We start from the raw sequence: 115,343 nt of genomic DNA, 5'->3' as shown, positions 1-115,343 counted from the left end.
CCGCCACGGCACCACGCCGGCCGCCTCGCCCTGCTGGCCCGGTACGGCGACGACACCGCCGCCGCCCGTGCCGCCGCTCGTGCCGGTGCCGGGACCCGTCGCGCCGGGGCCCTGCCGGGCGAGTTCGTGGACCTGCTGCGCCCAGGGCGCGGGCGCGGCCTGCGCGAGGGGCGCGGAACCGGCGCGCCGCGCGTCGGGACCCGCACCCGCGCCGGGCTGTGCCTGCTGCTGGGGCAGCGACTGCTGCGGCGGCTGGGTCTGCGCCTGCTGGGTCTGCGGCTGTTGCGGCTGCGGGCGTTGCGGCTGGGTGCCCCACGGGGTTCCGGAAGCGGGGGTGCCGGTCGGGGCGACCGCGGCGCGGGTGGCGGGCAGGTTGGCGTCCGGGTCGGACTGCTCAGGACGCTGCTCCCCGGCGCCCCAGGTGGTGCGGGGCGGCTCGACCGTGGGCGCGGCCGACCAGACCGGGGCGGCGGCCGAGCCGCGCCCGTCGGACGCCGCCGGCTCCGGGGCCCGCACGGGGTCCTCGTCGAAGAACATGACGCCGGACTCCTCGACGGCGGGCGTGCCCGTACCGCGCCCGGAGACCGTGGCAGGTGCTCCCGGACCGGGCGTTCCCCGGCCGCCGCTGTCCTGCCCCGGCGGCGGGGCGAGCTCCTCGCCGGCCCGCGGTGCGGGGCGGCTGGTGCCCGGTACCCAGGCGGCACCGTTCCAGTACCGGATGTAGCCCGGGATCGACGGATCCGGGTAGTACCCCGGAACGGGGGAACCGGAGGAACCGGAGGAGCCAGAGATGGGTGAGCTCATGGTTCGTGAGGTCCGTATCTATTCGGCCAGGGGAGTGCAGTGTCCACATCTACCAGACAGGCGGACTCGCCGGGTCCGCGGTACCGCACACCACACACCCTTACCGGGTGGGAGCGGCCCGCGCGGGCCCTTCAGTAATTTTCACCGCGATTCCGAGAAGTCGCGTAATGGTTGGGGTTGTATGCGCTCTCTCCTGGTGCGGGCCCCGCGCAGCACCCGCTGCGCAGCACCGCAAGGGGCCGCCCGCCAAGGAAAGGACGACGACTCGATGCAGACCGTGGTGGAACGCGAACTGGAACTGAACCTGGTGCTGTCCCCGGAGCGCAGCATCCCGGTGCCGGCCCGGCTGGCCTATCGCACAGATGATCCCTTTGCTGTGCACATCACCTTCCACGTGGGCTCGGACGCCCCGGTGAACTGGACGTTCGCCCGCGAGCTGCTGGTGGAGGGGGTGTTCCGGCCGTGCGGCCACGGGGATGTGCGCATCTGGCCGACGAAGGTCAACGGGCGCAGCGTGATCTGCATGGCGCTGAGCTCCCCGGACGGCAACGCGCTGCTGGAGGCGCCGTCCTCGCCGGTGGCGTCCTGGCTGGAGCGCACCCTGCGCGTCGTGCCGCCGGGGACCGAAGCCGAGCAGCTCGGTATGGACGACGGGCTGAACGAGCTGCTGGCCCCGACGACCCGGGACGAGTTGTGGCTGCGCGATCCATGGACGGTGACGGACGAGTCGCCCGAAGTGTGAGGGCCCGGGGGAACGCGGGGGTTCAGAAGAGCTTGCCCGGGTTGAGCAGGCCGAGCGGGTCGAAGACCTGCCGCACGCCGCGCTGCAACTCCACTCCCACCGGACCGAGTTCCCGGGCCAGCCACTCCTTCTTCAGCAGGCCGACGCCGTGCTCGCCGGTGATCGTCCCGCCGAGGGAGAGGCCCAGCGCCATGATCTCGTCGAAGGACTCGCGGGCGCGTGCCGATTCGTCCGCGTCCGCCCCGTCGAAGCAGACGATGGGGTGGGTGTTGCCGTCGCCCGCGTGCGCGCACATGCCGATGGTGAGCTCGTACTTCCGCGCGATGGCGGCGACGCCCTCGATCATCGGGGCGAGCTTGGTGCGCGGCACGCACACGTCGTCGATCATCGTCGCCGTGCCGACCCGCTCCAGGGCGACCAGGGCCAGCCGGCGGGCCTGCAGCAGCATCTCGGACTCGGCGGTGTCCTCCGCCGGGACGACCTGCGTGGCGCCGGCGGCCGTGCACAGCTCACCGACCGCCGCGAGGTCCGCGGCGGGGTCGGGGGTGTCGAAGGCGGCCAGCAGCAGCGCCTCGGTGGTCTCCGGCAGCCCCATGTGGGCCAGGTCGTTGACCGCCCGGATGGTGGTGGAGTCCATCAGTTCCAGCAGCGAGGGGGCATGGCCGCGGGCCATGATGTCGCAGACGGCGGCGCAGGCGGCGGCCGCTGACGGGAATTCCGCGGCGAGGACGAGCTGCCGCGGCGGGGCGGGCCGCAGCGCGAGCACCGCCCGCACGACGATACCCAGTGTGCCCTCGGCGCCGACGAAGAGCCGGGTCAGGTCGTAGCCGGCCACGCCCTTGGCGGTGCGGCGGCCGGTGTTCAGCAGGCGGCCGTCGGCGAGCACGACCTCCAGGCCCAGCACGTACTCGGCGGTGACGCCGTACTTCACGCAGCACAGCCCGCCGGCTCCGGTGCCGATGTTGCCGCCGATGGTGCACTGCTCCCAGCTCGACGGGTCGGGCGGGTAGTACAGACCGTGCTCGGCGACCGCGCGCGACAGCACGGCGTTGACGACACCTGGTTCGACGACGGCGACCCGGTCGACCGGGTCGATCTCCAGGATCCGGTCCATCTTGACCAGCGACAGCACGATGCAGCCGTCCGACGCGTTCGCCGCACCCGACAGACCGGTGCGCGCGCCCTGCGGGACGACCGGCACCCGCAGCGCGGTCGCGGTGCGCATCACGTGCTGCACCTGCTCGACGGTGCGGGGCAGCACCACCACCGCCGGGGTGCCCGCCTCCGAGAAGCTCGCCATGTCATGGGCGTACGAGACGGTGACGTCCCGGTCGGTGAGGATCGCGTCGGCGGGCAGTCCGTCGTGCAGTCGTTCGATCAGTTCGCGCATGGTTCCAGACTGGCACCCGGGCCGTGGCCGGGGAAGCTCTGACGCCCCGGCACGGCCCGGTACCGCCCTCAGAGGTTGCCGCGCAGCTCCTGCTCGCGCTCGATCGCCTCGAACAGGGCCTTGAAGTTGCCCTTGCCGAAGCCCATGGAGCCGTGCCGCTCGATCATCTCGAAGAAGACGGTCGGCCGGTCCTGGACCGGCTTGGTGAAGATCTGCAGGAGGTAGCCGTCCTCGTCGCGGTCGACCAGGATCTTCAGCTCGCGGAGGGTCTCGACGGGGACGCGGGTCTCGCCGGCCCATTCGCCGAGGGTGTCGTAGTACGAGTCCGGGGTGTTGAGGAACTCGACGCCGGCGGCGCGCATGGCGCGCACGGTCGCGACGATGTCGTTGGTGGCCAGCGCGATGTGCTGCACGCCGGGGCCGCCGTAGAACTCCAGGTACTCGTCGATCTGGGACTTCTTCTTGGCGATGGCCGGCTCGTTGAGCGGGAACTTCACCTTGCGGGTGCCGTCGGCGACGACCTTGGACATGAGCGCGGAGTACTCGGTGGCGATGTCGTCGCCGACGAACTCCTTCATGTTGGTGAAGCCCATGACGCGGTTGTAGAACGCGACCCACTCGTTCATCTTGCCGAGCTCGACGTTGCCGACGCAGTGGTCGATGGCCTGGAAGCGGCGGGCGCCCGGCTCGACGATCGGGTCGGCGGCGGCGTAGCCCGGCAGGTACGGGCCGGTGTAGCCGGAGCGGTCGACGAGGGTGTGGCGGGTCTCGCCGTAGGTGGCGATCGCGGCGAGGACGACGGTGCCGTGCTCGTCCGTCAGCTCGTGCGGCTCCTCCAGGCCGGTGGCGCCGTGCTCGACGGCGTAGGCGTAGGCGGCGCGCGCGTCCGGCACCTCGATGGCGAGGTCGATGACGCCGTCGCCGTGCTCGGCGACATGCGCCTCGAGGAACTTGCCGCGCTCGGTGGCGGTCTTGACGACCGAGGTGAAGACGAAGCGAGCGCCGCCGGACTCCAGCACGTACGACGCGGTCTCGCGGCTGCCGTTCTCCGGACCGGAGTAGGCGACGCGCTTCATCCCGAAGGCGGTCGAGTAGTAGTGCGCGGCCTGCTTGGCGTTGCCCACGGCGAAGACGACGGCGTCCATGCCCTTTACCGGGAACAGGTCCTTCTGCTGGGCCTCGGGGGTCTGCTGCGTCTCAGTCGTCTCAGTCATGTCAAAAGCCTCGCCCTGCGGACCAGAGTGCGCAACAGTTTGCGATTTCACTGCGCAATGAGCACAGTGAATCGAGGGAATCACGGGTCAATCTGTGCAGTCTGACCACCGGGAGGCGGTAGTCGTGGGGATCGACGTGCTGGACGGACAGCTGATCAAGCTGCTCGCCGACGAGCCGAGAATCGGGATGCTGGAGGCGTCCAGGCGGTTGGGTGTGGCCCGCGGGACGGCGCAGGCCCGGCTGGACCGGCTGCGGGCCAATGGGGTGATCCGGGGGTTCGGGCCCCAGGTGGATCCGGCCGCGCTCGGCTATCCGGTGACGGCTTTCGCGACGCTGGAGATCAAGCAGGGCCAAGGTGCGGACGTACGCGCCCACTTGGCGGGCGTGCCCGAGGTGCTGGAGCTGCACACCACGACCGGGCACGGCGACATGCTCTGCCGGCTGGTGGCCCGTTCGAACGCGGATCTTCAACGGGTGATCGACCGTGTGGTGGGCTTTGATGGCATCATGCGGGCCTCCACGGCGATTGTCATGGAAAATCCGGTGCCCCTGCGGATCATCCCGCTGGTCGAACAGGCAGCGGAGGACCGCCCGTGACGTGACGGTCGGACCCCGGGGACGCGTCGGAACCTCGGGAACGAGCAGGAGGGCGCCGGAGGCTTGAGTTTCTGGAGCTACCTCGGCAACCGGCACCAGCAGTTGCTGACCGACGCCTTCCAGCACGCCAGCCACACGGATCGCCCAGCAGCTGAAACGTCCAAGTGGCCGTGGACGGGCAGGACCCGCACGACGTCGCCAAGGAGTGGCTGATCCAGGAGGGCTTCATCAAGAAGGGCTGAGCGGCGGTCGCCCCGCCACGCCGATCCGGTATCAGCAGCTGGGGACCTTGCCGCCGGTGTTGATCGCGGCCAGGGCTGCCAGGGCGCCCTCCAGGTCGGTGACCGGCACCAGCCGGAGTCCGGCGGGCAGCTCGGCACTGGCGTCGGAGCACTCGCCCTTGGGAACCAGGAAGACGGTGGCGCCGTCGCGCTTGGCGGCACGTTCCTTCAGCGGTACGCCGCCGACCGCGCCGACCTTGCCGTCGGCGGTGATGGTGCCGGTACCGGCCACGGTGCGGCCACCGGTCAGGTCGCCGCCGCGGCCGTTCCCGTCGATCTTGTCGATGATGCCGAGGCTGAACATCAGCCCGGCGCTGGGTCCGCCCACGTCCGCGAGGTGCAGATCGACCTTGACCGTCGAGGGGGAGAGTCCGAGGTGCTTGAGGGCCGCCCCGGTCGCCGCGTCCTGCGAGTCGGTCATCTCCTTCGCGTTGTGCTGCTCGATCTCCTGGACCGAGCCGCCGCCGGGATAGACCGCGGCGCGCGGCATCGCCGCCTCGTCGGTCGCGAACCAGGCCCTGAGCACATCGGGGAGGTGCACCGACGCGTCCGGCTGGGTCGCGGCGATCGTGGTCATCCGCAGCTGCCCGCTGGTGGTCCGGGTCGGGGTGCCGGTGACGGTGATCACCTGGCGGCCCTTGTCCGCGCCGAGCACGTCGGCCGTCATCCCCGGCACCACGATCGACACCGGGAGCGGCGCGAGGGCCGCGACGGCCAGCAGCGCTGCCACCAGCGTCGCGCAAAGGGCAAGGACTCGGGCACGGCGGGAGACTGCGGGCATGCAGAGAATGTAGTCCACCGGCGTGGCGGGCGGGGCACCCCTACCGGGCACCCCGCCCGCCACGCGGCGGACTGTGGCCTGGGCCACGTCTGAGGAATACGGCCTAGCGCAGCGCGTCGGCGACCTCCGTCGCCGCCTCCACCACCCTGGGACCGACCCGCTCGGGCACCGCCTCGGCGAGCATCACCACGCCCACGCTGCCCTCTATCCCGGTCACCCCGATCAGCGGGGCGGCGGCGCCGCTGGCGCCCGCCTCCAGTTCGCCATGGGTCAGGACGTAGCGGACCGGCTCGGTGTTCCGCTCCGCCGCCCCTGCGCCGTTCTGTTCCTGCCCGGGTGCGTGCGGCAGGACGCCGCGACCGGCCAGGATGGCCCGGCCCGCCGCGCCCCGGTCCAGCGGATGCCGGAATCCGGTGCGGTAGGCGACGTGGTAGTCCGTCCAGGTGGGTTCGACCACCGCCACGGCCAGCGCCTCGGTGCCGTCGACGAGGGTCAGGTGCGCGGTGGCACCTATGTCCTCGGCGAGTGACCTCAGGGCCGGCAGCGCCGCCTCCCGCAGCAGCGGATGCACCTGGTGCGCGAGCCCGAGCACGCCGAGCCCGACGCGGGCCCGCCCGCCGAGGTCACGCCGTACCAGCGCATGCTGCTCCAGGGTGGCGAGCAGGCGGTAGACGACGGTGCGGTTGACCCCCAGCTTGGTGGCGAGCTCGGTAACGGTGAGCCCGTGGTCGGTGTCGGCCAATAGCTTGAGGACCCGCAGTCCTCTGTCGAGCGTCTGAGATGTCTCCGCGGTCACGACGCCCCCTCCTCATATGAGTGGCGGCACATCTCACGGCGGGACGCACTGCCGGTCCCGCGGCAGCGCGCGGAGAGGCCGCCGGTCGCGGTGGTACCGGCTGCGCTCCGCGGCTGCTCTGCCACGGCGCGTGCGTGACGGGCACGGTAGCGAGCGAGTACCGCTCAGCGGAAGGGGTCGTCCACAATCCGGTCACTCCGAGGAAAAGTCCTGACCCGCTCTTTAAGCTCACGGGCCTATGACGAAGGCGGCACGGCCCCGGTTCCGGGGCCGCGCCGCCTGCGGTTGTTCCGTTCTCCGCCCCGCCGTCAGGTCGCGCCGGTCTGCGAGACCCCGCCCGCCTCGACCTTGAGCAGATAGGCGGCCGGAGCCACCGAGGACGCGACGGTGACGGTCCCGTACAGGGTCCCGTCGGTCGCGATCGTCAGGGACTTCGCGGAGATGCGGCTCGCGGCGGCGCCGGCCGCGTCGCAAGAACACGTGACTCCCATTCTTCGCAGCAAGATCAGGGAATGTCATTCCGTCAATTCACAGCACACTGAGAGGGCGCGACCCCAACAAGTCAATAGGCGTCCGAAATGCACCTGATGATGCGTCAGATATTGTATCAGGAATGGGCTTTCGGCCGGCACGGTCCCGCCCGGCGTCCAGTACGAACCGGTCAGCGCGACCGGGGTGTTGGGCCGGACCGCCCGGTGGGCGCGCCGAGGACGGCCGGGCGGGAATCCCGGAAATGGTTTGAAGAGTACGGGAACCGACTCGCAGGAAACACTGCGGAAGGTTCCGCTTTCCGCCATGGAGAAATTGTCCCGCATAACGTCACCTCGGCGCCCACCGTGGCGACGGTCTACTGCACGGCGACGGCGAATCAGTCGTCGGATTTCACCTGGTAGCAGTGGTCCGATAACAGCGACCCACAGAAGCACGACGGGTCCCACCGCGATCGGGCGGCGGTCAGCGCATCTTCGTGGCCCACTCCCGGACCTTCTTGATCCGCTCGTTCAGCTGCCCCGCCGTCGCCTCGGCGCTCGGCGGGCCGCCGCAGACCCGGCGCAGCTCGTTGTGGATGACGCCGTGCGGCTTGCCGCTCTGGTGGGTGTACGCCGACACCAGCGTGTTCAACGACTTGCGCAGTTCCAGCAGTTGCTTGTGCGTGACGATCGGACGCCGCTCCGCCGGCAGCTCGATGAGGTCGGCCTGGTCCGCGGGTTTCTGCCGGCTGTGCGCGATCTGCCGGGTCTGTCGCTTCTGCAGCAGCATCTGCACCTGGTCCGGCTCCAGCAGTCCCGGGATACCGAGGTAGTCCTGCTCCTCCTCGCTCCCCGGGTGCGCCTGCATGCCGAACTCGGCGCCGTCGTACAGCACCCGGTCGAAGACCGCGTCGGACTCCAGCGCCTCGAAGGGCAGCTGCTCCTCGGTCTCCTCGTCCTCCAGCTTCTCGGCGTCGGCCAGGAGCTGGTCCTCCTCGGCGAACGGGTTCTCGTCCTCGCCGGCCTTCTTGGGCTTGTCCAGGACGTGGTCCCGCTCCACCTCCATCTCGTTGGCGAAGTCGAGCAGCATCGGGATGGTCGGCACGAAGACCGACGCGGTCTCGCCTCGCCTGCGGGACCGTACGAAACGCCCCACCGCCTGTGCGAAGAACAGCGGCGTCGAGATCGTCGTCGCGTAGACGCCCACCGCGAGCCGCGGCACGTCCACGCCCTCCGACACCATGCGCACCGCGACCATCCAGCGGTCGTCCGAGTGCGTGAAGGCGTCGATGCGCTTGGACGCGGCCTTCTCGTCGGAGAGCACGACCGTCACCTTGTGACCGCTGATGTCCTTGAGGATCTTCGCGTAGGCGCGCGCGGACTCCTGGTCGCTCGCGATCACCAGCCCGCCCGCGTCCGGGATGCTCCTGCGCACTTCGGTGAGCCGCTGGTCGGCCGCCTTCAGCACGGCGGGGATCCACTCGCCGGTCGGCGCCAGCGCGGTGCGCCAGGCCTGGCCGATCGCGTCCTTGGTCATCGGCTCGCCGAGCCGCGCGGCGATCTCGTCGCCCGCCTTGGTGCGCCAGCGCATGTTGCCGCTGTAGGAGAGGAATATCACCGGGCGGACGACGCCGTCCGCGAGCGCGTTCCCGTAGCCGTAGGTGTAGTCGGCCGAGCTGCGCCGGATCCCGTCGTTGCCCTCCTCGTACGCCACGAACGGGATCGGGTTGGTGTCCGAGCGGAACGGCGTACCGGTCAGCGCGAGACGCCGGGTCGCCGGGTCGAACGCCTCGGAGCACGCCTCGCCCCAGGACTTGGAGTCACCGGCGTGGTGGATCTCGTCCAGGATCACCAGGGTCTTGCGCTGCTCGCAGCGGTTGCGGTGCAGCATCGGCCGCACCCCGACGCCCGCGTACGTCACCGCGACGCCGTGGTACTCCTTGCTGACCGGTCCCGCGCTGTAGTCCGGATCGAGCCTGATCCCTATCCGCGCCGCCGCCTCCGCCCACTGCTTCTTGAGGTGCTCGGTCGGCGCGACCACCGTGATCTGCTGCACCAGATGGTTGTGGAGCAGATACGAGGCGAGCGTCAGCGCGAACGTGGTCTTCCCGGCGCCGGGCGTCGCCACGGCGAGGAAGTCGCGCGGCTGCAGCCGCATGTACTCGTCGAGCGCCGCCTGCTGCCAGGCGCGCAGCTTTCCGGCCGTGCCCCAGGGGGCACGGCCGGGGAAGGCCGGTGAAAGGTGGTGGGAGGCACTGGCGGCGGTAGTAGTCACGGTCTCCGGGGCGGGGTCGGAAGCGGCAGCGGTCGGCGTCAACAGCGTCAAGCGCATAAGCGTACCTGCGGCACGCCCGTCACCCCGGTTCTACGCCACCGCGCCGACCACCTCACCACCGGGCTCCCGTCGCCGGGCGCCGGCTCTCAGCCGCTGAAGCCGGGCAGGGTCTCGGCGATCTTCTGCACGCCGAGCGCCCCCTGACCGGCGTTCAGGCCGCCTTCGGCGTCAGCCGGCCCGCCACCAGGACGCCCAGGAGGGCCACCGCGGCCATGGAGAGGAAGACGGCCACGAAGGCGCCGGGGTCGCCCGCGCCGCCGCCCAGGGTGGTGAAGAGAACTCCGGAGCTGCCGACGAGGACGATGTTGCCGAGGGCGTCGGAGACCTGCAGGGAGGCGGAGTTGCTGCCGGCCTCCTCGGGGCGGGAGAGCTTGAGGAGCAGGACGCTCCCGCTGGAGATGACCAGGCCCATGCCGAAGCCGCCGACGATCCAGGCGGCGGTGACGATCCAGGCGGGCACCGACTGGGCGAGCGCGAGGGCCGGGCCGGCGACGGCGGCGGCCATCAGGAGCATGCCGATCCTGATCAGCCGCTCGCGGTGCGGCTGCAGGCGCGGGCGGCTCTGCACGTACGAACCGAGCGCCCAGGTCAGGCCACCACCGGTGAGCGAGAGCCCGGCCAGGGTGGCCGAATAGCCGCGCTCGGTGACCAGCATCAGCGGGATGAAGCTCTCCGCGCCGATGAACGATCCGGCGGCGACCCCGCGCAGCAGGATCACGGCGGGCAGCCCGCGGGTGGCGCGGAAGGTGCCCCGGGGCAGCAGCCGCAGGACGCCTGGGACCAGGAGCGCGGCGCCCACGGCGGCGGGTACGAGCATGACCGGCGACAGGTCCTGGCCCGCGTACTGCAGCAGGCCCGCGCCCGCCGCCACGGAGAGCGCCAGGACGATGCGGCGGGCGTTCAGGGCCGCGGTCCTGTCCCCCGGGGTCAGCTTGCGCAGCGCCGGCAGCATCACGGCGAGCGGCAGCAGGACCAGCACCGGGATGGCCAGGAAGACCCAGCGCCAGCCCAGATGTTCGGTGACGGCTCCGGCGACCACCGGTCCGACGATCACCGGGAGCACCCAGGCCGCGGAGAACGACGCCATGACCGAGGGCCGCAGCCGCTCCGGGTAGGCCCGGCCGACGATGACGTACAGCGCGACGATCACCAGTCCGCCGCCGAGGCCCTGGACCGCGCGGCCGGCGATGAACGTCCACATGTTCTGCGCGGAGCCGGAGATGAGCAGTCCGGCCGCGAAGGCGGCGATGCCGGTGAAGAGCGGGGCGAGCGGGCCCTTGCGGTCGCACCACTCGCCGGACACCACCATCGACAGCAGGCTGGCGGTGAAGTAGCCGGAGAACGCGAACGCGTAGAGGGAGAGCCCGTCGAGGGCGCGGCCGGCGACCGGCATCGCGGTGTTCACCGCGCTCGCCTCGAAGGCGATGAGCAGCACCACGGAGACGATGCCGAGGGTGAGCGCGCGGTAGCGCCGCCCGAGGACGCCGTCGGTGTCCGGGATGTCCGGAATCCCGGTCCGCTCCGGCGGGGCGGCCGGCTCGCTGCTCTGGGCTTCTACGGTGGTCACCGAGCAAGAGTAAGGGGCGCAGACGCATTTCACCCCCTGCCTGCGGACGGGTTGTCGCTCCGCCGATGGTCCTAGGCCGGGCCACCGTTCCGGCCCCCCGCCCCGGTTCGTGAACGGCGTATGTCGCCGTATGGCGGTCCTGTTGCGGGGCCGCCGGGACCGTTGACCGCCCCCGGGGGCGGCGCCCTATCGTCGGTGATGTCACCAACACGGCCGTATGCCCGAGTGGTTTAGGGACTCGCCTGCAAAGCGAGGCACGTGGGTTCGATTCCCGCTACGGCCTCCGTGGCCTGACCAGGCAAAACGAAAGGGCGGCACCCCGTCGGGGTGCCGCCCTTTCGGTCGTCCGTCTCAGTTCCCGTCTCAGTTGCTGGTGCGTAAGTAGGACGGGAATCAAGCAGAGGCTGGGTAGGAGCCGCTCAGGTGTCCAGGTGCTCCCTGGGCAGGTGATTGCAGGTCCTCCGTGGCGGTCCGGAGCCGAAATCCGGGCCAGTCAAATCGTGGTAGTCACGCCTGCATCTTTCACCGCCGCTCCCTTCATAGTCCCGGCAGCCGCACCTGTGGTTCGCGGGTGGAGGCTCCAAGTGCGCTCCGCACGGCCTGCCGAACCAGTCGCTCTCCTCGGGCAGCAGCTCCACCCCTGCCTTCCGCACGATCGCCCCGGCCTCGCGCTGCGCGTCGATGACCAGCGAGGCGGCTTCCGCCACCGCCTTCGCCTGCTCTTCCGTCCGCTGTTTCAGCTTCGAGTCGTCGGACATCCTCGTCCTCCTCTGATTGGTCGAGGCAGCCGTAGTAACAGAAGCTGGTTGGCGGACACGGCAGGGCTCGCACGAGCTGCACCGTATGCCCGCTCTCCTTGCACCGGTCGGAGCAGTGCCTGCCCGCCGCCTTCTCCGTCTCAGTTGCACGGTAGGAGCACTCCGGCCGCCCCGTCGTCGTCATCATCTGGCCGGTCCGTCTTGACCTTCCAGATCAGCCCGTCAACCTGCCGCGCGACATCGGTCCGCACAGCGTCCACCATGTGCTGATACCGCGCGGCCATAGCGGTGGTCGACCACCCCATGAGGCCCATGACGGCCCGTTCGGGGACACCGAGGATCAGCAGGACTGTCGCGGCCGTGTGGCGCGCATCGTGCAAACGCCCGTCTCGGACTTTCGCATCTGCCAGAAGGGCCTTCCACTCCTCCCAATCCCGGCGGTGGGACGGGCTACGGCCGTGCTCATCCGGGAACACCAAGCCGTTCTCCTCCCAGCGCTTCCCGGCCGCCTTCCGCTCCGATTCCTGCGCCTTGAGGTGTGCTTGGAGTAGGACAACAAGCTGTTCGGGGAGTCCGACCGCGCGGCGGCCGGCGCGCGACTTGGTGGTGGACAACTCCGGGTTGGTTCGTCGCCGCTGCGGGCAGTACCCGGCAGCCTTGCGCCCGCAGTGCTCCGCGCACCCATGGGCGTACTGCGGCCGGTGGCGACTACGACGGACAACGAGGAACGCACCCTCAAGGTCCAGGTCCTCCCACTGCAGTCCCAACACCTCGCCTTGACGCAGTCCGAGGGCGAGGGCGACGGCCCACCGTGCGGAGTTGCGATGCTGGTCAGCGGCCTTGAGCAACCGCTGTACCTCTTGAACGTTGTAGGGCTCCACCTCGTACTCCCCCGTTTTCGGTGCTTTGGCCCACTGAACGGGGTTCTTGCCGAGATGTCCGCGTCGTACGGCCTCGTTGAGGGCAGTGCGGAAGGTTCGGTGCACCTGGTGAGCGGTCGCGGACTTACTGCCAGCGGCCTGCATCTTGGCGTAGAACGACTCGATGTCCTCGGGCTTGAGCCTGTCGAGACGGTGACCACCCAAGCCGGGGATGAGGTGCTTCCGCACGGCTACGCCATACCCGACCATCGTGTTGTCGTTAACGGCGAGAGGCGCGACATTCTCAATCCAGTGAGTCAGCCATGTCTTGACCGTCCACGCCTTGCCGGGCTTCCTCACAGTCTTGGCGTCGCGCTGCTTCTCCACCTCGCGTACGGCGGTCGTCACTTCAGCACGCGTCTTGCGTTCGACGTGACGGCGGTCCGGGGTGCCGTCGTCGCGAATACCGACAGTGACGCGGCCGTGCCACTTACCGTCTTTGCCAAGGTAGATCGAGCTGCGCCCGTTGGGCTGTCGCGTGCGCTTCTGTTCCTCTGCCACAGGCAGACTCCTGATTCTAAGTGTCGGGATGGAGACCGGGGCGGCGGGCTGTCCTGTCCGGGAGTGCCGCCGCCCCGGGCGTCGTCAAGCGGCTTGGTGGACGGTGCGGAGACGGGTGACGTACGCGGCCGGCGCGTCGGCGGGGACGCGGCGGAGGCCGCCGACCATGACGGACTCCAGTACGCCGGCGCGGATAAGGGCGAAGCATGTGGTCCGGCCGATGCGGAGGCGTCGGGCGGCTTCCTCGACCGTGAGCAGGACGAGGGTCGGGTCGTACGTGACGTTGGGGGCGGGGTTCACGTGGCTCCTCGGGACAGCTCTGGGTACCGGGGGGCGCCACAGAAACCACGAAATACACAGAAAGACCGGCTCAGCCGTTTGACCTGCGGGAACATGAGCTGCGGGGCGACGCGGCGGGCTCCCACAGAAATCGTCGGAAGTCCTACAGAAATAAGGACGGCTATTTCTGTGGGACTTCCAGGGGTTTCTGTGGGAGCCGCCGGAGGCGCCCGTACGGGGGTTCCGTCGCAGGTCAGAGCGATGGTGCGGTATTTCTGTGTATTCCGTGGTTTCTGTGGAGGGATTCAGCCGCTCAGGCGGCGGGGTCGTGCACTCGCGGGTGCACGAGGTAGCGCGGGGAGGGCGGTCGGCCGCGACCGCCGGTCCTGGCGACGGGGAGGCTCCGCACCCACCCGTGGTCCTCCAGCAGACCGAGAACGGGTTCGAGGTCCGCGACGGTGGTGAACTCGGAGCGGGAGAGCTTCACCAGGAGATCCCGCTTGCTGATCTCGCCGACTTCAGCCGTCTTCAGGACGTCCAGGAGGGTGCGGGCCCTGGCCACGGTGGGATCCGCGCCCATCCGGTCGAATACCGCCAGCGCGTGCGTTGCGAAGTACTGGCCTACCTCGATCGCGGCTTCCATGGTCGCGACGGTGATCGGGGTGGTGTGCGCGTTGTCCGGGTGCTCGGCTAGGTGCAGCAGACCGGCGATGCGGGCCACGGCTCCGACCAGCTTTCCCGCCCAGTCACTGATGTGCCCGAACGCCCCTCCCCGCGCCGCCAACTTCGGCTCTACAAGGTCTTGGAAGGCCAGAAGCGCCGCGTCCGCGTCGGGGGTGGTCTGAAGTACCGCCGGGTCCGTCCAGTCCGCCAGGGAGAGCGTCAGGGCGATGACGCGGCGGGTGTAGGTCGCCCGCACGTCCGCCGGGATGGGTGCGGGGTTGGAGAGGCGTTGGCCGACCAGGGATTCCGGCAGGGAGTACAGGAACCGCCCCAGTAGGCCGCGCCCCCTGCCGCCCTTGATGCGTCCGATGTCGTCCAGTACCTGTGGCTGGACGCACAGGCCCATGGTCAGTGCGGGGTGGTCGATGTACTCGCGGCGGGTCTGTCGATCCACGCGCAGCCGGTCCCCCGCGTGACCTTTGAGGAACGGCCCCATGTTGGGGGCACCGCCCGTGTAGCGACCGGCGATGATGTCGAAGATCTCGCCCTCCGCCGACATGACGGAGATGCGTCCTTCCTGCTCTGCCATGCGGGTAATCACGGTCTCAGCAGTCGCATCGTCGGCGAGCAACTGCGGCAGCACCGGGACTTTGAGAGTGTCTGCGCTCTGTGCCATCGCCACGGCGGTCGCCACCAGCTCATCGCGCGACCCGTCACCCCGGGCGAGAACGGCCGCTTCCTTGGCCGCTTCCCTCGCCAGTTCCACGGTCAACTGCGCTTCCGCGATGAGCGGCTTCGTCGCGGCCTGGAGCTGCTTCTCCGCTTCGTAGAGCGGGTCGGAGAGCAGGTCGAACACGGCGGACTTGCGGTTGGCCGGTGGGAGAGCCACGACCACGAACAGATTCGTGGGTTCCCGCCAGTTCCCCCGCACGTTCACTACCGCCCGCCCGCCGGCAGCCGTGGCCAGTACCGCCAGGGCGACGCATCCGGCGAGGTCGATCGGGGTTTGGGTCTCCTCGGCAACGGCTTCAGTGAACTCCCGCAGCCATCCGGGCAGGGCGTGAGCGGGGAAGGCGCGAAGCTGATGGTGACCGGTTAGGGGTACGGGGTTGTCCCAGACCTGCGGGGCGGGTTCGTCCGGGTCGGAAAGAGGCGCGTCCCACAGGTCCGGCAGGGATTCGCTCGGGGTGCTCATGCGGCCTGCCTCCCTTCGGCAGCGTTACGGAGCGGGCATTGGGTGCGGTGCGCGATGTGCTGTTCGACCACCAGCAGGACGCTGCGGCGGTCGCGGGCGCGGCGCTCAAATCCGCATTGGCACCACGCATGGGCGGACACGGGAGCCCTCCAGTACTCCGGGGCCACGATGTGGATCCACGCGACCACCCACGCGGGTCCGGGGGTCGAACCGTGCGGCTCAGAGCTGACAGGCATGGAAGGACGGCCTGCGGCCGGCGTCTTTCGAGGAACGACCGCCCGCCCGGAGGTGGCCTTGGTCGGAGTCGCGTCTGATGGTCCGATCAGGGTGAGCTGTCGGCCGGTGGGTGCTGCGGATTCGGGGTGGTCGTTCATGCTGCCCTCCCCGCGTAGCCGTTGGCGACGGCCCGTCGGGCGTATGTCTCGGGGACACCTACGGCGACGGCTGCGGCAACGAGCTGCCGTTCGAGTACGTCCATGCCGCACGGCCCCGTGCACTGTGCGTGCTGCGCTGCCAGGAATCGGGCTACACCGAACGCCTGCGACGCGGCGCCGGATTCGGTGTGGCTGCGGATCAGGGCCAGGCCGCGATCCAGACCGGTGCGCACGTACTTCTCGGTATGGCGGCATCCGGTTGCTACCGCCCTGTTCCAGTCGGCCCGGTCACGGTGAGAAGAGACCACCGGCCCCGGGGCGGGGGTGGTCTCTTCTGATGCGACCAGCGCGCGGACAGAGGTCGGCAGAGTGACCATGAAGCCGTGCCCGGCGCCGCGCCAGCGTGCGTAGGACATGCGGGATTTGATGTCGACACCGGGGCGGACCGTGTTCGCGGACCGGAGGGCGCCCAGGTAGATCCAGTGCTCCCCGCGCGTTGTCGGGACTGTGCGAGTGACCGGCAGCGTCTCCCGCGCCCAGGTGACGGCCTGCACGTTGTCCAGGTCGACGACGGTGAGCCCGGCTCCGCCCGGGTGGTAGGCGACGGCTCCGGCGTGACGCCATGCCCTGGCCCATTCGGCAGACGCGATGACCTGAGGGGTGGTGGTGGCGGCAGCCCATGCGTGGCAGACCGCCGGGCACCGGCAAAGGCCCGGGGCTTTCATGTTGGGCCGTCCTCCGCAGGCGTTGCCGGAGCAGGTCCGGCAGTTCCCGAACGGCACCTTTCCTTGCCGTAAGGGCAGCACCGGCACGCCTTTCGCTGCCAGTTCCAGGGCGGTGGCCAGGAGTTCGTTCATGCCGCCACAGCCCCGGATGTCGCGGTGAGGAACCGCTCCCCGAGCCATTGGCCGTAGGCGGGCGGGATGGCTTCGGCGATCTCCTTGCGGATGTCCGTCCAGTGGATGCCCATGGCGTGCTGCCACTGCGGGACGGTGCCTTTGCCGCCGCCTTCGCCGTAGACCGCGAAGTACGGGCCCTGGTACCAAACGCCGTGCCGCATCCCGGCCACTCGACCGCGATGCGGGACGTGCTGCGGCTTGGGGGTGCTCCAACCGCCCAGTTCGAGGTTCCGGTGCCGCTGCACTGCGAGGCCGAACATCTCGCCGCACAGCGTGACGTCGATCCGCATGCGCTTGGAAGCCCGTCCTGGCGGCTGCTCGATCGCATACGGGCGGCCGGTGGATTCCAGGGCTTCCCTCGTGGGGGTCAGGAGGTCCGGGTAGTCGAAGCCGCGGGCGGCGTTGGTGCCGGCAGTCAGGGTGCAGTCGAACTGGCACGGGGGACCTGCGTGAATGAAGTCGAAGCGGTGGCCGTGCTCGCGGATGAAGGCGATGGCGTCGCCCTGGTAGAAGGCGTCACCGATGTAGCGGGGCTGCGGGTTGATGTCGACGCCGGTCACGTGGAAGCCGGCCCGCTGGTAGCCGAGAGTGTCACCACCGACGCCGCAGAATGCCGCCAAGAGGCGCGGCGCGCGGGATCGCCGAAGGAACGCGTGGTGGGTCATGCTGGAGGTCTCCTGTTCCTTGGAACGGGGGGAAGAGCCGGGGCGGACGATTTCTTTGGCGAGAGGCGTCCGCCCCGGGCACAGTCAGGTGGCGCGCAGGCCGTTGGAGTACGCGGCGTACTGGTCACGGACGTAGCAGCGGGCAGCGATCCCCAGCAGAGTCAGCGGCGGTTCCGCTGCGGTCTCCACCGGGCCGTAGTCCTGGCGCATCAGCTCTATGGCTGCGTCGCCCGCGACGTCGGCCGCGTCGGTGTCGTCCGGGGTCTTGAGGGCGATGCGGTCCAGCAGCGCGGCTTTGCGGAGCTGCAGCTCCCGCATCCGCTCCGGGGTCGATGCGACGCGAAGTGCCGCGACGAGGTGCAGGACAAGGTTGATTTCGCGGATGATCGGCGGGGCGTCGGTGTACGCGGCGGGTATGGGCATGCGGGTCACCAGGTCCTTTCGGGGTCGGTGTCTGCGGCGGTCAGTTCGGGCAGCCCGGACATGGCTAGGGCGGCGGGGTCGAATCCGGGCAGGGCTGCGCGGGCGGTGAGGGCTGCGGCGAGCGCGGTGGCGTAGGCGCCCCCGGCTTGTGCGCTTTCGACCTGCGCGCGGGCCCGAATGACTTCCACGGTCTCTACGTGCCGGTGGTCCTCGTGGCGTTCCACGGTGCGCCGGTCGTACGCGACGCTTTCGCGGCGGTCGGTGCGCCAGTAGCGGGCGGCCAGCGTGTAGGCAAGGACGGTGGCAATGGCCCACAGCAGGAGCGGTAGCGGCAGGTCGTCCGCGTAGGCGGCGACACCGGCGAACGCGAGTGTTCCGGCGGCGGTGAACGCCATGCCGGTCACGGTGCCGTCGGCGTTGCGGCCGGTTGCCGACGCGCCTCCGGCCATGGCGGCTCCGGTGGCGAGGACGCCGATGAGCCACGCGTCTCCGACGGAGTGTTCGGCGCCGTTGGCGTTCCACAGGCGCGCCAGGATCAGCACGGTGGACGTCGCCAGGACGGGGGCCACTTTGGGCAGGGCCGCGATGAGCTGATGGCGCATGGTGGGCGGGGGTGGGGTGGTCTCGTACATGGGTTCTCCGTTCCGGTGCTCAGGGGCGCATGTCGCCGATGGTGTGGGCGGCTCCGGTGAGTGCGTGGTTGATCGGGCCTGCCGCGCCGGTAGAAGCAAGCAGGAAGCCGAACATCACGGCGACGAAGCAGACGCCTCCCTTGATGGAGCCGACCTTGAGCAGGAAGGCGAGCAGGGCGCCGAACAGCAGGACGAGGGAGACGGTCACAGCCACGGGCGGGACTCCGTTCGGGTGCTGGCGGTCGGGGTGGGTCGGGTGCCGCGTTCGTGGGTGCGGCGCCACAGGTTCCACAGGTGCCGGCCGCGTCGTATGCGGGCGCCGATGGCCTTGCAGCGGCGGCAGTCTTTGCCGCGCTTGGCCCGGCCCTTGCGGTCGGTTTTGGTCGCGAAGCCGAAGCCCCGGCACTTGCGGCAGGACGCGAACGGCTGCGCGGCACACAGTCCGGCGTAGCAGAGCGTGAACAGTAGGAGGAGGAAGCTAGCGAGCGCGGGCAGGGGCACGATGGGCCTCCAGGGCCGGTTTTTGGGGTTTGCGCAGGTGGGTCGCTAGCCGCTAGCGACCTGATCAGGGGTTGGTTGGGTCGCTAGCGAGGTCGCTAGCGCTAGCGACGTGTGGTGCTAGCGCTAGCGACCTCGGGGACCTATGCGGCGGGGCGTTTCCGGTTGCGCTCGGTGATGGCGGAGGTGATGTGTTCGCGGACGATGCCGCGTCGGGTGACGGGCTTGCCGTCGATGCGGCGGCCGATCTGCTCGGTGCCGATGCCGTACGGCTTGAGCGCGTTGTTGAGCTGGTCTGCCTTGGCGCGGCCTTCCAGCGCGGCCCACATGCCGTACCGCTCGGGGTTCAGGTCCGCGAGCGCGTCCACCACGATCTCGGACCACTCCTTGGCCTGCGAGCGGGGCACCACGGCGGCGATGTCGTCCAGCAGCGTGTCCGCCGCCGCGTCGTTGCCGGCGCTCTGGCCGATGGCGTCGCCGGACAGGGTGCCTTCGGACTCGCGCAGGGCTGCGGCGCGGGTGAGGATGCTCTCCGCGTCGCGGCCGTTGGCGAGGTAGGTGCGCACGATCCCCGACTCGTCGGACATGCCCTTGAGCAGCCCAACGCCCTTGTGGGAGCGCAGCAGCCGCGACGCGTCCAGTCCCTCGGTGTAGGAGCCGGCGCCCAGGATGACGTCCGAGACCTGCCAGGAGCCGACCATCAGCGCGAAGCGGGCCTGGTGCTGGTCGCGCAGGACCGACGGGCACGCCTTGTCGTCCGGCTTCTGCGTGGAGTTCATGACGGACACACCGACCGCCGGGGCGACGCGGGCGAGGTAGACCAGCAGGTCAAGGATGGTCTTGCCGTGTTCGGGGTGCTGCAAGTACTCCTGCACCTCGTCGATGACGACCATCGTGAGCGGCATGTTCATGGCCTTGTTCCGCGACAGTTCCGGGGTGAGCTTGCCCTCCGGGCACAGGTGCAACGGCAGCTCGGACAGCCGGTGGTAGCGGTCCTCCACATCGGCCTTCAGCTCGGTGAGCGCGTTGATCAGGTGCAGCACGGGGTCGATGCCGTTCTTCGGCACGATCCCGAACCCGATGCGGTGCGCGACCTTCGCGAAGTTGCGCCAGTCCGGCGACGCCTTCCCGTCGAACACGATCAGGCGCACGTACGGATCCAGCGCCGCCGCCAGCGCGATGGTCCGTGCGGAGAACGTCTTGCCCTGCCGGGGCACCGCCCCGACCAGGAGCGACAGCCACAGCATCGTGACCGCCACCTCGTTGCCGCGCTCATCGCGGCCCCAGGGGAACGGCTTCCAGAAGTCCACCCGTTCCGCCGTGATCAGCGGGGAGGGGCCAGCGGGAACGGCCAGCGGGTCTTGGTTCGCCACCCACATCGACACCCGCCGCGCGCTGGTCACGTCCTTGTCCAAGAACACCTGCGTAGGCGCCACGTCGATACCCGATGCCAGCGACTCATGGGCCTTGAGCGCTTGCACGAAGGTCTTGCCGTACGGGAGGTCGACGGTCACGCGGTACCCGTCGCCATCGGGCACGATCGGACGCGGGAACGCGACCCCCTGATCGGGCTTGGTCAGCCCGGCCGCGATGAACGCCCGCGACACGATGTCGCTGGTCAGCTTGCGGTTACGGAACTTGACCCGGGCCGACTCGATCAGTGGCCGGTCAGCGGGAATGCCCGCCCAACCGAACGTCGCGGTCACGATGACCACCGCCAGCGCGAGCAGCCACGTGGGAGCGAGCACCCACATCGCCAGCGTCGCACCGAGGCCGACCAGGCTCGCCAGCGAAGCGAGGATGCCGCGCAGTTTCACCCGTCCGTCCCGGATGCGGGCCAGACGCAGGTACTCCGCCGCGTCCTCGGCCCGCACCGCCGCCAGGCGGACCGGGCGGGATTCGGCGTCGGAGACCCAGCGGGCGGCAGCTCCCATCCAGCGGGCCAGTCCGTACGGGGCGTAGGCGGTGAGCTTGGCCCAGTACAGCGGGATCCGTACCGCGTGGAAGCCGGTCACGGCCGCGTAGTGGCGCACCGCCCAACGGGCGACCTGCTTGCGCTGCTCCGGCGACTTCAGCCACGCGGGGATGACGCTGTGGCGGGCCTTGTCCTTGGCCCGCATCGTCTCCGCGAGCGCGGTCGGGTACTTCACCTGCGGCCGGTCAACGGCCTCGCCCTCGATCAGACCCTCGGCTTCGGGGTCCTCGTCGGGGAGGTCGATCTCCTGCTCACCGGTCGCGGGCTCATCGGGCGCCGCGTCCGGGACGGTCTTGCCGCGCTTGGACAGGAACGGCAGCACTGAACCTTCGGTACCGCCGGCCGCGTCGGTGTCGCGGCTGTCCGGGTCGTCGTCGTTGGGGTGGTTGGTCAGCGGGTTTTCAGACACGGTGGGTCTGCTCCTTGAGTGGGGAGGTTCAGGCAACGCGCTGTTCTTCGGGGTAGGCGCAGGTCACGCACATGCCGAGCGAGGATGCGATGACGTATCCGGCGTCCTTGTGGCAGCGCGGACACACGCGCCGGGCCGCGTTCGCCAGGGCGAGTGACGCCCACTTGGCCGGAGTCATCGGCCGGACCGGCACGGCCCTCTCGATCCGGTATAGGTACGCGACACGGACGCGGCGGCCGTAGCGGCGGGAGTGCCACATCACCTGTGCGGCGATGTCCTGCCCGCCCGGCCGCAGCCCATCGGCCCGTAACTGCCGGCGGGTCGCCAGACCATCGGGGGCGAGACGGAACGGGAAGGTAGGGATCCCGAACCGCACCCCGTCCGGGTCGTAGAAGCGCATCAGGCCGCGTCCGTGAGACCGCGCTCAGCCTTCAACGCGTCGCGGACCACACGGGCCTTGGCCGGTGCCGTTCGCAGTTCCTTGCGGATCGCTTCAGCGGTCAGAGCGTCGTCCGACCAAGCCGCGGTAACCTCCCGACCCTCGGTGAGGAGCTGCTCAGGGGTGCGGATCGGTCGGGGGTTGCGGGCCGCTACGGGCACTCGACCGGTCGCCCGACGCGGCGCCTGTACAGCCGCCGCAGCCACCTGCCCGATCGGGTCGGCGGGCGGGTGCGGGTCTGCCGATTCCAGCGCCGGACGGACCGGGGATTCCGGGACTGCGGGCGGGGTCGACTCTTGCAGGTCAGACACCGACTGATTCGTCAGCATCATCAATGATTCATCCTGGTTTGCGGGTTGGTGGTGCAACACCTTCGCAACCAGGTCGGAGCCGAAGAAAATCGACCCGACCGGCAGCGAGGTGGCCAGCAGCACCAGCGCCCAGTTTGCGGGCGCCCACTCGGCGAGGACCATGCGCGTTCCGCCGGTGTGGAGCGCGGGGACCAGGCCGTGTACGTAGTTCAGGACCAGCGACGCGGCCGTGTATCCGGCCAGCACCCATCGGGCGGTCGCCCGGTCCTGGCCGGTCAGCACCAGCGTGGCAACGAGCGCCAACGCCATCAGCCCATCGACGACGAACGGATACAGCAGCGAGGCCGTACCGTCCGCCCCGACCGTGGCCGCGACGTCACGTTGGGCGTTCCAGGAGACCCGGAACGCCATCCCCACCACGCCGACGAGGGCGAGGACCAGCAGGGTTTTCGGGAGCCGCTTCATGCCCCCACTCCCGCCGGGTTCTGCCGGCCGAGGTTCGCCAGGCGCCGGCGCTCAGCGAGCAGTTTGCGCTCCGCCCGCCGGATCCGCCGTACGTCCACCTCGGACGCGGGGCGACCGAGCGTCATGATCTGTGCGTCCAGCAACTCGACTTCCGCCAGGATCACGGGCATCTCAACCTCGATGCCCGCCAGCTCAGCGTCCGTCGGCTCGCGCTCAACGTCTGCGGCGGTAACAACCGCCTGAACAGTGCCGATGTACCTCATGGGTCGTGTTCCTCTCAGGATGGACGGCCCAAAAAGGCGGCTCCGGTGTTCGAGCACCGGGGCCGCGCGCCGTTGTGTGGGTGGAGAGCCCCGGACGGGATTCGATCCCGCGCCCTCACGGCGAGATGCCGGGGCGGTGAAGCGGTGATGGCGGATCTCCCTGCGCATGGGGTCGTTCGTCTCGGAGAGATCCGATATCCCGAGGGTCAGCACGACGAAGGTTGAGCCATGCGGTTCTTTAGAGCCGATGGCGTGTCCCCCTACGGGGTGTTGGGCCCGGTTGTGACGGGGGCCCGTTCTCGATCGGCTGGTCTCCACTCGCCTCGACCGGAGTCCTCACGGCCGTCGTACTGCGGTGGATCACGCTGTGGAGTTGTGCGTGACGTGATCAGCCCCTCCGAAAGTTCCGGACTGGCGATGGCCACACCAAGAGACTGGACCGGTGGACCGGTCCAGTCAAGTCGCGAATCAAGAGTTGAGAGGCGATACTCCGAGAAATGGCAGGTCAAAGACCCTGACGGGCCATCAAAAAAGCTGGACCGGCGGACCGGTCCAGCTTCGTTTGGCGGCCTACCTACATCGCGTAGGTGTCCACCTGCTCGAAAAGCGAGGAGGGCGTGACGCCTTCCTCGCAGACCAGTGGACGGCCTTCCTGGTCGTACGCCGTATGCAGGAGCACGGCGACCGGGGCGGATGCGGCTACCCCCAAGCGCTCCGCCTCCGCGTCGGAGGCGAGGCGCACCGTAGTGACGTCCACTCCCTCGACCGGGAACCGTCCAGTCTGCCGGCGGACATAGCGTGTGGTGCCTTCGGCGATGGGGGCTGTGTCTGCGAGGCGTGGTGCCGCTCCCGCGACCTCCGGAGGGAACCACGCCTCTACGCAGCTATTCGGAGATCCGTCCGGAAGCTGGAGGATGCGGATACGCCGAAGCGCTTGCACCCCGGGGGCGAGACCGAGCACAACGGCGACACGAGGGGGAGGCTCGGCCCAGTCGGGCGTACCCACGCGCACGAAGGGCATCCCGCCCATGATGCGTGCGGACCCTGCCCGGCGGGCGCCGGCGGGGCGGGCCACAGGCGTCTCCGTGACGACGAAGCCGGTGCCTTGTTTGGCAACGACCACCCCGTCATTGCGCAGTACATCCACAGCCTTGATGGCGGTGGCCCGTGACACGTCCCACTGGTCGGCCAGTTCGCGGCCGGATGGGATCGTCTCCCCGGGAGCGAACTCACCAGCGGCGATGCGGGCGCGCAGAGACTCAGCGATCTCTTCATACTTCAGAACTGCCATCGGTACCTCTCTGCGCACTGGACTGGTCCACCGGTACACACGATACTTCGACCATGTCGAATCTCGAATTGGCTCCCTCCGTGATGCGGTACTACGGCGAGACAGGGAACGAGGACAGCCGCCTGCGTGACTCAGCAGACGGACGTATGGAGCTGGCCCGGACTCAGGAACTCCTCCGACGCTTCATGCCCCCAGCTCCAGCGCGCGTCCTCGACGTGGGCGGGGGGACAGGGATTCATGCCGAATGGCTAGTGAAGGATGGCTACAACGTCACCCTGGTGGATCCGGTGCCCCGCCATGTCGAGAGCGCGTCGGCCGTGTGCCCGGCGTTCCTGGGGGACGCACGCGATCTGCAAGAGCCGGACAGCAGCTTTGACGTCGTGCAGCTACTTGGACCGCTCTACCACCTGCCAGACCCCAGCGATCGCAGTAAGGCACTTGCGGAAGCCCTCCGCGTGGTGAAGCCGGGCGGCCTGGTAGCCGCAGCGGCCATCAACCGCTACGCGTCACTTTTTGAGCACGTCACGTACGCCCACCTGCATACCGAGCGGATGCATGACTCCGTGTCCAAGATTCTGGAGACGGCCGTCTACGACGGGGCGCGAGGGTTCGCCCTGGCCTACTTCCACCGCGCAGAGGAACTTGCGGCTGAGTTGGCTGCCGCCGGCCTGACAGACGTTCAGGTCTTTGGCATCGAGGGGCCCGCGTGGTCACTTGTCAAGGCAGCCGAGCAACAGCCGGGCGAGGGGCCCACGGACGACCTGATCGCCTCTGCCATGGCGGCGGCGCGTATGGCAGAGAAATACCCGGAACTCCTCGCTGCCAGCTCACACCTACTGGCGGTCGGGTGGCGGTGAGTGCGTGCGGATGCATGTGGCGGCCGAGGTGTTATGAATGCCTTCACTGTCCGTTTGATGCGCCGTGGCCCATCTCTCGCAGCAGTCCTAATACCGCATCCCTGAGGGCGACGCTGTCAGTTTCGTCGCGCCATTGCACGAATGCAACGGCGTTCCCATTTTCTTGCGCACTGCGCAACAATGTCTCTGCAGATCGCGTCAGCCGTTGGTTCGCCACCAGCAAGCACCCCGCTACACTTGCTGCCGCCATCCCAATGGCCTGATTAATAAGACTTGTTGACACCGGATTTCGCAATGATTTCGATTCGACGGAAATTGCATGCCGGTCCGGGGTGAAAATGGTGATGTCGGCCGCACTGGGGCCATGGCCCAAATTATTTATTACAGAAAACTCAGGGAACAGTCGCATCAGTTCAACGTGAACGAGTCGTTCGTAAACCACGGCTGACGTTCGAATAAATGCAACGTCTTGCGATGCTCGGGGGTCAAGCGTACTTAGGGCTTCCAGTGCGCTACGCGCCTCATACGGAGATGCTTCTTCCGCCTCCTGAATTACGCGTCTACGCCGAGTAGCGAATCGCATTTGCGTTTCCCCATGACCCAGGCTTAAAAGCGGATTCCCGCTGATAAGCATCAAGAGAAAAACAATTCCTCCTAATACCAAAGCAACGGAGCCAGCCTGGTTATCAGTCACGAAAACGGCTACCGCCCCCGCACCGGAGAGAGCCAGCCCTGTCGCACCGGCAGCAAATCTCGCCCAACCGGAGAGAGGGTCCCCTTCACCCTCGTTTACGCCAGTTGACTCTTCCGGGGACTGTGTTAGGTCAGACATGCCCGCAGCCTATATTGGAAGCTCCACGGATTCAGGCTCGGCTAGAGATGCAGGAGCTGAGAGGCCGGAAGGAGGCCATGGAAGTCTCAAGTCGTCACCGCTGGCAGCTCGCACCCCACCGGCAACTAGAGGGTCATCCGCGTCCCGTCGCTTGACAAGGACCCCTTGGCAGCGAGAAAGCCCCTGCCAGATCGGCGGGGGCTTAATGCTGGAGCTTTGGGCGACAGGGTACTGGTTACTTAGGCTAATCGATCGCGCTGGCGATGGCGATCTTCAAATTAGCTTTTTTGATTGAGATTCATGCATGCGAGAGCGAGTAGCGCCCTCGCGACCACTTCATCTTGCGCCTGACGGTTACGGCGCCTTTTCGTCTCCCAGACGCGTGTGCGAGGCGTAGGGATGGCAGTGATTTCGACGCGCAGAGAATCCAAACTGGAAAGGAAGACCTTGCGACTGCGCTTCTCTCGCAATACTTCGTGGACGAACAAACAGACAGTGGCGAGAGCAATTACGCCGATCGCCGACAACTCGATGATGGTGGCAGGTGCCATTGGAGAAATCCTTTAGTGGGTAGGGCTTGCCCTTCCCCAGCGCTAGGTACATTAGCACCACAACTTCGCACCGTGTCAAACTGATCTTATGAAGGCACAGTACGCCGCCTACTCTCGATAATAATTTCGATATCCCGAACAGATGTACCCGGTGGCACGCCGAACATCGTGCGCCAGGTCAGCGTCTCTCGCTCCGTCTCAGTTTCCGTCTCGTTCATCGCTGTGCAGGGCCGTTCAAGGCCGTTCACCGCGTGGCTTCGGACGCAACGCCCGCACGGGTCTGAACGTCAGTGAACGCATCCGGACCATGCTCGGATCAGCCAGGACAAACCTGCAAAGCGAGGCACGTGGGTTCGATTCCCGCTACGGCCTCCGTGGGGAAGACGAAAGGCCCGGCAGCGCATCGCTGCCGGGCCTTTCCGTTGTGAGTTGTGCGGTCAGGACTGCGGCTTGACGACCGCCGCCTGCGGGCGGATGGGCAGCCGGCTGACGGGGCGGCCGGTGGCGGCGCGCACGGCGGCGGCGACGGCCGCCGGGGAGACCACCACCGGGACCGCGCTGACCGCCTTCGCGCCGAACGGCGCCAGCACGTCGCGCTCCTCGACCAGCTTGACGATGCGCACGTCCGGGGCGTCGAGCGCGGTCGGCAGCGAGTAGCCGGTGAGGTTCGGCCGCTTGATGATGCCGCGGGGCGCGCGCAGGTCCTCCATCAGCGCCAGCCCGACGCCCTGGGTGACGCCCGCCTCGATCCGGGCGGCGACCTGGCGCGGGTTCAGCACCCGGCCGACGTCCTGCGCGACGGCCATCTCCACGACGCGCACCGCGCCCAGTTCGATGTCCACGTCCACGACCGCGCGGATCGCGCAGAAGGCGAGGCCGACGAACGCGTCGCCCTGGCCCGTGTCGTCCAGCCGGTCGGTGGGGTGCGGGCGGCACTGCGCGGTGGCCCACAGCTCCTTGCCCTCGAGCGCCTCACCGACGGTCGTACTGAGCACCCCGTCGTACGAGGTGATCTTGCCGTCGGCGATGGTGAGCAGCTCGACGGACATCCCGAACTTGGCCGCGAGCGGCTGCAGCAGCTGCGTGCGCACCATCTTGGCCGCCCGCTCGACCGCTCCGCCCGACACCCATGTGTGCCGGCCGCGGGCGGCGGCCCCGGACGGCGGCTGGTCGGTGTCGGCGGCCAGCACGCCGACGTCCTCGACGCCGAGCACGTCCTGGACGATCTGCCGGGCGAGGGTCGTGAAGCCCTGGCCGGTCTCGACGGCGGCGCAGATGACGGTGGCCCGGCCGTCGTGGATCCGTACGGTGGCGGTGGAGACCTCGTCGGTGCCCTCCGCGCCGAGCATGTGCACCATGCCGAGCGCGTACCCCACCCCGCGCCGGACCGCGCCCGGCTCTCCGGCGCCCTCGGGGCCGCCGGGCAGCAGCCACTGCGACTCCTCCTCGTCGACGGGCAGCGGCGGCAGCTCCGCGTCGCGTACCGCCTTGAGGAGCTCGCCGACGGGCGCCGGGCACGTGACGGTCTGGCCGGTGGGCAGCAGGTCGCCGGTGGCCATGACGTTGCGCATCCGCAGCTCGGCCGGGTCCAGGCCCAGCTTCGCCGCGAGCTTGTCCATCTGGCCCTCGTACCCGGCGCAGACCTGGAGCGCGCCCTCGCCGCGTACGTGTCCGGACGGCGGGTTGTTGGTGCGGACGGCCCAGCCCTCGACGAAGACGTGCGGCACGACGTACGGGCCGGCGGCGAACGCCACGGCGGCGGCCAGCGCCTCCGAGGAGTGGTCGGCGTACGCGCCCGCGTCGAGCAGCACCTGCGCCTCGACCTTGACCAGCCGGCCCTCGGCGTCGGCGTGGTGCCGGTAGCGCAGCAGGGTGGGGTGGCGGTGGGAGTGGCCGAGGAAGGACTCCTCGCGGGTGGCGACGAACTTCACCGGGCAGCCGGTCTTCAGCGCGAGCAGCCCGAGCGGCAGTTGGATGCCGGAGTCCTCGCGGTCGCCCATCGCGCCGGGCACGCCGGTGACGACGACCTTGACCCGGTCGGCCTCCAGGCCGAAGCAGGCGGCGGCCAGGTCCCGGTCGGTGTGCGGGTCGGTGGAGGCCACGTAGAGCTCGACGCCGCCGTCCGGGCGCGGCACGGCGAGCCCGGCCTCGGCGCCGATGGGCGCCGGGTCCTGCCGGCCGATCCGGTAGAGGCCCTCCACGACGACCTCGCCGACGACGTCGGCGTCGCCGAAGCGCAGCGGGATGTGGCGGATCAGGTTGCCGTCGGGGTGCAGCGGCTCGGCGGCGAACGCCTTCTCCGGGTCGGTGACCGGCTCCAACACCTCGTACTCGACCAGGATCGCGGCGGCGGCCAGCCGTGCGGTGTCGGGGTGGTCGGCGGCGACGGCGGCGATCGGCTCGCCGTGGTGCCGGACGATGTCCTTGGCGAAGACCGGGCGGTCCGCGACGCGGCGGCCGTGCATCGCGTCGCCCGGCACGTCCTCGTGCGTGACGACGGCCCGCACGCCGGGCATCGAGGTGGCTTCCGACGTGTCGATGCGGACGATGCGCGCGTGCGGGTACGGGGAGCGCAGCACCGAGGCCCACAGCAGTCCCTCGGCCCACAGGTCGGCCGCGTACGGGAACGTCCCCTGGGCCTTCGCGAGGGTGTCCACGGGCCGCACGGAGACGCCCAGTCCGTGGAGTGCCGGTTCGGGCGCCGCGGGTGCCTGGGTGGCCTGGGCGGGCGTCGCCGTGGCCGCGTCGGATCCAGTCATGCCGCTGACCTCTCGCTGCTGCCGGTGGGTTCGCCCGTGCCGGCCGGGCTCGCGTGCGGCTCCGGCCGTCGGCCCGGGATCGTACGGCGGGTCACGCGGTGCCTCCCGGGTGGCTGCCGTGCGGGCCGGCCTGGTGCGGGATCCGCGCCCCGTCGGTGGGCTCGGACGCGTCCGCGGCGGCGGCCTCGCGGGACGCCACGACGTCCTGGACGGCGTCCAGGACGCCCCGGTAGCCGGTGCACCGGCAGAGGTTGCCGCAGACGGCCTGGCGGGTCTCCAGCTCGGTGGGCTTGTGGTTGCCCTCCAGCAGGTCGTGGACGGTCATCGCGAGGCCGGGGATGCAGAAGCCGCACTGCACGGCGCCGCACTCGGCGAGCGCGCGCTGCACGTCGGACGGCTGACCGTCGCCGGACAGCCCCTCGACGGTACGGACCTCGCTGCCCGCGGCGGTCGCGGCCGGCACCAGGCACGAGGCGACGAGCCGGCCGTCGACCTGTACGGAGCAGGCCCCGCACTCGCCCTGCTCGCAGCCGTCCTTCGCCCCGGCCAGGCCCAGCCGCTCCCGCAGGACGTACAGCAGGGACTCGCCGAGCCAGGCGTCGGTCACGGGCCGGTCGGCGCCGTTGACGCGCAGCACGTAGGAGGCGAGCGGGTGCTCGCTGTGCGCCTCGTCGAGCGCCGGCTCCTCGTCGTCCGCGGCCGCTGCGGTGTGCTCGACGGGCCCGTCGGGGCTCTGCTCCGCCTCCGGGTCGTCCTCGGTCACCACGACGGACTCGGCTCCGGGGATGGCGCCCATGGGGTACTCGCCGGACTCGTCCGCGGCGTCCTCCGCGACGAACGGCAGGCTCCAGTGCCCGGTCTCGTCGGAGGGCGGCATCGCTCCGGAGGAGGCGGACGGCGGGTGCTCGGCGAAGTACGGGTGCCGGGCCGCCGGGTCCGCCGCGTCCAGGGGCCGCGCGTCCTCGTCCGGCACACCGGGCTGCGGCGGCGGGTACGGTCCGGCCGGCTCGCCGCCGTGCCCGTCGACGGCCTGCGCGCCGAGGTCCTGCCCGAGGGCACCGGCCGGCCGCCTGGCCGCGGACGCCGCGGCGCCCTGGCCGAACTGGCCCGCGCTGAACGGCCGCGGGGCGGGCACTTCGGGCCGGGAGTGCGTCTCGTCGGGGTGCCGGCCGGCCCACGGGGCGGTGAAGCCGTCCGTGACGGTGCCCAGGGGGTACTCGCCGGACTCCTCCACCGGGTCCGCCGCGACGAGCGGGATCGACCACTGGGTCGCCGCGTCACCCGCGTCGGCCACCGGCGGCAGCATCGCCGCGAAGGAGACGTGCATGGTCTGGTCGGGGTCGTAGTCCCCGCCGCCCGGCACGGGCTGCCAGGTGCCCGGCGTGAGCGGGGTGCCCGGCTGCGGCTGCGGCTGGTCGGTCATGCCAGTGCCCTCCCGAGCGCTCGGCGGGCCAGCGCCGCCACGGTGCGGCGCAGTTGTACGGCGGCGGGCGGCAGCTCGACGGCCTCGGCCCCGTCGGGTCCCGGCACGGGGTCCGGGATGCACGCTCCGGCGACGTACTCGCCGAAGGCCGTGCACGCCTCGGGGGCGAGCAGCCGGCCGCTGTCCCAGTCGATCAGTCCCGCGACCCACCGCTCGGCCTCCAGCGGCCGCAGCGGTACGGGCGCCACCGCGCCCACCGCGCAGCGCACACCGCGCCGGGCGGGGTCCAGGACGACGGCGACCGAGGCGAGCGCCCGGCCGGGGCCGGTGCGGCCGGTGGCCTTGAGGAACGTCTGCGGCGCGTGCAGCAGCGGTACGCGGACGAAGGCGAGGAGCTCTCCGGGGCGCAGCGGGTCCATGCCGGTCAGCAGATGGCTGACCGGCAGTTCCCGGTTGCCGTCGGGGCCGACCAGGATGACGCTCGCCTCCAGCGCGGCCAGCACCGGCAGCGAGTCGCCGGTCGGCGCGGCCGTGGCGATGTTGCCGCCGAGGGTGCCCGCGTTGCGGATCTGCGGTGGTCCCGCCGCGCGGGCGGCGGCGGCGAGCGCGGGAATGAGTGCGGCGAAGTCGGGGCGGCTCATCCGGGCGTGGGTGAGGCCGGCGCCGAGCAGCGCGTGGCCGTCGGCGTACTGCCAGCCGCGGATCTCGCTGATCCGGCCGAGGCCGACCAGTCCGGCCGGGCGCAGCAGCCCGGAGTTGACGGCCGCCATCAGGTCGGTGCCGCCGGCCACGGGCACGGCGCTGGGCGCGGCGGCCAGGGCCGCCACGGCCTCGTCGAGCGAGGACGGCAACGTGACGTTCCGTGCCGTCTGCTGTGCATTCGTGCTCACGCAGCTGCCCCTTCCCGGCTCTCCGCCGTGCGGTAGCCGTACCGTACGTGCTGACAGCCCGGACGTGGCAACTCTGGCACATGTTCCGCGATGGTCAACGCGAGGGTCCGCGAAGTGCGGGCCTGCCCTTCACGGGAGTGGATGCCCCGATCTGTCGGGTATCACCCCTGTGCCGGGATTGGCGCTCTTCGAGGGTGTTGCGAAGATACGCCAATCCACCGTGCCAGGCCCGCCCTTGTGAGGGCCAGATGTTGCGGGATTGGTCACACGATCGGGGGTGGCCCGTCGATCGGGCGTCCGAGTACACCGGGGCGCCGCTGCCACGGCAGCGGACCGCCGGGCGGGCGGTACTCCACACCGAGCGCGTCAAGTCGCGCGTAGTGGCCTTCCATTCGGCGCTCGAAGTCCGCCCAGTCGCGCTCGGCGGGGGCGGGCAGCTGCGACCAGGCCACCTCGGCGACCGCCGCCAGCCGCGGGAACACCATGTAGTCCACGACCCGCGCCGAGTCCATCACCTCGGTCCACGCGTTGGCCTGCGTCCCGATGACGTGCGCGGCCTGCTCCGCGGTGAGTTCCGAGGGCACCGGCTCGAACCGGTAGACGTCCTCCAGGGTGCGCACCCGCGCGATCGGCACCGGCTCGTCGGCCCGGTCCGACTGCCGCCAGTCCAGGTAGACATGCGACTCCGGGCACATCACCACGTCGTGCCCGGCCCGCGCGGCGGCGATGCCGCCCTCGTAGCCGCGCCAGGAGGAGACGGCCGCACCGGGAGCCAACCCGCCTTCGAGAATCTCGTCCCAGCCGATCAGCCGGCGGCCGCGCTCCGCGAGCCAGCTGTCGAAGTGCCGGATGATCCAGCTCTGCAGCTCGTCCTCACCGGCCAGCCCCAACTCCTTGATCCGCTCCTGGGCGGCCGCGGAGGCGCGCCACTGGTCCTTGGGGCACTCGTCGCCGCCGATGTGGAAGAACTCGGAGGGGAACAGGTCGAGGAGCTCGGTGAAGACGTTCTCGTAGAAGCGCAGGGTGGTGTCGGCGGGTGCCAGCACGTTGGGGTTGACGCCCCAACCGGTCAGCACGGACAGCGCGGCGGTGTCGACGACGTCGGCGTTCCCCAGTTCGGGATAGGCGGCGATGGCGGCCTGCGAATGCCCGGGGATGTCGATCTCGGGTACGACGGTGATGTGCCGCTGCGCGGCGTAGGCGACGATCTCGCGGATGTCGTCCTGCGTGTAGTAGCCGCCGTGCGGCCGCTCGTCCCACAGCGGGGACTCCCGCAGCCCCACCTTGGTCCGCTCGCGCCAGGCACCCACCTCGGTGAGCCGCGGGTAGCGCTTGATCTCCACGCGCCAGCCCTGGTCGTCGGTGAGGTGCAGATGCAGCACGTTGAGCTTGTGCGCGGCCATCAGGTCGAGATAGCGCAGCACAGCGTCCTTGGGCATGAAGTGCCGGGCGACGTCGAGCATGAAGCCGCGCCACGCGAAGCGCGGGGAGTCCTGGATGTGGCAGAACGGCACCCGCCACTCGCGCGCTCCGAGCGGAGCGCGCCGGAAGGCGTCGGGGCCCAGCAGTTGGCGCAGGGTCTGCGCGCCCCAGAAGACGCCCGCCGGGCCGCCGCCGAAGAGGTGGACGCCGGTCGGCGAGACCATGATCCGGTAGCCCTCGGCTCCGAGATTCTTGGTGACCATCTCGTGGATCGTGATCCTGATGGCGTCGGTCTCCGAGCCGTCGCCCGGCGCCAGCCGGTGACCGGTGGCCGCTCCGAGCTCGGAGCGCAGCCATCTCTCCGCCCGCTCCGCGCCCGGCCCGGCGGCCAGCACCGTGTCGGGTCCGAGGACGAAGAAATCGTCCCCCGAGTAGTCGGTCACCAGGCGCGGGGCGGGGATCAGATCCATGACCGACATCCTGCCCCGCCGGAACCGAATTGGCATAGACCAATCGGGCGGCTACCTGAGGTCAGTCCTTGCCGCTCTTGTCCTTGTCGCCGCCACCGAGGGGCATCGTCTCGAAGATCTCTTTGCACATCGGGCAGACCGGGTACTTCTTCGGGTCCCTGCCCGGCACCCAGACCTTCCCGCACAGCGCGACCACCGGAGATCCGGAGAGCGCACTCTCCATGATCTTGTCCTTCTGGACATAGTGTGCGAAGCGCTCGTGGTCGCCATCGCCGTGCGACACCTGCGGGGTCGGCTCGACGAGGGTGCCAGTACCGGCCCCGCGTTCGGGCTCAAGAGTGCTCATAACCGTCAAGCCTAATTGAGCGACGGGTCGTCCGGGTACGTGGCCACCATCGCCAATTCATTGCGTTGCCGTCTGAGCACGGAGCGCCACAGCCGTTCCGGGTCCGGCGAGGACACATCACCCGGTTCCGACTCCACGACGTACCAGGCGCCGTCGACCAGTTCGGCCTCCAGCTGTCCCGGCCCCCATCCGGAGTACCCGGCGAAGATCCGCAGCGATCCCAGCTCCGCCGCGAGCAGCTCGGGCGGCGCCTCCAGGTCCACGAGGCCGATCGCGCCGTGCACCCGCCGCCAGCCCAGCGGGGCGTCGTCCCCGTCGTCCCACGACTCGCCGGGGACCACGGCCAGCCCCAGCGCGGAGTCCAGCGAGACGGGGCCGCCCTGGAAGACCACCGGCGGCGAGCCGGCGAGCACCGCCCACGGCTGGAGCACATCGCCGACCCCGACCGGGGTCGGGCGGTTCAGGACAACGCCGAGCGACCCCGCCTCGTCGTGGTCGAGGAGGAGCACCACCGCACGGTCGAAATTCGGGTCCGCCAGGGCCGGCGTCGCCACGAGCAGCCTGCCGGTGAGCGAAGTGACCTCCGTCATGGTGAACATGATCCCGCATACCGGGCCGTCGCGGGGTGCCAACGACCGGCCCCGGCGTAATCGCGCAGCGTGCGGGTAGTCGAGCCCCGGGCCGCGACGGCCCGGGGCTCTCCGTACCGGCTGGTAACCGATCGGGCCCGAGCGGCTGTAGCGAAGTCATGACACAGCCGGCGCCTCTTGGGCTTACAGGAGTCCCCTGTAGGCGCATTACCATTTCTTCTTGGTGCCTGCGGGAACCCGCCCATTTTTATGACTGTCTCCAGGAACGCGAGATCCATGACCGACGCTTCCGACGTACTGCTTGTCCATGGCGGAACCCCGCTCCAGGGCGAGATCCGTGTCCGCGGCGCGAAGAACCTCGTGCCGAAGGCCATGGTGGCCGCCCTCCTCGGCAGCGAGCCGAGCCGACTGCGCAACGTGCCCGACATCCGCGACGTCCGCGTCGTGCGCGGGCTGCTCCAGCTGCACGGCGTGACGGTCCAGGCCGGTGAGGAACCGGGCGAGCTGGTGCTCGACCCCTCGCACGTCGAGAGCGCCAACGTCGCCGACATCGACGCGCACGCCGGATCCTCCCGGATCCCGATCCTGTTCTGCGGACCGCTGTTGCACCGTCTCGGGCATGCCTTCATCCCGGGCCTGGGCGGCTGCGACATCGGCGGCCGGCCGATCGACTTCCACTTCGACGTGCTGCGGCAGTTCGGCGCGACCATCGAGAAGCGGCCCGGCGGCCAGTACCTGGAGGCCCCGCAGCGGCTGCGCGGCTGCAAGATCACGCTGCCGTACCCGTCGGTCGGCTCGACGGAGCAGGTGCTGCTGACGGCCGTACTGGCCGAGGGCGTCACCGAGCTGTCGAACGCGGCGGTCGAGCCGGAGATCGAGGACCTGATCTGCGTCCTGCAGAAAATGGGCGCGATCATCTCGATGGACACCGACCGTACGATCCGGATCACCGGTGTCGACAAGCTCGGCGGCTACAACCACCGCGCGCTGCCGGACCGCCTGGAGGCGGCCTCCTGGGCGAGCGCGGCGCTGGCCACCGAGGGCAACATCTACGTCCGCGGGGCCCACCAGCGGTCGATGATGACCTTCCTGAACACCTTCCGCCGGGTCGGCGGCGCCTTCGAGATCGACGACGAGGGCATCCGCTTCTGGCACCCGGGCGGCCCGCTCAACGCCATCGCGCTGGAGACCGACGTCCACCCCGGTTTCCAGACCGACTGGCAGCAGCCGCTCGTGGTGGCGCTGACGCAGGCCTCCGGCCTGTCGATCGTCCACGAGACGGTCTACGAGTCGCGGCTCGGCTTCACCTCGGCGCTCAACCAGATGGGTGCACACATCCAGCTGTACCGCGAGTGCCTGGGCGGCTCCGCCTGCCGATTCGGCCAGCGCAACTTCCTGCACTCCGCGGTCGTCTCCGGCCCCACCAAGCTCCAGGGCGCCGATCTGGTCATCCCGGACCTCCGCGGCGGCTTCTCGTACCTGATCGCCGCCCTGGCGGCCCAGGGCACCTCCCGGGTGCACGGCATCGACCTCATCAACCGCGGCTACGAGAACTTCATGGCGAAGCTCGCGGAGCTGGGGGCCAACGTCGAGCTGCCGAACCCCGTGAGCGTCTAGCACTCCCCCGGACGGGCGCGCGGGCCCGTCCGGACCCTCCGGGGCCGGACAAGACCCGTCCGGGCCGGGACAGACAGCAAGGGCGGCCATCTCCCCGGGGAGATGGCCGCCCTTCGCCTTGCCAGTCGGGAACTACTTGCCCTTGGCGGCTTCCTTGAGCTTGGAGCCCGCGGAGACCTTCACGCTGTAGCCGGCCGGGATCTGGATCGGGTCGCCGGTCTGCGGGTTGCGCGCGGTGCGAGCGGCACGGTGGGTGCGCTCGAAGGTCAGGAAGCCGGGAATGGTGACCTTCTCGTCGCCCTTGGCGACGATCTCGCCGACGGTCTCGGCGAGAGCGGCCAGAACGGCGTCGGCGTCCTTACGGGTCACCTCGGCGCGCTCGGACAGAGCGGCCACCAGCTCACTGCGGTTCATATCTTTACTCCCGTGTTCTTTCTGCCAGGGGGGCGCGAGCTTGAAGCTGATGCTGCCTCACTGCCCGAGTTGCATCCTGCCCCCATATATGGGGGGAAAGCCAATCCGGCACCCGAGCGGGTCGCTGAAAAAGCGGCTCGGATGCGTTGCGATGACCCAGTGTCGTCACACAGTGGCCGTCGAGTCGGTTGCCGCGCCCATCGCCTTTGCGGCGTTCCGAACGGCTCCGGCGACAGCGCCTGCCACCTTGTCGTTGAAAACGCTGGGAATGATGTAGTTCGCGTTCAGCTCGTCCTCGCCGACGACATCGGCGAGAGCGTGCGCGGCGGCCAGCATCATCTCGGTGTTCACCGTACGGCTCTGCGCGTCCAGCAGGCCGCGGAATACGCCGGGGAAGACCAGCACGTTGTTGATCTGGTTGGGGAAGTCGCTGCGGCCGGTGGCGACCACCGCGGCGGTCTGCCGGGCGACGGCCGGGTCCACCTCGGGGTCGGGGTTGGCGAGCGCGAAGACGATCGCACCATTGGCCATCGCGGCGACATCGTCGCCGGTCAGGACGTTGGGGGCGGAGACGCCGATGAAGACGTCCGCGCCGCGAACGGCCTCCTTGAGGGTGCCGGTCATGCCCTCGGGGTTGGTGTTGTCCGCGATCCAGCGCAGCGGCGACTCGGGGTCCGCGTCCACCAGGTCGGGGCGTCCGGAGTGCACGACACCGTGGATGTCGGCGGAGATCGAGTGCTTCACGCCGGCGGCGATGAGGAGCTTGAGAATGGCCGTTCCGGCCGCGCCCGCGCCCGACATGACGACCCGTACGTCCCCGATGTCCTTGCCGACGACGCGCAGCGCGTTGGTGAGCGAGGCGAGCACCACGATGGCCGTACCGTGCTGGTCGTCGTGGAAGACCGGGATGTCGAGCAGCTCACGCAGCCGGGCCTCGATCTCGAAGCAGCGCGGCGCGGAGATGTCCTCCAGGTTGATGCCCGCGAAGCCCGGGGCGATGGCCTTGACGATGGCCACGATCTCGTCGGGGTCCTGGGTGTCGAGGCAGATCGGCCACGCGTCGATGCCGGCGAAGCGCTTGAAGAGCGCCGCCTTGCCCTCCATGACCGGCAGGGCGGCCATCGGGCCGATGTTGCCCAGGCCCAGGACCGCGGAGCCGTCGGTGACGACGGCGACGCTGTTGCGCTTGATGGTGAGGCGGCGGGCGTCCTCGGGGTTCTCGGCGATGGCCATGCACACGCGGGCGACGCCCGGGGTGTAGATCATCGAGAGATCGTCACGGTTGCGGATGGGGTGCTTCGACTGCATCTCGATCTTGCCGCCGAGGTGCATCAGGAACGTACGGTCGGAGACCTTGCCGAGGACGACACCCTCGACACCGTGCAGCTTCTCGACGATCTCGCTGGCGTGCTCAGTCGACGAGGCGGCGATCGTCACGTCGATCCGCAGCCTCTCGTGGCCAGAGGCGGTGACGTCCAGGCCGGTGACCGAGCCTCCCTCGGACTCCACTGCGGTGGTGAGCTGGCTGACCGCTGTCCCGCTCGCCGGGACCTCCAGCCGTACCGTGATCGAGTACGAGACGCTTGGCGCCGTTGCCATCCTGACGACCTTCTTCCGCTGCCTGCTGTTTCTACGCTCTGCCGCTCGATCGTTGCACCTACTGGCCGGTACGCGTAACCGTGACCTGGGCAACGGAAAGATACTTCCACCATGCGAGAAACGGCCTGAATTTTCAAGCCCGGACTGTGACGTGGATCAAATTCGGGGCTGTCGGCAGATGCGGGAAGCAACCCACGGGACGGTTTGTTAGCCTGGGTACGGCACCGGCTCGATCCAAGCCCCCGGGCCCAACCTTAGGCGCTTCGAGCGCCCACTTGCCGCGAGGCGAGCATGGCGGGTCGGTGTCACCAACGTCCGACGGGCGCCCCTCTCACGAGGAGCGCCCGTCGTCGTTCCACGGCCATCCGGCCCTACGGGGACCGGACTTGGCACCCCCCGGAGGAGTGCCGCCGGGCCGGAGCCGAGCGGACCGGACCCGACGGACCGCACCGGAGCGGACCCGACCTGACGGACCTGGTCCTGTCCGGCTCCCGGTCGGTCCCGCACCGGTGCTGTGTGACTCCGGGTCAGTCCCGCAGCAGGTCCGGGACGCCGGACTCGTCGGGGCTGTCGCGCTCGCCGGAGAGCACCGTGAGCCGCTGGGTGGCCCGGGTCAGCGCCACGTAGAGCACCCGCAGTCCGGCCGGCGACTCGTCGGCGATCTCCGCCGGGGAGACCACGATCGTCGCGTCGTACTCCAGCCCCTTGGCCTCCAGGCTGCCCAGCGCCACCACCCGTTCGCCCAGGCCCGCCAGCCATTTGCGGGCCTGCCCGCGGCGGCCCATGGCCACCACGACACCGACCGTGCCGTCCACGTCGGCCAGCAGCAGCTCGGCCTCCGCGCGCACCGCTGCGCCCAGATCCGGGCCGGCCACCGCGAAGCGCGGCACCAGGCCGGTGGAGCGCACCGCGCGCGGCGACTCCATGCCGGGCATCGCCAGCTTCAGCACCTTCGCCGCCAGGTCGGCGATCTCCGACGGGTTGCGGTAGTTGACCGTCAGGGTGAAACGGCGGCGCGGCCGGCTGCCGAGCGCCTCCTCGCGCGCCTGGGCGGCCTCGTCGGGATCCGTCCAGGAGCTCTGCGCCGGGTCACCGACGATCGTCCACGTCGCGGTCCTGCCGCGGCGGCCGACCATCCGCCACTGCATCGGCGTCAGGTCCTGCGCCTCGTCGACGATCACGTGCGCGTACTCGGCGCGCTCCTCGTCGAGCCGGTCGCCCCGGTTGCGGCGGCCGCCGCCCATCCGGTCGGCCGAGGTGGTGACCTCGTCGAGACCGGTGAGCATGTCCAGCGGGTCCGCGTCGCGCTTCTTCGGGCGCGGCGGCGGGCCCAGCAGCGTCTCCAACTCGTCGAGCAGCGCCACATCGTGCACGGTCACGCCGTCGCGGCGCAGCGAACGCGCCACCCGGCGCACCTCGGGCGGGGTGAGCACGCGGCGCGCCCACCGGCCGAGCCGCTTCTCGTCGGCCAGCGCCGCCAGCACCCCGCGCGGGGTGAGGATCGGCCAGTACGCCTGCAGGAAGTCCAGGAACTCCGGCTCCGTCGAGATGTCCTCGTCGAAGCCCTGGCGCTCCTCGGCGGCCAGCTCCTGGTCGTCGAAGCGGCGTCCCGCCTTCCGCCACAGCGCGTCCAGCAGCAGCCTGCGGGCGCGCGGGCGCAGCAGGTTCACGGGCGCGGTCCCGCCCAGCACGTTGTGCCGGATCGACGACAGCTCCTGCTCGCCCAGCTCCAGCCGCCGCCCGAAGGCCACGACGCGCAACGTGGTGCGGGAGACCCGCTTGTCGGCCTCGTTCTCCTCCTCGTCGTCCTCGAAGAGGGCGGCCTGCTGCTGCGGCTTGACCGCCTGCGGTGCCTCCAGCGCGCCGCGCGCCGCGTTGCGCAGCACCTTCAGCATCCGCAGCGAGCCCTTGATGCGGGCGACCGCGGGCTCGTCGTACAGATCGGCCTCCGCGCCGTCGACGAGCGAGCCGACGGCGCGGATCGCGACCTGGCCCTCCTCGCCGAGCGACGGCAGGACGCCTTCGGTGTACGCGACCAGCAGCGGCGTCGGGCTGACGACCAGGATGCCGCCCGCGTACCGGCGGCGGTCCTGGTAGAGCAGGTACGCGGCGCGGTGCAGCGCGACCGCCGTCTTGCCGGTGCCGGGGCCCCCGGTGACCTCCGTGACGGACGCGGCGGGCGCCCTGATCACGATGTCCTGCTCGGCCTGGATGCTCGCCACGATGTCGCGCATAGTGTGGCTGCGGGCCTGTCCCAGCGCGGCCATCAGCGCGCCGTCACCGACCACCGGCAGCCCGGTCTCCAGCTCCGGGCGCAGCAGGTCGTCCTCCACCCCCAGCACCCTGCGGCCCTTGGAACGGATGACGCGGCGGCGCACCACCCGCCCCGGGGCGACCGGTGTCGAGCGGTAGAACGGCGCGGCCGCCGGCGCCCGCCAGTCGATCACCAGCGGCGCGTAATCGGCGTCCAGGACGCCGATGCGGCCGATGTGCAGCACTTCCGCGATCTTCGCGGCGTCATTGACGACGGCGTCGTCCGCCGGTTCGAGCGAGGTGAACGCGCCGTCGGCACCGCGCTTCCCGTCCTTGCCCTGCAGCAGGTCGATCCGTCCGAAGAGGAAGTCCTCGAACTCCGCGTTGAGCCGGTTGAGGTGCAATCCGGCGCGGAACACCTGCGCGTCGCGCTCCGCGAGCGCGCCGGGTGTTCCCACCTGGCCGCGCTTGGCGGCGTCATCCATAAGGAACTCGGCTTCGTGGATCTTCTCCTCGAGCCGGCGGTACACCCGGTCCAGGTGCGCCTGTTCGACGGCGATCTCCACGTCCCGGACCCCCCCGGGCGCTGCGGTTTGCGCGGCCACGCAAGACCCCCTTCTCCTGTGCGTTGAGAGCGCTCCGTGCGGGTTCGGCTACACGCACGGGGCAGCCTGCAACCGTACGCGACCCGCACCCCCCTGCGCACCACTCCGCCTGCGCCGGGCTTGCGATTCCCCACCCCGGCCGATCATCGGCCGATCTCCGGCGGATTCCGGCCGAGCCCCGGTGGACCCCCGGCCGGTCGTCCGTCGGGGAGCCGTGATCGCTCGCGCGGGGTCAGGCCTGGGCGGCCACCGCGCGGCGGCGGTGGCGGGCGACGCGTTCCCGGTTGCCGCAGACCTCGCTGCTGCACCAGCGGCGCCGCCGCCCGCGCGACGCGTCGAGGTAGACCAGGGAGCAGCTCTCCCCCTCGCACTGCCGCAGCTGGGCGCGGGCGGCGGGATCCGTGAGGAGCTCGACGGCGTCGCGGGCGACGGCCGCGAGCAGGGCGCCGCAGTCGGGTTGCGCGGCCAGGGTGCGGACGAGGGTGCCGTCCGGCGCGGGCCGGGCGCTGGGCGCGGGCGGGGCGGCGAGGGCGTCGGCGTTGAGCCGGGAGATGTCGGCGGCCGCGGGCACTGCGGCAAGCGGCTCGGACGGTTCGGACGGTTCGGCCGGGGACTTCGCCGACGGCTCGGGCGCGGACGCCTCCGCCGCGGCCGTTGCCATTGCCGGTGACGGCGCTAAGGCTCCTGGTGACGGCAGCGCGGCGTCCGACGGGCCGGCGGCAGCGGCGAGCTGGGTCGCCACGACCCGCCGCAGCACGTCCCGCAGCACCAGGAAGCGGCCGAGCCACGCCGTGTCGACCGCCACCGACGTACCGCTCGGAACGAGCCCGGTGCCGTACAGCCATTCGGTGAGGCGCCGCGGCGAGTCGAGACGGTCGACGGGCTCCTCGGAGAGCCGTCCGGTGACCGTCGCGAGAAGGTCGAGGCTCACCCGCCCGGTGTCGAATCGAAGCTCGGACGAGGCCGTAACCGTCATGTGCCTGTCACCCTTCCGCTGCCGCCCGTGACCCGCTGCCCCCAGAGTGCCCCGCCGGGGCCACGTGGGCTAGGTCAAGGGACGGGCCAGTGGGCAGGTGTGTGGACGGGGCCGGGAGCGCGCGGGTGAGCCGGGCGGTGGACGGGCCGGCGGCCGGCCCGGTGGGTGGGCCGGTGGGGGGCCGAGGAGCGGGGTTATTCCTCCCCCGCGTACTTCTCGTCCGCCAGCGGGTCCAGCGCCAGCCGGTAGCCGCGCTTCACGACGGTCTGGATGAGTTTGGGCGCGCCCAGCGCCGTCCGCAGCCGGGCCATCGCGGTCTCGACGGCGTGCTCGTCGCTGCCCGCGCCCGGCAGGGCCTTCAGCAGATCCGCGCGCGAGACCACCCACCCCGGCCGCCGGGCCAGCGCGCGCAGCAGCGCCATGCCGGCGGGCGGTACGGTCCGCAGCTCGCCGTCGACGACGACCGCCTGGCCGCGGATCTCGACCCGCCGGCTCGCGACCGGCAACGCCCGTACGCGTCCCGGCAGTTCGGCGGCGATCAGCTGGACGAGGGGGCCGAGCCGGAAGCGCTCCGGCTGGAACGTCGGAATGTCATGGGCCTCCAGCGGGAGGGCGGTGACCGGTCCGACGCAGGCCGGCACGACGTCGTGCCGCAACGCGTCGACCAACTTGTCGAGCCGGCCGAGCCGTTCGGCGCGCTCCAGCAGGGAGGCCGCCGCCGGGGCGCTGGTGAAACACACCGCGTCGAGTGAGCGGGCGATCGCCGCGTCGATGAGCCGGTCGACGGGGCCGATGTCCTCCGGCGGCATCCACCGGTACACCGGTACGCCGACGACCTCGGCGCCCGCCGCCCGCAGCGCCTCGATGAAGCCGGGCAGCGGCTCGCCGTGCAGCTGGATGGCGATCCGCCGGCCCACCACACCGTGCTCCAGGAGCCGGTCGAGGACCTCGGCCATCGACTCGGAGGCGGGCGACCAGGTCTCCGTCAGCCCGGCCGCGCGGATCGCGCCCTTCACCTTGGGGCCGCGGGCGAGCAGCTCCACCCCGCTCAGCCGGGCCAGCAGGGCTTCGCCGAGGCCCCAACCGTCAGCGGCGCCGACCCAGCCGCGGAACCCGATCGCAGTGGTGGCCACCACGATGTCCGGGCCGTTGTCGAGCAGTTCCTTTGTCGCCGAGAGCAGTTCCGCGTCGTCGAGCAGCGGCACGATCCGCAGCGCGGGTGCCCGCAGCACCGCCGCCCCGCGCCGCTCCAGCAGCGCGACCAGCTCGTCGGCGCGCCGGGCCGCCGTCACCCCGACCGTGAAGCCGGCCAGCGGCAGCACCGACGCGGCCGCGGCGACCTTCCCGGGAGCCGTGACCGGGGCCTCGGCCGAGGGTGTGGGTTCGGTGGCCGTGGGTTCGGTGGCCGTGGATTCGGTGGGCTTGGGTTCGGTGGCCGTGGATTCGGTGGGCTTGGGCTCGTCGGCCGTGGATTCGGTGGCTGCCCGGGTTTCCGCCGGCGTAATGCCCGCACCCAGCGCGGCCGACGGCGCCCGCGCACCGTCCTCTCGCTGTTCTGCCTTCCGCACCTGCATGGCTTGCCCCACTCCGCTGGAGGTACACGTACCTGGTGGCCCCCGCCGCCGGTGGATGCTCCCATCCGGCCGTCTGCCGGGATCGGCCGGACGGCCGGAGCGCCGAACGCCGCCGTGCGGCGGCTGTGAGCCGTCGCACGGCGGGCAGGTCGTGCCCGGCCTGCTGAAACGTCAGGCCGCCCCGTTGGTCAGACGCATCGTGCCAACACGGGGTGACGGGCGGGGTTCGCCAGGATTTCCCCGGTGTTACGTGCTGGTTCACGTCCTACGGCCGGATCCGGGACGCCGGGGCCCGCCCGGAACCGCCGGGCCCCGGCGCGGCCGGGCCCGCTCACACCTCCGCGTAGCTCAGCTGCGGCGCCGGTTCCGCCGCCGGTGAGAGTACCGGCGGAGCGGCGGGGCGACGGAGGTATACGGCCCAGGTGAGCGTGAAGCACACCGCGTAGAAGGCCAGGAAGGAGACGAAGGCCGGGGTTCCGGTGTGCGCGGTCAGGAAGGACTCGCGGAACGCCAGGTTGATGCCGAGGCCGCCGAGCGCGCCGACCGCGCCGATCAGCCCCATGGACGCCCCGGAGAGCCGGCGCCCGTACGTCGCGGCCTCCTCGCCGCTGAGGCCCTTGGCGAGCGCCTTGGCGTGGTAGATGCCGGGGATCATCTTGTACGTCGAGCCGTTGCCGAGCCCGGTGAGGACGAACAGGGCGATGAATCCCGTGGTGAAGACCGGCAGCGACTTCTGCATCGAGGCGAGCACGATCACGAGCGTCGCGGCGGCCATCGCGAGGAAGTTCCAGAGCGTGATGCGTGCTCCCCCGAACCGGTCCGCGAGGCGCCCGCCGACCGGGCGGATCAGCGAGCCGAGCAGCGGCCCGATGAAGGTGATCGACGCGGCCTGCAGCGGGGTGCGGGCGAACTGGTTCTGCAGCACGAGGCCGAAGGCGAAGCTGTAGCCGATGAACGAGCCGAAGGTGCCGATGTAGAGGAAGGACATGATCCAGGTGTGGGGGTCCTTCACCGCCTCCTTGGCCGCGCCGGTGTCGTTCCTGACAGGCTCGAGGTTGTCCATCTTCAGTGCGGCCAGCGTTGCCGCGATCACGATCAGCGGGATGTAGACGCCGAGCAGGATCCGCGGGTGCGAGGCGCCCGCCGTACCGATCACCAGGAGCCCGACGAGCTGGATCACCGGCACACCGATGTTGCCGCCGCCCGCGTTGAGGCCGAGCGCCCAGCCCTTCTTACGGAGCGGGAAGAAGGAGTTGATGTTGGTCATGGAGGAGGCGAAGTTGCCGCCGCCCACCCCGGTGAGCGCCGCCACCACCATGAAGGTGGTGTACGAGGTGCCGGGCTTCATCACGACCGCGGCCGCGATGGTGGGGAGCAGCAGCATCAGCGCGCTGAAGACCGTCCAGTTCCGGCCGCCGAAGCGCGCCACGGCGAACGTGTACGGGACCCGGACGACGGCGCCGACCGCGGTCGCCATCCCCACCAGGAAGAACTTTCCGGCCGGGTCGATGCCGTACTTGGGCCCCATGAAGAGCACCATGACCGACCAGAGGGTCCAGATGGAGAAGCCGATGTGCTCGGACAGGATGGAGAAGAGCAGATTGCGGTTCGCGATCCTGCGTCCGCCGTTCTCCCAGAACTCGGTGTCCTCCGGGTCCCACTGCTCGATCCAGCGGCCCCCCTTGCGCGTTTCCGTAGCGGTGGCACTCATTACGCCTCCAGGCCCAGCCGATGTCGGGTGTTCTCCACGACAGTAGGAATGGCCGGTTACCGCCCGATGGCACGAGGTGACGCGGGGGGAACCATGCACTCACCCGGCGCCGGGGGGCGCTGTGAGACCCGCGTCGCCGGGTTCGGGGAACCCGGTAGGACGCGCCTAGCCGGATTCGGGGGCACGGAGGGACGCGCCTAGCCGGGTTCGAGGGGCACGGAGGGACGCGCCTAGCCGGGTTCGAGGGGCACGGTGGGGTGCCCTTCGGGGCGGGGAAGCGCCGCCAGGCGCGCGTCGGTATCGGGGAGCCAGCTGCCGGCGGGGCGGCGCAGCCACTCCCCGGCCGCGGCCAGTCGGGTCGCCGCCTCGTGCAGGGCGGCCAGTCCGGGGTGGCGCAGCCCGCGGCGCCAGACCATCGAGACCAGGGCGAGCGGGACGGGGTCCACCAGCGGCCGGAGCACCGCGCCCGGCATGTCGAGGAACTCGGTGGTGGCCAGCACCGGCCAGCGGTGTTTGGCCACCAGCCGGATGAACTCCGCCTCGCCCTCGATCTGCGGGAAGGGCGCGGCCACCGCGATCCCCCGCCCCGCGAAGAGCCGCTCGGCGAGATCCGTCCACTCGGCGGTGGTGGGATTCCCGGCCCCGGCGTACAGCGTCTCGCCGGCGAGCGCGTCCAGCGGGATCCGCGGGAGGTGGGCGAGCGGGTGCTCCTGCGACAGGACGACGGCCATCGGCTCGAAGCGCACCGGCCGGTGGTCGAGCCGGGACAGGACGGCCGGGGACAGTCCCGCGACGCGGCCGAACGATACGTCCAGCCGGCCGGCGAGGATGTCGGCGGCGGCCCCGGTGAGGCCGCTGTGGAAGCGGGCGGTCAGCTCGGTGCCGGGAGCCGCCGCACGCGCCTCGTCCAGGACGCGGCGCCCCGTGCTGACGGGCGAGCTGACATCGACGAGCAGCGGCCGGTCGGCCGCCGCGAAGGCCGCGGCCAGCTCGTCCTGCGCCGCGAGCACCCGCCGCGCGTGCGGAAGGAGCCTTTCGCCGTCGGCGGTGAGCTCGACGCGCCGGGTGGTGCGGACGAACAATTCGGTGCCCAACTCCCGCTCCAGCCGCCGGATGTCGCGGCTGAGGGCCTGTTGCGCCACGTAGAGCGCCGCTGCGGCGCGGGAGAAATGCAGTTCCTCGGCCACGGCGGTGAATGCGCGCAGCAGACGGGGTTCCAGGTCATGAGGCACGCCGCCATTGAACACCGGCCCAGGGTCCACGGGAATTGACAACAGAAATGCGTCAATGGCCGCCGATCAGGTGTTGGACCGCGGCACGGCCCCGCCACGAGGCTGATCACATGCACCGTTCCGCACCGCTGCTGCTCATGGCCAGCGGCGGCACCCTCATCGCCGCCGACCGCACCGTCAACCAGCCGGCCGCCACCCGCCCGCCCCGGCAGCCCGTTCGGCCTGGGCGGCCCGGCCGCTTCGGCGCCTACCGGCGGATCTTCGCCGCCCCGGGGACCACCGCCTTCACCGTGGGCAGCCTGCTGTCCCGTGCGCCCATGGGGATGTTCGGCGTCAGCCTGATCATCATGGTCGCCACGACCCGCGGCTCCTACGCCCTGGCGGGCGCCGTGGCCGCCGCCGGCATGGCCGCGACGGCCGTCCTCGCCCCCGTCATAGCCCGCCTCACCGACCAGTACGGGCAGGCCAGAGTCGCCGTGCCCGCCACCGCATGGTCCGTCGCGGCCTGTCTCGCCCTGCTGCTGTGCGTGCGCTACGACGCTCCGTCCTGGACGCTCTTCGCCACGTACATCGCCAAGTCCACCACCCCGAACACCGGCGGCATGGCCCGCGCCCGTTGGGCGCACCTCTACCGCGACGACCCCGCGGCCCGCCACGTGGCCAACTCCTTCGAGCAGGTCGCCGACGAGCTGTGCTACATGCTCGGCCCGGTCCTGGCCGCGTTCCTGTGCACGGCGCTCTTCCCCGAGGCGGGGATGCTGGTCGCGAACGTCCTGCTGCTCGCCGGCGTCCTGCTCTTCGCCGCCCAGCGCGGAACGGAACCGCCCGCCCCGGGACGCTCCGCGTCCCGTACCGGCTCCCTGCTCCGCGTACCGGGCCTGCCGGCCCTGCTGGCCGTGTTCTTCTGCACCGGGGTGATCTTCGGCGCGCTGGAGGTCACCACGATCGCCTACGCCGACGCCCGCGGGCACGCTTCCGCGGCCGGCGCCGTCCTCGCCCTGCAGGCCGCCGGATCCGGCGCTGCGGGCCTGCTCTACGGCCTGTCCCGGCCCGCCGGCCCCGCCACGGCCCGCTTCGCGGCCTCGGTGGCGGCGATGGCCGCCCTCATGACCCTGCCGCTGCTGGCCCGCGACCTGCCGATGCTCGCCTGCTGCCTCTTCCTCGCCGGCTGCGCCACCGCTCCCACCATGGTCAACGGCATGACCCTGGTCCAGAACCTCGCCCCTGCCGCCCGCCTCAACGAGGGCATGACCCTCGCCGTCACCGGCATCCTGGCCGGCATCTCCACCGGCGCGGCCCTCGCCGGCAGCGCCGCAGAACGCCTCCCGCCGGGCACCGGCTTCTGGCTCCCCGCCGCCGCGGCCGCTCTCGCCGCCGCCCTGGCCCTTCGGGTCCACCTGCGCGCATCGCGCATCGCGCATATGAAAAAGGCCCCACCGCGGTGAGCGGCGAGGCCTTCGTCATACATGGGGTTGGTGGAGATGGCGGGAATCGAACCCGCGTCCTGTGGTGCGGAATCAGGGCTTCTCCGAGCGCAGTCCGCTGTGCTTTTCTCAGCCCTGGCAATCACGCGGACAAGTTGCCAACGGGCTCAGTCACTGTTTGGTTTCCTTCAAGCCCCCGTGACCGGGTCATGAAGTTTAGTTCCCTTGATTATGCCAGGATCCAGGCCGGGAACAGCTCCTGGGCTGACACTCCGTAGAGCTTTCTCTCTAGCTACTTATTAGGCAGCGAGGGAGAAAGCGGAGGCATCGCGCTTGGTGTTGGCGATTATGTTTTGCGACATATGGTTAACGAGATCATTGCCGCTTCCTCGGCTCGCTTCCCCTGCTTCGACATCCCCAGTCGAAACCGATCATCCCCATGTTGATTTTTCAAAGTGTCACCGGAGCAGGCGGGCGAACCCGACGGACCCGGTGGCGCTGCACCCATCGTACGTGACCAACGCCTTGACGGGCCACTGCATTCCCGCGCGTCCGGGGCGGGCCCGGGTCCCGTCGGGCGCCTGCGTCAGGCGCGCTGGCGCCGCCGGACCGCGGAGATCGCCCGGTTCGACTCCCGCGTGTCCTGCTTCTCGCGCAGGGTCTGCCGCTTGTCGTACTCCTTCTTGCCCTTGGCAAGCGCGATCTCGACCTTCGCCCGGCCGTCCTTGAAGTACAGCTGGAGCGGGATGATCGTGTGGCCCGACTCCTGCGTCTTGTGGATCAGCTTCGCGATCTCGGCCTTGTGCAGCAGCAGTTTGCGCTTCCGCCGCGCCGCGTGGTTCGTCCACGTCCCCTGCGTGTACTCGGGGATGTGGACGTTGTGCAGCCACGCCTCACCGCCGTCCAGCTGCGCGAAGCCGTCCACCAGCGAGGCACGGCCCATGCGCAGCGACTTGACCTCGGTGCCGGTCAGCACCAGGCCTGCCTCGAAGGTGTCCAGGATGAGGTAATCGTGGCGCGCCTTCTTGTTCTGCGCGATCAGCTTGTGACCAGTCTCTTTCGCCATAGCGCGGCCATTCTCGCACTAGGAGGGGGGTCTGAGGCCACTCAATACTTCCCTGGCCTCCGCCACCGCCTTGTCGGAGGGTCCCGAGGGGGTCGAGCCGCCGCTCACCGTGAGATCCGGCTCTATGCCGCGGCCGTCCACGTTCCGCCCGTCGGGCAGGCTGTAATGGCCGACGGTCAGCTCGGCGACCGAGCCGTCCGGCAGCTCGCTGGGCATCTGCACCGCGCCCTTGCCGAAGGTCCGCGAGCCCACCACGACCGCCCGGCCACGGTCCTGCAGGGCGCCCGCGAGCAGCTCCGCGGCGCTCATCGTGCCGCCGTCCACCACGGCCACCAGTGGGGTCTCGGTGTCACCGCCGTCCTTGGCGTAGAGGGCGCGCTGTCGGCCGTGCACGTCGTAGGTGGCGACCAGGCCGCCGTCGAGGAAGACCGAGGAGACCGTAACGGCCTCGGTGACCAGGCCGCCGGAATTGCCGCGCAGATCGAGCAGCACGCCCCGGCTGCCGGCGCGCACCGCGTCCCGCACCGCGGACCGCACCTGCCCGCCGACGCCCTTGGTGAACGCCTCGATCTTGATGGAGGTGATGTCCCCGTCCAGTTTCCCGACGGTGACGGCCTCGGTGGCGAGCACCGCGCGACGCAGCGTGACTTCGTGGTTACCGCCGGCGTGATCCACGCCGAGCCGGACGACGGACCCCGAGACGTTGTCGCCGCGCAGCTCCGCCACGACTTCGGTGACCGGCTTGCCGTCCGCCCGCACCCCGTCGATCGACAGCAACCGGTCGCCGACCTGCACCCTCGCGCGCTGGGCGGGGCTGCCGGCCTGTACCCGGGCCACCTGGATCCAGCCATTGCCGGTGCGCCGAACCCACAGCCCGACGCCCACGTAGCGGCCGTCCAGGGCCTGTTGCAGGCCCGCGTACTCCTGTGCGGTGTAGAACGAGGACCAGCGGTCGCCGCTGCGGCTGACCAGCTCTTCGGCGGCTTCCGGGCCGACCTTGCCGTCGTCGATCGCCTTGGCGATCGCGTCGGTGTCGGCGACGTTGCCCGCCGGGATCCTGCTCTGCGCGGCCGACGCGGAGCGGGCCGGAACCGTCCAGGTGCCGGCCACCGCGCCGCCGGCGAGCACGGCGCCGAAAACCAACGTCAGGGCGGCCCCCCGGCGTGAGCCGCGTGGCGTCCCGAACTTCAACCGGCCGGACATGGCGGGAAGTCTAGGCCAGAAACGGGCGCCATACGGAGAGTTGGCCGCAGACCACCCGAAGCGGCACTCAGACCTTGAGGTATTTACGCAGCGTGACGAGGGCGGCGAGGGCGGGCATCAGCATGCTGGCCACGAGCACCGCCGGCAGCACCTTGAGCACGTCGCCCCAGCCGAGGAAGTTCACCAGCGGGATCTTTTCCTGCAGCTTCAGCCCGTGGTCGATGAGCATGTACCGGCCGGCGATGAGCATGCTGGACGCCACTCCGCCACCGACCAGGCCGGCGAAGGCCGCCTCGGCGATGAACGGCATCTGGATGTAGAAGCCGGACGCGCCCACCAGGCGCATGATCCCGGTCTCGCGGCGGCGGCTGAAGGCCGAGACGCGCACGGTGTTGATGATCAGCAGCATCGCGACGATCACCATGAAGGCCATGATGCAGAACGCCACCCTGGTCATGCCGTTGAGCAGGTCGAACAGGTTCTTCAGCAGCTTGCGCTGGTCCTGCACCTCCTGCACGCCCGGACGTCCGGAGAACGCGCTGGCGACGACCTGGACCTTCGTCGGGTCCTTGAGCTTGACCCGGTACGACTCCTGCAGCTGGTCAGGAGTGAGGGATCCGGCGATCGGCGAGTCCTTGAACTGCTCCTGGTAGTGCTTGTACGCCTCCTGCGCGGATTCGTAGTACACGGTCTCGACGACCGGGAGCTTCTGCAGGTCGGCCTTGATCGCCGCCTTCTGCTCGTCCGTCACGGCGCCCTTGGAACACGACGGGTTGCTCTTCGCATCCGCCTTGTTGCACAGGAAGATCGACACCTGGACCTTGTCGTACCAGTAGCCCTTCATGTGGTCGACCTGCTGGCTGGCCAGCCAGGATCCACCTGCCAGGGCGAGCGAGAGGGCGACGGAGATGATCACCGCGAAGGTCATGGTGAGATTGCGCCGGAGACCGACGCCGATCTCCGACAGGACGAACTGGGCGCGCATGATGTCCTTTCAGGGGGCTGGTGGCTATGACTACGGAGCAGAACCCGGTTCGGGTTCAGTGCTGGTAGCCGTAGACACCGCGCGACTGGTCGCGCACCAGTCGCCCCTTCTCGAGCTCGATGACGCGCTTGCGCATCTGGTCGACGATGTTCTGGTCGTGGGTGGCCATCACCACGGTGGTTCCGGTGCGGTTGATGCGGTCCAGCAGACGCATGATGCCGACCGAGGTCTGCGGGTCCAGGTTTCCGGTCGGTTCGTCCGCGATCAGCAGCATCGGCCGGTTGACGAAGGCGCGGGCGATGGCCACACGCTGCTGCTCACCACCGGACAACTCGCCCGGCATGCGGTCCTCCTTGCCGGCCAGGCCGACCAGGTCCAGCACCTCGGGAACGGTCTTGCGGATCGTCCCGCGCGGCTTCCCGATCACTTCCAGCGCGAACGCCACGTTCTCCGCGACGGTCTTGTTCGGAAGCAACCGGAAGTCCTGGAAGACCGTGCCCAGCTGACGCCGCATCTGCGGAACCTTCCAGTTGGAGAGCCTCGCCAGGTCCTTGCCCAGGACGTGCACCATGCCGGTGTCGGTGCGCTCCTCGCGCAGGATCAACCGGAGAAAGGTCGACTTTCCGGACCCCGACGAACCGACGAGGAAGACGAACTCGCCCTTCTCGATCTCCAGCGAGACATCCCGAAGTGCAGGACGGTTCTGCTTGGGGTAGGTCTTGGTGACGCTGTCGAATCGGATCACGTTCGCACCAGTGAGGTAGCCGGATATTGGGGGCGGACAACCGCAGGGGCGGCTCTCCTGGTGTGGGCGACCATACGCGAATGGCGTAGGGGCGCGCAGTCGGCGTCCTGGGATCGTGTGTTTACGCACAGGGCACAGGGGGACAAACCAGGCATCGGGCCATGCACGTCACCCTGTGAAATCGTGCGAGGCGCGCCGATTGTGCCCGAAGCTGGCACAGTGGAGGAACCGAACGGCCCACTGGCGCGTTCACCGGGCGGAGGAGGAGATCGCATGACATCCGACCGACTGGTATGTGCCAACTGCGCCGGCCCCGTGAGCGAGGGCCGCTGCGCGGTCTGCCGCGCCAACCGCGCCCGCCTCCAGCAGGAAAACCCCTGGTCCGCCCTGACCCCGGCCGCCCTGATCGCCCTCCTGGTGGCCCTGCTGGCAGTCGTCCTGGTCGTCGAACACGCCACGTAGCCGCCCCGGCGCGCCCGCCACGTATATAGGGGCCAGGGAGCGCGCTCCCTGGCCCCTTCTCACTGCCCCGGCCGCCCGGCGATCAGGACGAGGGCCCCACCATCTTTCCGACCTGGGCGGTGACGACCTCCGTCGGCATCGTCTGATACGGATCCTCGGGCAGATCAACCGTGCTGAAGTACGCGAGAACGCCGTTCGCGCGGATCACCCAGATGTCGATCGGCAGTTTGCCGCCGGCAGCAGGAGTGAGCCACACCCCCAGCGGCTCCTCGCCGCCGTAGGCGGTGGGATCCGCCTTCACCGCGAACTGCGTTGCCCCGTCGGAGTCCGACGCTTTGAACCCACCCCCGCACGCGCCTACCGCGGTTCTGATCGTCTCCAGCACCCGCTCCGCGTCTCCGGGCCCGTACGACGCCAGCCGCAGCCGAACCGGCGCCTTGGGACTGACCGCCTGCACCACGTTCCGGTCCACGAACGCCCGCGGCGCAACCGCACTCGACGCGCTCAGCAGATCCGCGAGCGGCTGGCACGCCGGCTTGTCCGCCCTCGCGTGACCGACGCTCGCCTTCGGCGTACTCACCTTGTCACCTGCGGCGGCGTCCAGATTCTCGACGGTGAGAGCCGCGGCCGAGAGCTGCGCCGCGGTCAGTACTTTGACGGGACTGGCGGTGACGGTCGGCGCCGGTGCGGAACTCGCAGATTGCGACACGGAACCACCCCCGGGTCCGCCACAGCCTGCAACTCCCATCAAAGCCACCAGTACGAAGGCCTTGTTTATGCGGCTACATCCCGACAATTCCCGTTCCATCAAAATTCCGAATCCCCCGATCGTCAATCGATGAGCAACTCGTCAAGCCTTTCCGCGGAACCTGGCGTCCCTAGCATCTCAGCAGCGGCTACGATTCGCGCATAGTATTCCCTGAATATAGGAAGTTCATCCTCGTAGATCCACGAACACAGCATGTCGAAGGCTTCAACCTCTTCGCCCGCAGCAAGCAGGACATCGATGCTCGCAAGCACCTTGGGGGATGTTATAGGAGATTCCCGCAAGAGCTGGACCACCAACGAACGTCGAGAATAGAAGTCATCCAGTCGGTCCACGATCAGCGCCTCACCTCAATAGAGTGGAAAAGCCGTATGGACGATATCATTGAGCGGCTCGTAGCGCACGAGGATCTTCACGCCGTTCACAACTCCCGTGACATCCTGAATCGCGGGATCTCCCTTCCTGGTCCGCAAGGTTCGCTCGGCGAATTTCGCAGATCCCTTTGACCATACTCGCGTACTGTTCGGACTCGTCGTCACGTCGGCTACCGCATCGAGAATGTCGTCATGGGTCCAATTCTCAGGGAATACAGTCTTTCCAGGGGCGCCCGGATGTGCATGCCCTTCCAGAATATGGTTCGACTTCTCGTCGCCGATCAATTCTCGCCCAGGCCCACAATTGTGCACCAGGACCGGAGCGACCCCTGCCAGCACGAAATACGTGTGGAGGTCCACAACCGTAAGGTCGTAAGTAGTTCCGGCCGCATGGTAATTGCGGACTTCCAGTACCGAGAGCGTCTTTCCATCGGGCTGTTGGAGCTTGGTGCCCGGGGTCAGGTTCTTTGCGTCGGTCCAGCGGTGGTGGGTGGCGTCCCAGAAGGGGTGGTGCCAGGTGGTGGTGATCTTGGCTTGCGGCCCTGTCGGGGTCGCTGCCACCGTCACGTCGGTGAACTCGGTGTCGTCGTGGGTGACGATCTGCTTCTGGACCGGCTCGGCGGCTGTCGTTCCGGTCTGCGGGTCGGTGGCCTTGACCGTGTCGCCCGGCTGGACTTCGGCGATGGGTTTGGTGCTGCCGTCGGCCAGGAGAACGCCGGTGCCGGCGGTGAAACTGTGGACGGAACAGGTTTCCGCCACGGCATCGACCGCTTCGCGCGCCTCCGACTGGGCGCGCGTCGCCTTCACGATGTCTTCCGCCGCGCGGGCGGCTTCCTCGGCGTCCTTGATGGCTGTTTCGGCGCGTTTCAGGGAGCGCCAGACCTTGAAGGCCTTGAAGGCGACCTTGACCGCCTTGAAGAGCTTGCCCCAGGGGACGGCGTTGAGGGCGGTGTTGATGCAGCCCATGACGTCGCCCTCGGTGAAGCAGGACTTGGCGTCGTTGAAGCCGATGAGGTCGCCGACCAGGTTGATGATCTGGCTGGTCAGGCCCTGCTTGGACTTCCGGGCGGCGGTGGCTGCCGCCTGGGCTGTGGCGGCGGCGCGTTCCGCTGCGGCGGATTCGGCCTGGGAGCGGGCCGCGTCGGCGGCGCGGGCCTTGCCGCTGCCGACGGGATTGCCGTCAGGGCGGCTGCACTTGCCGTTGTGGCAGGCGCCGGCATCAGGGTTGCCCGGATCGATCGGGCCGCTCTGGTTGATGCGGCCGGAGCCGTCCGCGTACGGGACGCCGACTCCGCACAGGTCCGCCGGGCAGAGGCCCGAGGGGTCGGACGACGTGACGGGGCTGTTGCCGGCGTAGGCGTAGGCGTTCCACGAGTCGGGGGCGTCGGGGACCAGGACCGGATCGGGGGTGAGGAAGCGGCCGACGGTGGAGTCGTACTCGCGGGCGCCGAGGTTGGTCAGGCCGGTGGCGTCGTCCTGTTCGCCGCCTACGTAGCCGCGGGTCCCTTGCCAGGTCGCGGCGGCGGTGCGGGACTCCCCGAAGGGCTTGTACTGGCGGCGGGTGGCCTGCTGGGTGCCCGCGTCGATCTGGAGCTGGGCGGTGCCCTGCCGGTCGGAGATGGAGTAGGCGACGCGTTCGCCGGCGGAGTCGGCGGTGTGGACGGCGACGGTCTGGCCGCCGAGGGAGATGTAGCGGGATCCGTCGGCCTTGGCGGCGCCGTTCTTGAGGGTGATCTCCTGGTCGCCGGTGAACAGGACCGTCGAGTCGGCGTCGCGGCGGATGAGCAGCGAACCGCCAGCGTCATAGAGGTACTTGGTGGAAGTGGCGGTGCCGGTCCTGGCCAGGTCGGCCAGCTTGCCCTCGTCGTTGAAGGTGAAGGTGTCCGTGCCGGCGCGGGCGGTGCGGGTGGCGATGTTCCCGGCACTGTCGTACGTGTAGTCCGTGCTGGTGTTGCCGGCCGGGCCGCCGGGACCCGCCGTGCTGACGTTGGACAGGGCGTGCGCCGGCCCCTTGCCCGCTGCGGCCTGGGTGTAGGTGGAGACGGAGTCCTTGGTGGCGTCGCCCGTCAGGTCGTGGTCGGTCTGCGACCGCCGGTTGCCGGTGGCGTCGTAGGTCCAGGACTGCCAGTACGCCGGGGCGGCCAGGGGGCTGCCGACCGTGCTCGCGGCGCCCGCCGCCGGGACCGCGGCGCAGGCGTCGGTGGCGGTCCAGGCCGAGGAGAGCCGCTGGGCCCAGTCGTAGGTGAAGCACTGGGTGTCGGTGGTGCCGTCGCCGAGGCCGTCGCGGATCCTGGTGACGTTGCCGGACGGCTGGTAGTCGTAGGTCGTCCGGTCGGCGATCTTCGCGCCCGCCGCCGTCACCACGAACGAGTCCTTCAGCTGGTGCGTCTGCTGGTCGTAGGTGAAGGTTTGCTGGGTGAAGTTGCCGCTGGCGCCCAGGGTGTACTGATACGGCTCGTCGAACTCCGTCCAGCTCAGCGAGGCCGCCAGGGTGGTGCTGCCCGCGCTCTTCTGGTGGCCGAACTCGTCGTAGCCGTAGGTCACGGTCTCCTGCGGCAGCAGGCTCGTGGACGGGTTGGCGTCGGTGTAGGAGAGCAGTGTGCCGGTCGGGTTGTACTGGTTCTGCGTGACATACGTGCCGGCGAGGCCGTCCTCCTTGGGGGGCACGATCAGCGCACTCGCGGTGGGCCAGCCGTGCGAGTCGTAGCCGACGACCTTGCTGGTGTAGGCGGCTCCGCCGTCGTAGCGCGTCGAGGAGGTCGGCAGCCCCTTCTTGAGGGAGTCGTACGCCCAGGAGGCCAGCTGGTTGCTGCTGGAGGGAGCCGCGCCGCCGGTCGTGTCGTACGAAGCGGTCTTCCGGCCCAGCTCGTCGTACGTGTAGCTGACGGTCTTGCCCCGCGCGTCGGTCGCGGAGAGCAGCTGGCCGCCGTTGTCGTAGCTGGAGGTCGAGTGGCCGGTGTCCGGGTCGTCCTGCGCGTACCGGCGGCCCAGCAGGTCGTAGGTGTTGGACCAGGTGTGCCCGGCTCCGTCGTCCTGCGTGAGCTGGCGGCCCGACACGTCATAGGTGTACGTGGCGGTGTCGGCGGCCCCGCTGGGGGTGGCGCCGTGGTAGCGGAGCAGCGAGGTGGTGTTGCCACGCGCGTCGGTGTACGTGGAGGTGGGTGTGGCGCCGGCGGGCGGGGTGACATCGGTGCGGTCGGAGCCCGGATAGGCCGTGGTGGTGCGCCAGGTCTCCGAGGCCTTGGTGTACGCCGCGGAGACGGTGACGCGGCCCGCGCCGTCGTAGAAGGTGCCGCTCTGGGTCGGGACCTGGTTGTCGGGGGCGGTGACCAGGGTGCCGGACGGTGCGCCGGTGGCGTAGTACGGGCCGGCGCTCTTCACCGGCCAGCCGTGCGAGTCGTAGACCGTGTCGGAGATGACCCGGCCGCCGTCGACGGTCTCGGTCTGGGTCTCGCGGGGCCGCAGCAGCGCGTCGAGCAGTGAGACCGAGGTGCGGTAGGTGCCGTGGTCGTTGAGGGTCTGGGTGGTGACCGTCGACGGGCCGGCGGACCTGAGGTCGTAGGCGTACTTGGTGTTGGGCCCGTTGCTGGTGGAGAAGCCGGGCTGCCAGACGGCGGTCAGCCGGCCGAGGGCGTCGTACGTGCTGGTGGTCGAGTATCCGGCGGCGTCGGTGGTCTTCACGTCCAGGCCGCGGGCCGGGTCCAGGGTCGTGGTGGTGGTGAAGGCTGCTGACTGGCCGGTGACCTGGGGCCGGGTGACCCTGATGGTGGGCGGGGTGGTGTCGGTGGCGGCCGTGAACACGGTCGTGGTGGTGCGCCCGAGCGCGTCGGTCTCGCTGTCCTGGCGGCCGTACGCGTCGTAGTGCGACTTCAGGGCCGTGGTGTAGTGCGGAGTGCCGTCGGCCGCCACCGAATCGGCCTTCTGCACCATGGTGGTGTCGCCGAGTCCGGGAGCCGCCAGGTTGTCGGTGGAGCCGTCGAAGAATGTCAGGTCGTCGCTGACGGCGTTCTGCGGGAACGTGGGGGTGGCCGCGCAGCCGACCGAGACCGTCTGGACCCGGCGTGGCAGCGGCAGCGTCGCCCCGGAGGCGTCCTTGGCGTACCAGGTGCGGGAGCACTTGTCGTCGGCCGCGGTCGAGAGGTCGCCCTTGTCGTCGACGGAGGTCGGCAACCCGGTGGCGTCGTCGAACGCGGTGACGGTCTCCGTGGTGCGGGCTGTGTGATCCGCCTTGGTCGTCGTGGTCAGGGTGCGTGCGGTGTTGGGCGCGGGCCGCGCCTGCAAGGGGTCGAGCCCGACCTTGGTACGTGACTGCGTCGCCGTCACCGGGCCCAGCCACGGGTAGTTGACGGTGTCGGCGAGCAGGGCTCCGCCCTGGCCGTTGTAGCTCAGCGTCTCGTACGTCTGGCCCGCCAGCGCGTCCGCGTCATTGACCGTGTCGGAGTTGGCGCTGTTGCCCAGGTTCTTGCCCATGCCGCGGAAGAACGTGCTCCGGGACAGCGTGATGTTCTCGGGCGCGGTACCCGTGGTCACGTCGACCTGGCCGTAGCCGCGCCACTGGTTGTAGGTGCGGTACTTGGGATCGGTACCCGGATCGTCATTGAAGTGCCAGGCCGCGTCGACGCCGTAGGTGTACGTGGCCTGCTTGGGAAGGCCGCCGCCCGTCGGGTCCTGTTCGGTGACGGAGCCGACGACGGTCTTGTTGAACCAGTCCAGCTGTGGTGTGGTCTGGCCCGGTGGCGTCCAGTACGAGGGATAGCAGCGCAGGGTGTTGGTGGCCGGGCTCGCCGGCATCACGACCGTGCCTTTGCGGTGGCACTGCGCCGCGAGGTAGTTGACGGTGATCACTTCACCGGATTCGGTCGTGATCGTCGTCATGCGCGGGCGGGTGATGGGCTGGTAGCCGTCGTTGCCGTCCACCCGGTTGGCGAACACCTGGCTCTCGAACTTCACGGGGGGCAAGGAGTCGTTGCCGCCGCCGGCCTTACCGGTACGGGTGATGGAGCTCAGCCACAGCGCCGGGGTCGTGGTGTCACCGGTGGGAGGGAAGATGTGGGTGAGCGACCAGGCATCCACGTCCAGGAGCTTCGTGCCGGCCAGCACCTGGGTCCGGATCCCGGTCAGCCGCTTCGTCGTCCAGAAGGACGGGCCGTGGTTGGCGCAGCTGCCGGACGACGCGCAGTTCTGGTCGAAAGGCACGTCCGGCCAGCGTGACGCATTGGCGGCCGTCAGCTTGTCGGGGGCACAGTCGAAGACACCGGTGACGGGGATGCAGCGTTCGGCGGTGTCGAAGGACACCTGGGCGGCGGCCGGCGACGCGGCGTCGTAGACCTTGCCGGCGCGCTGGCCGTACTGGATCTTCGCCAGGTAGCCACTACGGGTGTACGGCGTGGGCGGCGTGGTCGCGTTGTTCTTGCCGTAGTAGCCGGTCTCGGGGGTGTACCAGTAGCTCAGCGCGTTGCCGTGGCTGTCCACGACGTAGTCGAGGTTCCAGCGGTACGCCTGCTGGCACGACGATGCGTCGAACGTCGCGGCGTGGCAGGGCTCGTTGGCGTCGTTGCCGAAGACCGGGACGGTCCAGACCGAGTTGGTCGCCGCGCTGCCGGTGGTCCAGCCGGGAAGCTGGTTCCTGCCGAAGTAGTAGTCGGTGCCGTCCTGCGTGGTCACGACCCAGTACTCGTGGTCGTTGTCGCCGTTGATGGTGTCCGTCCGGACCGAGATCTTCTCGCCGCTGTCGCTCTGCGGGTGCCATGTCTTCTTGGCGTCGTCGTAGACCAGGGTGTTGGAGGAGCCGTTGAGCGAGAGGGTGATCGAGTCGGCGGCGTCCGACCAGCACTCGTCGGAGGTCTTGGGGCTGCCGCTCGCCGCGTCGTCGGCGCAGGAGACGTAGCCGCGTTCCACGAAACCGGGCGAGTAGTCCCAGCCGTCACCGATCCAGGAGGCCTGGCTGTTGGTGGACGAGATCCTGCCGTCCACGCCCTGCGAACCGTAGTTCAGGGCGACGGACGGCTTGAGGCCGCCCGGCACCTCCGGCAGTCCGATCGGGTACGACCAGGAGAACCCACCGGTCGAACCGCCCGCCGACCACTGGCCGGAAGGGGACAGGGACGTCGCGCCGTAGGTACCGCCACCGCCACTGCCACCCGAGAGGGCAGCCAGCACGACGGGCTGAGCGGCAGGACGGAACGCGGGCGCGGCGGACCCGTTGGAGGGCGCGGCGGGGAGCGCGACATCGGCTGCCACCTGGCCGCTCGCGACGTCGTTCGCGGAGCGCAAGGGGGTCTGGGTGCGGCACTGCGCGAGACCCGGGGTGGTCAACGCGCAAGCGGGCAGCTGGACGAGGTGCAGGCGGGAGGCCCAGTCGCCGCCGTAGGCCTCGCGGAATGCCGTGTAGTCGAGAGCGAGGTGGACCGAACCGCCCGTCCCGCCGTCCGTACGGGTCACGGACGTCATGACACCGGCGATTCCGGCCCGGGTGACGGCGTCCTGCCCGGCCATCGCGACGCGGACCTTGGTGACGGGCTGGTCGGGGACGGCGGTGGAGCGGGCCGAGGGTGCGGTGGGAGTGCCGGTGGGAGTCGCGGAAGACGTGAGAGCCGCTACCCGCACCGGCAGCGTTCCGGCCTGGATGGAATTCCGCTCCGGTGCCTTGCCGACCGATGCGGAAGCCGTCGGGGTCGGTGCGGAGGAAGGCGCCGACGCGGACGTCGATCCCGGCGCCGGCAGGACAACGTCCGCCGAAGCGGCCACCGGCCAGGACTTCTTGGCGTGCGCCGCGTCCCAGGTCGGTGTCGTCCGGCTCTTCACGGGGTGGGTCGCGACCGGTGTGACGTCGACCGGATGCGCCTTGTCCGGGGTGACGGCGTAATTCCGCTTTCCCGCGGAATCGAATGCGAGGGCCGTGGCCGGATCAGCGGCGGTGACGAGAAGCACCAGGGTGGAGGCGAACACGATCCATGCCGCGGAAATCATCGTTCTGCCGCGATGCCGGAATCCAGAGCGCGCCCCAGGCCGAATGATCACCGAAACCCCCCGCTTCGAAGTGATAGCCCGGTGAACCTAGCAGCGAACACCTTTATCGAGTTATTAGGGAAGTTAAGCAATGGCAAAGAAAGCGCCAAGTAATGTTACGTACGGGACGGCTGGTCCGCTGTCAATAGTGCGAAATCGGGGCATGCGTGCCAAGTCGATGCGACGGCATCTTTACCAATAATCTCTTGTTACCCGCCGCGATAAATCGCTACCGTCCCGGAGCGAGAACGCCATTCCGACATGCCCATGGGGGGCCTGCATGCGGGACCACGGTTCATCACTCCATAGACGCCGGACAGCAACACTGCTATGTGCCGCACTCATCGTCACCGCATCACCCGGAGTAATTCTGGCGACGGCTCCGACGGCTTCCGCCGATAGTCACGGAGCCGCCACATCGATGGGAAAACCGGCCCCGGTCGTCCCCGATCCGATCCCTGACCAGCCGCTGGGCAGCATGCTCCGGAAGCAGAGCTCGGGACTGACCGCGGCCCAGGAGAAGGCACTCGACGTGGCTCAGCGTCAGGCTGCGGCTACCGGCAAGGCCGTCGGCGTGAACGCGCTGACCAGCGGGACGGACACCGTCAGCGCGAACCCCTCCGGCTCCGTCACCTGGACCACCAGCGCGCAGCCCGAGCGGGTGCGAAAGAACAAGGGATGGGTCCCGGTCGACAGTCGGCTGACCCGGAACGCCGACGGATCGTTCAGCCCGTCGGCCGCGTCCGGCGCCCTCTCCTTCTCCGGAGGCGGTACGGGACCGCTGGCCACGATGAAGAACGGCGCAGCCCAACTGGCCCTGTCCTGGCCGACTGCGCTCCCGGCCCCCACCACCTCGGGCTCTGAGATCACCTACGCCGAGGTGCTACCCGGCGTGGACCTCCGGCTCACCGCGGACACCCGCGGTGGATTCACCGAGGTCCTGATCGTCAAGAACGCGAAAGCCGCTGCCAATCCAAAGCTGACCTCGGTGAAGCTGGCCGCCCGGACCATCGGCGTGACGGTCGGCGACGACGGCCACGACAACCTGCAGGCGATCGCACCGGACGGCCAGGTGCTGTTCAGCGCACCCCAGCCGCAGATGTGGGACTCCTCGGGCAGCAGCGCGGGCGGGGCGAAGAGCGTCGCACCCGGCTCGGCGGACCCGGCACCCGGAAGTGACGCGTCCACTTCGCGCGGACCGGGCAGAGGCGCCCAAGTGGCGCCCATCGGCGCCAAGGTGAACGGCGCGTCCATCGCCCTCACGCCGGACCGGAAACTGCTGACCGGCGCCGCCACCCGCTACCCGCTCTTCATCGACCCCTCCTGGAATCCGCACCCGGCATCCGGCTCCCGGCAGCACTTCGTCGAGGTGCAGTCGGGGTGCCCGACCGCGAAGAACTACGACTCGACCAAGTACGGCAACCCGGGAGTCGGGAACAACACCTGGTCCGGCTGCGTCGGACTGGAGCGTTCGTACTTCCAGGTCGCGATCCCGTCGAGCGTCTGGCGCACCCATATCGTGTCCGCGACGACGAACGTTCTGGAGGCCTCCTCGTCGAGCTGCAGCGCCTCCGCCAACGTGGCACTCGTGTCGACCAACGCGTTCAACGCCAACACCACCTGGAACACCAAGCCGGCGGGCATCAGCAACCTCGGCACCCACAGCTGGGGCCCCGCCTGCAGCAGCCAGCCCTCCTACGGCTACCCGGTCACCGCGACGATCGCCAAAGCCGCCACCGCATCCCAGGGCAGTTGGACGTTCGCCCTGGTCGGAGACGAGTCCAGCGGCACGTACTTCAAGCGCTTCTCGCCGAATCCGTCGTTGAGCATCACCTACAACCACGTGCCGAACGTGCCGGGCGCGCTGTCCGCGAACGTCGGCTCCATGGCTCTGGGGTGCGCGACCGGGACGCCCTACCCGGTGGTCGGCAAAACCGTCGCCACCACCCCGCCGACCCTCACCTCAACCGTCAGCGACGCGGACCGGGACGCCCTTGCGGCCACCTACACCTACTGGGTCAACGGCGCCGCGACCAAAGTCAGCGCGACATCCGCGACCGTGGCCAGCGGCCAGAAGGCGCCCATCCAGCTGCCCTCGGCGTTCATCACGGGCCTGAAGGACGGCACCACCGTCGACTGGCAGGTCACCACAACCGACGGGAAGGACACCACGGGCAACGGATCCGTGTGCCACTTCACCGTCGACCAGCGCCAGCCGGACGTACCGACCGTGAAATCGGCCGGCAATCTCTACCCCGAGCACACTCCGGGCGCCGCCGCCGGCACCCCGGGCACCTTCACCGCCAGCGTGAACCCGGGCACGTCGAACAACACCGCCGCGAAGTTCGTCTACGGCCTCGACGCCCAGCCGCCGACCAGCAATCCGCCTGCCGCACAGACCGTGACCGCGACCAACAACAGCGCCTCGATCCCGGTCACCCCGCCGGGGCCGGGCACCCACACCCTGTGGGTGTATGCGGTGGACGCGGCCGGCAACGCATCGGCCATGTATTCCTACGAGTTCATCGCCATGGGACACGCCCCGAGTACGTACCCGAACCTCCAGGCCGCCTTCAACAACACGGCGGTCTCCTCCAACAGCACTCCAGGCACGGCCAACGCCGACGCCGACGGCCAGAGCCTGTCCCTCCAGGACCTTCAGGCAGCCGGCTGGCAACCCGGTGGCAAGCTCACCGTGGACGGCGCCACGTTCACACTTCCCACCTTCGGATCGGGCGCGGCGGACAACGTCATGGCCGCCAACCAGACCATCGGTATGAACGGGGCCAGCGGCAACGCGCTGATATTTCTGGCCACCTCGACCCACGCGTACACCGCCTCGGACCTGAACCCCGCCGACCATTCGAGTCCCGTCATCCCGGACGGCAGTCCCGTCGTCGGCACCAACTGCCGCCTCGGCTACGGCATCCCGACCGACTGCGAGTCCCCGACCGGCTCGATCACCTACGCCGGCTCGACCGCGCCCGCCCCGTACTATCTGTCCGCACCGGACTGGGCCACGGGCGCCCACAGCCTCGGCACGATCACGCTCCCCCACCTCAACTCGCCCACCGGCCAGAAGAACATCCCCGCCAAGATCTACGCCTTCGCCGTCCCGCTACGGCCCGGCGCGCAGATCGACTCGGTCACCCTCCCCGACATCAGTGGTTCGGCCGTGCACAACGTCCCGGGCCTGCACATCTTCGGCATGGCGGTACGGGACACCACGCCGGCACCGAACGGTGCTTCGTGGACGGGGGCGTGGAGTTCACCGACCGAGTGGGCGGCCAGCTACGAAGGCACCGACTTCAGGGACCAGACCTTCCGGATCGCGGCGACGCCCAGCGTCAGCGGATCCGGGCTGCGTATCCGCCTGTCGAACGCCCAGGGCGTCACGCCCTTGGTCCTCGACCACACCACGCTCGCGACCCAGTCCTCGGGCGCGATTCCGACCGCGGCCCCGACCGATCTCACCTTCGACGGCGGCAATCACTCGATCACGATCCCCGTAGGCGGTGAAAAGTACAGTGACCCCGTGACGACCACGGTCACCGCGGGCACGAACGTCATGATCAGCTTCCATCTGGCCAACAGCGCGGCCTATCTGCCGCACCACAGCTGGGCATCGGCAACGACCATGTACGTCAGCGCCGTCGGATCGGGGGACCACACGGCGGACACGGCGGGTGCCGCCTTCGCAGGCACCGGGGTCGTCTGGGGTACGTTCAGCGACATTCTCACGGACATAGCGGTCACCACGGCCGGCAACCAGCCCACCGTGGCGGTCACCGGCGATGGTCTGATCGATCCCTTCGGCACCAGCAACAAGGCTGTCTCGAAGGGTTCACGCCTCTCCGACGATCTTGGGACGGCGCTGCGCAACGACCCGGCTGTACCCGACTACGGAGTTGTGGCCGCAGGCATGGAGAACAATCGCGTGGCAGTCGATCTGGCGCCCACAGGGGACATCGCCCTCCTGACCCGCCTTGACCGTGACGTCCTGTCCATACCCGGCATCAGGACAGTGGTGGTGAACGAGGGCCTCAAGGACATTGTTCTCGGCACGGACGACACGACTCTCAGCAACGGTTACACGACGCTGCGCGATCAGCTCGAGGCCTGGGGCATCAAGGTCGTCTTCACCACCCTCACACCCTGCCGCGGATATGCACCCTGCACCGACACCGTCGATGCCAATCGTGCGAACGTCAACAGCTGGATCACGGAACAGACGGACATCACGGCTCCGTATGTCACCAACGTCGACAGCGAATCGGCGGTGGCCGTCCCCGACGAGACGAGCACCCTTGACCCGCCCGCCCTGAAACTCAACGCGGGAGTGGCCCCGGACGACTTCGATACCGGTGACCATGTCAACCTGACGAACGACGCCTACCAGGCCATAACTTCAGCCTTCGACCTCAACATGCTCAGCCCTGATCGGTCTCCCGTCGGCTCCTGAGGCACCGCACATGAGAGGGGCCCGGAGCGCGCCGCCTGCGCGCTCCGGGCCCCTCTCATGAAGATCTGGCTACTGGCGGCCGGATCAGGCAGCCGTGCGCCGGTTGGTGAGGCGCGGCATCATGCGGAAGCCGATGCCACCGGCGATCATGGTGGCGGCACCGACCAGCAGGAAGGTGGTCTCGCCGGAACCGGTCTTGGCCAGCTCCTGGTTGGTGTTGCCCTGCGCCACCGGCTTGGTGTTCTGGTTGTCCGTGCCGGTGTTGTTGCAGTCGACGCTGTCGCCGGTCAGGGTGCAGGTGTTGCCACCGCCGGTCGAACCGCTGGTCGAGCTGCCCGTGGTGCCGGTGGAGCCCGTGGTGCCGGTCGAACCGGTGGTGCCGGTCGTTCCCGTGGTGCCCGTCGAACCGGTGGTGCCGGTCGAACCCGTGGTACCGGTCGTACCGGTGGTGGTGGTCTGACCCGTGGTACCGGTGGTGGTGGTCTGACCCGTAGTGCCGGTGGTGGTGGTCTGACCGGTGGTACCGGTGGTGGTGGTCTCACCCGTGGTGGTCTGACCCGTCGTACCGGTCGTCGTGGTCTCACCCGTGGTGGTCTGACCCGTCGTACCGGTCGTGGTCGTCTCACCCGTGGTGGTCTCACCGATGGTGCCACCAATGGTGGTAACCCCCGCGGTGGTGTCACCGGTCGTGCCGGTCGTGCCCTCACTGTCACCAGCGGCGTTCGTGGTGACAGTGACCTCGGCGTGGCCCGTGACAGCCTGGGCGGCGCCCACCGCGGTCAGGGACGCGCCCGTGGCGATGACCGCGGCGGCGGCTATGCGCGCCATGCGCAGTCGAGTGTTCTTCTTGCTCATCTGGTAACTACCCCCAGTAGCGGATCTTCGTATGTGGAGCAGCTATGGACCAGGACGGGACCTCACGCCCCGGTCATACGCATGCCGCGCAACACCCTTCCCATAATTCACGACAGCGTCAAGGTCATTCCAGCCGGAATGCCGGAATTACCGTCATTTGCCGGGCAGTTGTGTATGTGGCTGTGACATAAAAATGGCAACTGCCATCCTTTGGATGGCAGTTGCCGACAGAAAACGACGCGTCGGAGGTCCGACAGGTCCTAGTCCTGGGAAGCCTTCTGCTGGCCCTTGCGCCAGCGGATGCCCGCCTCGATGAAGCCGTCGATGTCACCGTCGAGGGCGCCCTGCGGGTTGCCGACCTCGTAGTCGGTGCGCAGGTCCTTGACCATCTGGTACGGGTGCAGGACGTACGAACGCATCTGGCTGCCCCAGGAGTTGCCGCCGTCGCTCTTGCCGAGGGAGTCCATCAGGGCCTGCTCCTCCTGGCGGCGGCGCTCGAGGAGCTTGGCCTGGAGGACGTTCATGGCGCTGGCCTTGTTCTGGATCTGCGAGCGCTCGTTCTGGCAGGAGACCACGATGCCGGTGGGGATGTGGGTCAACCGCACCGCGGAGTCGGTGGTGTTGACGCCCTGGCCGCCGGGGCCGGAGGCGCGGTAGACGTCCACGCGCAGCTCGGACTCGTCGATCTCGAGGTGGTCGGTCTTCTCGACGACCGGGAGCACCTCGACGCCGGCGAAGGAGGTCTGGCGGCGGCCCTGGTTGTCGAAGGGCGAGATGCGCACCAGGCGGTGGGTGCCCTGCTCGACGGAGAGAGTGCCGTACGCGTACGGGGCCTTCACGGCGAAGGTGGTCGACTTGATGCCGGCCTCTTCGGCGTAGGAGGTCTCGTAGACCTCCGTCTGGTAGCCGTGGCGCTCGGCCCAGCGCAGGTACATGCGCTGGAGCTGCTCGGCGAAGTCGGCGGCGTCCACGCCACCGGCTTCCGCACGGATGTTGACCAGGGCCTCACGGGCGTCGTACTCGCCGGAGAGAAGGGTGCGGATCTCCAGCTCGTCGAGCGCCTTGCGGACCGAGACCAGTTCTTCCTCGGCCTCGGCGAGGGCATCGGCGTCGCCCTCGTCCTCGGCGAGCTCGAACATCAACGACAGGTCGTCGATCCGGCCGCGGAGCTGCTCGGCTTTGCGCAGCTCGGCCTGGAGGTGCGAGAGCTTGCTCGTGATCTTCTGCGCCGCCTCCGGGTCGTCCCAGAGGGACGGCGCCGCGGCCTGCTCCTCGAGAACGACGATATCGGCCCGCATCGCGTCGAGGTCCAGGACGGCCTCGATCGACCCCATGGTCGAGGAGAGGGACTTCAGCTCTTCGGATACATCGACGACTGCCACGGGTCCAGACTACCGGCTGGTCGAACGGGACGTTCTCGCCCGGTGGCGATCCTGCGGTGGGAGGCCCTCTCCCGACCCCGAGCAGGGCCCGAACCGGACCCCGAGCCCGCTGCGCGACGGCGACCCCGGTCAGACCTGGGCGGTCGCCCGCGTGAGGGATCCGGCCGGGGTGCGCACGTACAGCTCCAGCACGCGCCCGGATGACGTGACGGCGGCCGGGGTGGTGGCCGCAGTGGCGCCCGGCAGGGCGGCGACGGACCACTCGGCGCCGCCGGCGACCGGGCCCGCGGCCTGGGAGAGGCCACCGGAGGCGGCCGGCGCGAAGGCGTAGACCCGGTCGCCGGAGGCGAGCGGCTCGGGGCGGCCGGCGGCGTCCAGGCCCCGCAGGACGACCGGGGGCCGCCAGGCGCCCGCCGAGAACGGCAGCCGCAGCACCGCGCCGTCGGCCTTGCGGACGACGAACGCGTCCAGGGTCCCCCTGGCGCGGGAGACGAGCCCGGGGGCGGCGGTGATCCGGCCGGGGGTGGGGACCACCGACCAGGCGTTCCAGCGGGTGCCGACCAGGGAGGCGGTGACCAGGTCGCCGCCGGAGCGGCCGACGAGGTCGATCCGGCCGGGCTCGGAGGAGGCGGCGGCCGGGGCGGCGTCGAAGCGGGTGCGCTCGTCGACCTGGTACCACTGGTTCCAGGTTCCGTTGATCATGGTCCGCCGGTAGAGCAGATCGTCTGTGCCGAGGGCGAACAGGTCCAGCCGGCCCGGCGAGGCCGAGACGACCGCCGGATCGTCGGCGACTCCTATTCCCGTCAGGTGCTGCCAGGCGCCGTAGCCACCCGATGCGCCGGCGCTCCGGGTGACGTACCAGACGTCGTTGTCCTCGCCGCGGGCGAAGACGTACGTGGTCCCCGAGACGGTGATGGCGCGCGGGCCGCCCACCAGCTTCACGCGGGCCGCGGGCACCGCGCTGAACGCGGACCAGTGCGGCAGCTCGACCGGGGCGCCGACGGAGCCCTGCGGCGAGGCGGCCCCCGCGGTGGGGGCGGTGGGGTGCGTGGTGGGCGGGGCGGTGGTGGGGTGGTCGTTGTCGGCCGGCGCCTTGGAGCCGGAGTCACCGGTCAGCGAGGCGATGCCCCAGCCGCCCAGCCCCGCGACGACGAGGGCGGCGGCCGCCGCCGCACCCAACCGCACCCGGCGGCGGCGCACGGCGTCGGAGACGGCGCGGTGCCGCGGGCTCGCCGGGCGGCCGGCGGACGCTCCGCCGCCGGGACCACCTCCGGGACCGCCGCCGGCGCGTGCGCCGCGGCCGTACGCGGCCAGCTCCTCGGCGGTGGGCAGCTTCATGCTCGTGTGGGTGTCGCGGCTGGAGTCGGGCGCCGCGCCGCGCACCAGCGGTACGGCGCCGCGGTAGCTCGGCGGCTCGAACAGGCCGATGTCCGGCTCGTACGGGGTGTCGGCGTCGGCGTCGGCCGGGTGCTCGTCCGGCGCGTCCACGTCGAGCGGGGGCAGACCGGCCAGCCGCGGCAGCTGGTCCCGGAGGCGTTCGCCCAGTTCACCGGCGGTGAGCCGGGACGCGGGAGCCTTCGCGAGGCACTGGGAGAGGAGCTGCCACAGCTCGTCGGGAATGTCCGGGAGCGGTGCGACGGCCTCGGTCACATGGCGGCGCAGTACGGCGCCGGGGTGGCCACCGCCGAACGGCGTGAAGCCGGCCAGCAGCTCGTACAGGACGGTCGCGAGGGCGTAGATGTCGACACTGGCGCGCGGCGGGAGGCCCTCGATGATCTCGGGGGCGAGGTAGTCGGGGGTGCCGATGATGCGGGTGGCCCGGGTGCGACGCGGGGAGTCGACGAGGCGGGCGATGCCGAAGTCGGTCAGGAGCGCGGGGGGTGCGCCGCCGGGTCCGGTGGGGGCGGCCGAGTCGAGCAGCACGTTCTCGGGCTTGACGTCGCGGTGGACGACGCCGGCGGCGTGCGCGGCGGCCAGGCCGTCCGCGACATCGGCGGCGATGGCGACGGCGGCCTCGGGGGATAGCCGGCGCTCGCGCTCCAGGCGGGACCGCAGGTCGGTACCGCGCACCAGGTCCATGACCAGCGCGAGGTCGGTGCCGTCCACGACGAGGTCGCGGATCCCGACGATCTGCGGGTGGTCCAGCGAGAGCAGCGCGGTGCGCTCCTGCACGAAGCGGCCCACGAGGTCCTGGTCGGAGGCGAGATCCTCGCGCAGCAGTTTGATGGCGACCGGACCCTCGGGGCCCTCACCCAGCCACACCGTGCCGGCGGATCCCCGCCCCAGCACCTGGTGGGCGGTGTACCGGCTGCCGATCTTCCTTGCCAAGGCCTGCTCCGACTCCTCCGACGGTCCGTCGCGCCGTATGCAGCGCTGTCGCGTTGGCGACAAAACTACGCGGCCCGGCGGCCGTTCGGGGGGCCGGTGTGCGGTGACGTGTGGTTCTGCGGGGGAAATCACCCGCCAGGTGTCGACAAGTCGGCAGCATGACGCGCGTGACGGGAGTCGAATGCGCGGGCGAGCGGGGTCGGTTCCGGGCTCAGTTACCGGATCCGGTGACCTCGTTGACCTTGTCCCAGGCGGTGCTGATCCACCCCGTCGTGGTGTCCCAGAGGTTCTGGCCGCTGTCGACCCACTGCGGGAGCGGCGTGGTGTACCAGACCACCACGAAGATGACGATCAGGACGAGGATCGTGGTCAGACAGCCCTTGAGGCAGCCCAGGCCCGGGATCTTCATCGGATTGGCGCTGCGCGGCCGCGGCTCGCGCCGGGGTTCGGGCTCCGGCGGCCGCTGCGGCTCGTACCGCTGCGGTTGCGGCTGCTGGTAGCGCGGCTGGACCTGCTGCTGCGGCTGCTGGTACCGCGGCTGGGGCTGCGCCGGCTGCTGCGGAGCGTAGGGCTGCCCCTGCTGCTGGTACTGGCCCTGCTGACCCCGGCCCTGCGGCTGGCCGCCGGGCTGCCGTCGCGGCCTGCGGCGCAGCGGGTCCTGCTCCGGGTCGAGGTACTGGAGCTCGGTCTGCTCGCCGCGCTGCCGGGCCGCGTTGAGCTGCGACTGCCACGGGTGCGGACCCTGCTGCTGGGCCTGCTGCTCGGGCCGGCCCTGTGGCGGGCCGTCGGGCACCGGTGGCATGACGCGGGTGCCGTCGGCGCCGGGCCCGGCCGGGGCGGTGTGCGGCAGCACGCCGGTCACGCCGTTCGGGTCGTAGCGGTGCGCGGGCAGCACCTGGGTCGGGTCGGCGCTGCCGGGGACGGTGGTCGGCGCGAGGTCGGGGCCGAGCAGCGCGGCGACGCCGAGCGCCGCCTCCGCCTCGGCGGGAGTCGCGTGCACGCCGATCCCGGCGGCGGCCACGCGCAGCGCGCGGGCCAGGTTCTCGGCGCTGGGCCGCTCGTCCGGGCTCTTGCGCAGACAGCGCTCGATGACCGTCCACAGCGGTTCCGGCACGTTGCCGGGGCGCACCGGCTCCTGGCTCAGGTGCGCGTGCAGCACCTCCAGCGCGTTGTCGCCGCGGAACGGCGCACGGCCGGTGACCAGCTCGTAGAGCAGGATGCCCGCGCCGTACAGGTCGACGGCGGACGTCTGCGGCTTGCCCTGCGCGGACTCCGGCGCGACATAGGCGGGGGTGCCGACGAACTCGTGGGTGCGGGTGATGCCGGGCGAATCCGCCAGACGGGCGATGCCGAAGTCGGTGAGCATCGGATGCATGTGCGGGCTGCCGTCGTCGCCGTACGTGGTGGCGAGCAGCACGTTCGCGGGCTTGAGGTCGCGGTGGACCACGCCGTCGGCGTGGCTGGCGGCGAGCGCGTCGGCGACGGCGGCGGTCAGCAGGGCCGCGCCGACCGGCGAGAACGGGCCGTTGTCGCGCAGGTACTGGTGCAGGTCGGGGCCGTCGACGAGGTCCATGACCAGGGCGAGCAGATCGCCCTCGACCACCAGGTCCCTGACCCGCACGATGTGCGGGTGGCGCAGCCGTACGAGTACGGCGCGCTCGCGCAGGAAGCGCATCACGATGTCGGGGTCGCTCGCGAGCTCTTCCTTGAGCACCTTGATCGCGACGACGCCGTCCTCGTCGCGCACCCGGGCGCGCCAGACGGTCCCCGTGGCCCCGCGTCCGAGTACCTCCTCGAGGAGGTACTTGCTGCCTACCGGCCGCACGTCATGCGCTCCCTGGTCTTGGTGGTGCTTCGTGGTTCCGTTCCCTGCTTCGCCATGGCCTGTGGGGCCGACCGTGCCAACTGTAGTGCGGACGGCCGTGGCGGCCTGCTGACAACCGCATGTCAAGTGCGTACGGAACTCGGAGGTAGGACGCAGCGGGACTCCGCTTGGTTGCCCCGCGACCGTCCCTCATCGCGACAAGTAGCACCTTTCCGGTCAACAACTGATCATTCAAGATCGCTCCTGTCAGGACCGGGGGCGGGTTGTCAGTGGCAAGTGGGAGGATGCATCCCGTACGGGTGTGACGGGGCAACAGGTGCCCGCCCGCTCGTGCTTGTACGTGTCGACGCGCCCGTGCGCGGTGGGGAGGGTTCCTGCCGTGCATCCGGGCAGAAGGGACCGCGGACGAGATGCAGATCCGGCTGACCGTCCTCGGGCCGCGCAGCGGCCGAGCGGGGCGCACCTGCGACGTGCTGGTCACCGCGCCCGCGGGGACCCCGCTGAGCGCGGTTTCCGGAGCGCTCGCGTCCGGAGCCGGCTCCGGCCAGCCCGCGCGCTCCTCCGGCTCCTCCGTAGCGCTCTACTCGGGCGCCGAGCGGCTCGACCCGGGCGCCCTGCTCGGCATGCCCCCGCTCGTGGACGGCGCCGTGCTGTCCCTGCACACCCCCGCCGAGCAGCACGCGGAGCCGCCGGCGGACGCGGCCGCCCCGGCCCGGCTGTGCGTCATCGGCGGTCCGGACTCCGGCGGCGTCCATCTGCTGCAGGGCGGCCAGGTCAGGATCGGCCGCTCCGCCGAGGCCGATGTCCCGCTGGACGACCCCGATGTCTCCCGGCTGCACTGCACCGTCACCGTCGCCGATGACGGCCGGGTCACCGTCGCCGACCTCGGCTCCACCAACGGCACCACCGTCGATGACCGCCCCGTCGGGGAGCGGCCGGTCGCGCTCTCCCCCGGCGCGCTGCTCCGGCTCGGCGAATCCACCCTCTACCTGGAACCCGGCTCGCGCGGCGCCCCCGTCCCGGCTGCGCCGGACGGCGAGGGCCATCTGCGGGTCACCCTCCCCCCGGGCAGCGCACCCGGGTCCGTACGGGCCGCCGGCGGCCACGGCTCCGGCCCGCACCCCGGCCCTCGGCCGGAATCCGCGCCCGCCGACCGACGCGCCCCCGAAGCCGCCGCCACCCCGCCGCGGCCGCTCGCCCCGCCCGCCGCCGCGCCCTCGCGCCGGCTGGACACCCCGAGGAGCGGTTCGCACGGGTACGCGGGCCAGGCCGAGGGGACGGACCAGGCGGCGACGTACGGCCGCGGCGAGCGGCTGCGGCCGGACGACACGGTGCAGGTACCGAAGCCGCCGCAGCCCGGTGCCGGTCGGGTCGCCGGGACCATAGGAGCCTGGGCACGGCGGCTGGCGGCCGGCCGGGCCGGGAACGGCACGGCGGGCCAGGGCGCGGACGGCGCGCGGCTGGCCGCCGAGGCGGCCGCGCTGCGGGAGCGCTGGCCGGATCCGGCCACCGTGCTGCTGACCGCGCTGGGCCCCGGCCGCAGGCTGTGGGAGCGCGGATCCGACCACCCGGACGCCCTCACGCTGCGGCTGGGCACGGCCGACCTGCCGTCGGAGGACGGCGCGGGCACCCTGCGCGCCGTCCCGTTCACCGTCGACCTGCGCGATCCGCACACCTTCGCGCTCGGCCTGGCCGGGCCCCGGCCGCGACTGGCCGGGCTGGCCCGCGCGGTGCTGGCGCAGGCCTGCGCGCTGCACTCCCCCGGCACGCTGGAGCTCGTCCTGATCAGCGCGGACCGCTCGCGCGGCGCCGAGCAGCGGGCCGACGAGTGGTCCTGGCTCAACTGGCTGCCGCAGCTGCGTCCCGCACACGGCCAGGACTGCCGGCTGCTGCTCGCCTTCGACCGCGAGCAGGCCGCCGCGCGCGTCACGGAACTGGCCCGCCGGCTGGAGGACGGACCGCTGGGCCCGGGCTGGGCCGGAGCCGCGCCGCAGGCCGTCGCCGAGGCCGCGGCCCACCGCGAGGGCCCGTACACCCTCGTCGTCGTGGACGGCGACCCCGGTTCCGCGGCGCTGCGCGACACCCTCGAACGGATAGCGGCCGCCGGTCCCTCGGTCGGGATGCATGTGCTGTGCCTGGCCGAGTCCCCGGACCGGCTCGCGGCGGAGTGCGGCGCCGTCGCCCAGCTGTCGGGCGATGTGGCGACGACCCTGCGGATGGATCCGTACGGGCCCGCCCAGGTCGTCGTCGACGCGGTGTCGCCCGCGTGGGCGGAGCGTTTCGCGCGGGCGCTCGCGCCGCTGCGGGAGACCGACACGGCGGCGCCGCGCGCCCGCAACGCGCTGCCGCGCACCGTACGACTGCTGGACGCGCTGGATCTGGCGCTGGCCACCCCCGCGAAGATCACCGCCCGCTGGGACGGCGCCCCGGACGACGGGGGTACCGAACAGGCCGGGCGGGACGGCGCGCGGCAGGGCCTCACCGGGTACGCACGGGCCGGAGGCCGCGCCCTGGCGGTGCTGGGCTCGGGCTCCGGCGGCCGGGTCGTCGTGGACCTGGCGGCCGAGGGGCCGCATCTGATGGTGGGCGGCGCCGCCGGTTCGGGGAAGACCGAGCTGCTGCGGTCCATCGCCTCCGCACTGGCCGCCGCCGAACGGCCGGACCGGCTGGCGCTGGTGCTGGTCGACGGCGCGGGCACCGAGCGCGGCGAGGGGCTGCGCGCGGTCACCGACCTGCCGCATGTCTCGACGTACCTGGCGGCCTCCGACCCCACCCGGATGCGCGAGTTCGCCCAGGCGCTCGGCGCGGAGCTCAAGCGCCGCGAGGAGCTGCTGGGCGGCCAGGGCTTCGGGGAGTGGCACGCGGACCGGATGGTGACCGTGCCCAGGCAGTCGACGGCGCGTGGCGACGGCCTGCGGGGCGACGGCCGCAAACCGTCCGAGCAGGGCGCGCTGCGCGTCCAGACCCGCAGCGACTCCGCCCTCCCCCGGCTGGTGGTCGTGGTCGACGATTTCGACGCGCTGGTCGCACCGGGGCTCGGCAGTCCGGGCCGCCCGGCGGCCGGTTCCGTCGTGCGGGCGCTGGAGGCGGTGGCCCGCGAGGGCGAGCGGCTCGGCGTGCACCTGATCGCGTCGACCGGGCGCCCGGAGCGCACCTCGGGGACCGAGGCGGACGAACGGTCACGGCTGCGGATCGCGCTGCGCACCGAGGATCCCGCGTCGGCCGCCCTGCTGGTCCATGTCGAGGACCCGGCGGGGCTGGACGAGGAGCTGCCGGGCCGCGGCTATCTGCGCCGTCCCGGCGGCGCGGTGGCGCCGTTCCAGGCGGGCCGGGTCAGCGGCCGCATCCCCAGGACGGCGACGCTGCGACCCACGGTCGTGCCGCTGGAGTGGGAACGGATGGGCGACCCGCCGACCCGGCGACCGCTGCGCGAGCTCGGAAACGGGCCGACGGATCTGGCGCTGCTCGCCAGCGCGCTGCAGCGCGCCGCCGAGTCCGCGGGGGCGGGCCCGGCCCTGCCGCTGGTGTGACGGAGCGCGGCCGCCGGCGGTCCGGACATGTGACCGCCGGCGCGCCCGATATGTGACCGTGTGACGGATGCGCGACCGTCGGGTGCGGCGGATCGCGCGGGGGGCCCAAATTCCGGTGATTAAACCCCTCTGACGCCGCATCACGCCAAGGTCACGATCAACCCCTATACCCCGCCCATGCCCTTGCGTCGTCGATCGGCGCGGGCGTAGGACAGACGGACCGGACCGAGGGGATGAGCAGATGCGTACATTCAGCACGCGCGCGCACAACCACCAGGCACGAACCACATTGGCCGTTGTGGCGGCCGCCGCGCTGGCGTTCACCGCGGCCGGCTGCAGCAGTGACAGCAAGAAGGACGCGGGGCCGTCCTCCGGCGCTCCGTCGGCCTCCTCGTCGGGGCTCCAACTGCCCGACCTCAAGGGCCAGAAGCTCGAAGTGGCCGCCGTATGGACCGGCGCCGAGCAGAAGAACTTCCGGAACGTGCTCGACGAGTTCCAGAAGCGCACCGGAGCGACGGTGACGTTCGTCCCGACCGGCGACAGCACCTCCACATTCCTCGGGACGAAGATCCAGGGCGGGGCGCCGCCGGATGTGGCGTTCCTGCCGCAGGTCGGTGTGTTGCACCAGTTCGCGGACAAGGGCTGGCTCAAGCCGCTCGGCCCCGAGGCCCAGGCGCAGCTGACCAAGAACTTCTCGAAGGGCTGGCAGGATCTCGGCGCCTACCAGGGCAAGCAGTACGGGGTCTACGCCAAGGCCGCCAACAAGTCGCTGATCTGGTACAACACCGCGGCCTTCCAGCAGGCGGGCGCCACGGAGCCGAAGACCTGGGACGACTTCCTGAAGACCGCGGAGACGGTCTTCGAGTCGGGCACTCCCCCGGTATCGGTGGGCGGCGCGGACGGCTGGACCCTTACCGACTGGTTCGAGAACGTCTATCTGAGCCAGGCCGGGCCCGAGAAGTACGACCAGCTCGCGCAGCACAAGATCAAGTGGACCGACCCGTCCGTCAAGGACGCGCTGACCACGCTGGCCGCCCTGTTCGGCAAGAAGGACCTCCTCGCGGGCGGCCAGACCGGCGCGCTGCAGACCGACTTCCCGAAGTCGATCAGCCAGACGTTCACCGGCACCCCGCCCGGTGCCGCGATGGTCTACGAGGGCGACTTCTCCGCCGCGGTCATATCCTCCAGCACCAAGGCGAAGGTGGGCACGGACGCCAAGGTCTTCCCGTTCCCGGCCGTCGGCAGCGGCAAGGCGCCGGTGGTCAGCGGCGGCGACGTGGCCGTGGCGCTGAAGGACAGCAAGGGCGCACAGGCGCTGTTGACCTTCCTCGCCTCGACCGACGCGGCGCAGGTGTGGGCGAAGCCCGGCGGCTATCTGTCGCCGAACAAGTCGCTGGACCTGTCGGCCTATCCCGACGACGTCACCCGCGGCATCGCCAAGGCGCTGATCGCGGCCGGCGACGACTTCCGCTTCGACATGTCCGACCAGGCGCCCGCCGCCTTCGGTGGCACCAAGGGCGAGGGCGAGTGGAAGGACCTGCAGGACTTCCTGGTGAAGCCGACCGATGTGGCGGGCGCCCAGGCGAAACTCGAAGCGGACGCCGCCAAGGCGTACAAGAACTGAGGCGTCGGTGGCCTCCACAGTGACCACGGGGGGCGCGGCCGCTCCCGGCCCACCCCCCGTGAAGCGCAAGAGTCTGATGGGCACCCGCCCCTGGGTGGCGCTGGCCTTCCTGCTGCCCGCGCTGGTGCTGCTCGGCGCGCTGGTGCTGTACCCGATCGGGTACACCGTCCAGCGCAGCCTCTTCGACGCGGACAACTCGGCGTTCGTCGGTCTGAAGAACTTCGGCGAGGTCTTCAGCGACCACGGCAATCTGACGGCCGTCAAGAACAACGCGATCTGGGTGGTCATCGCCCCGGTGGTGGCCACCGCGCTGGGCCTGATCTTCGCGGTGCTGACCGAACGGGTCTCCTGGGGCACGGCCTTCAAGCTCGTCGTCTTCATGCCGATGGCGATCTCGATGCTGGCCGCCGGGATCATCTTCCGGCTGGTCTACGAGAACGACCCGGACCGCGGTGTCGCCAACGCGGTCGTGGTCGGGATCCATGACACGTTCGCCGAGGCGTCCGCCTATCCGGGTGCCAGACCGCGCCCGAACGCCGATCTGGCGCCGTCGGCGGGCGGCTCGTTCACCACCAAGGCGCAGGCGCAGCCGGGCACGGCGGCGGCGCTGCCGCTGATCGGGATCCCGCAGAACAAGCTGCCGGGCGGGGCGCAGGACGCCAAGGCCGCCGCGCCCGCGGCGGACGGCGGGGTCTCGGGCACGGTGTGGCTGGACTTCAAGCCCGGTGGCGGCGGCACGACCGGTGCGATCGACCCGGGCGAGAAGGCGCTGCCCGGCGTCAAGGTCGAGGCGGTGAAGGACGGGAAGGTCGTCGCGTCGGCGAAGTCCGGTGACGACGGTACGTTCTCGCTGCCGGCGTCGGCGGCCGGCGCCCGACTGCGGCTGCCCGCGTCCAACTTCGCGACGCAGTACAACGGGGTGGACTGGCTGGGCCCGAGCCTGGTCACGCCCTCGATCATCGTCTCGTACATCTGGATGTGGGCGGGCTTCGCGATGGTGCTGATCGCGGCCGGCCTGGCGGGCGTGCCGCGTGAACTGCTGGAGCAGGCACGGGTGGACGGCGCGAACGAGTGGCAGGTGTTCCGGAAGATCACCGTTCCGCTGCTGGCACCGGTCCTGGTGGTGGTCCTCATCACGCTGATGATCAACGTGCTGAAGATCTTCGACCTCGTCTACATCATCGCGCCGGGCGCATCCCAGAGCGACGCCAACGTGCTCGCCCTGCAGCTGTACCTGAAGTCCTTCGGCGGCGGCAACGACCAGGGCGTCGGCAGTGCGATCGGCGTCCTCCTGCTGCTGCTCGTCCTGCCCGTGATGATCTTCAATATCCGGCGGCTGCGCAGAGAGGCACGACGATGAGCGCGATCGCGGCGAAACTCGCCTCCTGGGTCAGCGGGGGCGCGGTACGCGTCTTCCTCATCGTGGTCGCGCTCTTCTGGCTGCTGCCGACCATCGGTCTGCTGCTGTCCTCCCTGCGCGACCCGACGGACATCGCGGCGTCCGGCTGGTGGAAGGTGCTCAGCGCCCCTTCCCAGCTCACCGTCTCCAACTACAAGTCGCTGCTCAGCAACGACACCGTCGTCAACTCGCTGGTCAACACCATCCTGATCACCGTCCCCACCACGCTGCTCGTCGTCGTGATCGGCTCGCTGGCCGGCTACGCCTTCGCGTGGATGGACTTCCGCGGCCGCGACTGGTGGTTCCTGGCCGTGGTGGGCCTGCTGGTGGTCCCCGTCCAGGTGGCGCTGATCCCGGTCGCCCAGCTCTTCGGGAACATCGGGATCTTCGGCGACATCACCGGCGTCGTGCTCTTCCACACCGCCTTCGGCCTGCCGTTCGCGATCTTCCTGCTGCGGAACTTCTTCGCCGAGATCCCGCGCGAACTGCTGGAGGCGGCACGGCTGGACGGCGCCGGTGAGCTGCGGCTCTTCACAACCGTGATCATGCCGCTGGGCGGGCCGGCCATCGCCTCGCTGGGCATCTTCCAGTTCCTGTGGGTCTGGAACGACATGCTGGTGGCGCTGATCTTCGCCGACAGTGACTCACAGCCGATCACCGTCGCCCTGCAGCAGCAGGTCAGGCAGTTCGGCAGCAACATCGACATCCTCGCGCCCGGCGCGTTCGTGTCCATGGTCATCCCGCTCGTGGTGTTCTTCGCCTTCCAGCGGCAGTTCGTTTCGGGGGTGATGGCCGGCGCCGTGAAGTAGTCCGCGCCCACCCGCGGGAAGCGCACCCCAGGACGCCGTAACCAGATCACTCTCCGCGACGTTGCGCCGCATATAACGGGCACAGGCCGCGTACGTCATTGTTCATCCGATAACCGAGCAATCCTCGTGTGTACGCGGGCGCCCGTCCACAGCGCCCGCGTCAACACCTGGATGTCCCTTGCCCCGGTTCAGCGTCATCGTTCCCGCCTACAAGGTTCAGGCCTATCTGCACGACTGCCTGGAATCCGTAACGACCCAGTCCTTCACCGACTTCGAGCTGATCGTGGTGGACGACGGCTCACCGGACGGCAGCGGCGAGATCATCGACGAGTTCGCCGACCGCGACCGCCGGATCACCGCCATCCACCTCCCCGAGAACATCGGCCCCGGCCACGCCCGCAACGCCGGCCTGATCCGCGCCACCGGCGACTACCTGCTCTTCCTCGACGGCGACGACACCCTCGCCCCCGGCTCCCTGCTGACGATCGCGGACCGCCTCAAGGAGACCGGCGGTCCCGACGTCCTCGTCTTCGACTACGAGCGCAGCTACTGGAACGGCGAGACGCGGCGCAACGGACTGGCCGGGCACCTGAGCCAGCGCGGCCCCGAGACGTTCACCCTCGGCGACCGCCCGGAACTGCTCCAACTCCTCACCGTCGTCTGGAACAAGGCCTACCGCCGGGAGTTCACCGAGCGGGTGGATCTCACCTTCCCGCCCGGCTACTACGAGGCCACCGCGTGGACGTACCCGGCGCTGCTGGCCGCCGGAACCGTCGCCGTCCTGGACCGGGTGTGCGTCCGGTACCGGCAGCGCCGCCGCGGCACCGTCCTCGGCACCACCAGCCGCCGGCACTTCGACATCTTCAAGCAGTACGACCGCGTCTTCGCCTTCCTCGACGACCACCCCCGGCTGGAGCACTGGCGGCCGGCCCTCTTCCGCCGGATGCTGGACCACCTCACCACTGTCTACAACTCCCCCGACCGGCTACCGCGTTCGTCGCGCGCCGACTACTTCAAGCGGTGCCGCGCCTACTACCGCCGACACCGCCCGCGGACCTTCCGCGCCACCCCGTTCGACCGGCCGGGAGTGCGCTACCTCCTGGTGCGCCTCGGGGCCCGCCGCGCCTTCCAGTCGCTCGGCGGCGTCCACCGGACGCGGCTGCGCGCGCAGGCCCGGGTGACCGCCGGCTACGCCCGGATCCGTGAGGCGGCGCTGCGGCTGCACTACCGCCTGCAGCGGCGCCGCGCCCTCGACCAGGAGCTGGCGGTCTTCTCCGCGTACGAGGGGCGCGGCTACGTCTGCAACCCGGCCGCGATCGAGACCCGGCTGCGCGAGCTCGCACCGCACATCCGCACCGCCTGGGTCACCACCCCGGAGCACGCCCACACCCTGCCGCCGGGCGTACGCCGCCTGCAGCCGGGCTCGGCCGCGTACTGGACGGCGATGGCCCGAGCCAAATACCTCGTCACCAACGACCACCTGCACCCCCGCTACGCCAAGCGCGCGGGCCAGCTCAACCTCCAGACGCACCACGGCACGCCCCTCAAGCACATGGGGCTGGACCTGCGGGACTTCCCGGCCGCCGCCAAGGGAACCGACTTCGAACACGTCCTCGCCCAGGCGGACCTCTGGGACTACAACCTGTCGTCCAACCGCCACTCCAGCCTCACCTGGGAACGCGCCTACCCGTCCGGCTTCACCACCCTGGAGTACGGTCAGCCGCGCAACGACGTCTACCAGCGGGCGACCACCGACGACGTCCTGCGCATCCGCGCGGAACTGGGCATTCCGCGCGACTCCACGGCAGTGCTCTACGCGCCCACCCACCGCGACTACCGCACCGGCTTCCACGCCGATCTCGACATGGAGCGCATCGCCCGCGAACTTGGCCCCGGATTCACGGTCCTGATGCGCACGCATCACCTCTACGACACCGGCGCCCAGCACGCTGCCGGACAGCCGGCCTTCCTCGATGTGTCCCGGCACCCGTCCGTCGAGCAGCTGTGCCTCGCCTCGGACGTGCTGCTGACCGATTACTCGTCGCTGATGTTCGACTACGCCAATCTCGACCGGCCGATCGTCATCCATGCCGAGGACTGGGAGGTCTACCGTGCCTCGCGCGGAGCCTACTTCGACATCACCGCGCACCCGCCCGGCCTCCTCGCACGCAGCGAGGACGAGTTGATCGACATTCTCGCGACCGACGCCTGGCGCGGGCCCCGCTCGGCCCAGCTGCGCGCCGCGTTCCGCGAACGCTTCTGCCCGTACGACGACGGGTACGCCGCGGAGCGCGTCGTCCGCCGGCTCTTCCTGGAGAACCGCGGAGACACCCTCCCGGCGGTGATCCCGCTCCAGGACCGCCGCCCGGCACCCGCCCCCGGCCATGTGCGCGCGCTGTCCAGCCGTCCGCACACCGGAACCCTTTCCGCCTCACTCGCGCCCAGCTGAACGGAACACCCATGGAAGCCCCCACGAAGCCCACCGAGCAGCTCCCCACCCCCACCCGACTGGCAGAGGTGAAGGGCTGGTTCTTCCCGGCCGACCAGCTGCTCTTCGACTGGCTCCTCAGCCGTCAGCAGGAGCTCACCGAACCGGGCGACCTGCTCGAAGTGGGGGTGTACATGGGCAAGAGCGCCATCTTCACGGGCTCCTACCGACGCGAGGGCGAGCGCTTCACGGTCTGCGACCTGTTCGACGCACCCGCCGAGGACACCGCCAACAGCGCCGAGATGGCCAAGTCGTACTCCACGCTCACCCGGCGGGCGTTCGAGGCGAACTACCTCTCCTTCCACGAGGAGCTGCCGACGGTCATCCAGGGCCTGTCCTCGGTGGTGCCCGACCATGTCACCGCCGACAGCTGCCGGTTCATCCACATCGACGCCTCGCACCTCTACGAGCACGTCCACGCGGACATCGCCGACGCCCAGGACCTGCTGGAGGCGCACGGCGTGGTGGTCCTCGACGACTTCCGCGCCGAGCACTGCCCCGGCGTCGCCGCCGCGGCCTGGCAGGCCGTGACCACCGGCGGACTGCACGTCATCTGCATCACCGACCGGAAGCTCTACGGCACCTGGGGCGACCCCGCGACCGTGCGCACCGAGCTGCTGGCCTGGCTGGAGACCCGCGAGGACCTCTGGCACGAGGTGCAGACCGTCGCCGGCGAGCCGCTCATCCGCATCAACGGGCGGAAGGCCGCCCTCCCCGCACAGCCCGCCTCCCGCCACAAGGTCAGCATCCCGGCCCAGGCCGCCCCCGTGGACAGCCCGGCGCCGTCGCCGGCGGCGCCCGCGAAGCGCCGCCGCTCCCCGCTGCGGCGCTTCGCGGTCAACGTGCTGCCGCCGTTCATCACCAAGGCACTGGTGGGGCGCCGCGGCTGACAACCGGGCAGGGCGGCATACGCGGCTGTCTCACTCCCCGCTGTCAACCGGCTACGCTGTGTGGACCAGATCGCCACGCCGGGTCGCGCAGGCCCGGCGACGGGAGGGGACGGGCTCGTAGGCGTGGGGTCCGAAATGCTGCCGTGTATTTGTGGGCCGCCAGGCCCGTGAATACACGATTTCGGACCCCCACGGCGGAGAGACCGGCCCCGGCACCCGCACCCGGAAAGGCCCGAGCCTCCGTATGACGCCCCGACTGACCGTCGTCGTCCCCGTCCACAACGTCGAGCGGTACCTGGAGGAATGCCTCCGGTCGGTCGCGGAACAGACGCTGGACGCACTCGATGTGGTGATGGTCGACGACGGTTCCGCGGACCGCGCTCCGGAGATCGCGCGGCACTTCGCCGAGAACGACCGACGCTTCCGACTGGTACGAGCCCCGCGGCCGGACACCCGGGGCCTCGGCCATGCCCGCAACACCGGCGCCGCGCAGGCAGATCCGCGCACCACGTACCTGACGTTCCTCGACGGCGACGACACCCTCCCGCCCCGCACGTACGAAAAGCTGGTGAATCGGCTGGACCGCTCGGGCGCGGACCTCGCGACCACCTTCCGGACCACCGGAACCAGTACCGGCACCGGCACCGGCACCGGCACCGGCACCACCCACATCACCAGAGACCTCGCCCTCCTCTCCGACCGTTCGGCGAAGAACAAGGTGTTCCGCCGCACCTTCTGGGACCGCCACGCCCTCGCCTTCCCCGAGGACGTCCGCCACGAGGACAGCGCGGTCACCATCCGCGCGCACTTCCTCGCCGAAGCCGTCGACGTCCTGCGACAGGACGAACGTGGGCACCTCCCCCGCGAGCGCTCCCAAAACCTCCGCCGCACCGACGTCCAGAACCTGCGGGACCGCTTCACGGCGGTCGACGGCGTCAGCCGGTTCCTCGCCGACCCCGGCAACACGCCCTGGTCCGCGCAGAAGTCCGCGTACAAGAGGGAGTACGACCGTTCCGTCCTGAGCAACGACCTGCCGGCCTGCGCCGGGGCGCTGCCGATGGCCGGCGCCGAGTACCGCGAGGTCTTCATGGACCGCGCCCGGGACTTCCTGGCCCGCGTCGACCCGGCCCTCCAGGGCGAACTCCCGGTGGGGCTGCGGATCATGTGCCATCTCATTCGTGAGAACAGGCTCGGTGACCTGCTCGCCGTGCTGTCCCACGAGGAGCGCAACCGCGAAGGCTTCACCGTCGCGGGCCCGCCGCTGCGCAGGCGCGCGGAGATCCCCGCAGGCATCGACGCGGACGCAGGCGCAGGGTCGGGCACCGGCACCGGCACCCGTGGAACGACGATCCGGCTGCCGTACGAGGTCGCCGCGCTGTCCTCCGACGACCTCCCCGTACGGTCCCGCCTCCTGGAATCGCGCTGGCAGGACGGCAAGCTCGTCCTCAAGGGCTACGCGTACATCCGGAACCTGGACGCCTCCGTCAGGCGCAGGTCACTCAAGACCGCGGTCCTGACGTCGGGCCGCCGCAAACTCCTGCTCCCGGTGCGTACCGTCCCGGTCCCGGAGGCCACGGACAGCTCGGGGCAGGAGCAGCACTGCTACGACTGGTCCGGCTTCGAGATCACCGTCGACCCCCAGCGGCTGCGCCGCCGCGGGCGGTGGGCCGCGGGTCAGTGGCGGCTCGCCATCACCGTGGCGACCTCCGGCGTCGTCAGGACCACCGAGGTGCGCGCCGGGGACACCGGCTCGGGCGCGTCACCGGTGCCGCACCCGCTGGAGGACGGACTGCGCCTGGTCCCGTGGTTCGAGCACGGCCGGCTGCGGCTGTCGGTCGAGCCGGCCGCGGTCCGGCTGACCGGCCACCACGCGCTGGACGACGACACCGTCGAGCTGCTCGCCACCAACAGCGGCCGGGAGCAGCCGCGCACGCTGCGGCTGACCCACCGGGTCTCCGGTGCCACCTTCGAGTACCCCGCCGTCTGCCGTCCGGCCGGCTCCGCCGGAAGGCCAGCAAGCCTCGTCACCACCCGGTTCTCCCTCGCCGACCTGGCGGGCGCCCGCGCCGCTGTCACCGACGGCCCGGCGGGCGCCGACTCCGGGGCGAGCGACGCATGGGACGTCGCCTTCACCCTGGCCGACGGGACGGCGCGGATCGCCGCCGGCCCGCCGGTACCCCGCGGCCGGTACGCGCTCGGCAGCGACCCCCGGCTCGGCGGGCTCCGCCGTGAGCTGGTCGTCGGGGCCACCGCCGCCGGTGACCTGGAGCTGCACGACCGTACGCCCCGGCCGGTGGCCGACCAGGTCGTCCTGCGGGCAAACGGCTCGCTGGTCATCGAGGGCGAGCTGCCGTCCAAGACTCCCGCGGGGGCCGAGCTGGTGCTGCGGCACGGCACGCACCGGGCGGAGGCCGTGTTCCCGGTCACCGCCGACGGGGACCGCTTCAGCGTGACCGTACGGCCCGCGGAGGCCGCGCCCGCCGAGGGCCACTGGTACCTCCACCTGCGCACCGAAACCCCCGGAACCACCGGGACCACCGGGACCACCGACGGCACGGACAACACCGGCACCACCGAAGCCCCCGTGCACGTCGCCCGCTGCGCGTTCCCCGCCCTCCCGCTCCCCATTCAGCCGCCGGACAGCGACCGGTCCCTCGCCCTGGACCGCCGCTTCCACGACCAGCTGTTCCTGGCCGCCGGTCCCGCCGTGGCGCCCGAGGACCGCGGCCCGTACCGCGGGCGCCTGCTGCGCGAGCGGCACTATCCGCAGGCCCGCGGCCGTACGCTGCGGGACACCGTGCTGTACAGCAGCTTCGACGGCCGCCAGTACTCGGACTCGCCGCGCGCCGTGCACGAGGAGCTGGTGCGCCGCGGCGCCGCGCTGGACCACCTGTGGGTGGTCGGCGACACCCGCGTGCAGCTGCCGCCCACGGCACGCGCCGTCATCCACGGCAGCGCCGCATGGCACGAGGCGCTCGCCCGCAGCCGTCATCTCGTCACCAACACCCACCTGCCCGCCTGGTTCGAGCGGCGCGAGGGCCAGCGGGTCGTCCAGACCTGGCACGGCACCCCCGTCAAGCGCATCGGCCAGGACCTGGCCGGCACCCTGTGCGCCGATCTCGCCCACCTGTGGCCGCAGCCCCGCCGCGGCCACCAGTGGGACGTGCTGATCTCCCCGAACCCGTACAGCACGCCGCTGCTGCGCCAGGCGCTCGGCTACGACGGTGAGGTCGTCGAGACCGGGCTGCCGCGTACCGATCTGCTCTTCGCCGACGACCGGGACAAGCTCGCCGAGGAGGTCCGCGCCCGGCTCTGCCTGCCGGCGGGCAAGCGGGTCGTCCTGTACGCCCCCACCCAGCGCGACGACCGGGTGTACGACAACCGGCACTACCGCCTGGAACTGGCCCTGGACCTCGCCGCCGCCGAGTCGGCGCTCGCCGCCGACCACGTCCTCCTGGTCCGCGCCCACCCGCTGGTCGCGGACCGGGTGCCGGTCGGCGGCGGCGGCTTCGTCCGTGACGTCTCCGGCTACCCGGATCTGGCGGAACTGCTGCTGATCGCGGATGTCCTCGTCACCGACTACTCGTCGGTGATGACCGACTTCGCGAACACCGGGCGCCCCATGCTCTTCCTCACCCCGGACCTGGACCACTACCGGGACACGGTCCGCGGCTTCTACCTCGATTTCGAGGCCCAGGCGCCCGGCCCGCTCCTGCGCAGCACCGCCGATCTCGTCGGCGCGCTGCGCGATCTGGACACCGTCACCCGGCAGAGCGCGGAAAACTACGCCCGCTTCCATGCCGCCTTCTGCCCCCTCGACGACGGCTCGGCCGCCTCCAGGGTCGCTGACCTGCTGCTTTCCGATCACCGCTGAGGGGCGGCCCCGTGCGGTGCCGGTCGGCCCTGGTGTTTGCGTTCACCGCGCTGCTAGCGTTCATGAACACTGCCTCCCGTTCAGGTCGGCTCAGACAGCGCCGCCCCGCCGCCGGTCTCAGCACCGGGTGGCCCGTCATCACTCAGCGTTCATCCCGTTCATCCCAGAGAAAGCTACTCCGGCTGATGTCCGACACCTCGCAGGACCGCAAGAGCACCGCCGACGCCAACTACACCGAGCGTCTGGCGACGCTGGAAAAGGCCGGTATCAAGCGGCTGCTTCCCACGCAGGCCCCGTACCGCTGGAACCTGCGCCGCCTGAAGCTGGGCCGGGTGCTCGACATCGGCTGCGGACTGGGCCGGAACCTGCAGAACTGCGGGCCGGACAGCGTGGGCGTGGACCACAACCCGACGTCGGTGGCGACCGCCCGTGAGCGCGGCCTGACCGCGTACACCCCGGAGGAGCTGGCTGAGGCGGCGGACTGCGGGCCCGGTTCCTTCGACAGCCTGCTCTGCGCGCACGTGCTGGAGCACCTGGACGAGGACGTCGCGTCCGGCCTGCTCGCCCAGTACCTGCCGTATGTGAAGCCCGGCGGCTCGGTGGTCCTCATCACCCCGCAGGAGGCCGGCTACCGCACCGACGCCACGCATGTGCGCTTCATCGGCTTCGAGGAGCTGCGCGCCTACGCCGCCGAGGCGGGTCTGACGACGAAGCGCACGTACTCCTTCCCGTTCCCGCGCGCCGCCGGCAAGGTCTTCCCCTACAACGAGTTCGTCCTGGTCTCCACGGCTCCGACGGCCTGACAGGCCGGACCCCGCGAACCACCCGCGCCCCCGCCCACCCGGTCCGCCGGGAGGGCGGGGGCGCGGTTGTGAGCGCCCGACGGCGCGGCTCCGCGGAGCGTTCGTCATGGCCGGATTCCCGTGCCATGCACAGGAGTTCGGACCGATAGCATCGTCCCTCGATCGCCGATCGGGGGTGCCGGACATCGCCAGCAACGACAGCGGCAACGCGCTCGGCGCGCTGCGTCCGGAGGATCCGCGCGAGATCGCCGGGTACCGGCTGCTCGCCAGGATCGGCGAGGGCGGCCTCGGCCCGGTCTATCTGTCGCACACCCCGGGTGGTCAGCCCGTGGCCCTGAAGGTGGTCCGCCGCGAGTACGCGCGGGACGGGGAGTTCCGCCGGCGTTTCCAGCAGGACGTGCGGGCCGCGCGGGACGTGCGGGGCTATCACGTCGTCCCGGTCGTCGGCCACGACGCCACCGGCGACCGGCCCTGGCTGGCCACCGCCTACGTGCCCGGTCTCTCCCTCGACGACGCGCTCGCCTCCTTCGGGCCGCTGCCGCTGCCCGCCGCCCTGCAGCTGACCGGCTGCGCCGCCGACGGGCTGCGCGCGGTGCACGCGTGCGGGGTCGTCCACCGCGATCTCCGGCCCGGCAACATCCTGCTCAGCGACGACGGTCCCTGGCTGGCCGACTTCGGCATGGCCGGGGCCGCCGAATCCACGCGGCTGACGCGCGGCGGCGCCCTCATCGCGACCCCGCAGTACATGTCGCCCGAGCACGCCAACGGCGACGCCCTCACCCCCGCGACCGACATCTTCTCGCTCGGCCTGGTCGCCGCCGTCGTCGCGACCGGCCGCCACCCGTACGGCGACGGCGGACCGGGCGGTCCCATCAGCATCGCCACCCGGATCGCCAACACCGCCCTCCGGCCGCCGGACCTGTCCGGTTACCCGGACCTGCTGCGGCCGGTGCTGGAGCGCTGCCTGACAGCCGACCCGGCCGCTCGGCCCGCCCCCGCCGAGCTGGCCGAACTGTGCGAGCGGGCCGCCGGACGTCAGCTGCGCGACTTCGCCGACTGGCTTCCCGAGCCGCTGACGGCGGAGATCGCCCGGCGCAAGGAGGAGGCCCAGCGGCCGCCGGAGCCCGTGGCCCGCACCTCGTTACCGCAATCCCCCGGAACCTCCTTCGGAACCTCCCCCGGGCACCTGTTGGGCCCGGCCGTCTCCACCTGGTCCAACTGGGGCACCACCACACCCGACATCGCGCCGGTGGGCGGCAAGTACCGCCAGCAGACGCTGCTCGCGATCGCCGGCAGCGTCGTCGCCCTGCTCCTCGCGGTGACCCTGACCTTCGCCTTCCTGCGGAACAGCGACAACGGGCCACCGGCCACGCCCTCACCGGCGCCCGGCGCCTCGCGATGCTGCACGACCCCGGCGTCACCCCGCCTCCCATAGCGCGAATACACGCACCGGGCCGGCGGGCGGGGGCAGACGAACGCCGGCCGGGCCCCGGGGTACGGGGTCCGGCCGGCGTTCATGGTCCTACCTGGGTGCGGGCCTGTCCGGCCGCCGCCTCAGCGGCGGGCGCGCAGCAGCGTACGGAACGTCCGCATCGCGACCGACAGGTTCGCGAGGTCGAACTCCTCGGAGCCCTGGATCTCCTCGAGGGTGGTCCTGGCGCGACCGATGAGCGCCGCGTTCTGCTCCTCCCACGTCTTGAACCGCTGCTCGGGCGTCGAGGTGCCGTTCCCGGCCGACAGCACGTCGGCGGTGAGCGCGGCGTGCGCCGCGAAGAGGTCCTCGCGGATGGCCGCACGGGCCATCGACTGCCAGCGGTCGGCCCGCGGCAGTTCGATGATGCGGTCCAGGAGCTGGGTGATCTGCAGCCGGTCGGCGAGGTCGTAGTAGATCTCGGCGACCTCCAGCGGGTCCTTGCCGGTGCGGTCCGCGACATCGACGATGTCGAGGGCCGGGAAGGCGGAGGAGAAGCCCGCGACCCGGGTGGCCAGCTCCTCCGGGACGCCCGCGCCGGTCAGCTCGTCATGGATGCTCTGGTACCACTCCAGGTCGGCGCCGCGCGTCAGCTTCGGCAGCTGGGACCAGACGGTGGACACCCCGTCGCGGAAGAACTCGATGGTCTCGGCGATCTGCAGCGGCTGCGGCCGGTTGTTGAGCAGCCAGCGGGTGGCGCGCTCGACGAGGCGGCGCGAGTGCAGCCGGATGCGGGTCAGCACATCGGCGTCCACGACGTTGTCGAGCGCCTCGACGTCGTCCCAGATCCGGGAGAGTCCGAAGATCGCGCGGGCCGCGGTGTGCGCCCGGACGATCTCCTCGCCGGTCGCGCCGATCTCCTCGCGGAAACGGTGCAGGAAGGTCGTACCGCCGGTGTTGACGGTGTCGTTGACCAGCATCGTCGTGACGATCTCGCGGTGCAGCGCGTGGTTCTCGATCTGCGGCTCGAGCCGCTCGCGCAGCGGCTTGGGGAAGTAGTCGTGCAGCAGGGTGCGCAGGTACGGATCCTCCGGCAGCCCGGTGTCGATCAGCTCCTCCGCGACGGTGATCTTCGTGTAGGCCATCAGCACGGACAGCTCGGGCTGGGTCAGACCCTGACCGTTGGCGAGCCGCTCGCGGATCTGCCGGTCGGTGGGCAGGAACTCCAGCGCCCGGTCGAGGCGGCCGTCGCGCACCAGCTTGCGCATGAAGCGCTGGTGGGCGTGGAGCAGGCTGGAGGCCTGTGCCATGCCGTTGCCGAGCGCGACGTTCTGCGCGTAGTTGTTGCGCAGCACGAGGCTGCCGACCTCGTCGGTCATCGCGGCGAGCAGCGTGTTGCGCTGCTTGACGGTCAGATCGCCGTCCGCGACCACGCTGTTGAGCAGGATCTTGATGTTGACCTCGTGGTCCGAGGCGTCCACACCGGCGCTGTTGTCGATCGCGTCGGTGTTGATCCTTCCGCCGTTGAGGGCGAACTCGATCCGGCCGAGCTGGGTCAGCCCCAGGTTGCCGCCCTCGCCGACGACCTTGACCCGCAGGTCCGCGCCGTCGACGCGGATCGCGTCGTTGGCCTTGTCGCCGACGTCGGTGTGCGACTCGGTGGAGGCCTTGACGTAGGTGCCGATGCCGCCGTTCCAGAGCAGGTCCACGGGGGCCTGCAGGATCGCCTTCATCAGGTCGGCGGGCGTCATCTTGGCGACCTGCGCCTCGATGCCGAGCGCCTTGCGGACCTGTGCGGTGATCGGGATGGCCTTGGCGCTGCGGGGGTGGATGCCGCCGCCCGCCGAGATCAGCGAGCTGTCGTAATCCGCCCACGAGGAGCGCGGCATCTCGAACATCCGGCGCCGCTCGGCGAACGAGGTCGCCGCGTCCGGGGTCGGGTCCAGGAAGATGTGCCGGTGGTCGAAGGCGGCGACCAGCCGGATGTGCTCGCTGAGCAGCATTCCGTTGCCGAACACGTCGCCCGACATGTCGCCGACGCCGACGACCGTGAAGTCCTCGGACTGCGTGTTGTGGCCCACCTCGCGGAAGTGCCGCTTCACCGACTCCCAGGCGCCCTTGGCGGTGATGCCCATCTTCTTGTGGTCGTAGCCGACCGAGCCGCCGGAGGCGAACGCGTCACCCAGCCAGAAGCCGTAGCTGACCGCGACCTCGTTGGCGATGTCGGAGAAGGACGCGGTGCCCTTGTCCGCGGCGACGACCAGGTACGTGTCGTCCTCGTCGTGCCGCACCACGCCGTTCGGCGGGACGACCTCGCCGCCCACCAGGTTGTCGGTGATGTCGAGCAGGCCGGAGATGAAGGTCTTGTACGAGGCGATGCCCTCGGCCAGCCACGCGTCCCGGTCCACGGCCGGGTCGGGCAGCCGCTTGCCGACGAAGCCGCCCTTGGCGCCGACCGGCACGATCACGGTGTTCTTGACCATCTGTGCCTTGACCAGGCCCAGCACCTCGGTACGGAAGTCCTCGCGCCGGTCGGACCAGCGCAGGCCACCGCGGGCGACCTTGCCGAAGCGCAGGTGGACGCCCTCGACCCGCGGCGAGTACACCCAGATCTCGTACGCCGGGCGCGGCGCGGGCAGGTCCGGGATCTCCTGCGGGTCGAACTTCATCGACAGGTAGCTGTGCGGCTGCCCGTCGTCACGGCGCTGGAAGTAGTTGGTGCGCAGCGTCGCCTTGATGAGGGTGAGGAAGGACCGCAGGATGCGGTCCTCGTCCAGCGAGGCGACCTGGTCGAGCGCGCCGTCGAGCTCCTCCAGGAGCCCGTCGGTCAGCTCCTTGCCGGCCCGCTGGTGGTCCGGGGACATCCGGGCCTGGAAGAGGTTCACCAGCAGCCGGGTGGTGTGGACGTTGTTGCGGAGGGTGTCCTCCATGTAGTCCTGGCTGAAGGTGGAGCCGGCCTGCCGCATGTACTTGGCGTAGGCGCGCAGCACCATGGCCTGGCGCCAGTTCAGCCCGGCGCGCAGCACCAGGGAGTTGAAGCCGTCGTTCTCCGCCTCGTCGGTCCAGGTCGCGGCGAACGTCTCCTGGAAGCGCTCGCGGGCGTCGTCGCCGAGATCACCGAGGGAGGGGTCGAGCCGCAGGCCGAAGTCGTACACCCAGGCGCGGCTGTGGTCGGTGCGGCGCAGCTCGTACGGGCGCTCGTCCACGACCTCGACGCCGAGCTTCTGGAGCACCGGCAGGACGGCGGAGAGCGAGACGGGAGCGCCGGTGCGGTAGATCTTGAAGCGGCGCTCTCCGGGGGCCGCGCCGACCGGCTCGTACAGGCTGAGGGTGAAGTCGCCCTCGGGCTTGAGCTGTTCGATGTGCTGCAGGTCGGCGACGGCCGAGCGGGGGGTGAAGTCGGCCCGGTAGCCGTCGGGGAAGGCCTGGGCGTAGCTGCGGGTCAGCTCGGCGGCCCGCTCCTCGCCGCATTCGGCGGTGAGCGCCTCGGCGAAGCCGTCGGCCCAGGAGCGGGCGGCCTCGACGAGCCGGGCCTCGATCCGGTCGATCTCGGCCTCGGTGAGGTCGTCGAGGGCCGTGCCGGGCGCCACGCGGACGACGAAGTGCAGCCGGGAGAGGACCGATTCGGTGTTCCAGGCGGTGAAGTCGACGCTGTGCCCGCCCAGCTCCTCCTGGAGGATGTTGGTGAGCCGCAGCCGTACGGCCGTGGTGTAGCGGTCGCGGGGCAGGTAGACCAGTGCGGAGTAGTAGCGGCCGTACTCGTCCTGCCGCAGGAACAGCCGCAGCCGGCGGCGCTCCTGCAGGTACAGCACGCTGGTGACGATGGAGCGCAGCTCGTCGGCCGGGGTCTGGAAGAGCTCGTCGCGCGGGTAGGTCTCCAGGATCTGGAGCAGGTCGCGGCCGTCGTGGCTGTCCGGGGTGAAGCCGGCGCCCTCCAGCACCTCCTCCACCTTGCGGCGGATCACCGGGACGCGCCGCACCGACTCGGTGTACGCGGCCGAGGAGAACAGGCCCAGGAAGCGCCGCTCGCCGATGACGTTGCCCTCGGCGTCGAACTTCTTCACCCCGACGTAGTCGAGGTAGGAGGGCCGGTGGACGGTGGAGCGGCTGTTGGCCTTGGTGAGGATCAGCAGCTTGTGCTCGCGGGCCTTGGCCCGCGCGTCGGCCGGCAGCCGGTTGAACGACGGGGAGCCGGGGTGCGTGCCGTCGTCCCCGTGCAGGGGGTCGGAGCGCAGGATGCCCAGCCCGGTGCCGGGCACGGCCGCCAGGACGTCCTCACCGGTGCCGTCCGGTCCGGGGTCGGTGATCAGCTCGTACTCGCGGTAGCCGAGGAAGGTGAAGTGGTCGTCGGCGAGCCAGCGCATGAGCTCCCAGGCCTCGCCGACCTCCTGCTCGGGCAGGGGCGGCGGCGTCGCGGCGAGCTCCTCGGCGATCCGGAGCGTGGCCTCGCGCATCTTCGTCCAGTCCTCGACGGACTCGCGGACGTCGGACAGCGCGCCGCGCAGATCGGCGGTGATCTCCTTGAGGTCGTCGCGGTCGGTCTCGCGGTCGATCTCGACGTGGATCCAGGACTCGGTGAGCGCGTCGTGCGGCAGGTTGTCGGGGGCGCCGCCGTTGTCGTGCGCCGAGCAGCCGGAGCCGATGACCTCCAGTAGCTTCCCCGTCACGTCGCGGCGCACCACGATCTGCGGGTGGACCACCACATGGATCGCCCGGTTGGCCTGCGACAGGGCGTTGGTGACCGAGTCGACGAGGAAGGGCATGTCGTCGGTGACGACCTCCACGACCGTATGGCTGCAGGTCCAGCCGTTCTCTTCGACCGTCGGGGTGTGGACCCGGACATTCGCGGTGCCCTGTGGGCGTACCTCTGCGAGCCGGTGGTGGGACAGCGCCGCGCCGAACACGTCGACCGGATCGCGGTCGAGCAGGTCCTCCGGTGCGCTGTGCAGGTAGTAACGCTGGAGGAACGCGGTCAGCGCCTCTGCATCGAGGCCCTGGCCGGGGTGTCCCCCTGCCGGGCTGTTCTCAGCTACCCGGGCCGCCCGTGCGAGCAGCTCGGCCTTGGCTTCGTCCAGCTTGGTCTGCATGTCCTCTGACTCCTGTCGCGCGCCGTTGCGTGACGTCGGGTGATGGCGCGGCGTCCCGAGACGCGGGTTCACCGCTACGGGACGACGCTATGCCGGGATACAGGTGCGTCGTACCGTTGTTTACGGATCGGACAAGCCTGCAGGGATCAACGCTGATCACGCAGTAAGGCTATCGCTCCGGCCGGGGGGGCTGTCAGGGGACGCCTCTGTACAAAAGCAGGCCGGATTCTTGGACCAAATGGACAGCGCGCAAACAGCGGGGGTCCGATCCGGTCACGCGGACGGGCCCCCTTGGCAAACCGGGACACCGGGTGCACGTTGGGGCGAACAAACATCCCGCATGCCCCCTGTTCGGAAAGGCGGTGCCGCCATGGCGGCCAAGATCCTCATCGTCACCGGCGACGCGGCGGAGTCGCTGGAGGTCCTCTACCCCTATCAGCGGCTGCTGGAGGAGGGTTACGAGGTCCACATCGCCGCGCCCACCCGCAAGCGGCTGCGTTTCGTCGTCCACGACTTCGAGGACGGCTTCGACACCTACACCGAGAAGCCCGGCTACACCTGGATGGCCGACCTGTCCTTCGCCGAGATCGACCCCGGGCAGTACGTCGCGCTGGTGGTCCCCGGCGGCCGGGCCCCGGAGTACCTGCGCAACGACCCCGAGCTGCTCAAGGTGCTGAAATCGTTCTTCGACGCCGACAAGCCCGTCGCCCAGATCTGCCACGGCCCGCTCATCACCGCGGCCGTCGGCGCGCTCAGCGGACGCCGGGTGACCGCCTATCCGGCGCTGGAGCTGGACATGCAGAGCGCCGGCGCCGACTTCCAGGACTCCGAGGCCGTGGTCGACGGCGTGGTCGTCTCGGCCCGTGCCTGGCCTGACCACCCGGCCTGGATGCGCGAATTCATCAAGATCCTGCGCGAGAAGGCGCCCGTCACCGGGCAGTGAGCCGGCCGGCGGCCTCCACGGCCTCCGCGAGCGAGTCCACCACCGGCACCCCGGCCGCCACGAGGCTGGCCCGGCTGTGCGAGCCGCCGGTGTAGAGAACGGCGTGCGCGCCCGCGTGGGCCGCGGCCAGCGCGTCGTCCACCGCGTCGCCGATCACGACGACGCGGTCGGGCGCGACGCCCTCCAGGGCGGCGAGGTGGCGGACCATCTGCTCGGCCTTGCCGCCGCCGGACGGGCCGGTCGCGCCGTCCATCCGGACGAAGTGCCGCTCGATGCCGTGGGTCCGCACGATCGGTATCAGGAGGTCGTGCGGGGCCAGCGAACAGAGCGACTGGGTCAGCCCCGCGAGCTGCTGGGCGGCCAGCAGCTCGGCCGCGCCCTCGGCGAGACCGCAGCGCCCCGCCCGCTCCCAGTAGTGACGGTGGAACGCCTCGTCCATCACCAGCCACTCCGCGTCCGTGGGCAGCCGGCCGAGCAGCCGCTCGTAGAACTTCGGCACCGGGACGCAGTACAGCTCGCGGTAGCGGTCCAGCGTGATCGGGGACAGGCCGAGTTCGGCGAAGGAGGCGTTCGTGGCCTCCAGCACCGCGTCGATGTCGTGGAAAAGGGTCCCGTTCCAGTCCCACACCAGATGAGCGTTCACGGTAACGACGTTACCCGGCGGGTACGACAAGCCCCGCGGCCGCAGGTGATCGCGGCCGGCACCGGCGGTGGTCGCAGACACGAAAGGGTGCTTCTCGGCGTGTGCCTCGGCGTGGTTCTCGGCGGTTCGGGGCGGTACCCCGTTCACACCGCGCCGTGCCCGGGGCTCAGCCGATCAGGTTGGGGATCTCCTGCGTCGCGTACCAGAGCAGTTCGTGGTCCTCGGCTCCGTCGACGGTGAACTGGGCGTCGTCGTCGCCCGCGTCGGCCGCGCCCAGCGCCAGTGCGGCGGCGGTCACGTCCTGCTCGGCGTCGGTGGCGTCCAGGTGTACGGCGGCGGCATCGCTCATCGCCACGACGGCGGCCAGCCGGACCTCGCCGAGCGCGGCGGGGTCCAGACCACGGTCCGGGTCGAAGGAGACGGCCGACTCCGGCACGTCCACCGCGATCACGATGCGGCGGCGCGGGGCGTCGGGGTTCACGGCGAGCTGCCGCAGCGACGCCTGGGCGGCCCGGGTCAGAGCCGCGTACTCCAGCTCCTCGATGTCGTCGGTGACGTACCACTCGCGGAGGCTGGGGGTGACCGCATAGGCGTCCAGCGGTGCGGGGCCCAGCTCGCCCGCCTTGTGGGCCTCGGCCAGGCCGGACACGGTCGTGGGGATGTAGACGCGCATGGCGGTCAGCATACGTGCGTAACGGCGCGACCACGCGGATAGGTGAACCGCCCGCCCGCGCCCCGCGCCGGCGGACTGCGTTGCCCGCGTGCCCGGTGCCCCGTACAACCGGGTTACCGAACGGTAGAAACCGCTGGACCGGGCAGTCCCCGGGTGAACCGGCGGAACCCGGCGGAAACCGACAGCACCGCAACCACGGGGGTACCACCATGGTCGTCACCTCACCCGCGTCCGCCCGTCCCGGCCCCTCCCGTGCCCGCCGGTCCGGGCCGCCGAACCGGCACGACCACCGGCGCCCGCCGGTCCGGGCGGGCCGGCCCGCCGCCGTTCCACCGCACCTGTGGTTCGCCGGCCGGCTGCTCACCGTCCTCACCGGGCGGCGGCCCATCAGCTGCCTGGCCGGCCGGGTCCGCGGCCCCGCCTACGACCGGCTCTGGGAGCTGGTGTCCGCCCGCGCCGACTGGCAGCGCCGGGCCCGCGGGGAGGCACCGTACGTCCACAGCTGCCAGGTCGCACGGCAGCACGACGGCGCCCTGGAGGTGACGGCCGTCGTCTCGCTGGCCCGCGACGCCTTCCGCGCCATCGCCTTCCGGCTGGAGCGCGGCCCGGCGGGCGGGGCCGGAGACGGGGCGGGAGGGGGTGTCTGGCGCTGCACCGCGGTCGAGGCCCGCTGACGGTGCGGTCCGCCCGTCCCGGCGCTGCGTCCGGGCACCGCACGCCGCCTGGGAACGCGGCCGGGGCCGGGCCCCCGCGATGGGAGCCCGGCCCCGGCCGGTGCTTCGATTGGTGCCGCGCGGCTCTCGTGCCGCGTGCCCGCGCTACTTCTTGCGGCGCTTGCCACCCTTGGCGGCCTTGCGGCGCTCCGCGCGCGTCTGGCCGTCCCCGTCGGAACCGCCGCTCTCGCTCTCGAAGTCGCCCTCGACGACACCGCCCTCGCCGTCCACCGAAGGAGCGGAGAAGTGCAGCCGGTCCGCCCGCTTCGGGGCCTCCAGGCCCTTGGCGCGGATCTCGGGGCGGGCGTCCTTGACGAGCGACGGCACCGCGTCCTCGACCGGAACCTCCTCGACCTGCTGCTCGACCTGGACGTCCAGGTTGAACAGGTAGCCGACGGACTCCTCCTTGATGCCCTCCATCATGGCGGTGAACATGTCGAAGCCCTCGCGCTGGTACTCCACCAGCGGGTCGCGCTGCGCCATGGCGCGCAGCCCGATGCCCTCCTGGAGGTAGTCCATCTCGTAGAGGTGCTCGCGCCACTTGCGGTCCAGCACCGACAGGACCACGCGTCGCTCCAGCTCGCGCATGACGTCACCGGAGAGCTGCGCCTCGCGCTCCTCGTACTGCTCGGTGATGTCGTCCTTGACCGTCTCGGCGATGAACTCGGCGGTGATGCCGGCCCGGTCGCCGGCCGCGTCCTCCAGGTCCTCGACGGTGATCTTGATCGGGTAGAGCTGCCCGAAGGCATTCCACAGCCGGTCCAGATCCCAGTCCTCGGCGAAGCCGTCCTTCGTCTCGGCGTCGATGTACGCCTCGATCGTGTCGTCCATGAAGTGCCGCACCTGCTCGTGCAGGTCCTCGCCCTCCAGGACGCGGCGGCGCTCGCCGTAGATGACCTCGCGCTGGCGGTTGAGCACCTCGTCGTACTTCAGGACATTCTTGCGGATCTCGAAGTTCTGCTGCTCGACCTGCGACTGGGCCGAGGCGATCGCCCGCGTCACCATCTTGTTCTCGATCGGGACGTCGTCCGGCACATTGGCCATCGACATCACGCGCTCGACCATCTGCGCCTTGAACAGGCGCATCAGGTCGTCGCCGAGGGAGAGGTAGAAGCGGGACTCGCCCGGGTCGCCCTGACGGCCGGAGCGGCCGCGCAGCTGGTTGTCGATGCGGCGGGACTCGTGGCGCTCGGTGCCCAGCACGTACAGGCCGCCGAGCTCCTTGACCTCTTCGAACTCGGCCTTGACGGCCGCCTCGGCGCGCTGCAGCGCCGCGGGCAGGTCCGCGGCCCACTCCTCGACGTGCTCGACCGGGTCCAGGCCGCGCTGGCGCAGCTCGGCCTCGGCCAGGTCCTCGGGGTTGCCGCCGAGCTTGATGTCGGTACCACGGCCGGCCATGTTCGTGGCGACGGTGACCGCGCCCTTGCGGCCGGCCTGGGCGACGATGGACGCCTCCCGGTCGTGCTGCTTGGCGTTCAGCACCTCGTGCGGGACACCGCGCTTGGACAGCTGCGCCGACAGGTACTCGGACTTCGCGACCGAGACGGTGCCGACCAGGACCGGCTGGCCCTTCTCGTGCTTCTCGGCGATGTCCTCGACGACCGCCGCGAACTTCGCCTCTTCCGTACGGTAGATCAGGTCCGCCCGGTCCAGCCGCGCGAGGTCGCGGTTGGTCGGGATCGGGACGACACCGAGCTTGTAGATCTGGTGGAACTCGGCGGCCTCGGTCATGGCCGTACCGGTCATGCCGGAGAGCTTGTCGTAGAGGCGGAAGAAGTTCTGCAGGGTGATCGTGGCGAGGGTCTGGTTCTCGTCCTTGATGTCCACCCCTTCCTTCGCCTCGATCGCCTGGTGCATGCCCTCGTTGTAGCGGCGGCCCGCGAGGATACGGCCGGTGTGCTCGTCAACGATCATGACTTCGCCGTCCATGACGACGTAGTCCTTGTCGTTCTTGTAGAGCTCCTTGGCCTTGATCGCGTTGTTCAGGTAACCGACGAGCGGGGTGTTCACCGACTCGTAGAGGTTGTCGATGCCGAGCCAGTCCTCGACCTTGGTGACGCCGCTCTCGTGGATGGCGACCGTGCGCTTCTTCTCGTCGACCTCGTAGTCGCCGGTCTCCTCGACGCCGATGCTGCCGGCCTCGCCCCGGTTCAGGCGCTTCACGAGGCGCGCGAAGTCGGCGTACCACTTGGTCGCCTGGTCGGCGGGGCCGGAGATGATCAGCGGGGTACGGGCCTCGTCCACGAGGATCGAGTCGACCTCGTCGACGATCGCGAAGTTGTGGCCGCGCTGCACCAGCTCGTCCTTCGACCACGCCATGTTGTCGCGCAGGTAGTCGAAGCCGAACTCGTTGTTGGTGCCGTACGTGATGTCGCAGTTGTACATCTCGCGGCGCTGCGCCGGCGACATGTTCGCCAGGATGCAGCCGACCTCGAGGCCGAGGAATTTGTGCACCCGGCCCATCCACTCCGAGTCACGCTCGGCGAGGTAGTCGTTGACGGTGATGAGGTGGACGCCCTTGCCGGAGATCGCGTTCAGGTACGCGGGCAGGGTGCCGACCAGGGTCTTGCCCTCGCCGGTGCGCATCTCCGCGACATATCCGAGGTGGAGAGCGGCGCCGCCCATCATCTGGACGTCGTAGTGGCGCTGGCCGAGCACGCGCTTGGAGGCCTCGCGGACCGTGGCGAACGCCTCGGGAAGCAGGTCGTCCAGGCTCTCGCCGCCCTCGAACCGCTCCTTGTACTCGTCGGTGAGGGCCCGCAGCTCGGCGTCCGTCAGATTGACGAAGTCCTCTTCAATGGAATTGACCTGGTCCGCGATGCGGTGCAGCTTGCGCAGGATCTTGCCTTCGCCTGCACGCATGAGCTTATTGAAGACGGACACGTAGGCTGGCTCCTTGCCGGTCGGGCCTGGCACGTAATCTCGCGCTGGGCACAGCGGGATGCACTCCGCCGCAACGGCCATCGTAAGCGAGGACACCAGCAGGCCGGGAGGGCCGTCAGCACACCGGTCCCTCGTCACCCCGCGTAGTGATACAAATCGCTTTTTCAACCGGCCCGGCGGTCAGGAATACTCCGCTCATGGAGCCGATCACCCTGACCACGGAACGCCTGGTCCTGCGCACGCTGGAGCCGGCCGACGCCGACGCGGTGTACCAAGCCTGCCAGGACCCCGAGATCCCCCGCTGGACCAGCGTCCCGTCGCCGTACACCCGCCAGGACGCGGCGGACTTCTGCGGCCCGGTGAGCGCCCAGGGGTGGGCGGACGACATCCTCTACAACTTCGGCGCCTTCACCCGGGACGGCGGCACGCTGGTCGGGTCGATCGGGCTGGTGCGGCTCGGGAAGATGGGCGCTCCCGACCACCAGGCCGAGCTCGGCTACTGGGCGGTCAAGGAACACCGCGGCCGCGGCTACACGGTGGAGGCCGGTCTCCAGGTGTGCCGGTGGGCCTTCACCGACCTCGGCGTGGAGCGCATGGAGTGGTTCGCGGACGCGGGCAACGAGGGGTCGCGCGCGGTCGCGCGCAGGATCGGCTTCGTCATGGAGGGCACCATGCGAGCCAAGATCGTCCACAACGGCACGCGGCGGGACTGCTGGACCGGTTCGCTGCTCCCCTCGGACCTGGGCCTGCCGCTGGCGACGCCGTATCTGCCCTTCCCGGGCGAGTAGCCGCCCTCCCTTCCCGCGAGTAGCCGCTTCCGCGGGCCGGCAGGGCCCCCGGCGCGGCGCAGGGACTTTCGGCGGCGGGCGCGGCGGCGGTACGGGTTCGCGGGCGCCAGCGGGCCCGGGGCATTGTCAGTGGCGCGTTCTAGGCTCTCCGGCATGACACCGCTGCCCCGCCCCGTAGCCACCCTGTCCGCGGACGACGCCCGCCGGATCGCCCTGCGCGCGCAGGGTCTGCTCGGCGTACCGGACCGGCGCGCCGGGGTCCGCGGGGTGCTGCGCCGGCTGGGAGCGGTCCAGCTCGACACCATCTCCGTGCTGGCACGGTCGCACGAGCTCATTCCGTACGCGCGGCTGGGCGCGGTGGGCCGGGACGCCGTCGAGAAGGCGTACTGGACCGAGTCGCACGCGTTCGAGTACTGGTCGCACGCCGCCTGCATCCTGCCCATCGAGGAGTGGCCGCACTTCGCCTTCCGACGCCGCGCCCGGCGGGACCGCGGCCACCGCTGGCACGTGCTGGAGGACGCGGACCGCTCGTGCGGCGCCGTGCTGGACCGGCTCAAGGCCGACGGTCCGCTCACCTCCACGGAACTGGGCGGCGCCAAGAACGGCGGCCCCTGGTGGGACTGGTCGGAGACGAAGATCGCGGTGGAGTGGCTGCTCGACACCGGCCAGGTGGTCTGCACCGAGCGGCGCGGCTGGAAGCGCGTCTACGACCTGGCGGAGCGCGCCATTCCCGACGCCCTGCTGCACGACGACCTCGATGACGCCGAGTGCATGCGGCGGCTCGTGGCGCAGGCCGGGGCGGCGATGGGGGTGGCCACCCGCGCCGACCTCGCGGACTACCACCGGCTCAAGGGCGAGCAGGTGACGGCGGTGATAGAGAGCTCCGGGCTGGTCCCGGTGGAGGTCGAGGGCTGGGGAAAGCCCGCCTGGGCCGACCCGCTGGTGCTGGACGCCGAGTCCGCCGCGAAGCGCGGCCGGCACCGTACGACCCTGCTCTCCCCGTTCGACTCACTGGTCTGGGACCGACCGCGCACCGAGCGGATCTTCGGTTTCACCCACCGGCTGGAGGCGTACGTCCCGAAGCCGAAGCGCGTCCACGGCTACTTCGCGATGCCGCTGCTGGCGGGCGGCAATCTGGTGGGCCGGGTGGACCCGGCACGCGAGGGCACCACCCTTGTGGCCCGGCAGGTGACGCTCGACGGCCCGAAGGCGGTGCAGCCGGCGGCCGAGGCGATCGCCGAGGCGGCGGGCTGGGTCGGCTGCGTGGAGGCGCGGGTGGAGCGGGTGCTGCCGGAAACGCTGCGGGAGCCGCTGGCGGACGCGTTGCGCCGGACCCACGACCGCCGCTGACCGGCGCACAACGCCCTTGCTCGGCGCCGGCGCCGTCCGCGGCGGGCGGCATCCGCTGATGGCGCCATCCCGTGCCGGTTACCGGATTTCGAGGATCTTCTCGCGCATCGCGTAGACCACGGCCTCCATCCTGGAGTGCAGCTGCAGCTTCTCCAGGATGTTGCGCACGTGGTTCTTCACGGTGTTCTCGCTGATGAACAACTGCTTGGCGATGTCACGGTTGTTCAGACCGGTCGCCACGAGCTTGAGCACTTCCAGCTCCCGGTCGGTGAGCCGCGGCGCGGGCACCAGCCGCCGCTCGTCCGTCCGCTGGATCATCGACTTGAACTCGGTGAGGAGCTTGGACGCCATCGAAGGGCTGATCTGCGACTGGCCGTCGGCCACCGCGCGAATGGCGGTGGCGACCTCGTCCGTGGAGATCTCCTTGAGCAGATATCCCGTCGCGCCGGCCTTGATCGCTTCGTAGAGGTCAGCCTCTTCATCGCTTATCGTCAACATGATGATCTTGGCGCTGGGGGCGACCTCCTTGATCGAGGTGCAGGCCTCGATGCCGCCGCGCCTTGGCATCCGGACGTCCATCAGCACGATGTCGGGCAGCAGGTCGGCGGCCTTCTCCACCGCCTCGGCGCCGTCCCCCGCCTCGCCGATGACCTGGATGTCCTCCTCCTGGGCGAGGACGATCTCCAACCCTCGGCGGAACAGGGCGTGATCGTCGACGACCAACACCCTGATGGGCTCCTTGCGGGGCGCCTCCAGGTGGTCCCTCGCAGGGGCGTGCCCCTCGTCGCTGATGTCTGCGGGCTCGAAGCTGTCCGGCATCAGATCCTCCCCCTCAGGCCAGAGTTGGCAGCTTGGCCCATGCTTTCATGTCCGGGACCTGTCCGGGGTGCGGCGTCGCCCCCGGGAGAACCCCGGGGGCGACGCCATCAGTAGTGCGTTTCAGCCGGAAATCAGCGGCGTAGCGCGCCGCCCGCGCCTGCGGGCGCCTCCTCGGCGGACGGGTCCGCCTTCAGGTGAATGACTCCGTAGTCGTAGCCGTGCCGCCGGTAGACGACACTCGGTGAGCCCGTGTCGGAGTCGATGAACAGATAGAAGTCGTGCCCGACCAGCTCCATCTCGTAGAGGGCCTGGTCGAGCGCCATTGGCGCGGCGGCGTGCGTCTTCTCGCGCACCACCAGCGGGCCGTCCCCCTGTACCTCGAGCGACCCGATCCGGGTCGTCGGTACGGCGTTCTCCGCGGCCGGTGCGGGTGCCGAGCCGTTCAGCCCGGTGAGCGAGGCGGTGGCCTGGGCGACACTGGTCGGCGTACGTCCGCCGCCATGGTGCACCCGTCGCTTGTCGGCCGCCTTGCGCAGCCGCGCCTCCAACTTGGCCACCGCGAGGTCGAGCGCGGCATACGGATCGGCCGCAGAGGCCTCGGCTCGCACCACGGGGCCGCGGGTGTTCAGTGTGATCTCCACCCGGTCGGAACGGTCCGACTGGCGGGGGTTGAGCTCTTTGGACACCTCGACGTCAAGGCTGATCACCTTGCCGTCGAGCTTCTGGATCTTGTCCAGCTTCTCGGTCACGTGCTTCCGGAACCGATCAGGCACATCGGTCTTGCGGCCCTTGATGACGATGTCCACTCAGAACTCCGTTCCGGATCGCTCCGAACACGCGGAGCGCATCCCATTCGCTTAGGCCGGCCGGGCACCTGTCCCGTCCGGCGCTGCGTCAGCTGCTGCCTCTCCTGCCCCGGAATTCCCCGGAGCCACCGAAGCTGCCGCTTTCACCTCCTTCTCCCCCACCGGCAAGATCAACACCCCACGATGTTCACCTTGCCTCACAACCGAACATAGTCCTGGAGAGCGGAGGTCGGCATCCCCAGCATCGCTATACCTCCGTTCGGGTGAACGCCCGGCTGTACTGGCTGCAACGATGTGTTTCCGGCCAAAGTTCCGCTTCCGCCGGCCCGGCGACCACCGCCGCACCGGCGATCCGGCCGCCGGCCGCTTCCACCGCCCGCGCCGCCGCGGCCAGCGAGGCCCCGGTCGTCATCAGATCGTCCACCAGCACCACAGGAGCCACCGCCAGCAGCCTGTGACCACCCCTCGCGACCACTACAGCACCCGACAGGTTCTCCAGCCGCTCGCGCCCGCTCAGCCGCGCCTGGTCGGCGACCGCCCGCCGCTGGCGCAGCACCGCGGCCACCCGCGCCCGCTGCCCCGATCGCCGCAGTTCCCTGGCCGCGCACAGCGCGATCCGCCGGGTGGCGTCGTGCCCCCGGGCCGCGACCGTCCGCCGCGCGGACGGCACCGGCACCAGAAGCAACGGCCCCACGACGCCCACCTTCAGCGCCGCCCCGGCCAGAGCCGCGCCCAGCGGCCGGGCCAGCCCCAGAGCGCCGCGTTCCTTGTGCGCGAGCACCACTGCCCGCACCTCGTCGGCGTACGTCCCCGCGGCGTGGATCATCGGCAGCCCGCCCGGCGCCGGATCCGGCCGCACCCGCCGCACGGCCGCCCCGTCCGGCGAGCCCAACAGCTCTCCGCACGCACCGCACAGGGCCGTGCGCGGCCTGCCGCATCCCGCGCAGTCGACCGGCAGGACCAGTCCGGCGAACTCCCGCCACCACGCCCGCATGGCCACCACTGTGCCCGCTGCGGGGCGCCGCCACCAGACCCCCGCCCAGCCTGTGGAAAACCCTCGCGGGAGGACGGCCGGAGCCCGGCCGGACGTCAGCCCGGGTAGACCGGCCCTATGCCCTTCGCCGCGATCTGCTTCCAGTTCGCGTCCTGCGCCAACAGCCGGTAGATACCGCCCTTGTACGCCGCCAGCAGCGGCTTCGTCTGGTCCTCGGACGCCGCCACCGAGGCCGCGTCACTGATACCCGGCAGGGCCGGCGTGGACGGCAATGAGCCGTCCGTGTTCATGTACTGGATCTGCTGCAGACCACCCGACTCGGTCCCGACCACCAGCAGCCGGCTGCCGCCCGCCCAGGACGCCGCGGTGACGTCCTCCAGCTGCGGTGTCACACCCTTCAGCGCCGTCACCGTGATCACGGGCACCTCCGCCGTCCCGGACCGCTCGATCCGGCCGAGCTTCAGCGTCGTCCGGCCGTCCCTCTTCACCAGCATCGCGATCCGCGTCCCGTCCGGAGCGACGCGCAGCGACTGGATCCGCCCGTCACCGAGATCCGGCACGGGGACCTCGCGAGGCTCGCCCGTACCCTCGCTGAGCATCAGCAGCCGGGACCGCGGACCGTCGCGGTCGGCCACCCACAAGTTGCCGTAGCCGTCCCAGCTGGGCGCGCTCAGACCGTCGTTCGCCGCATGCGCGGAGCTGGTCAGCGCCACCCGGCCCGGATCGGCGGAGCTCTTGGAGATGCTCGCGACGACCAGGTCGCGCCCGCCGGTCCTGACCCCGGCCGCGAACTGCTCGTCCCGCCTCACCGCTGCCGACACCAGTTTCGCCGTGGCCCCGCCGAGCACGCCCGGCACGGGCTCAGCCAGTGAACTGTTGTCGTCGGGCAGCGCGACGAGCTGCTGGTGGTCGTCGATGAAGAACTGCCGGGGCGACGATCCGCTCAGGGTCTCGGGCAGAAACGGCTTGGCCCGTTCGTCCGACAGGGTGCACGCCGAGTCGCCGTTCGCGCGCTGCACCTCCACCGAGGTGATCTTCGTCGCCGACTGGCTCTGCGCCGTGGGCAGCAGCTGTGCCGCCAGCAGCTGGCACTGCGCCGCGCCCATCCGGTCCGCCCTCGCGTTCAGCCGCACCCTCAGGTGCTGCGAATCGTCGAGGGAGACGCCGTGGTCCGCGTCCTTGGTGTAGAGCGCCACGCCCTTGGGAGCCTGGGAGCGCACCACCGGGCCGAGCCAGTCGGTCGGCCCGCCGAGCATCGCCGACACCGCCGACTCCAGCGAATTTATCCGTCGCCGCAGGTACACCGGATCGGCCACCAGCGTGGCCTGACCCGTACCGGGCGTCCCGAGGTTGGCGAAGTAGTACATGTTGACGGAGTGGTAGATCCGCTGGAAGTCGGACTCGGTGAGGACCAGCCCGTTGTCGACCGAGTCAATCCGCCACTCGTTCTTCTCCTTCACCAACAAGAAGGAGGTGTGGAACGTCGTTCCGTCGCCCGATGTGTAGGCGTGCTTCTCGTCCACCGCCGCGACCTGGGTACCGCTCAGCCCGAACGAGTGGTAGCCCTCCTTGCGCGCGGTCCCGACCTGCTCCTCGACCGGCGACGGGCCGCCCGAGAGCACCGTGATCTTCGCGAACGGGTCCCAGCGCTGGGCCATCGCCGTCGTCAGGTACTCCTTGGCCGTCGCGTACTCGGCCTCGTCACTGGTGGTCGCCTCCAGGAAGCCGCGCACGATCTGGTCGGGGTACTCGCCGGCCTGCGGCTTGATCCCGAGCACCTGCACCTGCTGGTCCGAGTCGGCGCTCTGCTCTCCGGCGACCTTGTGCACCTCGCCGCTGCCCGGCATCGAGGCGCACCCCGCGAGCAGCACCGCGCAGACCAGCGGCAGCCACAGCCGGGCCCGCCGGCTGCCCCATCGGCTCTGCCGCTCCCCCATCGCCCGCATCAGCGTTCGTCCTCCCGTACGGCGTCCCCCGGGACGCCCGACTCGTGCCCCACCACTCGCGACCCGTTCCCGGGCAGCGCCGCGGGGTTCGCGGACGGCGGCCGCGCCGGGGCGGACGGCATGGGCGGCAGCGCGGGCGACAGCGAGGAGGCGCGCGGCGGCGGCATCGGTGGTGCGTCCGGCCGCGGCGGCACACCGGAAGCGTTCAGACCGCGATTGCGCCGGGAGTCCTCGGGCTCCAGCGCGATCGGTGAGCCGCGCAGGCTCTCGCCCGCCGTACGCGGCAGCGTCATACGGAACTGCGAGCCGCCGCCGGGCTCGCCCCACGCCTGCAGCCACCCGCCGTGCAGCCGGGCGTCCTCCACCGCGATCGACAGGCCGAGGCCCGTTCCGCCGGTGGTACGGGCGCGCGCCGGATCGGCGCGCCAGAATCGGTTGAAGACCCGGGTCGCCTCACCGGGCTTGAGTCCTACGCCGTAGTCCCGTACGGCGACGGCGACCGCCCCGTCGGCCGTCGCCAGCCGGATCACCACATCGCGGCCCTCGCCGTGCTCCACGGCGTTGACCACGAGGTTGCGCAGGACGCGCTCGACCCGGCGCGGGTCGGCCTCCGCTATCACCGGCTGCTCGTCGCCCCTGACGATCACCCGGCTGCCCTTGCGATCGGACAGCGGCTCGGCAGCTTCCACCACCCGCCGCACCACGTCACGCAGGTCGATCGGCTCGGCGGACAGGTCCGCGGCGCCCGCGTCGAACCGGCTGATCTCCAGCAGGTCGGAGAGCAGCCCCTCGAACCGGTCGAGTTGGCTGCCGAGCAGTTCCGCGGAGCGCGCGGTCACCGGGTCGAAGTCCTCGCGGGCGTCATGGATGACATCCGCGGCCATCCGGACGGTGGTGAGCGGCGTCCGCAGTTCGTGCGAGACGTCGGAGACGAAGCGGCGCTGCAGCCGGGACAACTCCTCCAGCTGCTGGATCTTGATCTGCAGGGTCTGCGCCATCTTGTTGAACGACTCGCCGAGCCGCGCGATGTCGTCCTCACCGGAGACCTTCATCCGCTCCTGGAGCCGGCCGGCGGCGAGCCGCTCGGAGATCCCGGCGGCCATCCTGACCGGCGTGACGACCTGGCGGGTGACCAGCCAGGCGATGGCCCCGAGCAGCACCACGACGAAGATCCCGGCGGTCGCCAGGGTGCGCTTGACCAGCCCGAGGGTGGTCTCCTCCTGGTCGAACGGGAAGAGGTAGTAGAGCTGGTACGGCTTGCCGTTCACATCGCTCAGCCGCTTGCCGATGACCAGCGCGTTCTCCGGTCGCGGATCGTTCTCCCGCTTGATCGTCGCGTATGTCTCGTGCGACCCGGAACGCGTCTCCACGCTGTCCCGCAGGTCCTGCGGAATGCTGTCATCGGGCAGCACCAGGCCCGAGGTGCGCGGACCGCGGGCATCGGCCCCGTCGCCGGTCCCGGGGCTCAGCGCGACGACCGAGTAGACGCCCTTGCCGCCACTGGCGAGCTGGCCGACCAGGTTGTTCAGCCAGGTGCCGGAGTCGATCATCCCGCGGGTGGCCCCACCGCCCGCGACCGGAACGGCGTCCCGCTCCTTCTCCTTGTCGGCTTGCGCCTGCGCCACGGAGAAGCCGCCGCTCGCCTGGCCCCGCGACGCCTGCTCCTTCGCGTCGAGCAGGCCGTTCTTCACCTGGCCGATGACGACCACGCCCAGCAGCAGCACGACACCCAGCGACATCAGCAGCGTCACCGCCACCACCCGCAGCTGGATATTGCGCCGCCACAGCCGGACAGCGGGCAGCAGCGGACGGCGTGCCCAGCGCACGCACGAGCGCAGCACCGGCAGCAGACCGCTCAGCGGGTCCGCATGCCGGCTCTCCAAGCGCTCACGCTCGTACGACGCCGACATGTCAGCCCGGACCCGCCTTGTAGCCGACGCCGCGGACGGTCACCACGATCTCGGGGCGCTCGGGGTCCTGCTCGACCTTGGAGCGCAGCCGCTGAACGTGCACATTGACCAGCCGGGTGTCCGCGGCGTGCCGGTAACCCCACACCTGCTCCAGCAGCACCTCGCGGGTGAACACCTGCCAGGGCTTGCGGGCGAGCGCGACCAGCAGGTCGAACTCCAGCGGGGTCAGCGCGATCGGCTGGCCGTCCCGCTTGACCGAGTGCCCGGCCACGTCGATGACGAGGTCACCGATGGCGAGCTGCTCGGGCGTCGGTTCCTCCGCCCGCCGCAACCGGGCCCGGACGCGTGCGACCAGCTCCTTCGGCTTGAACGGCTTGACGACGTAGTCGTCGGCGCCGGACTCCAGACCCACCACGATGTCGACCGTGTCGCTCTTCGCGGTGAGCATGACGATAGGTACCCCGGACTCCGCACGGATCAGGCGGCATACATCGATGCCGTCCCGACCCGGGAGCATGAGGTCGAGGAGAACCAGATCAGGCTTGGTCTCCCGGAAAGCGGCAAGGGCCTTGTCACCGTCTGCTACGAACGACGGCTCAAAACCTTCACCACGCAGCACGATGCCGAGCATCTCGGACAGTGCGGTGTCGTCATCGACGACCAGGACTCGACCCTTCATTGCATCATCATCCCATTGTCGTAACCGTTTGATCGACCAGCGTGTTAATGGTCACCCCATCCTCGGGCGTGTCTGCCCAGGTCAGCCACTGACCTGCGGTATCGCGCCGCGTTGAAAAATGGCGTATAGGTCACACCGGACCTGCGCAGTGACGCCAGTGCATGATCTCGCCACTCACGGTAGAACCGTGCGCCAGAGCCACCGCACAGGTTACGCAGCGCAAGCGCGAGACGGTGCCGGCCCTCACTCCGCGCGGGAAGCGCACATCACCCTCAGTGCGTCCGCCGTGACGGGAGAAACGACGCCGTTCTCCGTGACGATGGCCGTGATCAGTTCCGGCGGCGTGACGTCGAACGCGGGGTTGTAAGCCTGAGCCCCGAGCGGCGACCCCAGATCCGTCACCTCATGGCCCGGGCGCTGCTCCACCTCGATCGCGGCCCCGTCAGGAGTCGCCAGATCGACCGTCGTGCACGGTGCCACCACGATGAACGGCACGTTGTGGTACCGGGCGAGCACGGCCAGCGGATAGCTGCCGATCTTGTTCGCCGTCGAACCGTCGGCGGCGATACGGTCCGCGCCGATCAGCACCGCGTCGACCTCGCCCGCGGTGAAGAGCGAACCGGCCGCGTTGTCGGTGAGCACGGTGTACGGCATGCCGGCGCGCGCCGCCTCGTACGCGGTCAGCCGCGCCCCCTGCAGCAGTGGCCGGGTCTCGTCGACCCACAACCGGCGCAGCTCACCGGAGCGGTGCACCGCCAGGACGACGGCGAGTGCCGTGCCCTCGCCGCCGGAGACCAGGGCCCCGGTGTTGCAGTGGGTCAGGATCCGGTAGCCACCGCCGGGTGCCAGCTCCGCGAGCAGCTCGGCGCCGAGGCGGGCCATGGACGTACTGGCCGCCGCATCCTCGGCGTGCAGCGCACGCGCCTCGGCGAGCACGGCAGCCGCTGCCGCGTCCAGGCCGTCGGCCGCTACCGCCCGGTACACCTCCATCGCGCGGCGCACCCCGTACGCCAGGTTGACGGCGGTCGGCCGGGCGCCCGCGAGCAGCTCCGCCGCCTCGTCCACGTCATAGCCGCGCGCCGCGGCCAGGGCCACTCCGTAGGCCCCGGCCAGACCCAGGAGCGGTGCGCCGCGCACCGCGAGATCGCGGATCGCCTGGACCAAGGCCGGCACATCGGTGCAGACCAACTCCACCTCCTCGACCGGCAGCCGGGTCTGGTCGAGGAGCACCAGCACCGGCCCTTCCGGTGGTTCCTCCCATCGGAGCGCGGGAACTACGGCGGCCACCGGTATCGAGAACTGATCACCCATCTGCCCAGTCTGCCCTGCCGGGCCCCACCGGCGGCAGCCCATGGCACGATGGCCAGCACACTGAACGCAGGCGAAGGGGCAGCAGCGATGAACGACACTCCGGGCTGGGCATCGCCCGGATCCTCCGACTCCGACGAGTCGGAGCGCGGCAACAGTCCCCAGGCACCGCCCCCGCCCCCACCCCCGGCTCCGGCTCCGGCTCCGGAGGACGCGGCTCCGAACTGGTCCAAGCAGCAGCCCCCGCCCAACCAGTGGTCCGCTCCGGCCGGGGGCGGCTGGGGCAGCCCGCCTCCGCCGCCCCCGCAGCCCGGCCCCGGCTGGGGCGGTGCCCCGGGCGGCTGGCAGTCGGCGCCCTGGGGCAGGCCCCCGGCGGCCAAGCCCGGCGTGATCCCGCTCCGCCCGCTGGGCGTCGGTGAGATCCTCGACGGCGCGGTCTCCACCATGCGCGCCCACTGGCGGGTCGTCCTGGGCATCGCCCTGGCCGTCGCCCTGGTCACCCAGGCCGTACTCGTCGTCGTCCAGGGCCTGTTCCTGAACGAGAACTCGGACTTCAGCCGGGTACAGAAGGACCCGAACGCGACATCGGGCGAGATCCTGCGGTCAGCCGGCGGCGCTCTCGCCGGTTCGGGCATCGCGGCCCTGATCAGCCTGCTCGCCATGATCTTCGCGACCGCGATGCTCACCATGGTGGTCAGCCGCGCGGTACTGGGCCGCCCGGTCACCACCGGCGAGGCCTGGCACGACTCCCGTCCCCAGCTGCTCCGCCTGCTCGGACTGACCCTGCTGCTGCCGCTGCTCGCCGGTCTGATCATCGCGGTGGGGACCGTACCGGGCATCGTGATCATCGCGCTGGGCGGTACCAACGGCGGTATCTTCCTCGCCGTGATCGGCGGCCTCGCGGCCTGCGTCGTGGCGATCTGGCTGTCTGTCCGCTGGAGCCTGGCCTCCCCCGCGCTCATGCTGGAGAAGCAGGGCGTCATCACCTCCATGAAGCGCTCCATGAAACTGGTCCGCGGCTCCTGGTGGCGGATCCTCGGCGTCCAGCTGCTCGCCTGGCTCCTGGTCAGCATCGTCTCCGGGATCATCCAGACGCCGTTCACCATCCTCGCCAGTGCCGTCAGCGGCGACGGCATGCCCTCCCTCATGTCCGGAACCGCGGACGTCGGCTGGACCTTCCTCGTCATCTCCGCCATCGGCGCCGTCATCGGCACTGCCATCACCCTCCCCATCAGCGCGGGCGTCACCGCCCTGCTCTACATGGACCAGCGGATCCGCCGCGAGGCCCTCGACATCGAACTGGCCCGCGCCGCAGGCCTCCCCGGCTACGGCGACACCCCGCCCTCGGACCGCACCACTCCCGAGAGCTGACCCCAGGTGTCGGGGGACGCACCGGTCACCACCCCGCGCGACGCCGCCCGCGAAGCGGCCGAGCGCGAGCTGTCCAAGGGGATCTACCACCAGCACGACCCGAGCCTGTTCCAGCGCGCCCTGGACTGGTTCTGGGACAAGGTCGACGACCTCCTGACGGCAGCCTCCGGCGCCACCCCGGGCGGCGGGGTGGGGCTCCTGGCCATCGCCCTGACCGTCGTACTGCTGCTGGTCGCCCTGCGCTGGCGGCTCGGCAAGGTACGGCAGATCTCCACCGGCGGACCCGGCCTGTTCGGTGACCGCCCCCGCACCGCCGCAGAACACCGCGCTGCCGCCGAACAGCACGCCGCCGCCCGCAGATGGACCGAGGCGTCCCAGGAACGGATGCGCGCCCTCGTCCGCGCCCTGGAAGAGCGGACCGTCCTCGACCCGCGCCCGGGCCGCACCGCCGACGAGGCCGCCGCGGACGCCGGCCGCGCCCTGCCCGCCCACTCCACCGCACTGGGCGACGCCGCCCGGCTCTTCGACGACCTCACCTACGGCGGCCGCACCGGCACCGAGCAGACGTACACGGTCCTGTGCGACCTCGACACCCAACTGCAGCGAGCCAAACCACAGTTCGCCGATGCCGGGGACGCCCGCCCATGACCACTCCCCTCACCGAAGCACCCGCCCCGGACACCTCGGCCGACAGACCGGCCGACCCGGTCGACACGTCGGTCTCGCCCACTGCCCGCCAGTTGTGGACCCGCTCGCGCGCCCTCCTGGCAGCCGCGCTCGCCGTGCTCATCTTCGGCATCGGCTATGCCGCGCTGCGCTCCGGCGAGAGCCACGGCGCACTGGACCCCCGCTCCGCCGACCCCGCGGGCAGCCGCGCGGTCGCCCAACTCCTGGCGGCCCAGGGCGTCACCACCACCGTCGTGACCACCACCGACGAGGCCACCGCCGCCCTCGACAGGGAGACCACCCTGCTCGTGGCCGTCCCCGACCTGCTCACCGCACATCAGAAGTCCCTCCTCCACAGCGCCGCCGAACAGTCCGGCGGCCGTACCGTCCTCGTCTCCCCCGGCCCCTCCGCGGCCGAGGCACTCGCCCCCGGCGTCCGGTCCCTCGGGCCCACCGACACCCGGACCCTCACCCCGCAGTGCTCTCTGTCCAGCGCGACCCGCGCGGGCGACGTCGAGCTCGGCGGCGTCGAGTACACGACCTCCGTCCCCGGCGCCGACCGTTGCTATCCCAGCGGCGGCAACCCCACCCTGATCCGGCTGCCCAACGCCGGCAGCGGCGACACCGTCGTCCTCGGCTCCGCCGACCTCCTCACCAACAACCGCCTCGACGAGCAGGGCAACGCCTCCCTCGCCCTCCAACTCCTCGGCGCCCACCCGAAACTGGTCTGGTACCTCCCCTCCCTCAGCGACGCCTCCGCACTCACCGGCGAGCGCAAGAGCTTCTTCGACCTCATCCCCGACGGTTGGAGCTGGGGCCTCCTCCAGTTGCTGATCGCCGCCATCCTCACCGCGCTCTGGCGGTCCCGCCGACTCGGCCCGGTCATCGCCGAACGACTCCCCGTGGCGGTGCACGCCTCCGAAGCCACCGAAGGCCGCGCCCGCCTCTACCGCCGGGCCAACGCCCGTGCCAGGGCCGCCGAAGCACTGCGCCAGGCCACCCGCGATCGGCTCGCGCCGATCGTCGGCATCTCCCCGGCACCCGCCCCCGAGGCCCTCACCGCAGCCGTCGCCGCCCTGCTCGGAAGCCCCGGCCCCGGCACTTCCCATCCCGACCCCGGCGCGCTCCTCTACGGCCCGCCACCCTCCGACGACGCGGCCCTGCTGCGTCTGGCCGACGAACTCGACGCCCTTGAGCGCCGGATCACTTCCACAGAGAGGTACGCAACTCCGTGAGCGCCCCGACAGCCGACAGTGCCCGCGCCTCGCTCGAGGCCCTGCGCACCGAAATCGCCAAGGCCGTCGTCGGCCAGGACGCAGCAGTCACCGGCCTGGTGGTCGCCCTGCTCTGCCGCGGCCATGTCCTTCTGGAAGGCGTCCCCGGAGTCGCCAAGACCCTCCTGGTCCGCGCCCTGGCTGCCTCGCTCCAACTGGAGACCAAGCGCGTCCAGTTCACGCCCGACCTCATGCCCGGTGACGTCACCGGTTCCCTCGTCTACGACGCCCGCACCGCCGAGTTCTCCTTCCAGCCCGGCCCGGTCTTCACCAACCTCCTGATCGCCGACGAGATCAACCGCACACCGCCCAAGACCCAGGCCTCCCTCCTTGAAGCGATGGAAGAACGCCAGGTATCGGTCGACGGCACCCCGCGCCTCCTCCCCGACCCGTTCCTCGTCGCAGCCACCCAGAACCCGGTCGAGTACGAGGGGACCTATCCCCTCCCCGAAGCCCAACTCGACCGATTCCTGCTGAAGCTGATCCTTCCGCTGCCCTCCCGAGCCACCGAGATAGACGTCCTCACCCGGCACGCGGAAGGCTTCAACCCCCGGGACCTCGCGGGCGCCGGCCTGCGTCCGGTCGCCGGCCCCGACGACCTCGAAGCCGCCCGCTCCGCCGTCGCCAAGACGTCCGTCTCCCCCGAAATCACCGGCTACATCGTCGACCTCTGCCGAGCCACCCGAGAATCCCCCTCCTTCACCCTCGGTGTGTCACCGCGTGGGGCGACCGCTCTGCTGGCGACCTCCCGTGCCTGGGCCTGGCTCACCGGCCGCGACTACGTCACTCCCGACGACGTCAAGGCACTCGCGCTGCCCACCCTCCGCCACCGGGTGCAACTCCGGCCCGAGGCCGAGATGGAGGGCGTGACGGCCGACTCGGTCATCACCGCGATCCTCGCCCACGTCCCCGTGCCCCGCTAGGCCGGCAGGAACAACCCATGGCCCTCACCGGACGTACCGCCCTTCTCGCCGCAATCGGCGCCCTCGCCGTCGGCCTGCTGCTCCCCGGCTGGAGCGGCATCCTCGCTGTCGAAGGCGTTCTTCTCCTCGGAATTCTGTGCGACCTCGCGCTCGCCGCGCCAGTGCGAAAGCTCCATTTCACTCGAATCGGTGACACATCCGTTCGACTCGGTGAAACCGCGAGCGTCACGCTGACCGTCACCAACCCCAGCGGCCGACCGCTGCGGGCCCTGCTGCGCGACTCCTGGCCGCCCAGCAGCTGGCGGCCGGGCACCGAAGTCGCCGCTTCCCGGCACCGGTTGGTGGTCCCGCCCGGCGAGCGCCGCCGCGTCACGACCGTGCTGCACCCCACCCGCCGCGGCGACCGCCGGGCCGAACGCGTCATCGTGCGGTCGCACGGTCCGCTCGGCCTCGCCGCCCGCCAGGGCTCGCACAACATCCCGTGGACCGTCCGCGTCCTGCCGCCCTTCACCAGCCGCAAGCACCTGCCCTCACGACTGGCACGGCTCCGCGAACTCGACGGCCGTACCTCACTTCTGATCCGCGGTCAGGGCACCGAATTCGACTCGCTTCGTGAGTACATCCCCGGCGACGACACCCGCTCCATCGACTGGCGCGCGAGCGCCCGCCGCTCGACCGTCGCCGTCCGCACCTGGCGACCGGAACGCGACCGGCACATCCTCATCGTGCTCGACACCAGCCGAACCTCGGCCGGCCGGGTCGGTGACGCTCCCCGCCTCGACGCCGCCATGGATGCCGCGCTGCTGCTCGCCGTCCTGGCCGGAAGGGCCGGCGACCGCGTGGACCTCCTCGCCTACGACCGCGCCACCCGCGCCTCCGTCCAGGGCCGCAGCACCACCGACATGCTTCCGGCCCTCGTCAACGCGATGGCGCCGATCGAACCCGAACTGGTCGAGTCCGACGCCAGGGGCCTGGTCGCCGCGATCCTGCAGCGCGCCCCGCGCCGGTCCCTCGTCGTCCTGCTCACCGGCCTCGACGCGGCTCCGATGGAAGAGGGCCTGCTTCCCGTACTGCCGCAGCTCACCCATCGGCACGAAGTCCTCATCGCGTCCGTGGCCGATCCCCGCATCGAGGAAATGGTGCGGGGTCGCGGCACCCTGGACGCCGTCTACGCGGCCGCGGCCGCGGAACAGTCGCGCGCCGAACGCCGCCGCACCGGCCGCCGCCTCTCCCGGCACGGCATCACCGTCGTCGACGCCCCGCCGGTGGACATCGCGCCCGCCCTGGCGGACGCATACCTGGCCCTGAAGGCCGCCGGCCGCCTGTAGGACCCGGAGAAAGTCATGCGGGCACCTGGAAGGTTCCCCTGGAGAGCTCGGGCTCCGCCGCCCATGCCCTATGGGCGGAGCTCTGCAGGCACTGGTGCCGGTGCGGTGCCGGCACCGCAGAACCGCACCGGGAACGCAAAGAAGCCCCCAGGCAATAGCCTGGGGGCTTCTTCTCAATGATTGTTCGGCGGCGTCCTACTCTCCCACAGGGTCCCCCCTGCAGTACCATCGGCGCTGAAAGGCTTAGCTTCCGGGTTCGGAATGTAACCGGGCGTTTCCCTAACGCTATGACCACCGAAACACTATGAAGTTAACCAACCGGGTATCATCACGGTTCGTTACTTCAGAACTACACAGTGGACGCGAAGCAAAAATAGTTAGACAAGCCCTCGGCCTATTAGTACCAGTCAGCTCCACCCGTTACCGGGCTTCCACATCTGGCCTATCAACCCAGTCGTCTACTGGGA

General features: G+C 70.6%; 85 protein-coding genes, 1 tRNA gene, 2 rRNA genes, 1 other RNA gene and 1 pseudogene (1 of these 90 running past the window's edge). 26 read left to right on the top strand and 64 right to left on the bottom strand.

All coding sequences use genetic code 11. The features are described 5' to 3' along the window. Positions 1-804, bottom strand: the 5' portion of a protein-coding gene (locus tag AC07DC_RS11830; RefSeq protein WP_478914234.1) for an RDD family protein. Its footprint begins 525 nt before the window's first position; 804 of the gene's 1,329 nt are visible here — the first part of the coding sequence; its start codon is at positions 802-804; its stop codon lies off the left edge, out of view. A gap of 268 nt (positions 805-1,072) precedes the next feature. Here AC07DC_RS11830 and AC07DC_RS11825 point away from each other — a divergent pair, with 268 nt between their 5' ends. Then, positions 1,073-1,546, top strand: coding sequence for an SsgA family sporulation/cell division regulator (locus tag AC07DC_RS11825; protein WP_478914615.1), 474 nt, complete (start codon positions 1,073-1,075; stop codon positions 1,544-1,546). Between the two features lie 22 nt (positions 1,547-1,568). Here the strand turns inward: AC07DC_RS11825 and AC07DC_RS11820 are convergent, their stop codons facing one another. After that, positions 1,569-2,936 carry an FAD-binding oxidoreductase gene (locus AC07DC_RS11820; protein ID WP_478914233.1) on the bottom strand — a complete coding sequence of 456 codons (1,368 nt, stop codon included), beginning with the start codon at positions 2,934-2,936 and terminating at the stop codon, positions 1,569-1,571. A 68-nt stretch (positions 2,937-3,004) separates the two neighbouring features. Continuing rightward, positions 3,005-4,150 (bottom strand): 4-hydroxyphenylpyruvate dioxygenase, encoded by a 1,146-nt coding sequence (gene hppD, locus AC07DC_RS11815; protein ID WP_478914232.1) that lies wholly within the window; start codon positions 4,148-4,150, stop codon positions 3,005-3,007. A 124-nt stretch (positions 4,151-4,274) separates the two neighbouring features. Here hppD and AC07DC_RS11810 point away from each other — a divergent pair, with 124 nt between their 5' ends. Next, on the top strand, positions 4,275-4,748 hold the full coding sequence (locus tag AC07DC_RS11810) for an Lrp/AsnC family transcriptional regulator (protein WP_478914231.1): 474 nt from the start codon (positions 4,275-4,277) through the stop codon (positions 4,746-4,748). A gap of 273 nt (positions 4,749-5,021) precedes the next feature. Here the strand turns inward: AC07DC_RS11810 and AC07DC_RS11805 are convergent, their stop codons facing one another. From AC07DC_RS11805 to AC07DC_RS11785, 5 genes are all read right to left on the bottom strand, one after another. Further along, complete coding sequence (locus AC07DC_RS11805) at positions 5,022-5,810, bottom strand: S16 family serine protease (protein WP_478914230.1); 789 nt, start codon at positions 5,808-5,810, stop codon at positions 5,022-5,024. A 103-nt stretch (positions 5,811-5,913) separates the two neighbouring features. Continuing rightward, on the bottom strand, positions 5,914-6,606 hold the full coding sequence (locus AC07DC_RS11800; protein WP_478914229.1) for an IclR family transcriptional regulator: 693 nt from the start codon (positions 6,604-6,606) through the stop codon (positions 5,914-5,916). A gap of 308 nt (positions 6,607-6,914) precedes the next feature. Beyond that, complete coding sequence (locus AC07DC_RS11795) at positions 6,915-7,097, bottom strand: hypothetical protein (RefSeq protein ID WP_478914228.1); 183 nt, start codon at positions 7,095-7,097, stop codon at positions 6,915-6,917. A gap of 463 nt (positions 7,098-7,560) precedes the next feature. Then, the gene (locus AC07DC_RS11790; protein WP_478914614.1) at positions 7,561-9,351 is read right to left on the bottom strand and encodes a DEAD/DEAH box helicase; all 1,791 of its coding nucleotides are present in this window, start codon (positions 9,349-9,351) and stop codon (positions 7,561-7,563) included. Between the two features lie 211 nt (positions 9,352-9,562). Continuing rightward, positions 9,563-10,978, bottom strand: coding sequence for an MFS transporter (locus AC07DC_RS11785; protein ID WP_478914227.1), 1,416 nt, complete (start codon positions 10,976-10,978; stop codon positions 9,563-9,565). A 211-nt stretch (positions 10,979-11,189) separates the two neighbouring features. On the opposite strand from AC07DC_RS11785, the gene AC07DC_RS11780 reads away from it, so the two are divergent. Further along, positions 11,190-11,261, top strand: a tRNA-Cys gene (locus AC07DC_RS11780). 136 nt (positions 11,262-11,397) lie between these two features. Here AC07DC_RS11780 and AC07DC_RS11775 read toward each other — a convergent pair. From AC07DC_RS11775 to AC07DC_RS11705, 15 genes are all read right to left on the bottom strand, one after another. Then, positions 11,398-11,736, bottom strand: coding sequence for a DUF6422 family protein (locus tag AC07DC_RS11775; protein WP_478914226.1), 339 nt, complete (start codon positions 11,734-11,736; stop codon positions 11,398-11,400). Positions 11,737-11,876: 140 nt separating this feature from the next. After that, positions 11,877-13,157 (bottom strand): tyrosine-type recombinase/integrase, encoded by a 1,281-nt coding sequence (locus AC07DC_RS11770; RefSeq protein ID WP_478914225.1) that lies wholly within the window; start codon positions 13,155-13,157, stop codon positions 11,877-11,879. A gap of 84 nt (positions 13,158-13,241) precedes the next feature. Beyond that, entirely contained in the window at positions 13,242-13,457 is a 216-nt protein-coding gene (locus AC07DC_RS11765; RefSeq protein ID WP_478914224.1) for an excisionase family DNA-binding protein, read from the bottom strand. A 292-nt stretch (positions 13,458-13,749) separates the two neighbouring features. Next, positions 13,750-15,294, bottom strand: coding sequence for a YfjI family protein (locus AC07DC_RS11760; RefSeq protein ID WP_478914223.1), 1,545 nt, complete (start codon positions 15,292-15,294; stop codon positions 13,750-13,752). 370 nt (positions 15,295-15,664) lie between these two features. Then, complete coding sequence (locus tag AC07DC_RS11755) at positions 15,665-16,525, bottom strand: bifunctional DNA primase/polymerase (protein WP_478914222.1); 861 nt, start codon at positions 16,523-16,525, stop codon at positions 15,665-15,667. Then, positions 16,522-17,232, bottom strand: coding sequence for a DNA methylase (locus AC07DC_RS11750; protein WP_478914221.1), 711 nt, complete (start codon positions 17,230-17,232; stop codon positions 16,522-16,524). Before AC07DC_RS11750 ends, AC07DC_RS11755 begins: the two co-directional genes overlap by 4 nt. A gap of 84 nt (positions 17,233-17,316) precedes the next feature. Beyond that, a complete protein-coding gene (locus AC07DC_RS11745) occupies positions 17,317-17,655 on the bottom strand; it encodes a hypothetical protein (RefSeq protein WP_478914220.1) in 339 nt (112 codons plus the stop codon). Between the two features lie 5 nt (positions 17,656-17,660). Next, positions 17,661-18,287 carry a hypothetical protein gene (locus tag AC07DC_RS11740; protein ID WP_478914219.1) on the bottom strand — a complete coding sequence of 209 codons (627 nt, stop codon included), beginning with the start codon at positions 18,285-18,287 and terminating at the stop codon, positions 17,661-17,663. Positions 18,288-18,306: 19 nt separating this feature from the next. After that, positions 18,307-18,501 carry a hypothetical protein gene (locus AC07DC_RS11735; protein ID WP_478914218.1) on the bottom strand — a complete coding sequence of 65 codons (195 nt, stop codon included), beginning with the start codon at positions 18,499-18,501 and terminating at the stop codon, positions 18,307-18,309. After that, the gene (locus AC07DC_RS11730; RefSeq protein ID WP_478914217.1) at positions 18,492-18,788 is read right to left on the bottom strand and encodes a hypothetical protein; all 297 of its coding nucleotides are present in this window, start codon (positions 18,786-18,788) and stop codon (positions 18,492-18,494) included. Before AC07DC_RS11730 ends, AC07DC_RS11735 begins: the two co-directional genes overlap by 10 nt. Positions 18,789-18,928: 140 nt before the next feature. After that, on the bottom strand, positions 18,929-21,169 hold the full coding sequence (locus AC07DC_RS11725; protein WP_478914216.1) for a cell division protein FtsK: 2,241 nt from the start codon (positions 21,167-21,169) through the stop codon (positions 18,929-18,931). A gap of 28 nt (positions 21,170-21,197) precedes the next feature. Continuing rightward, complete coding sequence (locus AC07DC_RS11720) at positions 21,198-21,569, bottom strand: RRQRL motif-containing zinc-binding protein (RefSeq protein ID WP_478914215.1); 372 nt, start codon at positions 21,567-21,569, stop codon at positions 21,198-21,200. Then, a complete protein-coding gene (locus tag AC07DC_RS11715; RefSeq protein ID WP_478914214.1) occupies positions 21,569-22,384 on the bottom strand; it encodes a DUF2637 domain-containing protein in 816 nt (271 codons plus the stop codon). The genes AC07DC_RS11720 and AC07DC_RS11715 overlap by 1 nt, the downstream gene beginning before the upstream one ends. Then, complete coding sequence (locus AC07DC_RS11710; protein WP_478914213.1) at positions 22,381-22,647, bottom strand: DUF6284 family protein; 267 nt, start codon at positions 22,645-22,647, stop codon at positions 22,381-22,383. The genes AC07DC_RS11715 and AC07DC_RS11710 overlap by 4 nt, the downstream gene beginning before the upstream one ends. A 574-nt stretch (positions 22,648-23,221) precedes the next feature. After that, entirely contained in the window at positions 23,222-23,938 is a 717-nt protein-coding gene (locus tag AC07DC_RS11705; protein ID WP_478914212.1) for a GntR family transcriptional regulator, read from the bottom strand. A gap of 53 nt (positions 23,939-23,991) precedes the next feature. Between AC07DC_RS11705 and AC07DC_RS11700 the strand changes: the two genes are divergently transcribed. Then, a complete protein-coding gene (locus AC07DC_RS11700; RefSeq protein WP_478914211.1) occupies positions 23,992-24,795 on the top strand; it encodes a class I SAM-dependent methyltransferase in 804 nt (267 codons plus the stop codon). Between the two features lie 43 nt (positions 24,796-24,838). Here AC07DC_RS11700 and AC07DC_RS11695 read toward each other — a convergent pair whose 3' ends face one another. The 8 genes from AC07DC_RS11695 to AC07DC_RS11660 all read right to left on the bottom strand — a co-directional run bounded on the left by AC07DC_RS11695 (position 24,839) and on the right by AC07DC_RS11660 (position 34,078). Further along, entirely contained in the window at positions 24,839-25,489 is a 651-nt protein-coding gene (locus AC07DC_RS11695; RefSeq protein WP_478914210.1) for a hypothetical protein, read from the bottom strand. Positions 25,490-25,905: 416 nt separating this feature from the next. Then, a complete protein-coding gene (locus tag AC07DC_RS11690; RefSeq protein WP_478914209.1) occupies positions 25,906-26,178 on the bottom strand; it encodes a hypothetical protein in 273 nt (90 codons plus the stop codon). A gap of 437 nt (positions 26,179-26,615) precedes the next feature. Then, on the bottom strand, positions 26,616-28,937 hold the full coding sequence (locus tag AC07DC_RS11685; protein WP_478914208.1) for a xanthine dehydrogenase family protein molybdopterin-binding subunit: 2,322 nt from the start codon (positions 28,935-28,937) through the stop codon (positions 26,616-26,618). 91 nt (positions 28,938-29,028) lie between these two features. Beyond that, positions 29,029-30,360 carry a (2Fe-2S)-binding protein gene (locus AC07DC_RS11680; protein ID WP_478914207.1) on the bottom strand — a complete coding sequence of 444 codons (1,332 nt, stop codon included), beginning with the start codon at positions 30,358-30,360 and terminating at the stop codon, positions 29,029-29,031. Further along, positions 30,357-31,250: an FAD binding domain-containing protein gene (locus AC07DC_RS11675; protein ID WP_478914206.1), complete on the bottom strand. Its 894-nt coding sequence runs from the start codon at positions 31,248-31,250 to the stop codon at positions 30,357-30,359. Before AC07DC_RS11675 ends, AC07DC_RS11680 begins: the two co-directional genes overlap by 4 nt. Before the next feature lie 263 nt (positions 31,251-31,513). Beyond that, positions 31,514-33,142, bottom strand: a complete 1,629-nt coding sequence (locus AC07DC_RS11670; protein WP_478914205.1) for a beta-N-acetylhexosaminidase — start codon at positions 33,140-33,142, stop codon at positions 31,514-31,516. A gap of 61 nt (positions 33,143-33,203) precedes the next feature. Further along, positions 33,204-33,488 carry a DUF3039 domain-containing protein gene (locus tag AC07DC_RS11665; RefSeq protein ID WP_478914204.1) on the bottom strand — a complete coding sequence of 95 codons (285 nt, stop codon included), beginning with the start codon at positions 33,486-33,488 and terminating at the stop codon, positions 33,204-33,206. Between the two features lie 11 nt (positions 33,489-33,499). Continuing rightward, positions 33,500-34,078 carry a YqgE/AlgH family protein gene (locus AC07DC_RS11660; RefSeq protein ID WP_138356569.1) on the bottom strand — a complete coding sequence of 193 codons (579 nt, stop codon included), beginning with the start codon at positions 34,076-34,078 and terminating at the stop codon, positions 33,500-33,502. Between the two features lie 276 nt (positions 34,079-34,354). Here AC07DC_RS11660 and murA point away from each other — a divergent pair, with 276 nt between their 5' ends. Further along, positions 34,355-35,695: a UDP-N-acetylglucosamine 1-carboxyvinyltransferase gene (murA, locus tag AC07DC_RS11655; RefSeq protein ID WP_478914203.1), complete on the top strand. Its 1,341-nt coding sequence runs from the start codon at positions 34,355-34,357 to the stop codon at positions 35,693-35,695. A 132-nt stretch (positions 35,696-35,827) separates the two neighbouring features. On the opposite strand, the gene AC07DC_RS11650 is transcribed toward murA, so the two are convergent. The 7 genes from AC07DC_RS11650 to AC07DC_RS11620 all read right to left on the bottom strand — a co-directional run bounded on the left by AC07DC_RS11650 (position 35,828) and on the right by AC07DC_RS11620 (position 46,059). Further along, a complete protein-coding gene (locus tag AC07DC_RS11650) occupies positions 35,828-36,109 on the bottom strand; it encodes an HU family DNA-binding protein (protein WP_007264399.1) in 282 nt (93 codons plus the stop codon). A 165-nt stretch (positions 36,110-36,274) separates the two neighbouring features. Next, the gene (locus AC07DC_RS11645; RefSeq protein WP_478914202.1) at positions 36,275-37,708 is read right to left on the bottom strand and encodes an NAD-dependent malic enzyme; all 1,434 of its coding nucleotides are present in this window, start codon (positions 37,706-37,708) and stop codon (positions 36,275-36,277) included. 527 nt (positions 37,709-38,235) lie between these two features. Beyond that, positions 38,236-40,566, bottom strand: coding sequence for a HelD family protein (locus AC07DC_RS11640; RefSeq protein ID WP_478914201.1), 2,331 nt, complete (start codon positions 40,564-40,566; stop codon positions 38,236-38,238). Positions 40,567-40,798: 232 nt separating this feature from the next. Further along, positions 40,799-41,542, bottom strand: coding sequence for a CGNR zinc finger domain-containing protein (locus tag AC07DC_RS11635; RefSeq protein ID WP_478914200.1), 744 nt, complete (start codon positions 41,540-41,542; stop codon positions 40,799-40,801). Positions 41,543-41,736: 194 nt separating this feature from the next. After that, a complete protein-coding gene (locus tag AC07DC_RS11630) occupies positions 41,737-43,116 on the bottom strand; it encodes a uroporphyrinogen-III synthase (protein WP_478914199.1) in 1,380 nt (459 codons plus the stop codon). Between the two features lie 331 nt (positions 43,117-43,447). Then, entirely contained in the window at positions 43,448-44,827 is a 1,380-nt protein-coding gene (locus AC07DC_RS11625; protein ID WP_478914198.1) for a nitrate/nitrite transporter, read from the bottom strand. Positions 44,828-45,057: 230 nt separating this feature from the next. Then, the gene (locus AC07DC_RS11620; RefSeq protein ID WP_478914197.1) at positions 45,058-46,059 is read right to left on the bottom strand and encodes a LysR family transcriptional regulator; all 1,002 of its coding nucleotides are present in this window, start codon (positions 46,057-46,059) and stop codon (positions 45,058-45,060) included. A gap of 110 nt (positions 46,060-46,169) precedes the next feature. Here AC07DC_RS11620 and AC07DC_RS11615 point away from each other — a divergent pair, with 110 nt between their 5' ends. After that, positions 46,170-47,504, top strand: a complete 1,335-nt coding sequence (locus AC07DC_RS11615; protein ID WP_478914196.1) for an MFS transporter — start codon at positions 46,170-46,172, stop codon at positions 47,502-47,504. A 28-nt stretch (positions 47,505-47,532) separates the two neighbouring features. Here AC07DC_RS11615 and ssrA read toward each other — a convergent pair. From ssrA to ftsE, 5 genes are all read right to left on the bottom strand, one after another. After that, positions 47,533-47,922, bottom strand: a transfer-messenger RNA (tmRNA) gene (ssrA, locus tag AC07DC_RS11610). A gap of 147 nt (positions 47,923-48,069) precedes the next feature. Further along, entirely contained in the window at positions 48,070-48,549 is a 480-nt protein-coding gene (gene smpB, locus AC07DC_RS11605) for an SsrA-binding protein SmpB (protein WP_478914195.1), read from the bottom strand. 18 nt (positions 48,550-48,567) lie between these two features. Continuing rightward, on the bottom strand, positions 48,568-49,752 hold the full coding sequence (locus tag AC07DC_RS11600) for a S41 family peptidase (RefSeq protein ID WP_478914194.1): 1,185 nt from the start codon (positions 49,750-49,752) through the stop codon (positions 48,568-48,570). A 67-nt stretch (positions 49,753-49,819) separates the two neighbouring features. Next, positions 49,820-50,737 (bottom strand): permease-like cell division protein FtsX, encoded by a 918-nt coding sequence (gene ftsX / locus AC07DC_RS11595; protein ID WP_478914193.1) that lies wholly within the window; start codon positions 50,735-50,737, stop codon positions 49,820-49,822. A gap of 55 nt (positions 50,738-50,792) precedes the next feature. After that, positions 50,793-51,482 carry a cell division ATP-binding protein FtsE gene (gene ftsE, locus AC07DC_RS11590; protein ID WP_138357585.1) on the bottom strand — a complete coding sequence of 230 codons (690 nt, stop codon included), beginning with the start codon at positions 51,480-51,482 and terminating at the stop codon, positions 50,793-50,795. Between the two features lie 273 nt (positions 51,483-51,755). On the opposite strand from ftsE, the gene AC07DC_RS11585 reads away from it, so the two are divergent. Continuing rightward, a complete protein-coding gene (locus tag AC07DC_RS11585; protein ID WP_164299236.1) occupies positions 51,756-51,944 on the top strand; it encodes a hypothetical protein in 189 nt (62 codons plus the stop codon). An 82-nt stretch (positions 51,945-52,026) separates the two neighbouring features. Here AC07DC_RS11585 and AC07DC_RS11580 read toward each other — a convergent pair whose 3' ends face one another. The 3 genes from AC07DC_RS11580 to AC07DC_RS11570 form a co-directional block, all read right to left on the bottom strand. Beyond that, complete coding sequence (locus AC07DC_RS11580) at positions 52,027-52,653, bottom strand: hypothetical protein (RefSeq protein WP_478914192.1); 627 nt, start codon at positions 52,651-52,653, stop codon at positions 52,027-52,029. A gap of 122 nt (positions 52,654-52,775) precedes the next feature. Next, positions 52,776-52,964 carry a MafI family immunity protein gene (locus tag AC07DC_RS11575; RefSeq protein WP_478914191.1) on the bottom strand — a complete coding sequence of 63 codons (189 nt, stop codon included), beginning with the start codon at positions 52,962-52,964 and terminating at the stop codon, positions 52,776-52,778. Between the two features lie 96 nt (positions 52,965-53,060). Next, positions 53,061-60,032 carry an RHS repeat-associated core domain-containing protein gene (locus AC07DC_RS11570; RefSeq protein WP_478914190.1) on the bottom strand — a complete coding sequence of 2,324 codons (6,972 nt, stop codon included), beginning with the start codon at positions 60,030-60,032 and terminating at the stop codon, positions 53,061-53,063. Between the two features lie 481 nt (positions 60,033-60,513). Between AC07DC_RS11570 and AC07DC_RS11565 the strand changes: the two genes are divergently transcribed. Beyond that, positions 60,514-64,554, top strand: a complete 4,041-nt coding sequence (locus AC07DC_RS11565) for an SGNH/GDSL hydrolase family protein (RefSeq protein WP_478914189.1) — start codon at positions 60,514-60,516, stop codon at positions 64,552-64,554. 84 nt (positions 64,555-64,638) lie between these two features. Here AC07DC_RS11565 and AC07DC_RS11560 read toward each other — a convergent pair whose 3' ends face one another. The 5 genes and pseudogenes from AC07DC_RS11560 to AC07DC_RS11540 all read right to left on the bottom strand — a co-directional run bounded on the left by AC07DC_RS11560 (position 64,639) and on the right by AC07DC_RS11540 (position 70,944). After that, positions 64,639-65,409 carry a hypothetical protein gene (locus AC07DC_RS11560; RefSeq protein WP_478914188.1) on the bottom strand — a complete coding sequence of 257 codons (771 nt, stop codon included), beginning with the start codon at positions 65,407-65,409 and terminating at the stop codon, positions 64,639-64,641. Positions 65,410-65,669: 260 nt separating this feature from the next. Then, positions 65,670-66,791 (bottom strand): peptide chain release factor 2, encoded by a 1,122-nt coding sequence (gene prfB, locus AC07DC_RS11555; RefSeq protein WP_399654979.1) that lies wholly within the window; start codon positions 66,789-66,791, stop codon positions 65,670-65,672. Positions 66,792-66,920: 129 nt separating this feature from the next. After that, positions 66,921-67,724 (bottom strand): DUF8189 domain-containing protein, encoded by an 804-nt coding sequence (locus tag AC07DC_RS11550; RefSeq protein ID WP_478914613.1) that lies wholly within the window; start codon positions 67,722-67,724, stop codon positions 66,921-66,923. 120 nt (positions 67,725-67,844) lie between these two features. After that, positions 67,845-69,119: pseudogene (locus AC07DC_RS11545) on the bottom strand (serine/threonine-protein kinase); the annotation flags it as partial. A 211-nt stretch (positions 69,120-69,330) separates the two neighbouring features. Beyond that, a complete protein-coding gene (locus tag AC07DC_RS11540) occupies positions 69,331-70,944 on the bottom strand; it encodes a serine/threonine-protein kinase (protein WP_478914187.1) in 1,614 nt (537 codons plus the stop codon). Positions 70,945-71,354: 410 nt separating this feature from the next. On the opposite strand from AC07DC_RS11540, the gene AC07DC_RS11535 reads away from it, so the two are divergent. From AC07DC_RS11535 to AC07DC_RS11495, 9 genes are all read left to right on the top strand, one after another. Continuing rightward, a complete protein-coding gene (locus AC07DC_RS11535; RefSeq protein ID WP_478914186.1) occupies positions 71,355-74,474 on the top strand; it encodes an FtsK/SpoIIIE domain-containing protein in 3,120 nt (1,039 codons plus the stop codon). Positions 74,475-74,715: 241 nt separating this feature from the next. Further along, entirely contained in the window at positions 74,716-76,098 is a 1,383-nt protein-coding gene (locus AC07DC_RS11530; RefSeq protein WP_478914185.1) for an ABC transporter substrate-binding protein, read from the top strand. 76 nt (positions 76,099-76,174) lie between these two features. After that, positions 76,175-77,458, top strand: coding sequence for a carbohydrate ABC transporter permease (locus AC07DC_RS11525; protein WP_478914612.1), 1,284 nt, complete (start codon positions 76,175-76,177; stop codon positions 77,456-77,458). Continuing rightward, positions 77,455-78,306 (top strand): carbohydrate ABC transporter permease, encoded by an 852-nt coding sequence (locus tag AC07DC_RS11520; RefSeq protein WP_478914184.1) that lies wholly within the window; start codon positions 77,455-77,457, stop codon positions 78,304-78,306. The genes AC07DC_RS11525 and AC07DC_RS11520 overlap by 4 nt, the downstream gene beginning before the upstream one ends. Before the next feature lie 178 nt (positions 78,307-78,484). Next, positions 78,485-80,755 carry a bifunctional glycosyltransferase/CDP-glycerol:glycerophosphate glycerophosphotransferase gene (locus tag AC07DC_RS11515; RefSeq protein ID WP_478914183.1) on the top strand — a complete coding sequence of 757 codons (2,271 nt, stop codon included), beginning with the start codon at positions 78,485-78,487 and terminating at the stop codon, positions 80,753-80,755. Between the two features lie 11 nt (positions 80,756-80,766). Further along, entirely contained in the window at positions 80,767-81,684 is a 918-nt protein-coding gene (locus AC07DC_RS11510; RefSeq protein ID WP_478914182.1) for a class I SAM-dependent methyltransferase, read from the top strand. Between the two features lie 244 nt (positions 81,685-81,928). Further along, positions 81,929-85,558, top strand: a complete 3,630-nt coding sequence (locus AC07DC_RS11505) for a bifunctional glycosyltransferase/CDP-glycerol:glycerophosphate glycerophosphotransferase (RefSeq protein ID WP_478914181.1) — start codon at positions 81,929-81,931, stop codon at positions 85,556-85,558. A gap of 185 nt (positions 85,559-85,743) precedes the next feature. Continuing rightward, entirely contained in the window at positions 85,744-86,361 is a 618-nt protein-coding gene (locus tag AC07DC_RS11500) for a class I SAM-dependent methyltransferase (protein WP_478914179.1), read from the top strand. 175 nt (positions 86,362-86,536) lie between these two features. Next, a complete protein-coding gene (locus tag AC07DC_RS11495) occupies positions 86,537-87,796 on the top strand; it encodes a serine/threonine-protein kinase (RefSeq protein ID WP_478914177.1) in 1,260 nt (419 codons plus the stop codon). A gap of 119 nt (positions 87,797-87,915) precedes the next feature. On the opposite strand, the gene AC07DC_RS11490 is transcribed toward AC07DC_RS11495, so the two are convergent. Further along, positions 87,916-92,859 (bottom strand): NAD-glutamate dehydrogenase, encoded by a 4,944-nt coding sequence (locus AC07DC_RS11490; protein WP_478914175.1) that lies wholly within the window; start codon positions 92,857-92,859, stop codon positions 87,916-87,918. Positions 92,860-93,229: 370 nt separating this feature from the next. On the opposite strand from AC07DC_RS11490, the gene AC07DC_RS11485 reads away from it, so the two are divergent. Continuing rightward, complete coding sequence (locus AC07DC_RS11485) at positions 93,230-93,802, top strand: DJ-1/PfpI family protein (RefSeq protein WP_478914173.1); 573 nt, start codon at positions 93,230-93,232, stop codon at positions 93,800-93,802. Here AC07DC_RS11485 and AC07DC_RS11480 read toward each other — a convergent pair. Then, positions 93,789-94,445 (bottom strand): HAD family hydrolase, encoded by a 657-nt coding sequence (locus tag AC07DC_RS11480; protein ID WP_478914171.1) that lies wholly within the window; start codon positions 94,443-94,445, stop codon positions 93,789-93,791. The two genes, AC07DC_RS11485 and AC07DC_RS11480, sit on opposite strands and share 14 nt — an antisense overlap. A 166-nt stretch (positions 94,446-94,611) precedes the next feature. Next, positions 94,612-95,118, bottom strand: coding sequence for a DUF6912 family protein (locus AC07DC_RS11475; protein WP_478914169.1), 507 nt, complete (start codon positions 95,116-95,118; stop codon positions 94,612-94,614). A 209-nt stretch (positions 95,119-95,327) separates the two neighbouring features. Between AC07DC_RS11475 and AC07DC_RS11470 the strand changes: the two genes are divergently transcribed. Continuing rightward, the gene (locus AC07DC_RS11470; protein ID WP_478914167.1) at positions 95,328-95,792 is read left to right on the top strand and encodes an Rv3235 family protein; all 465 of its coding nucleotides are present in this window, start codon (positions 95,328-95,330) and stop codon (positions 95,790-95,792) included. Positions 95,793-95,936: 144 nt separating this feature from the next. Here the strand turns inward: AC07DC_RS11470 and secA are convergent, their stop codons facing one another. Next, entirely contained in the window at positions 95,937-98,714 is a 2,778-nt protein-coding gene (gene secA, locus AC07DC_RS11465; RefSeq protein ID WP_478914165.1) for a preprotein translocase subunit SecA, read from the bottom strand. A 197-nt stretch (positions 98,715-98,911) separates the two neighbouring features. Here secA and AC07DC_RS11460 point away from each other — a divergent pair, with 197 nt between their 5' ends. Both AC07DC_RS11460 and AC07DC_RS11455 read left to right on the top strand, forming a co-directional pair. Then, positions 98,912-99,502, top strand: coding sequence for a GNAT family N-acetyltransferase (locus tag AC07DC_RS11460; protein WP_478914163.1), 591 nt, complete (start codon positions 98,912-98,914; stop codon positions 99,500-99,502). A gap of 153 nt (positions 99,503-99,655) precedes the next feature. After that, positions 99,656-100,852, top strand: a complete 1,197-nt coding sequence (locus AC07DC_RS11455) for a winged helix-turn-helix domain-containing protein (RefSeq protein WP_478914161.1) — start codon at positions 99,656-99,658, stop codon at positions 100,850-100,852. Positions 100,853-100,930: 78 nt separating this feature from the next. On the opposite strand, the gene AC07DC_RS11450 is transcribed toward AC07DC_RS11455, so the two are convergent. From AC07DC_RS11450 to mtnA, 7 genes are all read right to left on the bottom strand, one after another. Then, positions 100,931-101,671 carry a response regulator gene (locus AC07DC_RS11450; RefSeq protein WP_138358878.1) on the bottom strand — a complete coding sequence of 247 codons (741 nt, stop codon included), beginning with the start codon at positions 101,669-101,671 and terminating at the stop codon, positions 100,931-100,933. Positions 101,672-101,802: 131 nt separating this feature from the next. Continuing rightward, a complete protein-coding gene (gene hpf, locus AC07DC_RS11445; RefSeq protein ID WP_478914158.1) occupies positions 101,803-102,477 on the bottom strand; it encodes a ribosome hibernation-promoting factor, HPF/YfiA family in 675 nt (224 codons plus the stop codon). Between the two features lie 247 nt (positions 102,478-102,724). Next, entirely contained in the window at positions 102,725-103,471 is a 747-nt protein-coding gene (locus tag AC07DC_RS11440) for a ComF family protein (protein WP_478914156.1), read from the bottom strand. Positions 103,472-103,566: 95 nt separating this feature from the next. Then, positions 103,567-105,417: an LpqB family beta-propeller domain-containing protein gene (locus tag AC07DC_RS11435; protein ID WP_478914154.1), complete on the bottom strand. Its 1,851-nt coding sequence runs from the start codon at positions 105,415-105,417 to the stop codon at positions 103,567-103,569. Then, positions 105,417-107,327, bottom strand: a complete 1,911-nt coding sequence (gene mtrB, locus AC07DC_RS11430; protein WP_478914152.1) for an MtrAB system histidine kinase MtrB — start codon at positions 107,325-107,327, stop codon at positions 105,417-105,419. Before mtrB ends, AC07DC_RS11435 begins: the two co-directional genes overlap by 1 nt. Before the next feature lies 1 nt (position 107,328). Continuing rightward, entirely contained in the window at positions 107,329-108,006 is a 678-nt protein-coding gene (mtrA, locus tag AC07DC_RS11425) for a two-component system response regulator MtrA (RefSeq protein ID WP_478914150.1), read from the bottom strand. 243 nt (positions 108,007-108,249) lie between these two features. Further along, complete coding sequence (mtnA, locus tag AC07DC_RS11420) at positions 108,250-109,317, bottom strand: S-methyl-5-thioribose-1-phosphate isomerase (protein WP_478914148.1); 1,068 nt, start codon at positions 109,315-109,317, stop codon at positions 108,250-108,252. Between the two features lie 87 nt (positions 109,318-109,404). Here mtnA and AC07DC_RS11415 point away from each other — a divergent pair, with 87 nt between their 5' ends. From AC07DC_RS11415 to AC07DC_RS11395, 5 genes are read left to right on the top strand one after another with little or no spacing between them, the layout of a single operon-like run. Then, positions 109,405-110,685: a DUF7847 domain-containing protein gene (locus AC07DC_RS11415; protein WP_478914146.1), complete on the top strand. Its 1,281-nt coding sequence runs from the start codon at positions 109,405-109,407 to the stop codon at positions 110,683-110,685. 6 nt (positions 110,686-110,691) lie between these two features. Continuing rightward, positions 110,692-111,333 carry a DUF4129 domain-containing protein gene (locus AC07DC_RS11410; RefSeq protein ID WP_478914144.1) on the top strand — a complete coding sequence of 214 codons (642 nt, stop codon included), beginning with the start codon at positions 110,692-110,694 and terminating at the stop codon, positions 111,331-111,333. Next, positions 111,330-112,586: a DUF4350 domain-containing protein gene (locus AC07DC_RS11405; protein ID WP_478914142.1), complete on the top strand. Its 1,257-nt coding sequence runs from the start codon at positions 111,330-111,332 to the stop codon at positions 112,584-112,586. The genes AC07DC_RS11410 and AC07DC_RS11405 overlap by 4 nt, the downstream gene beginning before the upstream one ends. Then, positions 112,583-113,548, top strand: a complete 966-nt coding sequence (locus tag AC07DC_RS11400; protein WP_478914140.1) for an AAA family ATPase — start codon at positions 112,583-112,585, stop codon at positions 113,546-113,548. Before AC07DC_RS11405 ends, AC07DC_RS11400 begins: the two co-directional genes overlap by 4 nt. Before the next feature lie 17 nt (positions 113,549-113,565). Further along, entirely contained in the window at positions 113,566-114,876 is a 1,311-nt protein-coding gene (locus AC07DC_RS11395; protein WP_478914138.1) for a DUF58 domain-containing protein, read from the top strand. 182 nt (positions 114,877-115,058) lie between these two features. Here the strand turns inward: AC07DC_RS11395 and rrf are convergent. Both rrf and AC07DC_RS11385 read right to left on the bottom strand, forming a co-directional pair. Then, positions 115,059-115,175: ribosomal RNA gene (gene rrf / locus AC07DC_RS11390) — 5S ribosomal RNA — on the bottom strand. Between the two features lie 78 nt (positions 115,176-115,253). Further along, positions 115,254-115,343 (bottom strand): 23S ribosomal RNA (locus AC07DC_RS11385); the annotation flags it as partial.

It is taken from the genome of Streptomyces sp. NPDC045021 (genome assembly GCF_056432645.1).
This window is presented reverse-complemented; position numbering and strand designations above follow the sequence as displayed.

Coding starts and splice junctions, on each gene's coding strand:
- AC07DC_RS11825 (WP_478914615.1), top strand. CDS start 1,073: ATGCAGACCGTGGTGGAACGCGAACTGGAACTGAACCTGGTGCTGTCC.
- AC07DC_RS11820 (WP_478914233.1), bottom strand. CDS start 2,936: ATGCGCGAACTGATCGAACGACTGCACGACGGACTGCCCGCCGACGCG.
- hppD (WP_478914232.1), bottom strand. CDS start 4,150: ATGACTGAGACGACTGAGACGCAGCAGACCCCCGAGGCCCAGCAGAAG.
- AC07DC_RS11805 (WP_478914230.1), bottom strand. CDS start 5,810: ATGCCCGCAGTCTCCCGCCGTGCCCGAGTCCTTGCCCTTTGCGCGACG.
- AC07DC_RS11795 (WP_478914228.1), bottom strand. CDS start 7,097: ATGGGAGTCACGTGTTCTTGCGACGCGGCCGGCGCCGCCGCGAGCCGC.
- AC07DC_RS11775 (WP_478914226.1), bottom strand. CDS start 11,736: ATGTCCGACGACTCGAAGCTGAAACAGCGGACGGAAGAGCAGGCGAAG.
- AC07DC_RS11760 (WP_478914223.1), bottom strand. CDS start 15,294: ATGAGCACCCCGAGCGAATCCCTGCCGGACCTGTGGGACGCGCCTCTT.
- AC07DC_RS11755 (WP_478914222.1), bottom strand. CDS start 16,525: ATGAACGAACTCCTGGCCACCGCCCTGGAACTGGCAGCGAAAGGCGTG.
- AC07DC_RS11750 (WP_478914221.1), bottom strand. CDS start 17,232: ATGACCCACCACGCGTTCCTTCGGCGATCCCGCGCGCCGCGCCTCTTG.
- AC07DC_RS11745 (WP_478914220.1), bottom strand. CDS start 17,655: ATGCCCATACCCGCCGCGTACACCGACGCCCCGCCGATCATCCGCGAA.
- AC07DC_RS11740 (WP_478914219.1), bottom strand. CDS start 18,287: ATGTACGAGACCACCCCACCCCCGCCCACCATGCGCCATCAGCTCATC.
- AC07DC_RS11720 (WP_478914215.1), bottom strand. CDS start 21,569: ATGCGCTTCTACGACCCGGACGGGGTGCGGTTCGGGATCCCTACCTTC.
- AC07DC_RS11715 (WP_478914214.1), bottom strand. CDS start 22,384: ATGAAGCGGCTCCCGAAAACCCTGCTGGTCCTCGCCCTCGTCGGCGTG.
- AC07DC_RS11710 (WP_478914213.1), bottom strand. CDS start 22,647: ATGAGGTACATCGGCACTGTTCAGGCGGTTGTTACCGCCGCAGACGTT.
- AC07DC_RS11705 (WP_478914212.1), bottom strand. CDS start 23,938: ATGGCAGTTCTGAAGTATGAAGAGATCGCTGAGTCTCTGCGCGCCCGC.
- AC07DC_RS11700 (WP_478914211.1), top strand. CDS start 23,992: ATGTCGAATCTCGAATTGGCTCCCTCCGTGATGCGGTACTACGGCGAG.
- AC07DC_RS11690 (WP_478914209.1), bottom strand. CDS start 26,178: ATGGCACCTGCCACCATCATCGAGTTGTCGGCGATCGGCGTAATTGCT.
- AC07DC_RS11685 (WP_478914208.1), bottom strand. CDS start 28,937: ATGACTGGATCCGACGCGGCCACGGCGACGCCCGCCCAGGCCACCCAG.
- AC07DC_RS11680 (WP_478914207.1), bottom strand. CDS start 30,360: ATGACCGACCAGCCGCAGCCGCAGCCGGGCACCCCGCTCACGCCGGGC.
- AC07DC_RS11670 (WP_478914205.1), bottom strand. CDS start 33,142: ATGGATCTGATCCCCGCCCCGCGCCTGGTGACCGACTACTCGGGGGAC.
- AC07DC_RS11665 (WP_478914204.1), bottom strand. CDS start 33,488: ATGAGCACTCTTGAGCCCGAACGCGGGGCCGGTACTGGCACCCTCGTC.
- AC07DC_RS11660 (WP_138356569.1), bottom strand. CDS start 34,078: ATGACGGAGGTCACTTCGCTCACCGGCAGGCTGCTCGTGGCGACGCCG.
- murA (WP_478914203.1), top strand. CDS start 34,355: ATGACCGACGCTTCCGACGTACTGCTTGTCCATGGCGGAACCCCGCTC.
- AC07DC_RS11650 (WP_007264399.1), bottom strand. CDS start 36,109: ATGAACCGCAGTGAGCTGGTGGCCGCTCTGTCCGAGCGCGCCGAGGTG.
- AC07DC_RS11645 (WP_478914202.1), bottom strand. CDS start 37,708: ATGGCAACGGCGCCAAGCGTCTCGTACTCGATCACGGTACGGCTGGAG.
- AC07DC_RS11635 (WP_478914200.1), bottom strand. CDS start 41,542: ATGACGGTTACGGCCTCGTCCGAGCTTCGATTCGACACCGGGCGGGTG.
- AC07DC_RS11630 (WP_478914199.1), bottom strand. CDS start 43,116: ATGCAGGTGCGGAAGGCAGAACAGCGAGAGGACGGTGCGCGGGCGCCG.
- AC07DC_RS11625 (WP_478914198.1), bottom strand. CDS start 44,827: ATGAGTGCCACCGCTACGGAAACGCGCAAGGGGGGCCGCTGGATCGAG.
- AC07DC_RS11615 (WP_478914196.1), top strand. CDS start 46,170: ATGCACCGTTCCGCACCGCTGCTGCTCATGGCCAGCGGCGGCACCCTC.
- smpB (WP_478914195.1), bottom strand. CDS start 48,549: ATGGCGAAAGAGACTGGTCACAAGCTGATCGCGCAGAACAAGAAGGCG.
- AC07DC_RS11600 (WP_478914194.1), bottom strand. CDS start 49,752: ATGTCCGGCCGGTTGAAGTTCGGGACGCCACGCGGCTCACGCCGGGGG.
- ftsX (WP_478914193.1), bottom strand. CDS start 50,737: ATGCGCGCCCAGTTCGTCCTGTCGGAGATCGGCGTCGGTCTCCGGCGC.
- AC07DC_RS11585 (WP_164299236.1), top strand. CDS start 51,756: ATGACATCCGACCGACTGGTATGTGCCAACTGCGCCGGCCCCGTGAGC.
- AC07DC_RS11565 (WP_478914189.1), top strand. CDS start 60,514: ATGGGAAAACCGGCCCCGGTCGTCCCCGATCCGATCCCTGACCAGCCG.
- AC07DC_RS11560 (WP_478914188.1), bottom strand. CDS start 65,409: ATGAGCAAGAAGAACACTCGACTGCGCATGGCGCGCATAGCCGCCGCC.
- AC07DC_RS11535 (WP_478914186.1), top strand. CDS start 71,355: ATGCAGATCCGGCTGACCGTCCTCGGGCCGCGCAGCGGCCGAGCGGGG.
- AC07DC_RS11530 (WP_478914185.1), top strand. CDS start 74,716: ATGCGTACATTCAGCACGCGCGCGCACAACCACCAGGCACGAACCACA.
- AC07DC_RS11525 (WP_478914612.1), top strand. CDS start 76,175: ATGGGCACCCGCCCCTGGGTGGCGCTGGCCTTCCTGCTGCCCGCGCTG.
- AC07DC_RS11520 (WP_478914184.1), top strand. CDS start 77,455: ATGAGCGCGATCGCGGCGAAACTCGCCTCCTGGGTCAGCGGGGGCGCG.
- AC07DC_RS11510 (WP_478914182.1), top strand. CDS start 80,767: ATGGAAGCCCCCACGAAGCCCACCGAGCAGCTCCCCACCCCCACCCGA.
- AC07DC_RS11505 (WP_478914181.1), top strand. CDS start 81,929: ATGACGCCCCGACTGACCGTCGTCGTCCCCGTCCACAACGTCGAGCGG.
- AC07DC_RS11500 (WP_478914179.1), top strand. CDS start 85,744: ATGTCCGACACCTCGCAGGACCGCAAGAGCACCGCCGACGCCAACTAC.
- AC07DC_RS11490 (WP_478914175.1), bottom strand. CDS start 92,859: ATGCAGACCAAGCTGGACGAAGCCAAGGCCGAGCTGCTCGCACGGGCG.
- AC07DC_RS11485 (WP_478914173.1), top strand. CDS start 93,230: ATGGCGGCCAAGATCCTCATCGTCACCGGCGACGCGGCGGAGTCGCTG.
- AC07DC_RS11475 (WP_478914169.1), bottom strand. CDS start 95,118: ATGCGCGTCTACATCCCCACGACCGTGTCCGGCCTGGCCGAGGCCCAC.
- AC07DC_RS11470 (WP_478914167.1), top strand. CDS start 95,328: ATGGTCGTCACCTCACCCGCGTCCGCCCGTCCCGGCCCCTCCCGTGCC.
- AC07DC_RS11460 (WP_478914163.1), top strand. CDS start 98,912: ATGGAGCCGATCACCCTGACCACGGAACGCCTGGTCCTGCGCACGCTG.
- AC07DC_RS11455 (WP_478914161.1), top strand. CDS start 99,656: ATGACACCGCTGCCCCGCCCCGTAGCCACCCTGTCCGCGGACGACGCC.
- AC07DC_RS11450 (WP_138358878.1), bottom strand. CDS start 101,671: ATGCCGGACAGCTTCGAGCCCGCAGACATCAGCGACGAGGGGCACGCC.
- AC07DC_RS11440 (WP_478914156.1), bottom strand. CDS start 103,471: ATGCGGGCGTGGTGGCGGGAGTTCGCCGGACTGGTCCTGCCGGTCGAC.
- AC07DC_RS11435 (WP_478914154.1), bottom strand. CDS start 105,417: ATGCGGGCGATGGGGGAGCGGCAGAGCCGATGGGGCAGCCGGCGGGCC.
- mtrB (WP_478914152.1), bottom strand. CDS start 107,327: ATGTCGGCGTCGTACGAGCGTGAGCGCTTGGAGAGCCGGCATGCGGAC.
- mtrA (WP_478914150.1), bottom strand. CDS start 108,006: ATGAAGGGTCGAGTCCTGGTCGTCGATGACGACACCGCACTGTCCGAG.
- mtnA (WP_478914148.1), bottom strand. CDS start 109,317: ATGGGTGATCAGTTCTCGATACCGGTGGCCGCCGTAGTTCCCGCGCTC.
- AC07DC_RS11415 (WP_478914146.1), top strand. CDS start 109,405: ATGAACGACACTCCGGGCTGGGCATCGCCCGGATCCTCCGACTCCGAC.
- AC07DC_RS11405 (WP_478914142.1), top strand. CDS start 111,330: ATGACCACTCCCCTCACCGAAGCACCCGCCCCGGACACCTCGGCCGAC.
- AC07DC_RS11395 (WP_478914138.1), top strand. CDS start 113,566: ATGGCCCTCACCGGACGTACCGCCCTTCTCGCCGCAATCGGCGCCCTC.